Raw genomic sequence first — 113,643 nt, forward strand, 5'->3', positions numbered from 1 at the left:
TCTTGTGTTGGCGCGAGGCCTCAGCGAACAGGTCGAACTTCAGGGCGCTACGGGGAGTGATCATGGCAAAGGATGGAGCACGCGTTCTCGATCAACAAGGGACCGGATGGGTTTTGAGAGGTTCCCAGATGGCTGTTCTTCCGACGCCATGATCTGTAATGAAAAATCTGACGCATCGCCTATCCATGAGTCTCCAAATAATGCCTGGAAGGAAGTGAGGCACTGTGTCCCTCAAGCAGAGGAATGCGATGACGATTTCAGAAATGATCGATCCTAGCGCAACCATGACCATTGAGATCACGTCCCCGGCTGCTGTATCTAACGAAGGGGCTATCCCAGAGGGATCATCACGCTGCTCAATGCGGATGGGGCCAAAGTCCACGTGTGTCTGACATCAGGGAGCAGGCTCGCCAGCCGAGGCGAACGATTCCATTGCAAACGTAAGCAAAGCAGATTTCAAGATGAGGGGAGGGCGCACTTGCAAGCAGAGCGCATTGCTGAGACCGTCCGACTGCACTTGCGTCCGCGCGGCTCGCTGGAGAAGCAAACTTATCTCAGAAATGGGGTATGAGAGGACTAGCTCGCAGTGTTTGGCAAACCGTGTAGGTTCTAGTCCCTTTTCGCTGCTACGGCTGGTCGAGCGCACGCATGCCTGGATTGCAGGCTTTGGCAAATTGCGCATCCGTTTCGAGCGACAGCTGGACATCCATCTGGCCTTGCTCAAGCTAGCCTGCTCCATCATCTGCTTGCGCTTCGTCGAGAGGTTTTGTTAGCCACTCTTAAGACTCACCACACGCGTTTGGTGAGCCATTCGAGAACTCGCCTTCGTAGACGCACTAATATCTGCGCTGATGTCGAGCAACGAGCCTCCCGATGACAGTCCTAATCATGGCTGACATCGACCACCCGCGTGTACCCGGCGTCAGCTAAGCTGTGCGACCAGTGATTTGACGACTCGTAGAGTCACATTTTGATTCTGCGGGCCTCAACGTCTTTTCAGCTAGCGCTCAAGGGGCCGGCCGCTTGAAATCAACGGTTCTTTTCTCGTGTTACTCGACATGTATCGCAGATGCCCTATCTCGAGTGGTCGGCGGAAGAGTAAAGTAAGACAAAGCTGAAAAGCGAGGGCTGATAGGTATGCCCGCCCGAGTCGGGCCTAGCGCTCTACGGCTGCAGCAGAGGAAGGTGCCAAAGGTACTGACGGAAACGATGCCGTCGGTGCTGCAGCACCGGGCACTAGGCGCTCTATGACGGGAGTTGCTGAAGGTAGCGGCGCTGACGCGGACTTAAACGCAAAGCCGATACTAAGTGCGGCCAAGCTCGCGCAACCTACGGTGACCCGCACAAAGTTCACATCTAACTTGTGAATACGCGTTTCAAGATCATTATTCTTATCTTCCAAACGTTTAACTTCACTCGCTAGTGTTTTGCTGAGTTCGAAGAACGAATCGCTTCCTCCTGTCAAGTTGTTGATGGTTACCGACGGAATGGAAAGAGAGTCCGAGCCTTCCTTCCGCTTGTCTGAAACAGCATCCAGCGAGGTGTACCAAATCAGGAAGAGCTTCAATCCTTGATGGAGATGGATGGGTTGCGGGCCCGCGTTAAACACGGCAAAAACCAAGCGCCCGCGCCACCCCGGATCGACGTGAAATCCCGACACGTTGACCAAGCCCTTCATCTTAAAAGTAGCCTTTATGGAAATGAGTGCCATTGCATCAGCTGGCACTGAGACGATTTCCTCTGTCAATAGAAAGCCGAATTGACCCGGTGGAATTACGAAGGGTTGGTTGTCACCCAACAGCTGCTTGGTGTGTGTATTAGCCTCAGCGAGGTTGGGTGTGATATAGATTTCGCGGCCTATGCGCAACTGCAGCGCATTGCAATCCACTGATGCACTGTTCGGATCATTCAAGAGCTCTGCAAGTCTGCTCTCCAGCGTCTGACTGCTCCAAAAAGACATAGCCACACTCCCTCTTTAACGCAGGCAACCAGCTTTCGCTCAAACGATCAGTCGCCCGTTACCACGAACTGGGCCGTCCTTGGAGACCACGCGGGGCAATTGACAGGAACCAGTCCTTGACCGCAGCGACAAACTCAGGAGGAAAATCAGATCTATGCGAGCGTGCAGGAGGGTAGAGGGCGTCGCCGTACTGGCCGTCTTGCAGGTGCGCGGGAATAAGCACCGCCTGGTCGCCCCAGTAAACAAAGTCCCGCCCCAGCAAAACGGCATCTGCGCCGGTGTCTCGCGATAGGTTGTCGAGGTTGGGAACGCCGTTCTCGAAACTGTGATGGGAGTCCATCTGCACCCATTCACTCCCTTGGCGGTGGTAAATATTGTCGCCGTAGGCATGGCTGCGGCTGGCACGGAAATTCGGCTTGCGCGAAGCGAAGCGCGGGTCGGACCAGTACGCGTTGAAACTCATTTTCTCGTCGACGCGCATGGCAAAAATGATTCGGTTTGCCCGGTTCAATGCCGGACTGCCGCAGCCAATAACAATATCGCCAACGCGCGCGGCAGAACGAATTTGAGGCTTGCAAGTTGCGAGCGTGCACAAGTCCCCGAAGGGATTAGGCGCGAATCCAAAATCACGGACCAACTTATAGGAAAAAACTCGCATTACTGACCCCCCTCCACAATTCTCGCGAATCCCTCGCCGAAACTGCTATTGGCACTTGACCCGGGATGGACGCCTGGGCGGCTTCTCGGCACCGTCCGGACTCTCATGAAGGTCACCGGAGATGATCTCGGTCAGCAAATCGGGGTTATCGATCCGCACGACTGATTTCGCGAAGTCATCAAAAACATGAGGCACGGTGGCACCAACCGCACAGACCGCGACCAAACTCCCTGGCATCTTGGCAGCTTGGCCCGCCGCCGAGAGCAATTCGGGTGGCATGTCGGTGGCGGGGATAAGGAAGATTTTGAGGGCTGCACCTGTGAGGCAGGCGTTGATTTCGCGGGTGACTGGGCCAGTCCCGTCCTGCGCTGCAACAACATCGTCCAGCGCCGCTTCTCTTAAACAGATGTCGTAGCCCCGCGCCCGAAGCTGCCCTCCGAGTTCATCCGCCTGCACCCTCATGTCGGCAACGAACACCACGCACGCTTTTTCTTCCATAAAGCTCCTCTGAACTTAACGCTGGGAAATGGGCGCTCATCGGCAAGTTACTGTCTAGTTTCGCAGCCCGCTGGATTTTTGGTGACCGTTACGACACGTTCGCTTTGTACACCTGCAATTTCCTACCAACCTGAATAGCAAGCTGGCATGAAGGTGCGGAAGATCATAAGCCAGTTTAAAAAAGGATACAAATTTAACGATGATTAACGCTCGATACCTGCGAATGGCTCACGTCGGTCTGGGCACACACAGCCTCTTGTGAATAACCCACATGCCTTCACGCGCGCCGAAGCAGTTCTCCCAGCGTCCGAGCCTGTGATAGGTCATTGGAACTTACTGCCATTGTGTGTATTATGTGTAAATATTTGCGGACTTACACACCCTTAACACCTTGAATGTCCGTGGATCTGAACAGTTCAAACTTTCCCCGGCGCGGCGCGTTGTGAGTACCATGACGTGACACCGGCCTCATTGCTCGAGCCCTCCGCTTGGGAAGTGGGCTGGCGACATGCGCACGATCATTGCGAATGTAAAATCTTTCGCGAAGAATTGCTTGCGTGATGCGCCCGACTGACGCCGGAACATGATGCGCACTCTGAAAGGTAGTATCGGGCACCCCGTCTTGATGGTCAATAAGCCTTGCTCACTGGGTAAGCATTTCACCCGAACACCGCTCATGCCTCCTTCACGCTCCGTCCTACTCGATCCGTCGGGGAACAAGCGGTCAGCGCAGAACCTCGGTCAGGTTTTGAGTCTTCAAAGCTATTTTCAGTTTGCGAAGACCTCCGATCAGTTCCGCGACAAGCCTGCAGCCGCGCACTACCGTGAACTAAGCTTCGGCTTCTTTGGCGAGGTAGGCGGTCTGTTGTCTGCATTGAAGAAGGGTAGCCGTGATCAACTGACCGAGTCCAACCCAACGGTCGTCGCCGAAGAATTGGGCGACGCACTCTGGTACCTCGTCAATCTTTCTGCGCTATGCGATGTGTCCGTCGAGCAGTTGGGACGCGCAGCGCTGGCGTGGCTGAGGGAGTACTTCGCGGAGACAGTCAAAACGCCGCCGAAGATGACGTTTCGAGTATTCGACGGCATCACTTCGCTGCACCATGACAAGCTTGTTCGAAAGGGAGCGCAGTCGCTCAGGGCATTCGCGTGTAGCAGCGGAGAACTGTTGGCGCGCAGCTTTATAGAAATGCGAAAACTGCCTCCTGCCACGCGTGACCGGCAGCTGGGCGGATTGCTGGGGCAGATCGCGCTCGTAAGCGGCACCTACCGGCTGAGCTTCGGGACACTCGCCGCGCAGAACCTCTTCAAGATCGCCGACCGCTGGCCTGGCGCAAATCCCGTCGCGCACGTCCTGGAGCCCCGCGGAGAGGTCCACGAGCAGTTCCCAACAAAGATGACCATCACGTTCGTGGAACGCAAGATTGCTGGGCGCACTTTCGTGCTGCAGCAGATGCACACGCTCAACATCGGAGACCCGCTAACCGACAACAACCATCGTGCTGACGGCTACCGCTATCACGACGTGTTTCACCTCGCCTATGCGGCTCACCTGGGATGGTCCCCAGTGATGCGCGCATTGCTCAAGCTTAAGCGCAAATCAGATCCGAAAACCGACGAGAACGAGGATGGCGCGCGCGCCATCATCATCGAAGAAGGCATCGCCACTTGGATTTTCAATCACGCTAGACATCATCGCAACTATGCAGACGTGAAAGAAGGCCGCCTTGAGTACGCCTTGCTCAAGCAGGTGCGCAGCATGCTTTCGGACTTTGAGGTCGCCAACCTGCCACTGTGGCAGTGGGAGCGGGCCATCCTGAGCGGCTTTACGGTCTTTCGTCAGCTCCTGACCAACCGTGGCGGGGTGGTCGAGGCCGATCTGCTGCGCCATACTTTGACATACCTGTCTCCCGACCCGAGCAATCCTCCATGACTCCTGCTGTATTTGTTCGCGCGTTGTCCCAGATACGCCTACCGGACGTGTTCAACCCGTACTCCGACACATGCTCGATGCACGACCGTTCTGGTGCACCTGCTATGCGTCGACGTAACCTAACGACGCTGCTGAGCGCTGCGAGCCAATTGGGTATCGATACGATCTGGATGGGTAGGGACCTCGGGTACCGCGGCGGGCGCCGCACAGGCCTAGCGCTAACTGACGAGCGTCATCTGCCGGCGATGAGCCGCATCTATCCGGGGAGCGAGTCAACGAGATCCACCAAGGGACCGGAGGTCGCAGAGCGTACCGCTGCCGAAATATGGGCCTTGCTCGCACTACTAGACAAGCCACCTCTCCTATGGAATGTCTTTCCTTTTCATCCCCACGAAAAAGACGCTCCATTCACCAATCGCAAGTTCACCACGCGCGAGCTGCGAGAGGTTGACGAGCTCAACGCCGCACTGATCTCCTGGCTGGGCATTCGGCGGATTGTATCGATCGGGCAGGACGCGGCCAGCTATGCCGCCAAGTTCGGTGTGGAGGTGGCCAGCGTTCGACATCCAAGCTATGGCGGCGTCACAGAGTTTCGCGAAGGCATCAGCCAACTTCACGGGCTCAATGTACGCAAGCGATGCGCGGCGCTGGATCAGCCCGAGCTTTTCTAGGGCCTGTCATTAATCAGATCCGGGAGAGTGACGGGATTGTTGTCGCTCACGCCACCCACACCATGGATGCCGCCAGATGAATCGCCGCAGAAAGTTGCGAGCGGTCTTGTTGTAGCGCGTGGCAATAGCCCGGTACTGCTTCAAACGCGCAAAGAAGTTCTTGATCAGATGCAGAGCTTTGTAGAGGTCTCGGTCATGTTCGCGTGGCTGTTATTCGTCGCGCGTGAAGGAATGACAACGGCCTTACCCTTGTCCAGCAACGGTTTGATCAGGCGGGCGTGGGCATCGTAGGCCTTGTCGGCAAGGACGGTCTGCGCGGGGGTGTCCTTGGCCGTGGCTCCGGGCTGCCGTGCCTAGCCCGGCAGCAAGTCCTGAATGCGCTCCCACTGCCCGTCACTTAGGGAATATTTTTTAATCATTGCCTTCACTTGGCGCCGAGGACGCAACTTTCAAATACAGGGGGGATTGATTGATGACACGCCCTAGATTTGATCATCCGTGTCGAGCAGATGTCGGTGGCCTCATGATCCGTCTACCATCCTGAAGGATACGACCTTTCCGCTCTTTCGAGCAATGCGTTTGCCTATGGGTAAAAACAAGTCTATAATCAGGTCCATCCCAAAGCCCGGGATATGGTAAAATTGTTAGAAATCAAGCGGTTAGTGGCTAGGTTCTAGTTCCTTTTCCCGCTCCAATTTTCATGCTATGGACTTCCAGTGAAGTCCATAGCTTCTTGATGCAACAGTGGTTTCTGTCTGTGGAGCATCCAGTGAAGTCTGCTGAAATTCACCCCCATCCACGCATTTTTAGTACATAAATTAGTACTGAAAATTCGGGCGCTGGGTTGTCCGGTTTTCGGCTGTGCTGCTTCCATCGACGTCGGTACACCTCTCCTCATCCTGAAGGAGAGTTCGATGGCTTTGACAGATACTGCCGTGCGGCAGGCCAGGACCACTGGCAAGGACTACACCCTCAACGACGCGCACGGCTTGCTGCTCTTCGTGAGTGCCAAAGGCAAGAAGAAGTGGTGCTTCCGTTTCTCATGGCTGGGCCAGCAGCCTCGCATCGCTATCGGTCCGTACCCGGAGATCAGCCTCAAGGAGGCGAGAGCCCGCCGGGATGAACTCCGGGCGCAGCTCGCCAAAGGGGTCGATCCGCGTGTCCATCTTCGCCAAGCCGAACAAAAGGCGTTGGCGGCGCCGACCCATGCTTTCCAAGCCGTGTTCCAGTCGTGGCGGGATTTCAAGGCATTGAGCCTGAAAACCGGCCGCCAGAGCACACTGTCGCAGATCAATCGCATCTTCGACAAGGACGTGCTCCCTTGGCTTGGCACGGTGTCCATCTTTGACGTGACGCCGGCGCATCTGCTGGAAGTGTTGCGCAAGATCGAGCGCCGCCATGCGCTGACCACTGCGGAGAAGGTGCGCACCTGGTTCAACCAGATGTTCCGCTACGCGATGGTGGAGAAGGGCCTGCCTGCGAACCCTGCCAGCGATCTGGACATCGTGGCCGTGCCCAAGCCTCCGGTGAGCCATAACCCGTTCCTGCGCATGGAGGGACTGCCCACGTTCCTGCGGACCTTGCGCAAGTACCGTGCTTCAAGATCACACGGCAGGGCATTCAGTTGCTGTTCCTGACCGGCGTTCGAACGGGCGAGTTGCACTCGGCGGTCCCAGAGCAGTTCGATCTGGAATGAGGCCTTTGGACCATCCCTGCGGTGATCGTCAAACAATTGCAGTTGAAGATGCGCAAGGAAGGCAAGACCGTGCCTCACTAAGTGGTGCCGCTGTCGACCCAGGCCATTGCGATCGTCCGCGAACTGCTAGATGCCCAGGCGAGGCGGCCAGCGCAGCGATATCTGCTGCCCAATCGGGACGACCTCAAAAAGCCCATCAGCGAGAACACGCTCAATGGCGCGCTGCGTTGCATGGGCTACGAAGAGCAGCTGACTGGCCACGGCATCCGGGGCACGATCTCCACTGCTCTCAATGAGCTAGGCTACCGTGTGGAATGGATCGATGCGCAGCTGTCGCACGCCGATCCCAACCAGATCCGGGCCGCCTACAACCAACCATGCGGCCTACGTGGAGCAACGGCGCCTGATGATGCAGGACTGGGCCAATCGCCTGGATCGCTGGAAGGCGGGAGAGCAGGTTGAGGAAGCGGGTGCATCGCCGGTAGCACCAGAAAGCCTGGAAGTGATCGAGGCCTATCTGAAGGCGCTTGCCTCGGGGCAACTGCGGCCTAAAGACGATGCATTGCAAATGCTGGGACAACTGTTTGCGCAAACAGGTGATGTTGGGAATATGGCCGTGCGTGCGCGCTCATAAACAAACGAATGCGATGCAGTGGGCCGGTTCTCTGTCCGTTGTTTTCGCGTCGCCGCGATGGTTGCGTTGAGCCTGCTGGCGAACTCCGGAAAACGTGAATTTTCGGCTGGCCCACGTGGAAACGGAGTCACCCGGCAGTTTACCTATCACTGGGAAGGCCTATTGCTGCTTCACCAGTTCGACCCTGCGGTTTTGCGACCTGCCATCTTCGGTAGCGTTGTTGGCTACCGGATCGGCATCACCAAAACCGGCAGACGACAATCTCGCCGCATCAATTCCCTGTGCAGTAAGGGCGACGACGACAGCCTTGGCGCGGCCGTCTGAAAGCGTCTTGTTGTGCGCTGGATCGCCCGTGTTATCGGTGTAGCCATTAACGGCCAACTTCAGTGATGCATCCTGCTTGAGCAACTGCACGACCTGCTCTATCTGTGGCCGCGAGTCGGGGAGGATTTCGGTCTTGTCCGTGGCAAAGTTGACGTGCAACGCCACCTTGCCAGTCTTGTCGATCTGGGACTTCAGTTCGCTGGCCGGCAATAAGCCAGCGGTGACTTTCAGCGGCTTGGTTTCTGCGATGAGAAGTCCACCGCCGAACTGGTAGCTGCACAGATGAATCCAGATATTGCGATCAGCCCGTCGGACAACAAATACTTGCGTAGCGTTGTTCCAGATATCGCCCAAGCCACTGTTGTACTTGAGTGCTAAGTCGCGTGGCCATTCTTTGATTTTCTGTGTAGCTTCTTCCGGAATCTTGCCGTCAAAGATCTTCTTGCCTCCCAGCGAAGAAACGACCGATTCGATGTTGCGCTGGAGTTCCAAGTCCGAGAATGTCTGGCCCTCGGCGGCGCTGATGTGCGCCGACCATACCTGGCCTTCCACTGGCTCCAGGCGATCACCTGTCCAGAAGGGCACCTGATCGAAGCCGGTGACGTCCGGGGTGCTGCCAGTGACATATCCGCTGGGAAGTGCGATGTAGGGAAAGGCCCCCAGCGGTGCGCTCGACACAGGCAGGCTGGAGGGCTCGAACGCTTTACTGGCAGATGCTTTCGGAGGGGTGGAATCTTGAGTGCTGGCGGCGGCAGCCGCGGGTGGAGTTGCGTGAATATTTGGCGCCGTTTGGTCTTGCTTTTTGCATGCGCCGAGACCTAAGGAAATGGCTACAAACAACGTCGTTGCTACTGTTTTGTGCACAGAGATATTCCTTGCCAAGAGACAAAAAAATAGTGTAGCTGCCAGCCTCGCTGGTCATGTTGCGAAAAGATGCAGAAAACGACTGGTGTGACGAGTGGCGCACGGCGAAGCACGCTTTAGCGCTGGGCGACTCTGACATGGCGTATCTGATCTATGCGATCGCCGCAGCTGTGCATTAAGCCGTGCTCACCACCCGGCGAGACTCGGTGCGTAGTGCAGGCTTGGAGACGTTGTTCGTGGCCTTCGACGACCATCTCATTGCGGCTGCGGCACTCTCACGGCCACCGAGCAGGCGGTGCCAGGCGCGGTCAGCGTCAAGTCGGCCGGCAGTGTCTCGGGCGTTGCCTTCAGATAGGCGGTAAAGGTCAGGTAACGCGCGGGCGCGCGGACGCCACCTGGCGCGCTCAGCTTGCGCCAGCGGTGGGGCACACCCATGCCCACCACGGTGCCGTCGGGCGCGACGAGGCGCATCGATTGGGGCGAGGGACCTTCGCCCTCGGGCAGCAGCGCGCCGCTCAGCAATACGAAGCGCGGGTCCCCGGGCACGCGCTGCACCGAGTCCACGAAGGCCGTGCAGCGAGCGGGCGGCATCTCCAGTTGCGAGCCGAGGGCCGTTGCGGCGTCGGAGAGCGGGGGCTGGCCAAAGACCGAGAAACCGTGGGGCCTAGTCTTGGCCATGATGCGCTCGGCCAGGGCCCGGTCCCAGATCAGCATGCCGATACGCTGCTCATCATGCACGCCCATCGCCAGCGCGAGAGCTCCGGTCATGCGAAGGTGGGGACCATCGCTGCGTTTGGTTTGGCGGGCTTGCACCGACAACATCTGCACCAGTACCGCCACCAGCAGCAGCGTAACGCCGGCCCGGGCGAGGCCGCGCAGGGCCATGACGCGCGGCGCGTAGAGTATGCCAAGGGCCGCCCAGGCCATCATCGAGGGCGTGGTGTAGCGGCTCGTCAGCGAGCCATCCATGCCGATCTGCAGGCGGCCACTGGCGGTGACGAACGCGGTGCCCGCCACGAAACCGACGAAGGTGAGCAGCGACAGGTCCAGCGCGTGGGCCCGCGGGGCCTTTAGCGCAGGCACCAGCCGCGCCAGCGCCAACACAGCAAACAGCACGCCGAAGGCCTGGCTGATCCACACCGGCTCCATCCGCCGCGCCAAGTGCTGAAACGGGCTGCCCAGATATTGCAGTGTGTACTGCAACACCCCCAAGGGCCGGGTCTGAAGCATGGTCAGCAAGCCGGGGCGGTCTGCCGGCGCGACGAAGTCTGCCATGTAGACACCGATGCCCAGCGCAGCGAGCACCGCCAGTACCGTCACGCGGCGCCAGCCCATGCGCGCTACGGTGGCATAGAGCACCATCATCGGCAGGGCCATGATGCCGTTGGCCATGGTCCCGATGCTCAGCACGCCGAGTGTGCAGCCACCGATGAACCAGCGCAGGCCGTTCGGGGCCTGCGTGGCGCGGTACAGGCAGTACAGCCCGGCCAGCGGCAGCCACTGGGCCAAGAAGAACTGGCTCTGGAATGCCCAGGTGAGGTTCTCGTACTGCACCCACGACATCAACCAGACGGATAGCAGCACCACGGCCGACACCGACGTGGTGCGGGGCATCTGCCCCATGTGCGCTTTCAGGAAAGCCCAAAACGTGGCGATGCTGCCTACCACCAGTAGGTAGTTGGCCCCGATCAGGAAAGCCTGCGTACCGCCGAACCAGCGGTACTCCATCCAGAACAGCGCCTTGGCCAGCACGATGCGGTGTTCGTTGAAAAGCTTCCACCAGGCTTGCCAGCCGGCGCCGTCGCGTACATCGGCGTAAAAATCCAGCGCGCCCCACATGTCCCAGTTCGGTACGGGCGTAAAGGTGCGCCAGGCTGCTGCGGCCGTCGCCAGTGCGAAAAGCGTTGCATAGAGCGAAAAAGCCACCGCCGCCCAGAGGCGGCGGCGTTCAGGAGTCAATGGCATGGTTCAGATGTCAATCTTGTGCAAAAGAGCGCATGGCAGGTTGCGGATCACGGCTGTGATAAGCACCTGTTTCGCAGGCGGTGGCTCGTTTCGAGCCAGTTATGGTCGCGCGCAGTTGCGATCGCTGGTGGTCAGTTGCGCGATGCCATCGGCGTCGGCGGTCACCGCGGCGGTCCACATGTCGCCGGGCGCGAGCAGCACATGCACGCTCAACAAGCTGTCGCCGTTGTTGGCCCCGCGAAAGCGGACCTTCAGGACCTTACGTTTTCGACTTCAATATTGGCGGGTCCGATGCCGGAGATCACTCCGCGCGTGCTGCGCCGGACATGGACAGTGCGCAGAGCAGGACCGATATGGCGTTGAAGATGGGATGGCGTTTCATGGGTTTTTCGGAATTTCTGAAGGCTAGGACGTGCGGTCACAGCGCGATTTCGAGACATGAAAGGCAAATTCGCGACTCGTCCCCACGCCAGCTTGCACGTTCGGCGTACGAGACACCACGCATCAAAAGATGGTGGCGAGAAAGGTCCGCCCCCGTAAAGAAAGTCTCAATGGACCCTGTGCACTGCATCGCCTTCGTAACGTGTGGGAGCACAGGTTATAGGGGCCGCAAGGCTTCGTTGCATACCCAACGGTGGTAGGGGGTTTGTAACCCGATGTATTGAGCTGGTGGTTGTCGGGCTCGCTGCCTGCCCGGCGGAGCACGTCGCTTTGGTGAACGAATGACGTCCCTTGAGTTAGTCTGTTGAGCGTGCAAGCAAGGTAAAGCGCCCAGAGGAGTGGCCACTTCCCGTTAGTGATCTCACTTCGCCTCGTGACGACCTGCGTCAAAAACCCAACGTCGGAGAAGAGCTGTTTTGCTGTCTCGATTCTTGGACGGATGGCGTCTGCCGCATCGGCGTGACCGCCTCCAGATCCAGATCACGCCGGCTGTTTTAGCCGATCTGAGGAATGGCCCGATGACATCCGTCGCGCTTGTAAAAAGTCCCGCATTGCGCCGCAGCCAGCAGGGCTGAACTGCGGCAAGACGGTCGGGCGTTACACAAGCTGGCCGAGCTTCCTAACGGGTCGCAGGACCGCTCGATGTACTCGAAGACATCAGTCCTGATTGGTTCCATGCTCCGGCAGAATGATGGTGTCTTTCTCACTCCATACCTGTGGCGGAGAGCACGATGCTGAGCGAGGTGGCCATGGCCTTGACCATCGGGCCCTTCTCGACGTCTTCCCATTCGTCCAGCGAATGGGTCCGGCCGTTCCTGCCGATGCCGCCACGGCCGATGGTCAGCGCTGGAATACCCAGGTTCATCGGCATATTGGAATCCGTCGAACTCCAGTTCAAGTCCGGCGTGTATCCACCGGCCTCGATGGCTGCCTTGGCAATCTGCACGATATCGGCCTTCATGTCGGTATTGCCGGCAGGGCGGTCGCCGATGAGCTTGGCCTCCACCGTGATCTTGGCGTTTTTAGTGGACCGGGCAAAGTTCTCGCCATCGGCGGCTTCTTGCACGATCTTCAGCATGCGGTCTTCCACACGCTTGAGTTCGTCTACCGATTCCGAGCGCATGTCGATTTCCATCCAACTGCTCACCGGAATCGAGTTGACGGAGGTACCGCCACCGATCAAGCCGATGCTGTAAGTGGTCTTGGGCTTGGCCGGTACCTGGATGCGAGCGAACTCCACTGCCGCTTGAGCCTGGGCGAACATCGGATTGACAGTGCCGAAGGCACCGAAACTGTGGCCGCCGGGACCGCTGAAGGTGATGCGGTAGCGCTTGGAACCCACGCCGCCGTGGGTCACCCGGTTGACGTCGCCCGACTCCACCGAGAAGAAGGACTTGATCTTGTCCTTGTAGCTGCCCTTGGTAAACAGATATCGCACACCGCGCAGGTCTCCAGGACCTTCCTCGCCGACGGTGCCCACGAACAGGATGTCGTCGCAGGTGCTGATGCCGGCCGTCTTCATGGCGCGTACGAAGCCCAGCAGCACCGACAGGCTCATGGTGTCGTCTCCGATTCCGGGGGCATACAGCTTGGTGCCTTGGCGCTTTACCTTGACGTCGGTGCCGGCGGGGAAGACGGTATCCAGGTGGGCGGACACGACCACCACTTTGCCGTCGCTTCGGGTGCCCTTGCGCAAGCCCAGCACGTTGCCTTCTGGGTCGATCTGTACATCGCTCAGGCCGGAAGCCTTGAGCATCTTGGCGAACTCTTCTGCACGGGCTTTTTCACCGAACGGCGGCGCGGGGATTTCGGTCGGTTTGATACCGTCTTCGACAATACGCCCGTGCTCCTTGTCGAGCGCGGCAGTGGCGCTTTGGTAGATCGGGCTGGCCAGCACACGCCGTACCTCCGCTGCGGGATCCGCAGTCTGGGCATGAGCCGCGCCGACCACCAAGGTGGCATAGGACAAGGCGATGGAGAGAGCAGGGAGCAGGAATGTCGAGGAGGTCGGTTTCATCGGGTTTCGATCACAACGTTGATAATTTGAAAATTAGCCGCCGCATTGAGCGCTTTGCTTGGCACCTTAAAGAGGGCCGAGCAGCACAAACCGGCCAGCCAGACTCGTTCACCCCCTGCATGGGCAGCGTGCTTGCATGCGTCAGGGCGGCGGTGCTCTGGAACTGCGGTCTGCCTTGCTCTCACGCCGCAACGCCTTGGCGCATGATCTTCATCGCAGGAGGTGCCATGCCGTGGTCGGAATGAGCGACGCCAGGGACTGTCTGCACGCGCCAGCGCAGCGGCACACCCAGTTTGGCCGCCGCCGCACGCGCCTGTTCGTAGAAGTAATGGCCGCGCGCAAAACGGTTCAGGCCCTGGGCTCTCGCCTCGGGATCGGTCGGCAGATTCGGATGGTTCGGGTCGATGTCTTTGTCGCCCAATAGGAGAACCACCTGCCGTGCAAATGCACGCTTCAAATCTTCATCCGTCGCCGCGACGTTGGCCAAGCCCCAGGGGAAATTGGCGTCGCGGTTGGGTAGCGTGTACGAACCGGCATTGGCACTGATGATCAGTTCCGCCCGTGATTCCTTTGCCAAAAGCATATAGCGGTGCACGAACTGCGCACCGGCCGAGTGGCCGTACAGAGCAAATCGTTCACGGCGAGCTCCAAAGGCTTTACGCCCGATGGCGAAAGCATCGTCGACCACGCGAAATACCCACTGCTCGCTAGGCCGTATGTTCATCTTGTCGTCAGCGACATTTCCGAAGTTATAAAAGTTGCGCCCGGGAAACTTGGCCTGCGTGAACTCCGGCACCAGAACCAGGATGCCAGCATCCTCGGCGGGTTCCAGCCATTCGCGGAGATAGCGGTCTGCGTCGCGGCGGACGCCATGCATGACGATGGCGACAGGGTCGTTCGGCTGCCAGCGCGCGGGGCGGTGGGCATGCAGGCGAATGTCGTCGGAGGTCGCGCCAAGGCCAGGTGCTGGAAAGTGCAGGACGTGCGATCCGGCAAGCAGCGTCCCGCCGGCAGGCGGCGAGGAAACGCAGCCCATCAGCGGGAGGCCGGCGGCCAGAGCCAGCAGATGACGGCGTTGGGTCAGGTCAGTGATGGAAGCTTTCATTGCATACCTCGGGTTTTGCCACGGGTCTTGGGCGCGGGTGTTTTGCTGTGGGACGTCTGTTGACTTGGCTCAGCCGCAGCCGCCAAGGACGGCAGCGCCTCGAATAGATGCACGGCGCGGCGATGATTCAGGTCGAACCGGCGCCAGGCGCACACTTCGACTGGCACATGAAAGCACTCCGCTCCGACGATGCGCAGAACACCGGTCACCAACTCATCGGCCACGCTGCTGCGCGGCAGCCAGGCCACGCCCAATCCTTGCAGGCAAAGCGCTTTGAGCGTCTCCGCCAAAGGCGATTCAGCGCGCGGCAGTAAGCGCGTGCCGATCTGCGTGAACACACGGTCAAGCAGTGCCGCCGAAAAAGTGAAAGGCGAATACCGGAGCAGGGGCACCTCGCGTGAGCGCTGCAAATCGCACCGACCGTCTTCATCGACGAAAGCGCGCGATGCGACTGGAACCAATGCATCGTGAGCGACGATACGGCGTTCGTAATCCTTGGTGCGCGTTTCGGGCCTGAGCTGCGAATAGCCCACCAGCAACTGTGCGCCACCCCCGTCGAGCTCGTCAAAGTGTGACTCAACACCTTGAACACTGGGCACGATCTCGACCGTCAGCGAGGGCTCATTGCGCATCAACGGTGCGATCAGCTCCGGCACGGTGCGCGATGCCAGCGTGTGCAGGGCCAGCACTCGCACACGCTGGCCGTTCTCGCCCGATGCTTGGCGAAGGTCGGCGCGCATCGCTTGCATCGATGCCACTGTCTGGCGCGCCAACCCCATGAACTCCTGCCCATATGGCGTGAGCTGCACCGGGTAGACGGCTCTGTTGACAAGTGGAACTCCCACCCATTGTTCGAGTGCGCGAATGCGGCGGCTGAGCGCAGGCTGTGTGACGTGCCGATCCGCGGCCGCCGCCGAAAAGCTGCCGTTGTGCACCAAAGCAAGAAGATCCTCCAGCCACTTCATTTCCATCTTGTTGTCTCCTGGTGCGATGGGCCTTGGGGTCGACGGCGTGTTGCAATGAATCGGCTGCGTCCGCAGTGTTCAACTTGCCCCCGTCATGGCAGCTCACGCCCGGGCGCCATGTGATGATCGCGCGCGGATGCCCGTCCCATGGCATTTCCACCCAGGCCAGCGGCTGAACGATGCCACGGTCCAGCGCAGCGGGCAGAGCTTGCAAAAGGCAGCATCGGGCAGTCGTCCCAGTTTTTATCAAGTGTCAGACACTGTAGAGACCGGCGGCATACAGACTATGCCGATTTGGTATATATCTGATTAAACGTAACCTTTCGTGCCTGGATGTTGGCGCGAATCATCGGTGGTATGTGCGGCGGGTGATCCACCAACTTCAGGTCAGCGCATTGAAGGGGCCTCGTAACGCTTGAATGTGACGTCAGCGCTCAGAGGTATGTCTTGAAGCTGCCAGCTGTGATATCCATCGCCCCCAGTGACGGGTGAACCGTGCTGCAGGGCATCAAACGGAGGCCGTGAACCAGCGGGCCAGGACCGCATGCAACTGCGCGGGTGAGAGGGGCTTACGGAAAACGAGGTAGCCTTCTTCCTCTGCCTGTGCCAGCGCGGCCGATTGGTGCTCGCCGCTCACGAGCGCGCCACGCGCTGCAGGGCACCGCCGCAGCAACTCCTGCAGCAGTTCGAAGCCACTCTGGCCACCGGCAAGGCGCTGATCACACAGAACGGCCCCTGGCGCCAAGGGGCCCGCGTCCACGATCTGCAGTGCTTGCTGTGCCGTGGCTGCCAGGTCGACCTCCAGCCCCCAGGAGCGCAAAAGCGCGGCCACCGCCGTCGCCACCTGCGGATCGTCTTCGACCAGCAGGCAGCGTCCCGACAAGGAACCCATCCGCTCCTGCCATGACGCGTCGCCCGGCGACTTGCCATCCTGCGGCAGGCCATCTGGCGCCGCGTCGAGCGAGAGCCAGAAGCACGACCCCCGGCCCGGCGTCGACTGAAAGCCATAGGTGGCACCGATCAGTCGGGCCGAGCGCGCCACCACCGAGAGGCCCAGGCCATGGCCGGCCACCTCCTGCGTCCAGCGGGCGCCGCCGCGATAGAACGGGGCATAGAGGCGATGCTGGTCCTCCAGCGGCACGCCAGGGCCTGTGTCGCGAACTTCGATCCGCCATTGCGTGCCGCGCGCGCGAATCCCGACCAGCATGCCGCCGCTCGAGGTGTAGCGCAGCGCGTTCTGAACGAGGTTGAAGATCATCTGCCGCAGTAGCGTGCCGTCGGTGTGCACGGTGGGCAGTCGGCGGCGCGGCAGGCCGAACCGCAGTCGCAGCCCCCGCCGCTGCGCATCCGGACCGAACACCGTCGCCACGTCGCCGAATACGGTGGTCAGCGCCACGGGCTCGCGCCGAACTTCGTAGGTACCCGATTCCAGGCGCGACAGGTCGAGCAACGCATCGAACATGAAGGAGAGGGATCGGGCGCAATCTTGGATGCCGTCGAGCACCGGCACGAGCTGCGCATCGGTATTGCGCTGAATCGCTGTCTCCATCAGCAAGCCCAATGCGTGCAGTGGCTGGCGCAGGTCATGGCTGGCCGTGGCATAGAACCGGTTCTTTTCCTCCAGCGCGCGCTCTGCTTCCTCCTTGGCCGCTCGGTAACGTTCTGCGAGCTGCAACCGCTGGCGCTCCATTTCCACCTGCTGCACGACGAATCGGCGCGACCCCCAGGCATGTCGCAAGATCACGCCGCCAAAGAGAGCCACCAGCGCGAGCATGGCCTGCCAGCGCTCGGGGAAATACCATGTCACGGCGGCCAGGATCGGACCGTACGTGGCCACGAAAAACGGAAAGAAAACGCGGGGCTGGGGCGCGAGGAAAGTCGTGCCGGAGGCGATCACCGCACACATGACGAGGTACACCAGGAGCCGGAAATCCTGGGGTGCTCCCTGTGTGAGTGCGATGGGCACGACCCAGAGCAAACCGTCCACCACTGCCAGCACCTGGAAGATCCGTTCCCAGCGAGGCACCACCTCGGCATCGGGCCGCGCGGCGTCGCGGCGGAAGCGCCACTGCAGGACCAACAGCAGGCCCGCGAAGGCGAGGAATGCCCCCCACCACAAGAGCATCTGGCCGGATGGTGCTCCGCTGCGCGCAAGCAGCCACGTCAGTACGCCCGGGATGACGAGCGCAGGAATCTCCGAGGCCCCGCCACGCGATGCGAACGATTGAAGCAGGCGCCGCCTTACTGCCAGGTCGAGCGCTGCGTTGGATGTTTGGTTTTCGGCAGCGGGCTCGGTGTGCCACGCGTCGGGACAGCGGCTGTCGGGTGCGATCAGCATCTACGATAGGGCTGCGCGATAGCCGATACGGTGTCCATGGTGGGCATCGCACGCGCCTCGCATGGCGTGCGCGCGCGCCCAGGGCACGAGGTTCAGGGTGCCAAGGTGTTCAGTTCCGCGCTGCTGCAGGGACGTTGCAAGCCGGGCGCCGTGATATCGAAACGGACGCAAATGCCGATATCGCCCGGCCGACCGGGAGTCGTGTTGGTTATCAGATGGCCTTTGGAGTCCACTTCGAAGCGATAATTGTTGTAGGCGACGGGCTGCCCGTTGTCGCAGGAATAGGTGCCCGAGCTTTCGATGCCTCGGCCCGCGATGCGGTAGGTGCCTGTGTATAAGCAGCTGTGGGAGCCGCTAAACCCGTAATTCAACCGGAACTGGCCGTCGCGCGCGGAAAACGACAGCACGGCGGGATACCCCGTCACGCTGGTGCCGCCAATGTTCCGGATCCGATAGTTTTGATTGAAACGTGCCGTGTGGTTCTCGTACTGGAACCGCGCGATTCGGCGAGGGGTGTCGCCCGGCAGGGTCACCGTTCCCGTCGTTGCAGAATCGAAATCGATGCGCATCTGCCCGAGGTCGGCCGCTTCCTCGCCGTGACCTTGGGCGCCACCGAGTACGGGGCCGTTGCGAAACTCGCGCAGGTCGCCAGAGAAAGCCGTCTGTCCATCAGCGCGCACACCGCCGGCTTGCAGAAAGAGCGAGGAACCATCCGGCCGGTAGCCGACATAGGTCACGACCATCGCCTTGCCTTGCTGCGTGTCGATCTGCAGGCTGCGGCCCGGTCTGCCGTCCACCTCACCCTCGAAGCCCCAGATGCCGGGTTCCGGCTCGGTCTTGACGCCGTTTCGACCGAAGTCGCAAAGGGAGGGCCAGCCGATCAGGACGGCGCCTCCCAGACACCCACCGAACAGTTCGGAACGCTCACCGTTGCGCCACAGCGTTCCGGTGAAAAGGCCATCTGCCTGCATCACGAAATGCTCGGCACGGTAGGTGCCCGTCGTAGTGCCCTCCGCTTCGGTGGTGCAGGTGAACGTGCCATCGGACGAAACGCCTGCGCCCGCAGGCTGGGAGGTCCCTGCATAGCTGCAACGGGGGAAACCCAGACGAGACTGTGGATTGGTTGTCTCCATGGCGAACTGCCCGCCCTGTAATTTCAAAGACAGCTCCAACGGATCGTTCTGGGCTGCAGCGACGGCTGCATAAGATCGCACGCCGATCGGAAAGCGTGTGAGCCGCTCGGTAGGGTCCTCGTAGCGGTAACGTGAAATGCGCCGCGGGGTGTCGCCCGGCAGCGTGACCGTGCCCGAGGTGGGGGTGTCGAAGACAACCTGCACCGGGCCTGCTGTGGCCGCCTCCTCGCCTTGGCCGACACCTGCGCCGATGACCGGACCATTGCGGAATTCGCGCAAGGTGCCGTTGAAGCTCGAAGATCCTTCCGGGCGCGCACCTCCCGCTTGCAGGAAGAAAGACGATCCATCCGCGCGATAGCCGAGATAGGAGACGGCCATGGATCGGCCGTACTGCGTATCGATGTGCAGGCTGCGGCCTGGTCGGCCATTCAATTCGCCGTCGAAACTCCACATGCCAGGCTCGGGCTCGGCCGTCTGCGCCCAGGCCGGTGAAGCACAGGCAGCCATCAAACCCGTCAGGATGAAGGCCGAGGTGAATGGGCGGTTCGTTGGTGCGTTGTGCATGGGAAACCCTTTGGAAGAGCGAGACTTTGAGGAAGCAGCACTGGAACACGTCGATTCCGTATTGCCTATCCCTCCGTGGTGGGGTGAATTGCGCTAGAGGTTACAGGTTGCGCGTGGGCCTGGAACTTGGCCACGCCCGAAAAAGTAGGACATAATCTGGGTTTTCTGCCCGAGGGGTGTCCGAAAAACCTCTTGTGCATCAAGACGTTGAGTCGGAAGCGAGCATCTCGTTTCCCGCTCCGATTTGCAAGGGAGGCTTAGGCTTCCCTTTTTTATTGTGCGAATCGGTTGTTCTTTGGATTGGCCGATCCGCATTGGCAGCGTTGCGCACCTGCGTGGCCCGGGTTACGCTTGAATGCAAGGTGCGCGCCGCGCAGCCGGCGCCCCGATGGTGAAATTGGTAGACACTGCGGACTTAAAATCCGCCGCTTCCTGAAAAGGGGCGTGCCGGTTCGACCCCGGCTCGGGGCACCACTACGATTCGATCATGTCAAGTTACAACGCTCCCTTTGAAATCCATGTCCACGGCCAGGTGCAGTTGCGGGCCGATACGGGGTTCGACCAGTTGCAAGAGGCCTTGAAGCCGCTCTGGAAGTACGCCGGGGCCCGTTCCTTGGCCGATGGTGCGGCGAGCGCCTATGAGGAAGAGCCCGGCATCCAGTTCGACGCCAAGGAGCACACCCTGCAAATCTGCTGGACGGTGCGTGGCGACGAAGACTTCCGCCAGTCGCTCGACGAGATGTGCATGAGCCTCAACGAGTTGTCGGAGCAGGGCGCGGCCATCGAGGTCACGTTCTACGACACCGACTTCGACGAGGACGAAGAGGATGACGGCACCGAAGCGCGTGACGACTTCCTCATGCTGTTCGTGGGGCCGACCCCCGCGGCCATCATGCAAGTGCAGCGCGATCTGCTCGTGCAGGATGTCGTGAACATGATGGAGCGCCACTTCGATGGCGCCGAACTGGGCGGCGTGGTGGCCGAGATCGACAAGCTGTTCTCGCAGCGTTTCGATGCCCTGGTGAACTCGTTGGAGATCGGCAAGCCGCCACGCGGCAGCGGCGGTTCCGGTGGTGGCCATGGTGGCAGCGGCGGGCGCCGCCCCCGCCATCTGCACTGATAGCGCACACGTTTTCTCGAAAGACCCGGTGGCCTCTCATCCAGAGGCGGCCAGGGGGTCGGGACCGATGGCGATCGAACTGCCTTACCTTCGTGCGTACCCGGATGCCTTGCAGGATCAGGTGCGCACGCTCATCGCCGAAGGGGGCCTGGCGGCCCTGCTGCAGCGGCGCTATCCCCAGGCGCATGCCGTGCGCACCGACAAGGCGCTGTACCAATACGCCGCCGACCTGAAGGCGCAGCATCTGCGCAAGGCCGATACGGTGCAGAAAGTGGTGTTCGACAGCAAGATCCATGTGGTGCGGCACGCGCTGGGGCTGCACACCTCGTCGGCGCGCGTGCAGGGCAGGCGCCTGACGGCACGGCACGAGATCCGCATCGCCTCCATGTTCAAGCAGGCACCGGAAGAGTTTCTGCGCATGATCGTCGTGCACGAATTGGCCCACTTGCGCGAGAAGGACCACGACAAGGCCTTCTACCAGTTGTGCGAGCACATGGAGCCCCGCTACCACCAGTATGAGTTCGATACGCGGTTGTATCTGACCCACATCGAGCATGCGGGGGAACGCCTCTGGGGCGTCTGATGGCCGTTGCGTCTGCTATTGTTTTTGTAGCTAGACGCCGGGAACTTTATTGCGCCAGAGCCCGATTGGCTTCATGCGCCATTGCACCTGCACCATCCGCCGGCACGGTGGCCGTGCTGCAGCACCGCGCCGGTAGCTGCAGCCAGCGCTGGGCTGCGGCCTGCAGGGGCAGCAGCGAGCCCGTGGTGATCAGTTGCATGCGGTTGCATGCGGCGGGGATTTCGTCGCCCGGGTCCGCCAGGAGGTCGGTCGCCTGCAGCAGGCGGCGGGTTTGCCTTGCGACCGGCTCGCCGGTGTCCACCAGGCGCACCGCCGGGCCGATGAGGGCGCGCAACTCCTCTTCGGCGAACACATAGTGGGTGCAGCCCAGCACCAGGGTGTCGATGTGGCCTGCCGTGGTGCCGAACGCCCCCATGGCGGTGATGTAGCGGGTACACAGTTCGCGCACCTCGGAGGATTCGGCGGCGTCAGGCACCGCATGTTCAGTGCTGCGTTCGATGGCGTAGGCCAGCCCGTCGCAGGGCTGCACCACGAATTCGGCCTGCGATTGCAGCGACCCCAGCAGCAACGCGAACTTGCCGCTGGTGAGCGTGCCCCGCGTGCCGATGACGCCGATGCGCCCGGTCCGGCTGAGCGCCACCGCGGGCTTGATGGCCGGCTCCAGGCCGACGAGGGGCAGGTCCGGGCATTGGGTCCGGACATCGTGGATGGCGGCGGCGGTGGCCGTGTTGCAGGCGACGACCAGGGCCTTGATGCCGTGCACCGCCTGCAGGTAGCGGGTGATGGCGTGGGTGCGCGCGGCGACATAGGCGTCGCCTCGCTCGCCGTAGGGCGCGTGGCCACTGTCCGCCAGGTAGACGAAGCGCTCGTGCGGCAGTTCGGCCTGCAGCGCGCGCAGCACGCTCAGGCCGCCGATGCCGCTGTCGAACACACCGATGGGGCGTTGCTGCGAAGTGGGCGTCATGCGTGCCTTGGTGCCATGTGAACGGAAAAATCAGAAAACTCCGGCGGCCCCAGCGGCTGCTGGGCCGATCCGCGGGCCGGGGCCGCCACCAGGCCACGCCTGGAGCCGCCGCCAAGGCCGGAGATGGAGTTCAAGCGGCGACGAGGTCGATGGACTTGAACTCGCCCGTGGCGATGCGCTTTTGCCACTCCGCCGGGCCCGTGATGTGGGCGCTGGTGCCGCCAGCGTCCACGGCCACGGTCACGGGCATGTCCACCACGGTGAACTCGTAGATGGCTTCCATGCCCAGATCGGCAAAGCCGACGACCTTGGCTTCCTTGATGGCCTTGCTGACCAGGTAGGCGGCGCCGCCCACGGCCATCAGGTAGGCGCTCTGGTGCTTCTTGATGGCTTCGATGGCGACCGGGCCGCGCTCGGACTTGCCGATCATCGAGATCAGGCCCGTTTCGGCCAGCATCATCTCGGTGAACTTGTCCATGCGCGTGGCGGTGGTCGGGCCGGCGGGGCCCACGGCCTCGTCCTTGACCGGGTCCACGGGGCCCACGTAGTAGATGACGCGGTTGGTGAAATCCACGGGCAGCTTCTCGCCCTTGGCCAGCATGTCCTGGATGCGCTGGTGCGCGGCATCGCGGCCGGTGAGCATCTTGCCGTTGAGCAGCAGCGTGTCGCCCGGCTTCCAGCTCGCCACTTCTTCCTTGGTGAGGGTGTCCAGGTTGACGCGGCGGCTCTTGTTGTAGTCGGGCGCCCAGTCGATCTTGGGCCACAGGTCGAGCGAAGGCGCCTCCAGATAGGCAGGGCCGGAGCCGTCCAGCACGAAGTGCGCGTGGCGCGTGGCAGCGCAGTTGGGGATCATCGCCACGGGCTTGGAGGCCGCGTGCGTGGGGTACATCTTGACCTTGATGTCCAGCACGGTGCTCAGGCCGCCCAGGCCCTGCGCGCCGATGCCCAGGGCGTTGACCTTCTCGTACAGCTCCAGGCGCAGTTCCTCGACCTGATCGAGCTTTTCGCCGCGCGCGGCCTTGGCCTGCAGCTCGTACATGTTCAGGTCGTCCATCAGGCTTTCCTTGGCCAGCAGCACGGCTTTTTCCGCCGTGCCGCCGATGCCGATGCCCAGCATGCCGGGCGGGCACCAGCCGGCGCCCATCGTGGGCACGGTCTTGAGCACCCAGTCCACCAGGTTGTCGCTGGGGTTCATCATGACCATCTTGGACTTGTTCTCGCTGCCGCCGCCCTTGGCCGCAACGGTGATGTCCACGGTGTCGCCCGGCACAATCTGCGTGAAGATCACCGCGGGCGTGTTGTCCTTGGTGTTCTTGCGGGCGAACTGCGGGTCGGCCACGACGCTGGCGCGCAGCGTGTTGTCGGGGTGGTTGTAGCCGCGGCGCACGCCTTCGTTGATGGCGTCTTCCAGGCCGCCGGGAAAGCCTTCCCAGCGCACGTCCATGCCGATCTTCAGGAACACGTTGACGATGCCGGTGTCCTGGCAGATGGGGCGCTGGCCGGTCGCGCTCATCTTGCTGTTGGTGAGGATCTGCGCCATCGCGTCCTTGGCCGCCGGGCTTTGCTCGCGCTCGTAGGCGCGCGCCAGGTGGGCGATGAAGTCGGCGGGGTGGTAGTAGCTGATGTACTGCAGGGACGCAGCAACGGACTCCACGAGGTCGTGGTACCGGATGGTCGTGGTCATGGTGGGGTGTGTTTTTGGGGAAAGAACGAACCGCGCAATTATCGCCGCCCGCTCCGGACGGCGCTGGCGGCGGTCAGCCGCGGGGGGCGGCGTCGAACGGCAGGCTTTCGAGCGCCTCGAGCCCGCCGATCACGGAGGGCGCGAAATCCGCCGAGCCTTCCGGCTTGTCGCCCTGGGCCCAGGCCAGCAGCACGTCCGCCGGCATGGGGCGGGCGTAGAAAAAGCCCTGCAGCTCGTCGCAACGCATGGCCAGCAGGATGTCGCGCTGGCCGCTGGTTTCCACGCCCTCGGCCACCACGCGCAGGCCCAGGGCGTGGGCCAGCCGCACCACGGCATCGACCACGGCGCGGGCGTCTTCTTCGTGTTCGAGGTCGTTCACGAAGCTGCGGTCGATCTTGAGCTGCTGGGCCGGCAACTGGCGCAGGTAGTTCAGGCTCGAATAGCCGGTGCCGAAGTCGTCGATGGACAGGAACACGCCGATGCGCGCCAGGCCTTCGAAGGTGCGCTGCGTGGCCTTGGTGTCTTCCATGGCCACCGATTCGGTGATTTCGCACAGCAGTTGCGAGGAATCCAGGCCATGGAACTGCAGGGCGTGCTCGATGCGCTCGGCCAGGCCGCTTTCGCGCAGCTGGTGCACCGACAGGTTGATCGCCACGCGCATGCGCAGGCCGCTGCGCGCCCAGTCGGCCATCTGCCGGCAAGCCTCTTCGATGACCCAGGCGCCCAACTGGCCGATCAGCCCGAAGCGCTCGGCCAGGCCGATGAACACCAGCGGGCTCACCATGCCGCGCTTCGGGTGGTGCCAGCGCAGCAGCGCCTCCACGCCGTTGATGCGGCCGCGCTTGCCATCGATCTTGGGCTGGTAGTGCAGGGCGAGTTCGCCGCGCGACAGGGCGTGGCGCAGGTCGTTCTGCAGCTCCAGCTGGTCGGACGCATCCGAGCCCATGTGGGGCTCGAACATGGCGTAGCCGTTGCCGCCCGCGCGCTTGGCGGCATACATGGCGGCATCGGCATTGGCGACCAGCTTGTCGCGGTCGCCGTGGTCGGGGTGCAGCACCACGCCGATGGAGCAGCCGATCTGCACCTGCCGGCCCGCCACCTGGAAGGGCAGGGCGAGCGCTGCCAGGATGCGGTTGGCCACCACGATGCAGTCGGCCGTGTTGCCCACGTCTTCCAGCAGCAGCAGGAACTCGTCGCCCCCCACGCGGGCCACCGTGTCGCTTTCGCGCGCCTCGGCGCGCAGGCGCTGGGCGGCTTCCGACAGGATGGCGTCGCCCGCGGCATGGCCGAAGGAGTCGTTGATGGGCTTGAAGCCGTCCAGGTCCACGAACAGCACGGCCAGGCGGTCCAGCACGCGGTGGTGGTTGGTGCGCTCCAGGCGCAGCAGCGCATGGGCGAGGCGGTCTTCGAACAGCAGGCGGTTGGGCAGGCCGGTGAGCGCATCGGCGAACGCGCGCTTTTGCAGCTCGGCATTGGCCTGCTGCAGCTTGGCGTTGCTGTCCTGCAGCGAGCGGGTGAGCCGGCGCGCGACGTTCTGCAGCCGCGCATCGAGGATGGAGATGAACAGCGTGCTGAGCATCAGCAGCAGCGTGAAGATCGCCACCATGGCGGCCAGCCCCGAGCCGCCCAGCGAATTGGCGCTCAGGCACACGGTGCCCTGCGGGAACTGGGCGGCGGCCATGCCGAGGTAGTGCATGCCGCAGATGGCCAGCGCCATCACCAGCGAGGCCGCGGCCTGGAACATCCTGCGCCGGTTGCCGTGCATGCCCCGCAGTGCCTGGAACAGATAAAGCGCCGTGGCCGAGGCCAGCACCGCGACGGCCACCGACAGGGCGACGTAGAAGCCGTTCCACACGATGCCGATGGACAGGTGCATGGCGCGCATGCCGATGTAGTGCATCGCGCTGATGCCCGCGCCCATGGCGAGCGCCCCGACGGCCAGGTGCCGGCGCCGAACGCGCTCCATGCTGGCCAGGCCCAGCGCGACGGCCGATGCCGCCACGGCGGCCAGCCAGGACAGGGCGGTGATCGCGGGGGTGAAGCCCAGGGCGATGGGCAGTTCGAACGCCAGCATGCCCAGAAAATGCATGGACCAGATGCCCGTGCCCATCACCAGCGAACCCGCGGCCCACCAGGCCAGTCCGATGCGGCTTTGGGAGGTGCGTACGCGGCGGGCCAGGTTCAGCGTGACGTACGAGGCCAGCAACGCCACGGCGAACGACGCCGCCACCACCAGCGGATCGTGGTGCGACGGCAGGAAGCCGGTCAACGGTGGGGCGAGCGGGGAGGGCATGGAAGGTGCGGCGGTAGCGGTGCGCCAAAGGTGTCCAAGTGTATCCACCGCAGGCTCTCCCGGGGGGCGGGAGGGTCTCTGCACCACGCGGTCCCCACCGATGAGAATGGTTTTGTTTCGCGTTATGCTTTTGGACGATGCGCACCCCTGTGCGCCCTTCGTTTCTTCACCACCGGAACCGCCAGACATGACCTCCCGCATCGAACGCGACACCTTCGGCCCCATCGAGGTGCCGGCCCATCAGCTCTGGGGCGCGCAGACGCAGCGATCGCTGCAGAACTTCGACATCTCCGGCGAGCAGCAGCCGCGCGAGATCATCCGGGCCCTGGCGCAGGTCAAGCGCGCCTCGGCCGTGGTCAACCAGGCGCTGGGCCTGCAGGACGCGAAGAAGACCGACGCCATCGTGGCCGCGGCCGACGAGGTGATCGCCGGCCGGCACCCCGGCGAGTTCCCGCTCGTGGTCTGGCAGACGGGTTCGGGCACGCAAACCAACATGAACGTCAACGAGGTGCTGGCCAATCGCGCCAGCGAGATCCTGGGCGGCGAGCGCGGCGAGGCCCGCCTGGTGCACCCCAATGACGACGTGAACCGCAGCCAGTCGAGCAACGACGTGTTCCCCACCGCCATGCACGTGGCCGCGGTGGAGGCGCTCACGCACCGGTTGCTGCCCGCCCTGGCCAAGCTGCGCGCCACGCTGGCGCAAAAGGCCGAGGACTTCGACGGCATCGTGAAGATCGGCCGCACCCACCTGCAGGACGCCACCCCGCTCACGCTGGGTCAGGAGTTCTCGGGCTACGTGGCGCAGCTCGATCACGGCGAGCGCCACGTGCGCGCCGCGCTGCCGCACCTGTGCGAACTGGCCCTGGGCGGCACCGCCGTGGGCACCGGCCTGAACGCCCCCAAGGGCTACGCCGAGCAGGCCGCGGCCGAGCTGGCGCGCCTGACCGGGCTGCCGTTCGTCACGGCGCCCAACAAGTTCGAGGCCCTCGCCTCGGTCGACGCCCTGGTGCATGCGCACGGCGCGCTCAAGACCCTGGCCGCCAGCCTGATGAAGATCGCCAACGACGTGCGCTGGCTGGCAAGCGGCCCGCGCAGCGGCATCGGCGAGCTGAGCATTCCCGAGAACGAGCCCGGCTCGTCGATCATGCCGGGCAAGGTCAACCCCACGCAGAGCGAGGCGGTGACCATGCTGGCCGCCCAGGTGTTCGGCAACGACGTGGCCATCAACTTCGGCGGTGCCTCAGGCAATTTCGAGCTGAACGTGTTCCGCCCCATGGTGGCCCACAACTTCCTGCAGAGCGTGCGCCTGCTGGCCGACGGCATGGTCAGCTTCAACGACCACTGCGCCGTGGGCATCGAGCCCAACCGCGACCGCATCACCGAACTGGTGGACCGCTCCCTGATGCTGGTGACCGCGCTCAACACGCACATCGGCTACGACAAGGCGGCCTTCATCGCCAAGAAGGCGCACAAGGAAGGCACCAGCCTGCGAGAGGCGGCCGTGGCTTCGGGCCACGTCACCGGCGAGCAGTTCGACCAGTGGGTCGTTCCGGGGAACATGGTGGGCCGCTGAGCGGGCACTGAAAAGGCGCCAGCGCCCCGTCGCCCGCCGGCTCAGTGCGTGGTCTTGCGCGCGCGCGGGGCGCGCACCGGGCGGTCCTGGTGCCGCAGGAACGCCAGCAGCCGGCGCTCGGCGGCCTGCAGCGCGCGCGGCGTGTTCGTGCCGCCGATGCGCTCCCACAGCACCTGCATGTCCGGACCTGCGTCGGACGTGAGCCGCGACCCCAGCGCCAGCACCGAGGGGTGCACGTACGACTTCTTGCACACGGCCGGCGTGTTGCCCAGCTGCCGCGCCACTTCGATCAGGATGTGCTTGGCCGTCACCGCGGGCGCGCCGGGCTGGGGCGAGCAGGCCAGCCGCGTCAGCTCCAGCGCCTGCACGGTGCCGTGCCAGGTGCGGAAGTCCTTGGCGGTGAAGTGCTCGCCCTCCTGCGTGCCGGTGATCTCGCGCAGGTAGTCGTTCACGTCGCCGGAATCGACGGCATGCAGCGCGCCGTCTTCTCCCTCGTACTGGAACAGTTCCTGGCCCGGCAGCTGCTGGCAGCGGCGCACCACGCGGGCCACGCGCGGGTCGTCGAGCGTGGCCTCCTGTTGCACGCCGCTCTTGCCGCGAAACCGCAGCTGCAGTTGGTTGCCGCGCAGCGCCGCATGGCGGGTGCGCAAGGTGGTCAGGCCGTAGGAGCGGTTGGTGCTGGCGTATTCCTCGTTGCCCACGCGCAGGTAGGTGGTGTCCAGCAGGCGCACCAGCGTGGCGAGCACCCGCTCGCGGGACAGGGCTGGGCCCGACTTGGCCCGCAGGTCGCGCGCCACCCGGGCACGGATGCGGGGCAGGGCGCGGCCGAAGGCCTGCATGCGTTCGAACTTGGCCTCGTCGCGCTGCAGGCGCCAGTCGGCGTGGTAGCGGTACTGCCGACGGCCGCGCGCATCCAGCCCCGTGGCCTGCAGATGGCCGTTGGGCAGCGGGCAGATCCACACCTCGGTGTAGGCGGGCGGGATGGCCAGGCGCTGGATGCGGGTGATCTCGTCCGGGTCGGTCAGCCACCGGCCGTCGGGCTGGCGGTAGCGAAAGCCCTCGCCTTTGCGCTCGCGGCTCAGGCCCGGCATCTCGGGGTTGACGTAGCGCAGTCCGCGGGCCAGGCGGGTGGCGGGCGGGCGGGCCGGCGAAGCGGCGGCAGGGGCGGTTGCGGTGCGTGGCATATGGGAAGGCAGGCGGTGCGGCAAAAAGGGGGCGCGAAGCGCGCCCCCCGATCTCAGCCCAGCCGGCGCGGGCCGGCTGTAGGAGGCAGCCCGCTGCGCCGGTGGGAGTGCATCCGTGCCGCGTCGGTCCGGTGGGCACCCGCGCCGCGATCCATGGGTAAAAATGGCCTGCAGTGCAATATCCACTAAGGCATTGTGCTATGAAAAATATAGCATTCGAGGTTGGCGCAGCGGTGGGCGCAGCGGTGGGCGCAGCGGTGGATGCCGCGCCGCCGCAAGCACCGCCCGGGCCTCAGAACCGCGCCGTGGCCCCCACGAAATAGGTGCGCCCGCCGTTGTCGTAGTTGCTGCCCAGCTCCCGCGTCTGCTTGTCCGCCACGTTGAGGATGCCGGCCCGCAGGGTGAAGGTTTCGTTCAACCGGTAGCTGGTGGTCAGGTCCACGGTGGTGTAGGCCTTGGCGAAGGTGGTGGCCGCGCCGGTGACGACGAGTTCCTTGCCCACGTAGCGGGCGCTGGCGTCGGCGGTCCAGGCCGGGGCGATGCGCCACTGCAGCGACGAATACACGGTCAGGCGCGGCACGGACAGCAGCGAGGCACCCGTGGTGAGGTTTTTGGACTCGAACATCTTCGTGGCATTGGTGCGCCAGTCGAGCGACGGCGCCAGCGGCACGGTGGCGTTGGCCTCCAGCCCGCGCGTGCGGGCGCGCTGGGCGTTGGCCATGCGCGTCCACCAAAAGCCGTTGTACAGGCCCAGGGGCTGGTAGTCGATCTTGTTCTTGAAGTCGGTGTGAAAGTAGGTGGCGCCGAAGGCCCAGCCGCCCTGCTCGTAGCCCGTGCCCAGCTCGAAGTTGGTGCTGGTCTCGGGCTGCAGATCGGGGTTGCCGGCCATGTAGCAGCCGCGCGTGCCGTCGGCATTCACGCGGGTGCTGGTCCAGCCCAGGCCCGCCAGGCTGCGGCAGCCGTTGCCGCCGGACTGCGTGGCGGCATTGGGCGAGTTCTCTTTCAGGCCCGGCGCGCGGAAGCCGCGCGACACGCCGGTGCGCACCGTCCACGCCGACGCCGGGTGGTAGACGAAATAGGCGCGCGGGCTCCAGTTGTTGCCGTACTTTTCGTGGTGGTCCATTCGCAGGCCGAGCGTGAGCGCCAGGTTCTCGCGCAGGAAGATCTGGTCCTCGCCGAACAGCGCCCAGGTGGTGGCCGACAGGGACGATCCCGACACCGGCCGCCCGCTGTAGTCGATGGGGGCCAGGCCGATGGTGTCGCGGTTGTCCAGTTCTTCCTGCTTCCATTGCAGCCCGGTGGTCAGCATCTGGTCGAAGCCCAGGAGCTTCAGCGGCATGTCCACGCGGCCGTCCAGCGTGGTTTCGCGCGAGTGGTTGCCGATGGTGTCGCCCAGGTCCTCGTACTCGTGGCGCGACAGGTTGATCTTGGAGCGCACGTCGCCCCAGCGGCCGTCGTGCCCCAGGCCGAACGAGGTGTGCCGCAGCCGGCTCAGGCCCCAGGGGCTGACGACCTGCCCGCCGCTGGCGGTGCGCGCATCCGAGCCGGTGGCGCGCTGCGTGGCCTGGGCCGCCTCGAGCGATACCGACTGGTCGGGCGTGAGCTGCCAGTTCAGCAGCGCGTTCAGGCCCTGGTTGCGCGCGCCGGCCGTGGACAGGTAGGTGCCCGCATGCCCGCCCGTGCCTTCATCGGCATCGCGCTCGGTGTAGTTGCCCGACACGCGCAGGCCGATGCGGTCGGTCACCGGGCCGCTGACGGTGAAGCCCGTCTGCCGCGTGTCGCCGCGCTCCGAATCGGAGGGTTTGGAGTAGTTGACCGTGGCGGAGCCGCCCCAGCGCAGGTCGATCTTGCGGGTGATGATGTTGATCACTCCGCCCATGGCGTCCGAGCCGTACAGCGACGACATCGGGCCGCGCACCACCTCGATGCGCTCGATCATCTCGGGCGAGATCCAATCCAGGTCCTGCTGGCCCAGGTCGTCGCGGTAGTTCACGCCGGCCGAATTGCCCTGGCGCTTGCCGTCCACGAGGATGAGCGTGTATTTCTCGGGCAGGCCGCGCAAGCGGATCTTGGACTGCGCGCCCGTGCCCGACAGCCCGCCGGTCACGCCGGGAATGGTGGACAGCAGCTCGCCCAGGCTGGTGACGGGCTTGCGCTCGATGTCTTTACGGGTGATCACGCTGATGCTGGCCGGTGCCTCTTTGATGTCCACGGCCGTGCCCGAGGCCGTGACCACCACGGTGGACAGGGCGGCCTGCACGGGTTGCGCAGGTTGCGATTCGGACGGCGGGGCGGTCTGGGCGTGCGCACCGGCGCTCAGGGCCAGGGCGATCGCGAGGGACAGGGGCTGGGGGCGGAGCGAAGACGGCAAGATCATGAAAGCAGTTTCCTGTAAAAACTGCAAATGATAGTGATTCGCTTTTACTATTTGACCAATTGGTGGGTTTTAGAGGAATTTTCGGGTTTTGCCGAACGGTGGAAGGAGGTATTGAAAAAGGGGCAGGCCGCAGTGCTAGAAGGGGTTTTAAGCTATTGAAAAAATAGCAGAATCCTGTGCCATCGGCCATCGGCCATCGGCCATCGGCCATCGGCCATCGGCCATCGCTCACTGACTGGCTACTCGGTCTCCGCCTGGCGCTCCTGGCCCGACGCCAGTGTCTCGCCCGCGTCCTCATCGAACGCGAAGCCCACCCCGTACACCGACCGGATCCACTCCACGCCGTCGCCGCTGGCGGCCTTGAGCTTCTTGCGCAGGTTCTTGATGTGGCTGTCGATGGCCCGTTCGTTCACGTCCAGCGTGTCGCCGTAGGCCAGGTCGAGCAATTGCGCGCGCGAGAAGATGCGCCCGCTTTGCCGTGCCAGCGCCTGCAGCAGGCGGAACTCGCGCGGCGTGAGCGCCACGTGGGCGCCGCGCAGCGTGACCTGCCAGTGCGCCTCGTCCAGCGCCAGCACCGGCGGGCCGGCCGTGGCCGGCGCCTGGGCCATGCCACGCCGCAGCACGGTCTTGACCCGCGCCACCACCTCGCGCGGGGAGAACGGCTTGCAGATGTAGTCGTCCGCGCCCAGCTCCAGACCGATGAGGCGGTCCACCTCCTCGACGCGGGCGGTGAGCATGATGATGGGCTTGTCGGTGTGGCGGCGCGCCTGGCGCAGCACCGACAGGCCGTCGAGCCCCGGTAGCATCACGTCCAGCAGGGTGAGGTCGGGCGGCGTGGGGCCGGTGAGCCGTGCGAGGGCGCGGGGGCCGTCGGCCACGTGCTCGGCCTCGTAGCCGGCGTGGCGCAGGTAGTCGAGCACGATGTGGGCGATGTCGGTCTCGTCCTCGACCACGAGGATGCGCGCTGTCATGAAGGGTTCTCCAGCAAGGGCAGGGTGAGGGTGGTGCGCAGCCCGCCGAGCGGCGAGGGCTGCGCGGTGATGCGGCCGCCGTGCGACTGCACGATGGCGCGGCAGATCGCCAGGCCCAGGCCCGATCCGCCCAGGTCGCCCGTGGCGCGGGCGCGCGACGCCTCGGCGCGGTACAGGCGGTCGAACAGGCGCGGCAGGTCGTGCTCGGCCACGCCGGGCGCGGTGTCGTCGAACTGCAGCACGAGCGAGGGCGCGGGCCCGCTGCGCTCGGTCTGCGCCTGGATTTCCAGCCGGCCGCCGGGATCGGTGTAGCGCACGGTGTTTTCCAGCAGGTTCAGGAACACGCGGTGAAGCTGCTGCGCGTCGCCGCGCACCAGCGGCGGGGGCGACAGGCGGGCGAGCGCGGCCAGCCCGTGCGTGTCCACCGCGAGCTCGGCCTGGTCGAAGCGCGGCTGCATGGAGGCCACGGCCTCGGCCAGCAGCGACAGCGGGTGCACGGGCACGAGCGCGGAGGGCGCGCTGCCCGCGGCGGCATCCAGGCTGGCGCGCAGGTCGCCCACCAGCTGGATGAGCCGCATCACCTGCCGGTGCAGGCGCAGCGCGGTCTTGTCGTCGAACGGGCGCACGCCGTCCTGCACGGCCTCGATCTCGGCGCGCATCGCCGCCAGCGGGGTGCGCAGCTCGTGCGCCACATCGCCGATCCACTGCCGGCGCGAGGCTTCCATGCCGCCCAATTGCTCGGCCATGTCGTTGAAGGTGAGTGCCAGCCGGGCCAGCTCGTCGTCACCGTGCACGGCCACGCGGGTGTCCAGCCGGCCTGCCGCCACGCCGCGCGCGCCGTCCACCAGCGCGCCGATGGGGGCGAGCCAGCGGCGGGCCAGCGCCCAGGACAGCAGCAGCGCGAGCGCCAGGCCGGCAATGCCGGTCCACACCACAAAGCCCAGTTGCCGGGCGATGAAGGCACGGTCGGCCTCGGTCTCCATGTGCGAGGGCGGGCTCAGCACCAGCTCGCCGATGGGGGTGCCGTCACTGCCGCGCAGCGGCAGGCGGGCGGCATCGGGCGTGGGCCGCACGCCGGCCACCAGGCGGCCCTGGGTATCGAGCACGCCGAGCCGCTGCGACAGCATGGAGCCGGGCGGCGGTGGCGGACGGTCGCGGCCATCGGAGGCGGTGCGATCGGGCGAATAGCCATCGGGCGGCGGGCCTTCACCGGGTTCGCCGAAATCGGGCGGCGGCGGTGGTCGCTCCCGAAAGCCACCGCCGCGGCCCTCGTTGCCGGCGGTGGTGTTGTCGCCGCTGCGGCCGTTCGGGCTGGCCGTGCCCTGGGCGCTGCTGCGCAGCGCGGGGCTGTCGCCGGGGCGGCGCATCTCGCGCCACAGCTCGGGCTGGGTGCGCAGCGTCTGCCAGCCGCCATGCAGCAGGTGCATGCGCTGCAGCCGCGCGGCCAGCCAGTCCATGCGGGCCAGCTCGATCTCGGCCACGTACGGGCCCAGCCCGCGCTGCAGCCCCAGGCGCGAGAACCCCACGAAAAGCAGCAGCAGCACGGCCAGCAACAGGGTGAGCGCGAGGAAGGCTTTGCTTTGCAGCGTGAGGCGGGGCATGGGCGGCTGGTCGGGGGTCAGCGGGAGGGGGGCGGGCCGCCAGCGCCTGGAGGGGGGCCGCCGGCGGGCATGGCCACGAGGGTGCCGTTCATTGTGCGGCATGTGCCGGGCAGGGTCTTGCCGTCCGGCATGGTCAGCGTGACCGAGGCGCCCTCGGTCTGGCCCTTGCAGGCGGTGTAGGCCTCGGGCGGTGGGCCGGGGGGCTGACCGCCCGGCCCGCCCTGGGCCAGGGCGCCGCAGGTGAAGGCGGCGAGGGACAGGCCCAGGCAGAGGCCGGCGAGGGTGATGGTCGTATGGCGGGGAGGGTGCATGGTGGCGCGTGCCTTTGTTGCGGAGGGAAGAAGGCCCGGGGCGAGCCCCGGGTCGGCGGGAGGCACCGGGGCAGCCGCCCCGGTGGCGCTCAGGCGGCGATCGAGATCGTGATGGCGGCGGTGTAGCCGCCGCTGCCGTTGCTTTGCATGGTCACCATCTCGAGGTCGGTGCCGTCGCTGAACACGTTGTCGGTGGCGAAGGTGATCGCCGCCAGGTTGGACACGCTGGCGCTGTAGCCCGAATTGGCCGTGTAGATGGAGCGCAGGGTGTCCGTGGGAAACGCGAGCTGGGTGGTCTTGACCTTGTTGCTGGCCGTGGTGGCCACCGACAGGCTGGGATACACCTCCAGGTGCATGTGGGGCATGCGCCCGGCGTAGCAGCCCGGCACGATGGTGGTGAAGGTCACGGTGCCGCTCGCATCGGTGGCCTGCACGCCGCGCAGGTAGTTGGCGGCGATGCTTCGCTCGGTGTAGACCGAGTAGTCACCGCCCTGCGAGCAATGCCACAGGTAGATGGCATAGCCCTGCAGCGCCGCGCAGCTGGCACGCGTGTTGGTGAGCGTGATGGTGATGGTGAGCGGTACGCCGCCCACGGTGGTGGACGCGCCGATGTTGCTGCGGATGTCCTGGCGCACGATGCCGCTGAGCGCGAGCACGTTGTAGTTGGAGTTGCTGGCGTTGGAGCCGTCGGCGGGGTAGGGGCCGGCGGTTTCCTCGGGGACGACGGAGCAGGTGGTGTCCGTGCCGGTTCCCGTTCCGGTGCCAGTTCCCGTACCTGTGCCGGTACCCGTGCCCGTTCCTGTCCCGGTTCCAGTGCCCGTACCGGTGCCCGTACCGGTGCCCGTCCCGGTGCCCGAACTGTCGGCCACGGCGTCGGAGCCGCCTCCGCCGCAGCCCAGCAGGGTGGCGATGCCCAGGGAGCCGATGGTGCCGAGTGCCAGGCGCCGCCGCTTGTCCGCAGTGGACGCTGCGATGTCAGCGGCTGCGGTGGCCAATGGGGTGGATGTGTTCATGGTTCCTCTCCTTTTCCTTCGTTGGGGATGGAGGAACTTTGCAATCCAATTGAGGAGAAATTGAGGCGGTGCGCGCCTTTCTCCCCGTCAGGCGGGTCGGTGCATGGTGCTACTTTTTTAATAGCACCATGCCCTAGTGATCCATGCGCTGGAGGCCTTTTTCGCCTCCAGTGTGGCCGGCCTGCCCCGGCCGGCGCGCCGCTCACGCAGCGGCGAACGCCTGGGCGATGTCCTGCGTCACCGCGAGGAACCGGTCCACATCGGCCGTCGAATGGCAGTGCAGCGGCGAGACGCGCACCGCGCCCGTGAGCCCGAACGACTCCAGCATGCGGCGCGAATACAGGCTGGTGGCCGAGCGCTCGTACACCGTCACGCCGCGTGCGCCGTACTCTCGTACGGCACGGGTGCAGTCCAGGTGCGGAAAACCGATGCCGACGATCAGGTCGCGCCGGGTGAGGTCGGGGTGGTCCAGGAACACCTCCACGCCCGGCATGGCGCGCAGCCCGGGCACTGCGCTGTCGCCGTCGCCGTCGCCGCCGCCGCCGTTCAGCAGGCGCGACAGCAGCGCGCGTTCGTGCAGCTCGATGGCCGCGATGCCGGCTTCGAAGCGCGCCCGCCGGTCGCCAGGGGCCGCATCGCCGGCGGGCCCGCCCTCGGGCGCCTGCGCGCCGAGCCAGCACACGTAGTCCACGATCTCCGTCACCACGGCGAACTGCCAGGGCGCGGTGCTGCCCAGGTCCCAGAAATCGGCGGGCTTGGCCGACAGCTTGTGGTGCGGCAGGGCGGCCGCGCGGTCGGACAGCCAGGCGAAGCCCGAGCCCCGGCAGCCGAAGAACTTGTAGGGCGCGATGTTGATGCCGTCCACCGGCGTCTTCTGCAGGTCGATGAGGCCGTGCGGCGCGTGCTGCACCGCGTCCACCAGGATGTACAGGTCGGGCCGGATGGCGCGGGCCCGGGGCACGATGGCCTCCAGGTCCAGCTTGGCGCCGGAGATGTTGGAGGCGTGGATCACATTGAGCACGCTGGTGCCCTCGTCCACCAGGGCCACGATGGCGTCCACGTCCACGCCGCCGGTGGCGCGGTTGCTGGGCGCCACGCGCAGCTCGCGGCCCATTTCGCGGGCGTAGCGCTCCATGGCGTCGTACGACGAGGGGTGCTCCAGCACGGTGGTGACCATGTTGGTGCCCGGTACGTTCTGCGCCACGGCCCGCACCATCTCGAACATGGCGCCCGAGGCGGTGAGCGCGGCGTACACGCTGCCGCCCGTGGCGTTGAGCAGCAGCCGCACGTCGGCCACGCCGGCGGCCTGGATGTCCTGCAGCTCGCGCGCCGTGGCATGGATGCGCTCGGTGTTGTCCGGCACGGCATCGATCTGCGCGAAGCGCTCCACCGCCGCCTTCAGCCGGAACGAGCCGCCCGCGTTGTCGAAATACAGCCGCTCGTGGCCGTGGTGGTCGCGCTCCACCTGCAGGAAGCGCTCGCGCACTTCGCGCATCAGGGCGTCGGAGAAGAGGCGGCCCTGCGGGCAGGGTGTGGTGTTGCTGTGGCCTGCCATCACACGCCCTTGTTGCTGGGGTTGCGGAAGGCCTCGCGCACGGCGTCGGACATGGGGAAGTTCAGGTTCACGTTGCTCGGCGGGATGGGCTGGGTGAACCAGCGCGCGTACAGCCGCTCCATCTCGCCGGAGCGCATCAGGCCGGTCACCGTCTGGTCCACCAGGGCCTGGAACTGCGGATCGTTCTTGCGCAGCATGATCCCGTAGGGCTCCTGGCGCAGCACCACATCCTTGAGGATGCGGAAGTCGCCCGGGTTGGGCGCGGTGGCGATCAGGCCGGCCAGCTGCACGTCGTCGAGCACGTAGGCGGCGGCGCGGTCGCTTGCCAGCAGCAGGAAGGCATCGGCCGTGTCCTTGCCCGAGATTTCCTGCACCTCCAGGTTCTCGGCGCGCTTGTAGGTGCGCAGCAGCTGGATCGACGTGCTGCCCGCCACGGTGGCCACCGTCTTGCCGGCCAGGTCGGCCAGCGACTGGATGCCGGAGTTCTTCTTCACCGCCACGGTGATGTTGGTCACGAAATGGCTGGGCGCGAAATTCACGTGCTGCTGGCGCACGACCGAATTGGTGGTGGTGGCGCAGTCCAGGTCCACGGTGCCGTTTTGCAGCAGCGGAATGCGATTGAGCGAGTTGAGCAACGTGTACTGCACGCGCAGCGTGGGCAGGCCGAGCTTGGCCTTTACCGCCTCGGCGATCTTCAGGCAGATGTCGTTGGAAAAGCCGATGGGGTCGCCGCTGCCCGTGGGCTTGTACGAAAACGGAATGGAGCTGTCGCGGCTGCCGATGATGAGGGTGCCGCTCTCCTTGATCTTGCGCAGGGTGTCGATCTCCTGGGCGCTGGCCGCGGTGGACAGCAGGGCGGCGCAGACCACCAGGGGCAGGGTGCGGCGCAGGGCGAAGGCAAGGGGGCGGGGCAGGCGGTGCATGGCGGGCTTTCGGGAGAGGGCGCAGGGGACCTCGCGGTGACGAGGGGCTGAAAGGCATTCTCAAAGCGCCGACGCTTTTGAAAAAGCGATTTTTTGTGCTCGAATCGGATGAATAAAAGTGTTCTTAAATCCCCGCCATGATGACCTTCAAGCAACTCGAAGCGCTGTACTGGATCGGCCAGCTCGGCGGCTTCGCGCAGGCGGCCCAGAAGCTGCACACCTCGCAGTCGGCCGTGTCCAAACGGGTGCACGAGCTGGAGCTGCTCTTCGACACGCCGCTGTTCGACCGCAGCCAGCGCACGGCGCGGCTGACCGAAAAGGGCGAGGAGATGTTCGTGCTCGCCCGCAAGCTGCTGCGCCAGCGCGATGCGGCGGTGGAGCAGTTCGGCAAGCCCGGCGTGATCGAGCGGCGCCTGCGCATCGGCGTGACCGAACTCACCGCGATGACCTGGCTGCCCCGGCTGGTCGCCCTGGTGCAGCAGCACTACCCCAAGGTGACGCTGGAGCCCGATGTGGACGGCAGCCTGCCCCTGCGCGACAAGCTGCTGGCCGACGAGCTGGACCTCATCATCGTGCCCGATGCCTTCGCCGATGCGCGCCTGCCGGCCAAGGCCATCGGCCAGGTGGAAAGCGCGTGGATGTGCAAGCCCGGGCTGGTGCCGGCCGGCACGGTGCGGCTGCACGAACTGGCGCGCCACCGCCTGCTGGTGCAGGGCAACGCCTCGGGCACCGGGCGGCTCTACGACGCGTGGATGAAGGAGCGCGGGGTGGAACTGGCCGACGCCATCGTGGTGAGCAACCTCGTCGCGCTCACGGGCCTCACCGTGTCGGGCCTGGGGGTGGCCTACCTGCCCCGGCACTGCCTGGCGCCGCTCATCGCCGCGGGCATGCTGGCCGTGATCGACGTGGTGCCTGCGCTGCCCAGCGTGCCGTACGTGGCCATGCACAAGGGCGAGCACCGCAGCGCGCTGGCCGCCTCGATCATCATGCTGGCGCAGTCGTGCTGCGACTTCACGCGCGCCTTCCAGGCGCAGGCCGATGGCGCGGCGTGACGCCCTCGGGCAGCGCGTGCCCGGGGCCTGCGCGCCGCCTCAGGGCCTGGCCGCGGCGAGCGCCTGCTGGATCCAGCCGTCGAAGGTCTTCTGGTGGGCCTTGATCCAGCCGTCGGTGTGGCGCGCCACGTCGGCCGGCTGGTTCTGGCCGTTCTTCATCGCCAGGTTCTGGGCGTTGATGTCGCCCACGGGCAGCTGCATCACCTCGAACAGGCGCGCGGCGGCGGGGTTCTTCTCGGCGAAGGCCTTGTTGGCCACGATGCGCTGGGTGTTCAGCACGAAGCCGTAGTTCTTGCCGTCGGGCAGGGCGGTGTCCTGTCCGGCCTGCGCGCCCGGCAACGAAGACCGTGGCACCTGCAGCCACACCACGTCCTGGCCCGGGCGCAGCACGCCGCTCACCCAGTAGGGCGTCCAGGTGTAGTAGAGGATGGGCTGGCCCTGCTTGAAGCGCGCGATGGTGTCGGCGATCAGCGCCGAGTAGCTGCCCTGCACGTGCGTGACCGTGGCGCCCAGGCCGAAGGCCTTCAACTGGTGCTCGATCACGCCCTCGCAGCCCCAGCCGGGATTGCAGCCCGTGAGGTCGGCCTTGCCGTCGCCGTTGGTGTCGAAGAGCTTGGCGAGCTTGGGGTCCTTGAGCTGGTCGATGTGGGTGATGCGGTACTTCTCGGCCGTCTTGCGGTCGATCAGGTAGCCCTGCGCGGCGTTCTGCGAATAGGTGCCTTGGCGCCACAGCTTGGCATCGCCGCCGGCGTTCTTGTAGAAGTCCGCGTGCAGTGGGTCCCAGTGGTCCGCCATGAAGGTGGCGTCGCCGTTGGCGATCGCCACGTGGGCGGTGGCGTACTCGATCTCCTTGATGGGCTGCACGTCGTAGCCCAGCTTTTGCAGCGCGCGGCCGACCAGCAGGGTCTGGAAGGTTTCTTCCGCGATGGAGCTTTGCAGCGGCTGCACGCGCACGCCCTGGCCCGGCAGGGGTTGCGCAGCGGCGGTGCCGGCCAGGCCGACGGCCAGCGCGCTGGCGGCCAGCCAGGTGCGGGCGAGGGAGCGCGAGGGGCGGAGGGAAGGGGTGATGCAGGTCATGTGGTTGTCCTTGTTTCTGAAAGGGGATGGGCGGGGCTCAGCGGCCGGCGGTGGCCCATTGCGGGGCGGCACTGGAGCCGCCTTGCGCGCTAGGCGAGGGCGATGCCGCATCGGCTGCGGGGGCCGCCGGGGCGGCGTGGTCGCGCCGCGCGGCGAGGCGCCACACCAGGCCGGCCGGGCCGGTCTGCCACCAGTGGCGCACGCCGCGGCGCGGCTGGCCCATGGACTGGGTGATGCGGTCCAGCGTGATGGCCAGCAGCACGATGCCCAGGCCACCCACGGTCGCCAGGCCCATGTCCAGCCGGCCGATGCCGCGCAGCACCATCTGGCCCAGGCCGCCCACGGCGATCATCGAGGCGATCACCACCATCGACAGCGACAGCATCAGCGACTGGTTGATGCCCGCCATGATGGACGGCATGGCCAGCGGCAGCTGCACCTTGGCCAGCAACTGCAGCGGCGAGGCCCCGTAGGCCCGCGCGGCCTCGATCAGGTCGGGCCGCACCTGGCGGATGCCCAGATTGGTCAGGCGCACCAGCGGCGGCAGCGCGAACACGATGGTCACCACCACGCCCGGCACGTTGCCGATGCCGAACAGCATCACCACCGGCACCAGGTACACGAAGGCCGGCGTGGTCTGCATGGCATCGAGCACCGGCCGCATCACGCGCTGGGCCCGGTCGCTGCTGGCCAGCAGGATGCCCAACGGCAGCCCGATGACCAGGCAGAAGGCCAGCGAGGTCAGCACCAGCGACAGCGTCACCATGGCCTCGGGCCAGATGCCCAGCATGGCCACGAGCAGCAGCGAAACCACCGTGCCCACGGCCAGCGCGCGCCCCGCGAACTGCCAGGCGAGCACGCCGATCAGCGCGATCATGGCCAGCGTGGGCACGCTGGTGAGCAGGCCCTCCACCCAGGCCAGCGTGCCGTCGATGGGCGCGCGCACGGTCTGGAAGAACGGCCGGAAATGCGCCACCACCCACGACAGGCCGTGGTTGATCCACGACTCCACCGGCAGGCTGCCGTCCCACAGCTGGTGCAGGTGAAAGCCGCCGGCCGTGGGGTCGAAGCCCGTGGCGGCATCGCCGGGCGTGGCGCTGGCGGGGGCGTTAAGCCAGTCGGTGTTGCCCGCATCGCTGGGTGCGGTGGACGCGGCCCAGGGATCGGCCACCGCCTCGGGGGCGGGGGCTTGCTGCGCTGCGGCGGCGGGGCTGTCCCAGGGCGAGGCCGAAGCCGCAGGCGGTGCCTCCGCGGCCGGCGTCCAGGGGGTGGACTCGCCGGCCGTGGGGTTGGTGGTGGAATCGAGCGCTGGGGCGGTGGACTGGGTCATGCCGGGCTCCTTTCGGATGGTTCATTGGCGGGCGGATTGGCGATGGCGGGTGCGGGCGCGGGCGGCAACGGGTCCGGCGGCACGGGCGGCGTGTCGCGGTCGAGAAAGCGCAGCAGCGTGGTCTTGCTGATCGCGCCGCGAAAGCGGCCGCCGTCCTCCACCACCGGCAGCGGGCAGGGCGCCTGCGCCACCTGGCCGAACAGGTCCGCCACCGGCGCATCCACGGGAATGGGCACCACGCCGTCCAGATAGGCGTGCTGCAGGCCCAGCGGGCCCACGTGGCCCTGGAGCGCTGCGCGCAGCGAGTCGGCCGAGACCGTGCCCAGGTACATCCGCGCCGGGCTCACCACGTAGGCGAAGTCGCGGTCCTGCTCCTCCAGCTGCTGCAGCGCGGCGCGCGAGCCCCGGTCGCGCTGCTCCGACACCACGGTGAGCGGGCGCCGGGCGATGTCGCCGGCCTTGAAGACGGCCGCCGCGTCCACGCCGCGCACGAAGCTGCGCACGTAGTCGTTGGCCGGGTTGCGCAGGATCTCGTCGGGCGTGCCCACCTGCACCACGTAGCCGTCCTTCATGATCGCGATGCGGTCGCCGATGCGCATGGCCTCGTCCAGGTCGTGCGAGATGAAGACGATGGTGCGGCGCTGGATCTGCTGCAGGCGCAGCAGCTCGCTCTGCATCTCGGTGCGGATGATCGGGTCCAGCGCGGAGAACGCCTCGTCCATCAGCAGGATGGACGGGTCCGACGCCAGCGCCCGGGCCAGGCCCACGCGCTGCTGCATGCCGCCCGACAGCTCGTCCGGGTAGCTCTCGGCCCAGCCGGCCAGGCCCACCTGCTCCAGCGCCAGTGCGGCCTGGCGCTGGCGCTCGGGCCGGGCCACGCCCGCCAGTTCGAGGCCGAACGCGGTGTTGTCCAGCACCGTGAGATGGGGCATCAGCGCGAACGACTGGAACACCATGCTGATGTCCTTGCGGCGCAGCGCGCGCAGTTGCCGGTCGGACAGCGCGTTGATGTCCTGGCCGTCCACCAGGATGCGGCCCGCCGTGGGCTCGATCAGCCGGTTGAGCATGCGCACCAGGGTCGACTTGCCCGAGCCCGACAGCCCCATCACGACGAAGATCTCGCCCGCCTCGATGGTGAAGCTGGCGTCGAACACGCCGATGGAATGGCCGGTGCGCGCCAGGATGTCCTGCTTGCTCAGGCCCTGGCTGGCGAGTTCGAGCGCGGCTTGCGGCGCATCGCCGAAAACCTTGAACACATGTTCGATGGTGATTTGTTTGGCCACGGTGTGGGTCCTCCCTCGGTTGGAACGGGTTGAACACGCCCCGGCCGCCCGAAGACGGGCGGGGCTGCGAAGGCCTGGGCATTCGAGACCCTGATGCGGCAGCCGAACCCGGACGCCCAGGGCGCGCGGGAACAGCAGCGAAAGGGTGGGCACCGAGGTGACCGGGATCGGCCCGAATGGCACGCGAGGCGGTGCGCAAGGGCCTGGGGCGTGCCGGGAGAGGTCGGTCGGAGGACTCCCGGGGATCACGCGGCGCCGAGCCCGATGAACGGGCGGGTGCCTTGGGGCATCAGGGCCGAATGGTTCGGCCATGGGCCAGGGTGGCAGCGACCGGGCCTGGGGCCGGGCCGCCGTCTTCCTGACGGGATCCGCTCCGGTGAAAACGCCGCGTTGCGGGCCGGAAAGAGCGGATTACCTGCATCGCAGGTTGTAAAACACTCCAAAAGTATAGTTATTGGGTGTTTTTGTGTCAAAAGACCCGGGTTTGCCCGATGTGTTAATCGCGGGCGCAGCAGCGGAGCGCGGTGGATGCCGGTTTGCTATGTTTTTAATAGCATTCAGGCCAATGAGTACTATGGCAAGAGCCCCGAAAGACCCCTGTTTCGGGGCCTTGCCGGGGCTCGGTGGGAGAGGGCGTGGGCGCTCAGTGCTTTTCGTGCGAAACGTTCAGCAATTTGTCAGTGTAGGCAATGGCGATGGCGCTCAGCAGGAACACCACGTGGATGATCGTCTGCCACATCAGCACCTTCTCGTCGTAGTTGGCGGCGTTGATGAAGGTCTTGAGCAGGTGGATGGAACTGATACCGATGATCGACAGGCCCAGCTTGACCTTGAGCACCGAGGCGTTCACGTGGCCCAGCCATTCCGGCTGGTCGGGGTGGCTTTGCAGGTTGAGCCGGCTCACGAAGGTCTCGTAGCCGCCCACGATCACCATGATGAGCAGGTTGGAGATCATCACCACGTCGATGAGCGCCAGCACGACCAGCATGATCACCGTCTCGTTGAGCGCCGTGACCTCCACGCCCGGCTTGTAGCCGATGCTGGTGACCAGCGACTGCAGCGCGCCCTGGTGGCCGAACGCGGCCTCGATCAGGTGCCACAGCTCCACGAGAAAGTGCCACACGTACAGGCCCTGGGCGGCGATCAGTCCCAGGTAGAGCGGCAGTTGCAGCCAGCGGCTGGCGAAGATCAGCGAGGCCAGCGGGGTGAGGGACTTGCTGCCGTTGCGGGAAGCGGGGGGTTGCGGGAAGGCCATGGGAGGGTTTTCTTGAAAATCGCTAGAAATGAAACTCGCGCGATTCTAGAAGCACCGGCCGCTTGCCTTGTGACAGAAACCCGCCGCCTGCACAGGCGTAGCATCGGAGCCTTTGGCGGCCGCCGGCATCCGTCAGTGGCATGTAAGTGCGGCCCCCGAAAGTACCGCCAAATTATGTTGACTCCAGGAGACAAAACCCATGAGTGCGTCCTCGTCCACGATTGAATCCGTGCTGGTGGAAAACCGCGTTTTCCCACCCTCCGAAGCCCTGCAGAAGGCCGCGCGCATTTCCGGCATGGCCGGCTACGACGCGCTGTGCGCCGAGGCCGAGCAGGATTTCGAAGGCTTCTGGGCCCGCCTGGCGCGCGAGAACCTGCAGTGGGACAAGCCCTTCACGCGCACGCTCGACGCCTCCAAGGCGCCGTTCTACGAATGGTTCGCCGACGGCCAGTTGAACGCCAGCGCCAACTGCCTGGACCGGCACATCGGCACCCCGGTCGAAAACAAGACCGCCATCATTTTCGAAGCCGACGACGGCACCGTCACCCAGGTCACCTACAAGGAACTGCTGGCCCGCGTGGGGCAGTTCGCCAACGCGCTCAAGGCCAACGGCGTGCAGCAGGGCGACCGCGTGCTCATCTACATGCCCATGACGGTCGAGGGCGTGATCGCCATGCAGGCGTGCGCGCGCATCGGCGCCACGCACAGCGTGGTGTTCGGGGGCTTTTCGGCCAAGGCGCTGCAGGAGCGGATCATCGACGCGGGCGCGGTGGCCGTCATCACCGCCAACTACCAGATGCGCGGCGGCAAGGAACTGCCGCTCAAGGCCATCGTGGACGAAGCCCTGGCGATGGGCGGCTGCGACACCATCCGCAGCATCCTCGTGTACCAGCGCACGGCCACCGCCTGCGCCATGGTGGCGGGCCGCGACAAGACCTTCGCCGAAGCGCTGCAGGGCCAGAGCAGCGACTGCCCGCCGGTGCCCGTGGGCGCCGAGCACCCGCTGTTCATCCTGTACACCAGCGGCTCCACCGGTAAGCCCAAAGGCGTGCAGCACGCCACCGGCGGCTACCTGCTGTGGGCCAAGCTCACCATGGACTGGACGTTCGACCTGCGCCCGGACGACGTGTTCTGGTGCACGGCCGACATCGGCTGGATCACCGGCCACACCTACGTGGCCTACGGACCGCTGGCTGCGGGCGCCACGCAGATCATCTTCGAGGGCATTCCCACCTTCCCGAACGCCGGCCGCTTCTGGCAGATGATCGAGCGCCACCGCTGCACGATCTTCTACACCGCGCCCACGGCGATCCGCTCGCTCATCAAGGCGGCCGAAGGCGATGCCGCCGTGCATCCCGCACGCTCCGACCTGTCGAGCCTGCGCATCCTGGGCAGCGTGGGCGAGCCCATCAACCCCGAGGCCTGGATGTGGTACCACAAGAACGTGGGCGGCGAGCGCTGCCCCATCGTGGACACCTTCTGGCAGACCGAGACCGGCGGCCACGTCATCACCCCGCTGCCGGGCGCGACGCCGCTGGTGCCGGGCAGCTGCACCTTGCCGCTGCCGGGCATCGCGGCCGCCATCGTGGACGAGGTGGGCAACGACATCGCCAACGGCACGGGCGGCATCCTGGTCATCAAGAAGCCCTGGCCCAGCATGATCCGCACCATCTGGAACGACCCCGAGCGCTTCAAGAAAAGCTACTTCCCCGAAGAGCTCAAGGGCTACTACCTGGCGGGCGACGGCGCGGTGCGCAGCGCCGACCGCGGCTACTTCCGCATCACGGGCCGCATCGACGACGTGCTGAACGTCTCGGGCCACCGCATGGGCACGATGGAGATCGAATCGGCCCTGGTGTCCAAGACCGATCTGGTCGCCGAGGCCGCCGTCGTGGGCCGGCCCGACGACGTGACGGGCGAGGCGATCTGCGCCTTCGTCGTGCTCAAGCGCTCACGCCCCACCGGCGACGAGGCCAAGGCCATCGCCAAGGAACTGCGCGACTGGGTTGCCAAGGAGATCGGCCCCATCGCCAAGCCCAAGGACATCCGCTTCGGCGACAACCTGCCCAAGACCCGCAGCGGCAAGATCATGCGCCGCCTGCTGCGCTCCATCGCCAAGGGCGAACAGATCACGCAGGACACGAGCACATTGGAGAATCCGGCCATTCTGGATCAGTTGTCGCAGACCAACTGATCAGAAAGCGCCATCGGCGCGCAGCGGAGCTGCTGCCGGATTCGGGGAGCACTCATGCCGCGCGGCGGCGTGATGTGCTCACCAAAACCCTGCGATCCTGGATCTATTGGCTGAAACCAATGGATCCAGGGGGCCGCCGCAAGGTGGCCCGGCGCGAAGCGCTTCGCAGGGTTTGACGGCACTCATATCGCCCCAGGCGATGTGAGTGACGGCAAAATCCCTCATCTCGGTCACTAGCGCCAATCGACGGGCCTAAAAGCGCCGATGGCACGCAGACATTCTTTCAGACGTGGGTTTCTGTCCCATCAACACCACCGTACTTTCCCGTCCGGTGGTTTTTTCACGCCCGCCCCGCACTGTAGGACAGTGCCGGTTTCAATTTCCAGCCAGCGATAACCGCCCCCGCACAGGTTAAAAACGTCCCCCAACCGCGCCTGCCAGGCTGCGGATTTCGACACCTTCCGGGAGATTGACATGAATTTCAGAACCATCGCGCTGCTGCTCATCGTGGCCGCCATGGCCGTGCTGGCCGCGCTCAACTGGACCACGCTGGCCACCCCATCCGTCATCTCGCTGGGGTTGACCTCCTTCGAGGCCCCGCTGGGCCTGCTCATGCTGGGGCTGACCGTGTTGTTGGGCATTTTCTTCATCGCCTACGTGCTGTCGCTGCAAGGCTCGGTGCTGCTGGAGACCCGCCGCCACGCCAAGGAAATGACGGCCCAGCGCGACCTGGCCGACAAGGCCGAAGCCTCCCGCTTCACCGAACTGCGCGCGTTTCTCGAAAACCAGAACCTGCAGTCCCATTCCGCCCTGATCGCGCGCATCGATGCGCTGGAACTGCACCTGGCCCAGCGCGCCCAGGAATCGGACAACACCACAGCGGCCTACGTGGGCCAACTCGAACACCAGCTGCGCGGCACGCCCCCGCGCGTCGATTCCCGCATCGACCCGATCTGAGGTGGTGATGCGTCGGCGGCACAGCTTGCCTGCCGACCCTCCAAAACGAACGCCGCGCTGCACGGGAGCCCGTGCAGCGCGGCGTTTGCGTTGGCGTTGATCGGCAGCGCGATGGATGGATTTACTTCAGCGACAGCACCCAGGCGGCCAGCTTCTTGGCGTCGGCATCGTTCACCTGGGCATTCGCCGGCATGGGCACCGGGCCCCACACGCCCGATCCGCCCTTCATGATCTTGGCAGCCAGCTTGTCCACCGCATCCTTCTGGCCGGCGTATTTGGCGGCCACATCCTTGTACGACGGGCCCACCAGCTTCTTGTCCACCGCATGGCAGGCCATGCAGTTTTTCGAGGTGGCGAGGGCCTGGTCGGCCAGGGCCGGCACGGCCACCGACAGGGCCATCGCGAGGGTGATCAGGGTGCGCTTCATCGGGGGTTTCCTGTGGGTTGTGGGTTAGTATCCGGCTCAATGAAATTGTAGTGGCGGGGGTTGACCCCCGGCACGTAAAGTCCGTACCGCACAGGAGATCACCATGTACGCGCTGGGTCTGGGAGTGCTTCTTGTGCTGCTCAAATACCTTGAGATCGGGCCCGTGGCCCTGTGGTCGTGGTGGTGGGTTCTGTCCCCCTTCGCCGTGGCCTTTGTCTGGTGGGCCTGGGCCGACGCCACCGGCTATACCAAGCGCCGCGCGATGGAACGGATGGACCAGCGCAAGCAGGACCGCATCAACAAGAACAAGGAAGCCCTGGGCATCCAGCCGCGCAACCGCCGCTGAACGCACCGCCCCGATCGGCACCGATCCCTCCAACCAAAAGCCCGCGCGCCTGACCGGCCGCGGGCTTTGTCATTTGCAATGGCCGGCGCGCGGCCGGCCTGGATCAGTAGGCGTCCAGCACCGCGCCCTTGCTGGCGCTGGCGGCATTGAAGGCGAACTTGGCCTGCACGCCGCGCGTGTAGCGCGGAGCGGGGGGCGTCCAGCCTTCGCGGCGGCGGGCCAGTTCGGCCTCGGGCACATTCAGTTCCAGCCGCAGCGTGTGCGCGTCGATGGTGATGGAATCGCCTTCGTTCACGAACGCGATGGTGCCGCCCGCCGCCGCTTCCGGCGCCACGTGGCCCACGACCATGCCCCAGGTGCCGCCGGAGAAGCGCCCGTCGGTGATGAGGCCCACGCTCTCGCCCAGGCCCGCACCGATCAGCGCGCCCGTGGGTGCCAGCATCTCGGGCATGCCGGGGCCGCCCTTGGGGCCCAGGTAGCGCAGCACCATCACGTCGCCCGCCACGATCTTGCCGTCCAGGATGGCCTTCAGGGCCGACTGCTCGTCGTCGAACACGCGCGCCGGGCCGGTGATGACGGGGTTCTTCAGGCCCGTGATCTTGGCGACCGCGCCCTCGGGGCTCAGGTTGCCCTTGAGGATGGCCAGGTGGCCCTGCTCGTACATGGGCCGGTCGATGGGGCGGATCACGTCCTGGTCGGCGCGGGGCGCGTCCGGCACGTCCTTCAGCACCTCGGCGATGGTCTTGCCTTCGATGGTGAGGCAGTCGCCGTGCAGCAGGCCGGCGTTCAGCAGCACCTTCATGACCTGCGGAATGCCGCCGGCCTGGTGCAGGTCCACGGCCAGGTACTTGCCGCTGGGCTTGAGGTCGCACAGCACGGGCGTCTTCTGGCGCACGCGCTCGAAGTCGTCGATGGACCATTCCACGCCGGCCGCGTGCGCGATGGCCAGGAAGTGCAGCACCGCGTTGGTCGAGCCGCCGGTGGCCATGATGACGGCCACGGCGTTCTCGATGGACTTCTTGGTCACGATGTCGCTCGGGCGGATGTCCTTCTTGATCGCCTCGATCAGCACCTTGGCTGATTCCTTGGCCGAGTTCTGCTTCTCGTCGTGCGGGTTGGCCATGGTGCTGGAGTAGGGCAGGCTGATGCCCAGCGCCTCGAACGCGCTGGACATGGTGTTGGCCGTGTACATGCCGCCGCACGAGCCGGTGCCGGGAATGGCGCGCTTTTCGATCTCCTTGAGGTCGAAGTCGCTCAGGTTGCCGGCGGCGTTCTGGCCCACGGCCTCGAACACGCTCACGATGTTCAGGTCCTGGCCCTTGTACTTGCCCGGCAGGATGGTGCCGCCGTACACATAGATGGCCGGGACGTTGGCGCGCAGCATGCCCATCAGGCCGCCGGGCATGTTCTTGTCGCAGCCGCCCACGACGACCACGCCGTCCATCCACTGGCCCTGCACGCAGGTCTCGATGCAGTCGCTGATGACCTCGCGGCTCACCAGGCTGTACTTCATGCCTTCGGTGCCCATGGCCATGCCGTCGCTGATGGTGGGGGTGCCGAACACCTGGGCATTGCCGCCCGCCTCTTCGATGCCCTGGATGGCCGCATCGGCCAGCTTCTGCAGACCCGAGTTGCACGGCGTGATCGTGCTGTGCCCGTTGGCCACGCCCACCATGGGCTTCTTGAAGTCGCCTTCTTCGTAGCCCATCGCGTAGTACATCGAGCGGTTGGGCGCGCGCGATTTGCCTTCGGTGATGTTGGCGCTGCGGCGGTTGATCTGCAGGGGTTTGTTTTCCATGGGGCGTCCTTCGTGGGAGGAAATTTCGTGTCGCCGGGCCGGCCTCGGGTGGGCGGGCGGCTTTTGGGGCAGCGCGGAGTATGCGCTGTTTGATTGATTGGTTCCAATCCGTTTTCAAGAGGTCATTGATATGCTTGGCATATGAATGACGCATTGATCGAGCTGCGCGTGTGGCGCCAGTTCCTGGCCGTGGCGGAAGAGCTGCACTTCGGCCGCGCCGCGCAGCGCCTGCACATGACCCAGCCCCCGCTCACCCAGGCGATCGCCCAGCTGGAGCGCGCACTGGGCCTGTTGCTGTTCGACCGCACGCGCCGCCGCGTCGCACTCACGCCGGCCGGCGAGGCGCTGCTGCCCGACGTGCGCGAGGTGCTGGCGCGTGCCCAGGCCCTGCCGGCGCGCGCCCGGGCCGCGGCGCAGGGCGAGGTCGGGCACATCCGGCTGGCCTTCGTGTCCACCGTGGGCTTCGAGCAGTTGCCCGCCTGGGTGCGCGCCTTTCGCAGCGCCTGCCCGCAGGTGTCGCTGGAACTGGTCGAGGCCACGGGCGACGTGCAGCTGCAGTTGCTGGAGCGCGGGGAGATCGATGCCGGCCTGCTGCTGCATTCGCCGCAGTTCGCCCCGCCGGGCCTGGCCGGCCTGCGTGTGGCGCGCGAGCCGCTGGTGCTGGCGCTGCCGGCGGCGCACCCGCTGGCGGTGCAGGCGAAAGCCCCACCGCTGGCTGCCGTGCTGGCCGAGCCGCTGGTGATCTTTCCACGCCGCATCCTGCCTTCGGTGTACGACGCGATCTTCGCGCTCTACCACGCGGCCGGGCATTCACCGCAGGTGGCGCAGGAAGCCATCCAGATGCAGACCATCGTCAACCTGGTGGCGGCCGGCCTGGGGCTGGCCTTCGTGCCGCAGAGCGTGATGCAGTTCCAGCGCACCGGCGTGGTCTACCGCCGCGTGGCCACACCGCCCCGCCGGCCGGGGCCGGCGCTGCCCGAGTGCGAAACCCGGCTGGTGTGGAACGCCCCCGCGGCCGGGCCGGCCCTGCTGCGCTTCGTGGCCTTTGTGCAGGCGCTCCAGGGCACGGCGCCGGGCGAAGGAGCGGATCGGTCGAGTGGGGATGGTTTGCTATTAAATAGATAGCTGCCCGGGTAATGAAAACACCGGCGTGGGGCTTGAAAGGCTTGGAAAAAACAAAAGCGCGCACACCGCCCTGGCGTGCGCGCCTTGGCCGGGCGCAGGATCAGTCCGCGGAGGCCGATTGTGTTTGCAGGTAGTTCTGCAGGCCGACCTTGTCGATCAGGCCGATCTGCTTTTCCAGCCAGTAGGCGTGGTCTTCCTCGGTGTCGCGCAACTGGGCGAGCAGCAGGTCGCGGCTCACGTAGTCCCGCACGCTTTCGCACAGGGCCATGCCTTGCTGCAGCGCGGCGCGCACTTCGTATTCGGTGGCCAGGTCCTTGCGCAGCATCTCGGGCACGGTGGTGCCGGGGGTGAATTCCTTCGGACGCATGTCAGGCATGCCGCCCAGGAAGAGAATGCGCCGCAGCAGCGCGTCGGCGTGCTGGGTCTCTTCCTGCATCTCATGGTCGATCCGCGTGTAGAGCTTCACGAAGCCCTGGTCTTCGTAGAGGCGCGAATGGATGAAGTATTGATCGCGCGCGGCCAGTTCGCCGCGCAGCAGGTCCTTGAAATAATCGATGACCTGTGGGTTTCCCTGCATGTGTTTTCCTTGGAATCAGGGCAGGAGTATCGCGCGGCCGCCCGGCCCGCGGGTGAATGCCCCCCGGCCGGCGCTCTGCATGCGTACCGGGATCAGAAGCGTTCGCGTTGGCGGGGCTTTTCGGCAGGCCCGGGGCGCTGGGCCTGCACCACAATACGGTGGGTTCAGACGTGGGGAGTCATCACTGAATGAGAAGCCTGAAGCACCGCCCGCCCGCACCTTCGCACGCATGCCGAGCACCATGACACTGCCGGGCATCTTGCGGCGCACACTGCGGCACCTTGGCGCGGCCTGCTGGCTCACGGCCGGCATGGCTGCCCACGTCGGCGCGACCGGCGCATACGCCCTGGACTGGCCCCATGCGGGCGAAGCGCTCACCTATCGCTCCTGCGGCTGCGCCGACGCGTGCTGGGTGGCCGAGGTCCGGGACCGGCGCACGAAAGCCTTGAAGGCTCGGCTGCGGTGCGACTGCGAGACGCTTCACTACCAGCAGGCCTCTGCCGGGCCACGCGAATCGGTGGTGGGCGCTTGCGAACCCATCAATGGCAGCGAGCGCAAACCCGAGGCCCTGCGCGAACGGCTGGAGCTTTTGCTGAATCCCAAGCCCGCAAGGCCGGAGTAGGCCGGATCCTGTTCCATCGCTGAACGATGCGGGCGGTGCGGGCCACAGGCGCGCGCACCGCCGGATTGGCGGCGCCTCCATGGGGCTGCCGGTTCGGTATTTGCGCGAATGCTGCGCACCAAGGGCGGGGGATTTTCCGCCGCGTCTTAAGGTGTGTGGTTTGCGCATCGCAGGTCGCCCGATGAAGCCCTCGTCCATTGAATCGTCGTCACGGCGCCGCGCCTCCGTCGAACCGCGGGAAGGAGGGAGGGACGGGGCGGGCGGTGCCGGCGCCACCCGCTCGCCGGCATTGCGTCGGCCCACTCTCGGCCGCCCACCTGACATGCCTGCGCGGGCCGGTGCCCGTGGTTCGCGCCTTGCCCCCTCTGCGCCTCGGCAGGCTTTTGCCTTGGAGCCCCGTGGGCCGGCGATGGACCGGCTGAGAATGTCGGAAACGGCCGCGAGGGTCCTGGCCGAGCCCGGCGCGGACCGCATGATGTCGCCGTCACTCAGGATGTCGTCGGCGTTCAGGGTGGACATCGGGCCACCGATCCCCGAAAGCAAAACCCTGCAAAGGGCCATGCTCGAGGATTTTTTGAGGGATTGGGCGGGCCCGCAGACGGTGAAAGACCGCATTCTCAAGGCGCATCGAAAGGATGACTTTGTCTTGAATCTCGACAAGGCCGATCTGAACAGCCTGCCGCAGGGACTCTTTCTGCTGCCCCACCTGGGCCACATCAGCTTGAATCGCAATCCCTTGCTTCGGGAGTTGCCGTCCGATCTCGCCCACGCGCCAGGATTGTTGCGGATCCAGGCCAATGACTGCGATCTGCAGTGCTTGCCGGAGAACCTGGGTCAGGCCGCGAAGCTGGTGGTGCTGGAGGTCGGCAACAACCGGGGATTGACGGCCTTGCCCGAGTCGATGTCGGCGTTGACGGAGCTGCAGGTGCTGCAGGCGCAGGACTGCGATCTGGTTCGCCTGCCCAGGGGCGGGCTGGGGCCCGCCGTCAAGGACATCGACCTTGGCAACAATCCCCGTTTGACCGGGTTGCCCGATGCCATCGACCAAAGCCCCCGCATCGAGCGCCTGATGCTGAACCAATGCGCCCTGTCACGCCTTCCGTCCGCCGTGGGGCATCTGCCGAGGCTGAATGCCCTGGACGTGAGCGGCAATCCGGGCCTGCAGCACCTTCCCGAGGGCATCGACTTCAAGCACGTGCACATCGCCACCCGCGGCACCCAGATCCGGCTGATGGACAGGGTGCTGAGCCAGCCGCTCGATCCGCAGGTCCGTGCAGCGCAGGAAGGCCGGGTCCAGCAAGTTCGGGCGCGCTGGAGCGCCGTCCGGGAAAGGCTGGAGGCGGGCGGGCTTGGTGCAGCGCAGCAGGCCCAGGCGGCTCGCCTGGAGATCGACCGGGCCCGGATGGGGTTGTCCAGCACCGTGGAGTCCATGCCGTTGGCGGGCGACAACTGGAATGCGGCCGATCGCCAGGTCCGGGAATGGATCGCGCAGAACGAGCCGCTGGACACAGAGCACCTCAAGCGGCTCAATGCCCTGCTGGGGCAGGGCACCTGGCCCTTCGACGACCCCGAGGCCTTCGAAAAATTCGGAGCCCGGTTCGGCGCGTTCCGCCGGCAGTCGACCGGTTTTTCCCAGGGGCAGGCGGGGGCTGCGGTCGTCGATGAGCGAGAGGTCGGCGCGGAAATGGCGCACTTCGACGATTGGTTCGAAGCGGCCGGCAGGCGCGTCGAGCGCGGCGAGTCCAGTCCGGCGGAATGGGCCGCTGCCACGGTTCAGCGCCTGATCAGCATTCACCCGTTTCCGGATGCCAATGGCCGCACGGCACGGCTGGCGGGCGACTGGGTCTTGATGGGCCAGGGCCTCCCCCCGACCAGCAGCCCGAAGCAGTTGATCGCCGTGTTCTCCAGCGGGCGCAATCCCGTGGGCCCCGAAGATGCGCTGGCGTTGACCGTCGAAGGCATGGCCAGAACCGTCGAGGTGTATGAAAGGCACCTGGGCCTGGAGCCCCGGGCCGAGGGGCATGCCAGCGGCGCGGCGCACTGACCGGTGCATTGGCCATCGGCCGGCCGCCCTGCCGCGTCAGAAGTCGATGGCCGCCGACAGCATCAGCGTGCGTGGCGCGCCCACGGTCACGTAGTTGCTGACCACCCAGTAGTTCTTGTCGAACGCGTTTTCCAGGCTGGCGCGCAGCACCACGGGCTTGCCGGAGACCTTGGTGGCGTAGCGGGCGCCGATGTCCAGGCGCGTCCAGTTGCCCACGCGCAGGCGGTTGGCTGCGTCGGCATAGACCGGCGAGGTGTGGATGACGCGGCCGTTCAGGCTCAGGCCCTGCACCCAGGGCGTGTCCCAGTCCAGGCCCAGGTTGAAGGTGCGGTCCGGCACGCCGGCGGCGTTGTTGCCCTGGTTCAGGCCGCCCGCGGTGCGCGTGAGCTTGGCGTCGTTGAAGGCGGCGCTGGCCATCAGGCGCAGGCCGCGCTGGACTTCGCCGTAGGCCGTCAGCTCCAGGCCGCGGTTGCGTTGCTCGCCACCGAAGCTGTACACGTTGGTGACCGGGTCGGTGACCGCGCCGGGCTTCTTGATCTGGTAGATGGCGGCCTGGGTCGTGAGCTGGCCCCAGTCCACTTTCACGCCCACTTCGTGCTGCTTGGATTTTTGCGGGGCGAAGGTCTCGCCGGCATTGGCGGTGGTGACCCCGGCGGTGGCGCCGCGGGTGAGGCCCGCGGTGTAGTTGGCATAGACCGAGATGTTCCTCGCGGGCTTGAACACCACACCCGCCAGCGGCGTCACGGCGCTCTTGTCGTAGCGGCTGGTGGAGACGCCGGTGGTGGGCGTGAAGTTTTCCTGCTCCATGGTCTGGTGGCGCAGGCCCAGGGTCACCAGCAGGCGGTCGTCGAGGAAGGCCATGGTGTCGGCCAGCGCCAGGCTCGACTGGTCGGTGACCGAGCTCTTGCCGGGTGCGCCGCGCGCCACGGTCATGGCGGGCAGGGGCGAGGGGTTGTACAGGTTGGAGGCGTTGGTCGTGGCCGAGGTGGCGTAGAAGTAGCCCGTTTCCTGGTTCAGGTAGTTCGCGCCCAGGGCCAGCGTGTGGCCGACGCTGCCGGTCTTGAAGCGCGTGCGCAGGCCGACGTCGGCTGCCTTGGACTTCGTGTACTGGTCGTAGTAGGCGTTCGACACCCGGAAGTTGCCCAGCGCGTCGGGCCGGCCGCTGGGGAAGGTCTGCTCGTAGTCCATGTCCATGTAGCCCAGGCTGCCGTAGACGGTGGTGCGGTCGTTCAGGTCGTGCTCCAGTCGCGACATGACCGTCTTCACGTTGTCCTGCAGCTTCGTGCCGGGGTAGAAGTTGAGCCGCGCGTCGGGCACGGCCGGCACCGAGGTGGCCGTGCCGGCGAAGTTGATCTGGGGCCGGAATTCCTTGGTTTCGCCGCGCGTGGCGAAGGCGTCCAGCGACCAGCGCGTGCGGGCGCCGGCGTAGTCCAGGCCGACCGAGCCGAGGCCCAGGTTCTGCTTTCCGCCGTCGATGTTGCCCTCGCCGCCGCGCACCAGGCCGTTCACGCGCACGCCCCACTGGTTGTCTTCGCCGAAGCGGCGGCCCACGTCCAGGTGGGTGCCGAACTGCGCCTTGCCCATGTAGGTGGTGGTCAGCCGCGTGAGCGGCACGTCCGCCGCGCGCTTGGTCACCACGTTGATGCTGCCGCCGACGCTGCCGCTCGGGCCCACGCCATTGGTCAGCGCGCCGGGGCCCTTGAGCACTTCGACGCGCTCGATGGTCTCCAGCGGGATGCTGGTGGACGGCGCCAGGCCGAACAGCCCGTTCATGCTGATGTCGCTGTTGGACAGGGTGAAGCCCCGCACCTGGAAGTCGTCGCCGAAGCCGCCGCGCGAGGTGAGCGTGCGCACCGAGGCGTCGTTCATCACCACGTCCGCCACGGTCCGTGCCTGCTGGTTGTCGATCAGCTCCGAGGTGTAGTTGGTGGTGCTGAACGGCACGTTCATCAGGTCGGTGTTGCCCAGGATGCCCAGGTTGCCGCCGCGCGCGAACTGCCCGCCCGAATAGGTCTTTTGCAGGCCGCCGATGGCCTCGGCCTGGTCGGAGACGACCACTTCGTCGAGCGCCGTCCGGGCGGCGGTCTGCGCACCGGCGCCGGCGGCGGCGATGAGAAGCCCTGCGCCGACGCAATGGTGGACGAGGCGGGCGAGCGGGGTGGGGGCGAAGCGGGGTTCTGCGCGGCTGGCGTGTCGGTGCATGGTGTTCAGGAGCGGGCTTTGCGGCCGGCGGGCCGGGGTCCATGGCCAGGCCGTGAAGGGCCGGGAGAGGACCGCCGGGCGGCGGAAAGCGGTTAGAAGAATGAGAAGCGTTATCAATTATGAAGTCGCCACCACGGGTCGATCAGGGTCGATGGCCGGGTGGGCGGGACTGATGCTATTAATTAAATAGCATCGAAGGCAATCGAAACGCCGGCATGGGCCCGATTCGGCCCATATCCCGCCCGGCGGAATGCGATGACGAAGTCCTCCGGGCGGACCGCGGCGGCGCCTGGCCGGCCGGCGCGCCGCACCGTCGCCGCAGCGGCCGCCGCTCCGGGGCGCCGGCCGGAACCGTCATGCCGGGCGGGCACAATACCGCCCACCATGCTGATGTACCCCCAAATCGACCCCATCGCCCTGCAAGTGGGCCCGCTGGCCATCCACTGGTACGGCCTGACCTATCTGGCGGCCTTCGCGCTGTTCATGTTCCTCGGGGTGCGGCGCCTGCGCCACCAGCCCTTCGCCTCCATCACCGGGCCGGGCGCCTGGACGCGGCGCGACGTGGAGGACATCCTCTTTCTCGGCGTGGTGGGCGTGGTGGCGGGGGGGCGGCTGGGCTACTGCCTGTTCTACAAGCCGGGCTACTACCTGTCCAACCCGCTGGAGATCTTCTACATCTGGCAGGGCGGCATGAGCTTTCACGGCGGGCTGCTGGGCGTGATCGCCTCCATGGTGTGGTTCGCGCATTCGCGCAAGCGGCCCTGGCTGCAGGTGGCCGATTTCGTGGCGCCGTGCGTGCCGACGGGGCTGGCGGCCGGGCGCGTGGGCAACTTCATCAACGGCGAACTGTGGGGGCGCTTCAGCAGCCCGGACCTGCCCTGGGGCATGGTGTTCCCGCAAAGCGGCTCGCTGCTGCCGCGCCACCCGTCGCAGGTGTACCAGTTCCTGCTGGAGGGCGTGCTGCTGTTCGTGCTGCTGTGGCTCTATGCCCGCCGCGAGCGCCGCCAGGGCGAGGTGGCCGCAGCCTTCCTGGTGGGCTACGGCAGCTTCCGCTTCATCGCCGAATACTTCCGCGAGCCGGATGCGTTCCTGGGCATCCTCTCGCTGGGCATGAGCATGGGCCAATGGCTGTGCGTGCCGATGATCGTCGCCGGCATCGCCATGTGGGTGTGGGCGCGGCGCCAGCCGGTGCTGCAAAGGGCTTGAGGCCCCAGGGGCCTCCAGCACAATAAATACTAGGGCATATTGCTATTGAAAATATAGCAAACGCCCTGGGGGCGAATCGGCACCCGGGGTGCCTCAGACCGCCGCGCGCCGCGGCGCCATCGACCACAGCAGGCCCAGCGCCACGGCCAGCAGGACCAGCATGGCCGCATTGATGGCGGTCCATCCGATGCCCGACAGCAGCGCGCCCGAGCCGAACGACATGGCCACAGCCATGCCGCCGTTGCACAGCTCCATCAGCGCCTGGGCCGGGCCGCGTTCGTGCTCCGCATGGTTTTCGGACAGCAGCGTGGTGCCGGCGATCAGCATCAGGTTCCAGCCCACGCCCAGCAGCAGCGAGCTGGCCAGGAACTGCGCGAACCCCAGGCCCGACAGCGCCACCGTCGCGCTGGCCACCAGCGCCAGGGCGCCCGCGCCGGCCACGCGCCGGCTGCCCCAGCGGTCCACCAGCGGGCCGGCGAAGAACGCCGGCAGGAACATGCCCACCACGTGCCACTGGATCACCCGCGCCGCCTGGGCCGTGGAGAAGCCGCACCCATCCATGGCCAGCGGGGTGGCGTTCATGGCCAGGATCATCAGGCCGTGGCCGATGGCCGTCATGCCCACGGCGGCGCGCAGGGCGGGGCGCCGCAGCAGCGCGAGCAGCACCGCGCGCCCGGCGGCGGCCGGCTGCGGCGCCACGCCCTCGCGCAGCCGCGCCATGGCGGCGACGCCCAGCGCCGCCAGGGCCGCGATGGCCAGGTAGGAGCCCACGAACGGCGTGGCCAGGGCATCGCGCGAGCCCACCGCCACGGCCGGCGCGAGCAGCGCGGCGCACAGGCCCCCGCCCACCACGCAGGCCGCGGCCCGGCCCTTGTGGCGCGGGTCCACGGCCTCCAGCGCGGCGTAGCGGTAGTAGCCGGCTGAGGCCTGGTAGACACCGATGCAGGCCGTGCCCACGCACAGCAGCGCGAAGCTGCCCGCCGCCACGGCCAGGGCGCACACCAGGCCCCCGGCCACGCCGAAGGCAGCGCCCAGCACCAGTCCCGGCCGCCGGCCGCGCCGCTGCATGAACAGCGACAGCGGCGACACGGCCAGCAGGTTGCCCAGCACCAGCAGCGCCAGCGGCAGGGTGGCGAGCGCGCCCCAGGGCGACAGCCGCAGCCCGACGAGGGACGTGAGGGTGATGCCGATGATGGAGCACGACCAATAGAGTGCCTGGCCGGCGAACAGCAGACGGATGGCGGGGTTGCGAAGCAGCATGGCAGGGCCTGTGAGGGAGATGAAAAACGGAAAAGGGAAGGGCGGTCGAGCCGTGGCGCGGTGCGATGGGCCGGCCGCAGCGACCCGGGGCTTTCTCTGCCGGCCGACGCGTCAGCCCGGCCGGGCCACGCCGGCCGTCCCAGCGCCGAAGCGCTCGGCATAGGCCTGCGGGCTCACGGCCCGGTGCTTGTGGAAGGCGCGCCGCAGCGTCTCGGGGTGCTGGAACCCGCACAGCCGCGCCACGGTGGACACCGAGGCCTGCGCCTGCGCCAGCAAGGCCGACGCCGCCTCCACCCGCACCCGCTCCACGTAGCGCGCGGGCGTGGTGCCCAGCTCGCGCTGGAACACGCGGGTCAGGGTGCGCGGCGGCATGCAGGCGCGGGCGGCCAGGGCGTCCAGCGACAGGTCGCCGCCCAGGTGGCCGGGAATCCATTCCAGCAGCGGCGTGAGGCGGGGCGCGTGCGCCGCATCGGGCGCCAGCAGGGGGCTGAACTGCGCCTGTCCGCCCGGGCGGCGCAGGTACATCACCAGGCGCCGGGCCACGGCCAGCGCCATGGCGCGGCCCAGGTCGTGCTCCACCAGCGCCAGGGCCAGGTCGATGCCCGCCGTCACCCCGGCCGAGGTGAAGACGTGGCCGTCGCCGTCGATGCCGCCCGGGTCGTAGGTGTGCAGCCGGTCACCCGCCACCCGCACCTGCGGATGGCCCTGGCGCAGGCCGTCCACGCTGTCCCAGTGGGTGGTGGCGGGCCGCCCGTCCAGCAGGCCGGCGCGGGCCAGCAGCAGCGCACCCGAGCACACCGATCCCACGCGCCGGGCGGTGCGCTCGGCCTGCCGCAGCCAGTCGTGCAGGGCGGTGTCGTCCAGCTGGGCGTCCACGCCCATGCCGCCGGGCACGAGCAGGGTGTCCAGGCCAGGGAGCGCCACGTCGCGCCGCGCCGCGTCGGCCACCACGGCGAAGCCGGCGGAGCACGCCACCGGGCCGGCGGCCTCGGCCACCAGTTGCAGGGCGTAGGCCGGCGCGCGGCCCTGGCGCTCCATCTCGACATTGGCGGAGGCGAAGACCTGCAGCGGGCCAACCACGTCCAGGCTCATGAAGCCGGGGTACAGCAGGCAGGCGATGCGGCGGGGGTGGGGTGGGGTCATGCGCTGCAGTGTCGCGCGGCGCGGCGGTGGCCGCAATGACAACCATCGCACAGATCCGGCCACTTTCTGCGGAGCCAGTCGGCCGCGCAGGCGCCACCGCATGGGGGTTTTCGTGGCCCAGGGAATCCCTGATGGGAAAGTGGCGGCCCCATCTCCATAATTATGTGAAATTACGCACATTGCCGCGCGATGCCGGCAGGTTGCGTTTCGATGCCACCGCTTGCGAGGTCGATCGAGCCACTCACCGCCGCCCACCGCCGCTCTTTTTCATGTCCTCCCTTCCCGCCACCGCGCGCGCACTCCCCCTGTCCTTGCATTCCGAGGCGGCCGAGCGCATCCGCGAGCTGATCTTTGCCGGGCAACTTCCCCCGGGCGGGTTCGTGGACGAGATCGCGCTGTGCGACCGGCTGGCCATCTCGCGCACGCCGCTGCGCGAGGCGCTCAAGGTGCTGGTGGCCGAGGGCCTGCTGCGCCACGAGCCGCGCCGGGGCTGCTTCGTGGCCGAGGTGACTGAACGCGACCTGGACGAGATCTTCCCCGTGATCGCCCTGCTGGAGGGCCGCGCGGCGCACGAGGCCACCCTGCGCGCCAGCGAGGCCGACCTGGCCGCGCTGGAGGTGCTGCACGAGCGCCTGCGCGAGCACGCCGCTGCCGGCCGCATCGGCGAGTACTACGCGGCCAACCACGCCATCCACGAGGCGCTCATCACGCTGGCCGACAACCGCTGGCTGGCCCAGGTGATCGGCGACCTGCGCAAGATATTGCGGCTGGCCCGCCTGCAGCAATTGCGCGCCCCGGGGCGGCTGCAGCAGAGCTTGGCCGAGCACCTGGAGCTGTTCGATGCCATCAAGCTGCGCGCCCCCGAGGTGGCCGAGGAGGCCATGCGCACCCACCTCGTGCGCCAGCGCGCCGCGCTGCGCGACATCGCCCGGAACCCCCCATCGAGGATCACGCCATGAATGCCACTGCGGAATGGATCACGCGCAGCGTCTCCCGCCTGCGCCCCGCTGACAAGACCACCGGATCGGCCGACGGCGCGGGCAGCGGCCCGGCCAAGGCGCCGGTGCCGCGCTCCACGCACGAACGCCTGCAGGCCACGCTGCGCCGCGGCCAGGAGGCACTGTCGCCGCGCGCGCTGCGGCGCCTGCTGGCCGACCTGCAGGAGGTGGGCGCGCCGCAGGTGAGCGAGGTCGAGGGCGGCCGCCGCGCCGAGGCCGTCGCCGCCTGGTACCACGCGGCCGAGCCCGAGGAGCGCCGCGACATGTGGCTGCTGCTGTGCGAGCAGTTCGCGCCCGACGCCACGCGCTTCAAGTCGGCGCGCCAGCGCTACGAGGCGGCGGCCGGCACGGCCGAGGAGGCCCATGCCGAGATCCACCTGCGCCGCGCGCTGGTGTCGCCGCGCACGCGGCTGCTGCAGCGCTTTGCGGTGTTTCCGAACGGCATGCGATTTCTGCTGGACCTGCGGGCCGAGCTGCTGCCGCAGCTCAAGGGCGACAAGCGGCTGCTCGCGCTCGATGCCGAGCTGGAACAGCTGTTTTCCACCTGGTTCGACGTGGCGTTCCTGGAACTGAAGCGCCTGTCGTGGGATTCGCCCGCCTCGCTGATCGAAAAGCTCATCAAGTACGAGGCGGTGCACGACATCCGCAGCTGGGCGGACCTGAAGAACCGGCTGGACAGCGACCGGCGCTGCTACGGCTTCTTCCACCCGCGCCTGCCCAACGAGCCGCTGATCTTCGTGGAGGTGGCACTGGTGGCCGACCTGTCCAGCAGCATCACGCCGCTGCTGGACGAGGGCGCGGCGCCGTCCGACCTGTCGAAGGCGACCACGGCGATCTTCTACTCGATCAGCAACACGCAGACGGGGCTGCGCGGGGTGAGCTTCGGCGACTCGCTCATCAAGCACGTGGTGGAGACGCTGAACGCGGAGTTTCCGCGCCTGCGCACCTTCGCCACGCTGTCGCCGATCCCGGGGTTCCGTTCGTGGCTGTCCAAGCACTGCGCCGCCGCGCTCGATGCGCTCGATGACAAGCGCCGCGCCGAGCTGGGCAAGGCCGTGGGGTTCGAGCCGCCGCAGGCCGCCCACGTGCTGGCCGCGGCCGACAAGGCGCTGGAGCTGCCCCCGAAATCACCCGTGCGCCAGCTGCTGCTGCAGTGCGCCGCGCGCTACCTGGGGCGCGAGCTGCAAGAGGGCAAGCCGGTGGACCCGGTGGCGCGCTTTCACCTGGGCAACGGCGCGCGCGTGGAGCGCCTGAACTGGGCGGGCGACCCGTCGTCCAAGGGCCTCAAGCAATCGTTCGGCCTGATGGTCAACTATCTCTACGATCTCAAGCGGATCGACAAACACCGCGGCCTGCTGGCGCAGGGCCGCGTGCCGATGTCGGGAGACATCGAGAGCCTGTGCCGGGACTGAGGCGGTGTGAGCGGGGCAGAAAGAAAAAAGGCCGATGCGCGCCATGAAAGAAAGCGCCCGAGCCTTTCGCCCCGCGGGTCAGATGGCACCGGCGCCATGAGCGCGCCTTCCTTGCATGCATGACAGAGACCCACAACGACAGGAGACAGACACCATGAACCATTCCCCTTTGCAGCGCCGCGGCGTGCTGCGTGGCGCGGCCGCGGCCGGCCTGGCGCTGGCCACCGGCCGGGTGTTGGCGGCCGACCCCTGGCCGGCCAAGCCGGTCAACCTCGTCGTGCCGTTCCCGGCCGGCGGCGGCACGGACGCCTTCGCGCGGCCGTTCGCGGCGCAGTTCGCCAAGTCCACCGGCAAGATGCTGATCATCGACAACCGCGGCGGCGCGGGCGGCACCGTCGGGGCCAGCTTCGCGGCCAAGGCGCAGCCCGACGGCTACACGCTGTTCATGGGCGGCACGCACCACGTGATCGCGCCCTCGATGTACCCCAAGCTCGACTACGACATCGAGAAGGACTTCATCCCGCTCGCGCTGCTGGCCAACGTGCCCCAGGTGCTGGTGGTCAACCCGCGCACGGTGCAGGCCACCACCATGCCGCAGTTCCTGGACTTTCTGCGGCGCAACCCGGCCAAGCTCAACTACGCCTCGGCCGGCGCGGGCACCTCGCACCACCTGGCGGGCGAGCTGTTCAAGCTGCAGACCAACACCTTCATCACGCACATTCCCTACCGCGGCGCCGGCCCGGCGCTGCAGGACCTGATCGGCGGCAACGTGGACATGATGTTCGACGGGCTGGGCTCGTCCGCCGCGCACATCAAGGGCGGGCGGATCAAGGCGCTGATGGTGGCCGGCGCCCGGCGCAACCCGGCCTTCCCCGACGTGCCCTGCGCGGCCGAGGTGGGCTTGCCCGACTACACCGTGACCACCTGGTACGGCCTGTGGGCGCCCAAGGGCACGCCGGCCGACCTGCAGGCGCGCATCGTCGAGGAGACGCAGCGCCTGGGCACGGCCGAGGACCTGAAGGCCGTGTGGGCCAAGAACGGCGCCGACTACGGCGGCCTGTCGCAGACGCAGTTCGCCGCCATGGTCCACTCGGAGGTTCGCCGCTGGGCGAAGGTGGTCAAGGATTCGGGCGCCAAGCTCGACTGACCGGGGGCCCCGGGCGGGGCGGCGAGGCGGCCGATGCGGCCAGTGCAAACGGCGGACATGGTGGAGAGGGCGGACATGGCGGACATGGCGGGTGAAATCGCGGTGGAGCGGGTCGACGGGGCGGATGGCGCCCCCGGGGTGGTGCGCGTGGTGCTGCGCCACCCGGGGCGGCTCAACGCCATGTCCCGCGCCATGTGGCGGCAGCTGCGCGCCGTGTTCGAGCAGTTGCAGGCCGATGCCGGCGCGCGCTGCGTGCTCATCGAAGGCGAGGGCGATGCCTTCTGTGCGGGCGGCGACATCTCCGAATACCCGGCGTTCCGCTTCGACCGCGAGGCGCTGCGCGATTTCCACGAAACCGACGTGTGGGGCGGCCTGGCGGCCATGCTGGCGTGCGACGTGCCCATCGTGGCCGGCATCCGCGGCGCCTGCATGGGCGCGGGCGTGGAGATCGCCAGCTGCTGCGACGTGCGCATCGCCGGCGCGGGGGCCCGCTTCGGCGCGCCGATCGCGCGGCTGGGCTTTCCGATGGCCCCGCGCGAGGCGCAATTGGTGGCCGGCGCGGTGGGCGATCTGATCGCCCGGCAGATGCTGCTGGAGGCCGCCACCTTCGGCGCCGAGGCCATGGCGGCGCGGGGCTTCCTGAACCGCGTGGTGGCCGACGAGGCACTGGCCGCCGAAGCCCTGGCCAGCGCCCGGCGCATCGCCGCGCTCGCCCCCGCTGCGGCGCGCATGAACAAGCAGACGCTTCGTGCCTTGAAAGGGCCTGCAGCGCATATTCCACTAGGGCATGGTGCTATAGATAATGTAGCAATCGGCCCGGCGGCCATCGCACCGGGGCAGGGGCCGGGCCCCTTCGCCGACCCCGATCCCTATGCCTACGCGGACAGCCCCGAGCACCGCGAAGGCATCATGGCGTTCCTGGCCAAACGTCCTCCCGTCTTCTGACACCCGACCGTTTTCCTCTTTTTTGTATGAGCCAACACAACCTGTACACCGCCCTGCGCGCGGCCTTTCCGGACGACCTGGATGCCGTCGCCGTCGAAACCACGGCGGCCGACGGCACGCCCCTGCACTACACCTGGAGCGACCTGGATCGCGCCAGCGCGCGCATCGCCAACCTGCTGGCGTCGCTGGACCTGCCGGACGGCAGCCGCATCGCGGTGCAGGTCGAGAAGTCGGTCGAGGCCCTGCTGCTGTACCTGGCTACGCTGCGCGCCGGGCATGCCTTCCTGCCGCTGAACACGGCCTACCAGAGCGGCGAGATCGAATACTTCGTCGGCAACGCGGAGCCCGCGGTGGTGGTGTGCTCGCCCGCCAACTTCGGCTGGGTGTCCAAGATCGCCTTCACGGCCGGCACGCAGCACGTGTTCACGCTGGGCGACGACCGCACCGGCACCCTGCTGGAGCGTGCCGCGCACCACGGCGACACGCACCTGCCCGTGCCGCGGGCGGCCGACGACCTGGCCGCCATCCTGTACACCAGCGGCACCACCGGCCGCAGCAAGGGGGCGATGCTCACGCACGGCAACCTGCTGTCCAACGCGCAGGTGCTCAAGGAATACTGGGGTTTTCGGCCGGACGACGTGCTCATCCATGCGCTGCCCATCTTCCATGTGCACGGCCTGTTCGTGGCGATCCACGCGGCGCTGCTCAACGGCAGCAAGATGATCTGGCTGGCGCGGTTCGACCCGCGCGCGGTGGTCGCCGCCATGCCGCGGGCCACCGTCTTCATGGGCGTGCCCACGCTGTACGTGCGCCTGCTGGCAGAGCCGGGCCTCACGCGCGAGGCGGTGCGGAACATGCGCCTGTTCATCGCGGGCTCGGCGCCGCTGCTGATCGAGACTTTCCGCGAATGGCAGCAGCGCACCGGCCACACCATCCTGGAGCGCTACGGCATGAGCGAGACCATCATGCTCACCTCCAACCCCTACACGGCCGACCCGCGCCACGGCGGCCAGGACGAGCGCCGCGGCGGCACCGTGGGCTTTGCGCTGCCGGGCGTGGGCCTGCGCGTGGTGGACGATGCGGGCGCGCCGCTGCCAGTGGGCGAGATCGGCAATATCCAGGTGCGCGGGCCCAACGTGTTCAAGGGCTACTGGCGCATGCCCGAGAAGACGCAGGAAGAGTTCAGCACCGATGCCGACGGGCTCCGCTGGTTCAAGACCGGCGACGTGGGCCGCGTGGACGAGCGCGGCTACGTGAGCATCGTGGGCCGCAGCAAGGACCTCATCATCAGCGGGGGCTACAACGTCTATCCGGCCGAGATCGAGGGCTACATCAACGAGATGCCCGGCGTGGCCGAGAGCGCGCTCATCGGCGTGCCGCACCCGGACTTCGGCGAGGTCGGCGTGGCCGTCATCACGCCCAAGCCCGGCGCGCAGCTCGATGGCGACGCCATCGTGGGGCGGCTCAAATCGCAGCTGGCCAACTTCAAGATCCCCAAGCGCTGCTTCATCGCCCCCGAGCTGCCCCGCAACGCCATGGGCAAGGTGCAAAAGAACCTCCTGCGCGAGCAGCACAAGGGGCTGTTCGCCTGACCCGGCGCGGCCCCGGCGGGCACGGGCCGCGGAACGCGGGGGAAAAGCCGCTTCACCGATGGGGTGGCAGGTGCTAACCTGACCCTTGCCCTTGCCCTCTGGAGTCCTGCTGCATGCCTGCCGCCTTGCCCCGGTCCCCAGCGACCCCGGCCCCCCCGAACCTGCCGGACAAGGACCGGTCGGTCGCGTCGGCGGTCCTGTTCGTCGTGCTGGTCGCGCTGCTGCTGGTGGCCTCCAACGTGTGGCTGGCCTGGCGGGCGCGCGATGCCGAGTGGCAGCAGGCCGCCGATGCGGCGCGCAACCTGACGCATGCCGTCGCCCAGCAGACCGATGCCATGTTCGCCGAGGTCGGCCGCGTGGTCGGCAGCGTGGTGTACGAACTGGAGCGCTCGGAGATGGCCCCCGACGCCCTGGAACGCCTGCAGCCCCTGCTGGTCACCCACGTGGCGCAGTCGGAGCACCTGCACGGCATGTTCGTCTTCGGGCCCGATGGCCGCTGGCTCGTCAATTCGCAGCCGGTGCAGAACCCCCAGGCCAACAACGCGGACCGCGCCTATTTCATCCACCACCGCGACAGCCCGAGCACGCGCGTCGCCATCGGCAAGCCCATCGTCAGCCGGTCTTCGGGCGTGTGGATCATTCCGGTGTCGCGGCGCATCGACGACGCCGAAGGGCAGTTCGCAGGGGTGGCGCTCGCCACCATCCGGGTGGACTATGTGCTTGGCCTGCTCAATGGTCTGCAGATCGGGGACAAGGGCGCCATCGCGCTCCTGCTGGGCGACGGCACCGTCCTGGCCCGGCGGCCCTTCTTCGCCGAGGACCTGGGCCGCAGCCTGAGCGGCACGCCGCTGTTCCAGATGCTGACGCAAAGCCGCGCCGGCGTCGCCACCGCACCATCGCCCATCGATGGGGTGCGCCGGCTGGTGGGCTTCGAGCACACCCGCAACAATGGCCTGCTGGTCACCGTGGCCCTCGCGGAAGACGAGGTGCTGGCCCAGTGGCGCCGCTCGGCCTCGGTGCAGGCCCTGGGCATCCTGCTGCTGGTGGTCGTGATCGGGCTGGCGGGGGGCGGCGTGATCCAGGCGATCCGGCACCGCCGCGACGTCGAGCGCGACCTGACGGCGGCGCGCGATGCGCTGATGCTGGCCAACGACAAGCTGGAGCACCTGGCCGAGCACGACGGCCTGACGGGGCTGTACAACCGCCGTGCCTACGACCAGCACATCGCCAACGCCATGGCCCGCTGCCGGCGCAGCCGTATGCCGGTGTCGATCGTCCTGTTCGATGTGGATTTCTTCAAGAAGTACAACGACTTCTTCGGCCATCTCAGCGGCGACGAATGCCTGCGCCAGGTCGCCAAGGCGCTGGATGCGTCGGTGCGCCGGCCGGAGGACATGGTGGCGCGCTACGGCGGCGAGGAGTTCGTGATCGTGCTGCCCGAGACCGACGCGTCCGGCGCGTCCCTCGTGGCCTCGGCGGCCCGCGCGGCGGTGCGCGCGCTGCAGATCGCACACCCGCAAAGCCCCTTCGAGTGCGTGACGGTCAGCGGCGGCCTGGCCTGCTGCGACTGGACGGACGGCGCGCCGGACAACGCCCAGGACCTGCTGGCCAGCGCCGACGCCGCGCTGTATGCCGCCAAGCAGGCGGGGCGCAACACGGTGCTGTCCCTCGCAGGGCCCGGCGCCCGGGCGGCCTGACCGGCGCGGAGCGGTGCGGGCGCCATATCCACGGTTCGCCAGGGCCGGTCCGCCAGCTGCGAAGTCGAAGTCGGCGCAGGTTCAACCCATGTGCTTGACCATCAGCTGAGCGGTTTCCTCGATGCTGAGGTTCAGATCGAAATCGGCTTTGCCCCAATCGGGCGCCGGCACGCCGAGCTCTTTCAAAATGCGGTCCGCACACAACCGGCTGACCCGGCCATTGCCATCCATGTAGGGATGGATGGCAATGAAGTTCTGTTTGAAGTGGGCAGCGATCAGGGCTGCCTCCATGCGATCGTTCCCCTTGGCCTGGCGGAGCCTCTTCTTGACCTCCCCGCACAACCTTTGCAGGTCTTGCGGGATGCTTTCTGCCGGGCGAAACACGGTTTTCCCCGTGAGCGTTCCAGCCGGTCCTGACGAGCCCGGCAAAGGCAGTCCCCAGAAAGATGCGCCGTAGCTCTCCAGCTTGCCGATCTCTTCGGGCTGATAGGTTCTCACGCCCAGGCCACCAGGCGCTGCAGCCCACGACTCCCGTATCTGAGCGGGTTCGATCTTGTCCTTTCCACGTGCCCAGGCCAACGCATAGCCGGCCGAAAGCTTGCCCTTCAGCGAGCTGTATTGGTCGTCGGGTGCGTAAGCCGCCGAGTGCACGACATGCAGCAGCTCTGGTGAGAACTCGCTTTTCAACTGCCCCAGCGGAACGCTTTCCAGCACTTCTCGGGCCATCTGTTCGGAGGCATGTGCCTTGTTTCCATGATGGCTCTGTGTCTGAAGCGGTGTTCTCGGACGCATGCCGGATGCGCTGGAGGCGCGGGCTTTCGGTGCGCCGGCAAGCCCTTGTGGTGCTGCACCGGTTCGGGGGCGCCCGGTGGTACTCTGCGCCTTGTCGAACGAGGCGGTCGGGGGCACGGATGAGGCATGCGCCGTTCTCGATCCATCGATTTTGGGAGGCATGGGAATCGCATCGACTGGGGTGATTCGCATGCTGCCTTGGTCATTTGGATGCGTGCATCCCTTGAGCGAAGGGCTGGGCCGGATTGCGAATGGCGCAAAGGGCCTGGGGCTGCACTCAACCCGCCGCCGCTGACCCGCTGGCGCAAAAGATGCAGCCGGCCGCGGGCGCGGTGCCTTCGCCCGGATCGGTGCCCGCCGCGTGGCTGCAGCAGTGCTCCAGCCAGCCGCTCACCAGCCGGTACACCGACAGGTTGGTGCGGGCCGTGGGCGCGCACAGGTAGTAGCCCAGCGGGCTCTGAAAGCGCTGGCCCAGCGGCTCGACCAGCGTGCCGGCCTGCAGCTCGTCCTCCACCAGGCAGGTGGGCACGATGCCCACGCCGAAGCCCGACACGGCGGCCCGGATGATGAGCGAGTACAGGTTGAAGCCCGGCCCGAAGCGGCTGCCACCGGTGTCGCAGCCGTTCGCCGCCATCCAGTCGTGCCAGGCCAGCGGCACTTCGATGTGCTGCAGCAGCGTGGCGTGCTGCAGGTCGGCCTGAGTGCGCAGCGGCAGCGTGTCGCGCAACTGGGGGCTGCAGACGATGCTGGTCTCCTGCCCGATCAGGTAGCGGGCGTTGGCGCTGGGCCAGTTGCCGTAGCCGTACTGGATGGCGGCATCGAACTCGTGCGGCACTGCGAAGTCGTGCGCGTGCTGGTAGCGCACGAAGTTCAGCGACACCTGCGGCAGCGTGCGCTTGAAGTGCCCCAGGCGCGGAAACAGCCACTGCGCCGCGAACGTGGGCGGCACCGAGAGGTTCAGCGCCCCGCCGTCGCCGCCATAGGACATGAGCTGCGCTGTCGCCGACTCCAGCGCGGCGATGGCCGGGCGCGTGGCGTTGAGGTAGGTGGCGCCCGCATCGGTCAGCTCCAGCCCCGACGAGCGGCGGATGAAGAGCTTCTGGCCCAGGTAGTCCTCCAGCGAGGCGATGTGGCGGCTGATGGCGCTTTGCGTCACGCACAGCTCCTTGGCCGCCATGGTGAAGGCCTGGTGCTTTGCCGCAGAGTGGAAAGCGTTCAGTTCGGAGAGGGTGGGGCAGAGGCGGCGCATGCAGTGGTATGAGCTGTAGTCATGGGCAGGTGAGATTTTAGGCGTTGCGACAAGACGCCATTGGCCCGATAAATGCAACCTGTGACGGCGTTGTGACGGTTTTTCCCGAATGAAGGTGCCAGCGTGCACCGCCTTCGGGACGGTACGGGGCCTTGGCCCCCATCGCCGGCAGCCCATGAGTAATTTCGAAGCCCCTATTTTGGATTTTTTGATTCCATGACCGCTTTGTTGATTGAAAACAGCCAGGTGCTGGACGTGCATGCCCTGGCGCTGCGCACGGGTCTATCGGTGCTGGTGCAGGACGGGCGCATCGCCGCGGTGGGCGAAGGCCTGCAGGCGCCCGAAGGTGCCACGGTGGTCGATGCGCGCGGCATGACGCTCATGCCCGGCATGATCGACTGCCACGTGCACGTGGTGGCCTCGTCGTTCAACCTGGGCGCGGTGGCCCGAATGCCCAACGTGTTCACCATGCTGCGCTCGCTGCCCATCATGAAGGGCATGCTCGAGCGCGGCTTCACCTCGGTGCGCGATGCGGGCGGCGGCGACTGGTCGCTGGCCGAAGCGGTGCGCACGGGGCTGGTGCAGGGCCCGCGCATCTTCCCCTCGGGCAAGGCGTTGTCGCAGACCGGCGGGCATGCGGACTTCCGCCAGCGCAACGACGACCTGGACGTGTGCTCGTGCGCCTACAAGCTGGGCAACATCGGCCGCGTGGTCGATGGCGTGGACGCCTGCCGCCTGGCGGTGCGCGAAGAGATCCTCAAGGGCGCCACGCAGATCAAGGTCATGGCCTCGGGCGGCGTGGCCTCGCCCAACGACCCGATCAACAACCTGGGCTATTCCGAGGCCGAACTGCGCGCCATCGTGGAAGAAGCCTCCAACGCCAACACCTACGTGATGGCCCATGCCTACACGCCCCGCGCCATCGCCCGCGCGGTGCGCTGCGGCGTGCGCACCATCGAGCACGGTAACCTGGTGGATGCCCCCACGGCCGAGCTGATGGCCGAGCTGGGCGCCTTCATGGTGCCCACGCTCATCACCTACGAGGGCCTGGCCAACGAGGGCGAGCGCTATGGCCTGCCGGCGGTGTCCATCGCCAAGATCGACTCGGTGCGCGGCCAGGGCAGGCAGGCCATCGAGATCCTCGCCAAGGCCGGCGTGAAGATGGGCCTGGGCAGCGACCTGCTGGCCGAGACGCACTACCTGCAGGCCGATGAGCTGCGCCTGCGCGCCGACGTGCTGGGCAACGGCCCGGTGCTGCAGCAGGCCACGCTGGTCGGCGCCGAGATCCTGGGGCAGCAGGGCCAGCTGGGCGAGGTGACGCCCGGCGCCATCGCCGACCTGCTGCTGGTGGACGGCAACCCGCTCACCGACATCGCCTGCCTGCTGAACCAGGGCGAGCGCATCCGCGCCATCGTCAAGGACGGCGCCTTCGTGAAAAACAACCTCTGACACCAACCCCCCTGACCTGACCGGAGAACACCATGCAACGTAGAAATTTCGTCAAGCTCGGCGGCGCCGCAGCCGCCCTGCAGTGCCTTCCCTCCATCGGCTTCAGCCAGCAGGGCGAGGTCTTCCGCATCGGCTCGCTCACGCCCATCACCGGCGCCGGCAGCCCCTACGGCCCGGGCATGCAGCAGGCCATCCGCCTGGCGGTGGACGAGGTCAACGCCGCGGGTGGCGCAGGCGGGCGCAAGCTGGAGCTCTTCACCGAAGACGACCAGACCAAGCCCGACGCGGCCGTGCTGGCCGCCAAGAAGCTGATCGAAGTGAACAAGGTGCAGGCCGTGCTGGGCACCTGGGCTTCGGGCGTGACGCTGGCGGTGATGCCGCTGACCGATGCGGCCGGCATCATCCAGATGAACGTGTCGGGCGCGCCCGCCATCTCCACGCTCGACACCAAGGACCTGGTGTGGCGCTTTCAGGCCACCAACGACCGCTTCGGCGCGGCGTTCGCCGAGATCTGCGCCAAGCGCGGCTTCAAACGCCCGGCCACCATGGCGTTCAACAACGCCTCGGGCCTGGGCAACGTGGAAGGCTTCACCAAGGTCTGGGAAAAGCGCGGCGGAAAGGTGGCGGCGCACGTCACCTACGAGCCCAGCCGCCCCAGCTACCGCAGCGAGCTGCAGAAGATCCTCGCGGCCAAGCCCGATGTGATCGTGATGGGCTCGTACCTGCCCGACACCACCATCATCCTGCGCGAATGGTTCCAGTCCGGTGCCGACAACAAGTGGGTCATCCCCGGCTGGGCGGCCAATCCCGACCTGGTGAAGGCCCTGGGCGCCGAAGTGTGCGAGGGCATCATCTCGGTGGAGACGGTCTCCAACGAAAAGAGCACCTCGTACGCGCAGTTCGATGCGGCCTTCACCAAGGCCACGGGCAAGGCGGCCTCCACCAACATCTACGCCGCCATGGCCTACGACATGGTGATCTCGCTGGCCCTGGCCATGGAAGCGGCCGGCCCCAAGGCCACGGTGGAGCAGGTCAACGCCAAGCTGCGCGAGGTGTCCAACGCCCCCGGCACGGCCGTGTACTCGTTCGCCGAAGGCAAGGCGCAGCTGGGCAAGAAGGCCAAGGTGAACTACGAGGGCGCGTCCAGCAAGCTGGACTTCGATAAGTTCGGCGACGCCACGCCCGACTTCGGCGTGTTCATCATCGAAAAGGGCCAGCTGGTGCGCCGCGACGTGGTGTCCATCACGGTGTGAGCGGGCGCAGCCCGGGCGGCCCCCGAGCGGGGGCGCCCGGGCTTTTCTTGACAAGGCAGGGTAAGAACGAGATGACGCAATGACCTGGATAGCTTTCGCAAACCTGTTGATCAATGGATTGATCGAAGGGCTGGTGGTGGCGCTGCCCGCACTGGCCATGACCCTGGTGATGGGCGTCAACCGCTTTCCCAACGCGGCCACGGGCGACTTCCTGACCACCGGCGCCTATGCCGCCGTGGCGGTGCAGATGCTGGGCGGCTGGCCGCTGTGGGCCGCGGCGCTGGCGAGCATGGCCGCGACCGCCGTGGTGTCCGCGGGCTCGTACACGCTGATCTTTCGCAAGCTGGCCGGGCGGCCCATGGTGTCGTCCATGCTGGCGGCCATCGGCCTGGGCTTTCTGCTGCGCAGCCTGATCTCGTTCTTCGCCGGGCACGACCAGCGCACGTTCGACCTGCCGCTGGTGCGGGCCTGGAACTTCGGCGGCGTGCGTCTGCTGCCGACCGACGTGGCCATCGCGGGCATCGCCGTGCTGTGCCTGCTGGTGGTGTTCGTGCTCATCTACAAAACGAGCTTCGGGCGCCAGCTGCGCGCCGTGGCCGACAGCGCCGACTTGGCGCGCGCCAGCGGCATCCGCGCGGGCGGGCTCATGCTCAGCCTGTGGGTGCTGGTGGGCGCGCTCTCGGCCATTGGTGGCGTGCTGCTGGGCATGAAGGCCATCGTCAGCCCCGAGATGGGCTGGGAGAGCTTGATTCCCGCCTTCGCCGCCATGGTGCTGGGCGGCATCGGCAGCCCGGTGGGCGCGGTGCTGGGTGCGCTGCTGCTGTGCGTGGCGCAGGAGCTGGCCGTGCCGCTGCTGGGGCCTTCCTACAAGCTGGTGCTGTCGTTCGTGGTGCTGGCGCTGGTGCTGCTGCTGCGCCCGGCCGGCATCATGGGCCGTGTGCAGCTCGTGCGCTGATGCCGAAGGAGCCGAATCCATGATTGCCTACCTTTGCGCCATCGGCGTCATCGCCCTCATCTACTGCCTGCTCGCGCTGGGCCTGAACCTGCAGTTCGGCCTCACGCGGCTGGTGAACTTCGGCGTGGTGGCGTTCTTCGCCGTCGGCGCCTATACCTCGGGCCTGCTGTCGCTGCAGGGCGTGCCGCTGGCGCTGTGCTTCGTGGCCGCGGGCGTGCTTTCGGGCCTGCTGGCGCTGCCCATCGGCCTGCTGTCGCTGCGCCTGCGCGACGACTACCTGGCCATCGTCACGCTCGGCTTCTCGGAGGCCGTGCGCATCTCCATCCAGCAGGAAAGCTGGCTCACCAAGGGCGTGCAGGGCCTGCCGGGCCTGCCCAAGCTGTTCGCGGCCTGGGGGCCGGTGTCGGACCTGGCCACGTTCGCCACCTTGCTCGCACTGGTCGCGCTGGTGTCCTGGGGCACGGTGCGGCTCACGCGCAGCCCCTTCGGGCGGCTGCTGAAAGCCATCGGCGACGATGAGGCCGCGCTGTCGGCCCTGGGCAAGGACCCGGCCTGGTTCAAGGTGCAGGTGTTCATGCTGGGCGCGGCGCTGGCCGGCGTGGCGGGTGCGTTCTACGCGCACTTCATCACCTTCATCACGCCCGAGCAGTTCATTCCGCTCATCACCTTCTACGTGTGGATGGGCCTGGTGATGGGCGGCGCCGGTTCGGTGCGCGGCGCGGTCTTCGGCTCGCTGCTGCTCATGGTGTTCCTGGAGGGCTCGCGCTTCGCCAAGGACTGGGTGCCGGGCGTGTCCGAAGTGGGCATGGCCAGCCTGCGGCTCGCGGCCGTGGGGCTGGCGCTGATCCTGGTCACCCTGTATCGCCCGAGCGGCCTGTTCGGAGGGAAGTCGCAATGATGGCAACGACAGCAGCACCGATGCTGAAAGTGGAGGCCGTGACGCGGCAGTTCGGCGGCTTCAAGGCGGTGGACGGCGTGTCGCTGCAGCTGGCCGAGCAGGAGATCCTGGGCATTGCCGGCACCAACGGCGCGGGAAAGAGCACCCTGTTCGCCGCCATCGCCGGCCAGCAGCCGGCCGATGCCGGGCGCATCACCTTCACCGGCCAGGACATCACCCGCGTGCCGCCGTACCGCCGCGCGCGCATGGGCCTGGTGCGCACCTTCCAGATCCCGCGCGAGTTCAAGAGCCTCACCGTGCACGAGAACCTGCTGGCCGCCGCGGCCAACCCGCAGGGCGAGCGCCTGGTGAACGCGTTCTTCCAGACGCGCAGCCTGCGCGAGCACGAAGCGCAGTTGGCGGCCAAGGCCGACGGCATCCTGCAGTTCCTGAACCTGGCGCGTGTGCGCGATGTGAAGGCCGGCGGCCTGTCGGGCGGGCAGAAGAAGCTGGTGGAGCTGGGCCGCGTGCTCATGCTGGACCCGCGCTGCATCCTGCTGGACGAGCCCTTCGCGGGCGTGAACCCGGTGCTGATCGAGGAAATCTGCGACCGCGTGCGCGAGCTGCACGGCCAGGGCATCGCCTTCATCGTGATCGAGCACCACTTGCAGGCGCTCAAGGCGCTGTCCCACCGCATGATCGTGATGGACCGCGGGCGCATCCTCGCCGAGGGCGATCCGCACACCGTGCTGGACGACCCGCGCGTGCAAGAGGCCTACATGGGAGGGGTGGTATGACCAGCGCTTTGCACAACGGCAGCGGCAACCTGCTGCAGATCGGGCAGCTGCGCGGCGGCTATTCGGACGTGGACATCATCCACGGCATCGACCTGGCCGTCGCGCCGGGCGAGATCGTCACCATCGCCGGCACCAACGGCGCGGGCAAGTCCACGCTGGTGAAGGCGCTGCTGGGCCTGCTGCCGCGCGTGACGGGCAGCATCCACCTGGGCGGGCGCGACATCACGCGGCTGTCGGCCGAAGACCGGTTCGACGCCGGCCTGGCCTACGTGCCCCAGGTGGCCAACGTGTTCCCCTCGCTCACCGTGCGCGAGAACCTGCTGGTGGTGCGCGGCGTGCCGCACGTCAAGCGCCGCATGGATGCGGTGCTGGCCGACTTTCCCGCCCTGGTCGAGCGACTGCCGCAGCCGGCCAGCAACCTCTCGGGCGGCGAGCGCCAGCAGCTGGCCTTCGCCCGCGCGCTGATGCCCTCGCCGCGCATCATGGTGCTGGACGAGCCCACGGCGGCGCTGGCGCCCTCGCTGGTCGGCAAGGTGTTCGACATGGTGCGCACGCTGCCCGCCGCCGGCGTGGCGGTGCTGATGGTGGAGCAGCGCGCGCGCCAGGCGCTGCAGATCAGCCAACAGGGCTACATCCTCGACCAGGGGCGCTGCGTGCTGCAGGGCCCGGCTGACGGGCTGCTGGCCGACGAGCGCATGGCGCAGCTGTACCTGGGCAACCACTGACGGCGAGGAGGGGCGTGCGCGCTGCGGTTGATTGCTCCTTTTTTGATAGCGGTATGCCCTAGTATCGATTGCGCTGGAGGGCGATTCGACTCGAAATCGGTGGGCCACACGGCCTGACCGCCGGCGCAGGCGGCCGCTTCCGATCAGCGCAGCACCAGCACAGGGATGTGCGAGTGTGTCAGCACGTGCTGCGTCTCGCTGCCCAGCAGCAGCCGCTGCAGGCCTTTGCGCCCGTGCGAGGCCATCACGATCAGGTCGCATTGGTGCTTTCGGGCCGCGGCGATCACCGCCTCGGCGACGAGGTCGGACTTGCTCACCACCGCCTTCACCGCCACGGCCTGGGCGGTGCCCAGCGCCTTGATGCCGTCCACCAGTGCCTTGGCGGATGCGGTCCACTGCGCCTCGATGCGCTTGGCATCGCCCGTGTCCACGATGGAGCCGCCCTCGAAGTAGCTGCGCGGATAGCGCGGCACCACCTTGAGCACGACCACGGCGGCGCCGCTCAATGCCGCCAGGGCCAGCCCATGGTCCACGGCCTTGCCGGAGAGTTCAGAGCCATCGGTGGCGATCAGGATGCGTTGGTACATGGAAGACTCCCGAAGTGGACGGAGGACGCCAGCTTACGAAGCCTGGGCATGGGCAGGCTTGATCCAGGTCAATGTGCGGACGGGGCAGGGGGCATAGCCTCGGGTCCATGCTTTCCCATCGCTTCGAGCCGCCCCCCGACCGTCCCGACCTGACTGCGGGAACGCCGGCCCCGGACGCTCCGTGTGCCGAGCGTGCCTTCCTGCTAGACGACCCGCAGGAGTGGGCGTCGTTCGGCCGCGCCCGTCTGCCTGCGGGTGCTGGCGCCGACGCCGATGCCACCGCGCAGACCTGGGAATCGCACGTGGTGCTGGAAGGCATGCACTGCGCCGCCTGCGCCCTCACCATCGAAGACGCCCTGCGCGCCGTGCCGGGCGTGGCGCAGGCCGATGTGAGCGCGGCCACCCGGCGCGCGCGCGTCGTGTGGAATGCCGCCCAGGTGCGGCCCTCGCAATGGATCGCGGCGGTGCGGCGCGCGGGCTACCGGGCCCTGCCGGCCATGGACGCCTTCGCGCGGGCGCAACGCCAAAGCGAGCACCGCCGCGCGCTGTGGCGCTGGCTGGTGGCCGGCTTTTGCATGATGCAGGTGATGATGTACGCGTGGCCCGCCTACGTGGCGCAGCCGGGCGACCTCACGGCCGAGATGGAGCAGCTGCTGCGCTGGGCCTCGTGGGTCATCACGCTGCCGGTGGTCATCTTCGCCTGCGGGCCGTTCTTTGCGAACGCGCTGCGCGACGTGCGCCTGCGCCGGGTGAGCATGGACCTGCCCGTGGCGCTGGGCATGGCCATCACCTTCGGGGTGAGCACGGCGGGCACCTTCGATCCCAGCGGAATCTTCGGGCGCGAGGTGTTCTACGACTCGCTGACCATGTTCGTGTTCTTTTTGCTCACCGGCCGCTGGCTGGAGCTGCGGCTGCGCGACCGCACGGCCGGCGCGCTGGAGGCGGTGATGAACCGCCTGCCCGACAGCGTGGAGCGCCTGCAGGCCGATGGCGCCTTCGTGCGCGTGGCCGTGCGGCGCCTGGCCGTGGGCGACACGGTGCGCGTGCTGCCGGGCGAGGCCTTCCCGGCCGATGGGCGCATCACGCGGGGCGACACGCTCGCGGACGAGGCCCTGCTCACGGGCGAGTCCACGCCCGTGGCGCGGCCCGAGGGCAGCGCCGTGACCGCCGGCAGCTACAACCTGCAGTCGGCCGTGCAAGTGAAGGTGGAGCGGGTGGGGGCCGACACGCGCTTCGCCCAGATCGTGGCGCTGATGGAAAGCGCCTCGCTGCAAAAGCCGCGCCTGGCGCAACTGGCGGACCGCATCGCGCGGCCGTTCCTCATCGCCGTGCTGGCAGCGGCTGCGCTGGCTGCGGCGTGGTGGTGGTCCACCGACCCGGGCCATGCGCTCATGGTGGCGGTGGCGGTGCTCATCGTCACCTGCCCGTGCGCGCTGTCGCTCGCCACGCCCGTGGCCATGCTGACCGCGGCGGGCACGCTGGCGCGCCAGGGCGTGCTGGTGCGCCATCTGCAGGCGCTGGAGGCCCTGGCGGGGGTGGACACGGTGGTGTTCGACAAGACCGGCACCCTCACGCGCGACGGCATGGCCGTGCGCGGCGTGCACCCGGCGCCGGGTCTGGACCGGGCCGACGCCCTGGCACTGGCCGCGGCCGTGGCCCGCCATTCGGTGCACCCGGTGTCGCGGGCGCTGGTGGCTGCGGCATCGCGCGAGGGGCTGCCCGCCGCCTCGCGCTGGCACGTGCTGGAGGTGCAAGAACTGGCCGGGCAGGGCCTGGTGGCGCGTTTGCGGGAGGCGGATGAGGGCGCGGATGGCGCCGCCGATGCGCGCGGCCGGCTGGCCCTGGACGAGCGCACCGTGCGCCTGGGCTCCGTGCGCCATGCGGGCGCCGGCGGTCCGGGCGTTGGTGAGGCCGAGGGCAGCGCCACCGGGCAGCAGGTGGTGCTGTCCGAGCAGCGCAGCGACGGCACGCGTGTGGAACTGGCCCGGTTCGACTGGAGCGAAGACCTGCGGCCCGAAGCGCCACGCGCCGTGCGCTGGCTGCAAGAGGCCGGCGTGGCCGTGCAGTTGCTCTCCGGCGACCGGCCCGGCGCGGTACGGCGCATCGCCACGCAGGTGGGCATCGAGCGGGCACAGGGCGACTGCACGCCGCAGGACAAGCTCGCGCTGCTGCAGGCCGAACAGGCGCGCGGCCACCGCGTGGCCATGGTGGGCGACGGGCTCAACGACGGGCCGGTGCTGGCGGGCGCCCATGTGTCGTTCGCCTTCGGCCGCGCCGTGCCGCTGGCGCAGTCCCGCGCGGATTTCGTGGTGATGGGCGGCGACCTGGAGCAGGTGGTGCAGACGCTGCTGCTGGCGCGCCGCACCCTGCGCGTGGTGCGGCAGAACCTGTGGTGGGCCGCGCTCTACAACGCGCTGTGCGTGCCGCTGGCCGTCGTGGGCTGGATGCCGGCGTGGCTCGCCGGGCTGGGCATGGCGTTCAGTTCGCTGCTGGTGGTGGCCAACGCGGTGCGCCTCGCCAAGGGTACAGGCACCGATGTGGTACAGCACATGCCGAGCGGTGGCTCCCCGGCGCGGGCTGTGGGGCAGGCTTTTTCACCAGCCGCAGCATCATTGCCCAAGGGGGGCTGATGGACATTCTCTATCTGCTGATTCCGCTGTCGGTGGGACTCGTACTGCTGGTGCTGATGGGGCTTGCGTGGGCGGTGCACCGCGGGCAGTTCGAAGATGTCGAGCAAGAGGGCGAGCGCATACTGCGCGGAGACTGAATGCCGCGTGGGCGCCCGGCCTGTGTATCGCCGCGCCCGCATGCTTTTGCCTCAGCCGCGCGGAAACAGCGCGTCATTGTGCGCGCCCTCCGAGTTGTCGGATACGCGCATCTCCAGTCCCAACAGCGATGCGCCGGGCTGGTTGACGGCGTTGAACACGCTGTTGATCGCAAGTCGGCGGGGCTGCCAAGTGGAGTCGTCGGACAGGAAGACCTCGCGTTCGGCGTGCAGCGCCTCGGCCTCGCCAGTTTTTCCGAGTTTGGTAGCCAGTGCGATTTTTGCGCCGTAGCCGTCCACCACCGCCGCCGCCGTGGTTTGCAGGCAGTCCACCACCAGGTACTGCTTGAACTGGGTGTCATGTAATGCGGCCTCCTGAAAAAATTGTTCGAAGTCGGCCTCCGAGGACTCTTGGCGCAGTCCGAGATTGGAGGGGTCCTGTTTGAAGTCGGCAGAAAACTTGGTGTACGTGTTGCCGTGGTTGATCCAGCGTGCGCGGTCCGCCTTGGCCGCCTGCTCGTAGCGAGGCAGATCGAGAAACTCCGACACCCGGCGGCTGCGCAAAGGGTCCGTCACCCCGTCCATGGTGACCAGCCGCTTGGTGACCTCCGTGCCGCCCACCCAGTCGGCCGCGCGCGAAAACCCGGCCGTGTCGCCAGCGTTCAGCGTCTTGCCTTGCCCCAGGTCTTTCAGGCGCAGGCTGAGGCTGGCTGCGGCGCCGACCTGCGTGAGCGTGCGCGCGCCCAGCTTGACCTCCTGGTAGCGGTAGTGGCCGGAAACCTCCTCGGCCTTGGTGGTGCGCAGCTCGCCCTGGCTGCGCAGTTGCAGCAACGACAGCCGCGCTTGCGCCACCTGGGCGTAATCCGCTGACGAGCCGGCCGAGGGCGCAGGCCCGGACGCGCCCGCGGCGGACGGCCCTGGCGCTGAGGCCGGTACGCCGCCGCCGCCACGCGCCGCGTTGGCCGCGCCTGGACCCCCTTGCCCGGCCGGCAGCGGGCGCGATACGGCGACTTGCGGCCCGAGATTGCCCGCGACCTCGCCTCGCCGTGACTCGCGGTCGTATTGCCCCAGCAGGTTGAGCGATGCGGCATCGACATTGGAGAGGATGGCGTCCGCCGGTCCGTTGTGTCCCCGCTCCTGCCACATCACCAGATTGCGCAGCAGATCTTCGAACTCCTGCTGGTTGCGCCCCTCGGTTGCCTTGTCGCGCGGCACGCGGGCGAGCAGTCCTTCCTGCCATTGGTATTCGTAGCTGCCGCTGGCAGTCACGTCGACCATGCGCGCGCCGCCGGAGGCGATCCCTTCGCCAGCTTTGAGCGACACTCCTGCGCCGCCCCCGACCTTGGCCCCCACAGTGGACTGGGTACCTACGGTGAGGTAGTAGGCCTGGGTGGTCATGCCGATCTCCAGGACCAGGTCGTGCTGGTACTTGCCGGCCAATCCGAGGCGCAACACCAGCGATGCGGGCGCCGCCATGCCGTCGGGCTGAAACCCCAGTTGCACCTTGGAAGTGTCCAGCCCGTAGCTGTTGCCGCCCGTGAACTTGAACTTGTCGCGTAGCGACATCAGCCGCGCGATCGACACCAGGCCCTCCTGCAGCTCCTGCTTGTCGCCGATCTTGCCGCGGTTCCACAGGGCCGATCCCACCGCGACGTCGAGCGCCTTTCTGAACGTGAGCACGGCCGGTGCGGCGCCTGGCGCATTAGCGGCATGCCGGGCCAACTGGTGCGCGGCTTCGGCCGGCTTCAGGTCGCCGTTTTCGTACTGCGCCCACAGTTGCTGCAGCGCCGGGTCTAAGGCCAGCGCCTGCGCGTCCAACCCGAAATGTTGCGGCACCTGCACCTGGGCGGCGATGGCGCGCGTGAGCTGCTCGGGCGTGCCAGGCGGCACCGCGCTGCTCAGGGACATGGCCAGGGCTTTGAGGGCCCGCTCTGGCAGAGTGGCCTCTTCGCCCCCTCTCAGGCCCACGACCGCGTCCTTCATCGCATCGACCGCCAAGCCGGTGTCGGTGATGAGGCCAGCCTGCGCCAGCGTCTTGGTGGCCGAGGCGATGGCCGAGGGGTTCAGCGCCGTGGCGCCGCCGATGGGCAGCGTGCGCGCGATCATGCCCGACAGGCTGTTCTCGCGCGAAGTGGACGACAGCATGTCGGTGGTCAGGCTCTTGAGGAAATCGTCGGCCTTATGCAGCGCCGTGCCGGCACCGCTTTCCAGGAAGTCGTTGCGCACGGTGTTGAAGGCGCGCCGCAGCGCGGGCTCCACACCTTCGAGCTGAAAGCCCGGCGACTGCACAACCTGTGCGGCGGCGGCGCGCGCCTGACGCAGCAGCGGCTGGGCCGTGGTGGCGGCGCCGGCCAAGGCCGCATCGGCAGCAAAGAGCACGCGCAGCGCGTTGTCGCAGCGCGCCTTGGTGGCTTTGTCCAGCGGGGCACTCTCGCGGCCGGGCAGCGAGGCGGCCATTGACAGCATTTCTATGCCCCTCGGCAGCAGCGCCATCTCGCGGGCCAGCGCCACCGCGGCGGCGTCCTCCGGCGATGCAGTTTCGGGGGCAGCAGCAGCAGCAGCCAGGCGCGCCGCATCCATCGTCCCGAGGGTTTCCAGCGCAAGCGACGCTTGTCGGCCTTGCGCTGGGTTCAAAGCTACCTCCGGCGCCGTAGTGTCGTCGCTCTGGCTATGCCCGAACGCGATCACGGCGGCATCGAAGACGCTCTCCAGCACCATGTCGGCGGGCAATTGGTCGTCCTTGGCGGGGCGGGCGTTCAGGCGGTCGATCAGGGTGCGGAGGGTCTGGCCGAACGAAGGGTCCGCCGCACCCGCCTGCTCAATCACCGCCGCCATGGACAGGGCCTCAGCGGTAGCCACTGCGGCGAGGGCGTCTTTGTGCTGGAGCAGCACCCGGGCCTGCTCTGCGGCCACGCTGCCGAGCTTGGCGAACACCTGCGCCAACGCGGGCTTCACGTCGTCCGGCAGCGCTGGCATGGCGGCCTGGTGGTCCTGCAGCGCCTGCGCATGCGTTACGCGTCGCTCCGCCGGGGCCTGCGCCGGAAGTTGATGCAGCGCATCGGACAGCAGCTTGAATTCGGCCACATAGCCGCCCAGCCGCTCGCCCTGATCGCCAGCGGCGGCCTGCAGGCAAAGCACTGCCTTGTCCAGCGCGATGCGAATGCCTTGAGCCGCGTATTGCGCACCGGCCGCGGCGATGGTTGTCTGCTGGCGCTGTACCCGCGCCAGCAGCACTGGCGAAGTCGCTCGCGCACCAGATTGCACATCGGCAGCAGCCATGTTCGCGAGCAATGGTGTGGGCCGGCTCTTCAAACCCACCGCCTGCGCGGCAGCGGTCGCCGCGGTGGTGAATGCCGAGCCGATCTGTGCAACTACACCGGGCGCCGTACCGTCTGGCGGAGCGAACGCCGATGCGGCGGCCGCTGCCCTGCTGGACAGCAGCCAGCCGTCGAAGTGCGCCGTGTCCAGCAGCTGCGCCGCCGCCTGCAGTTGGGCTTCACGCTCTGCGGGCACCGCGAATTCGAAGCGCCCCGCCTGCAGCGGCGCAAACTTGAGGTGCTTGGGCATCTGTCCCGGCGGGCCGCCAGCCGATAGCTGGTTCATCAACTGATAGCCCGGCACGGCGGCGGTGACGGTAATGGGGTTGTAGCGCTCGCTGCCGTACAGGCGCTGTATAGATGTGCGCTTTTGCGGTGCCACGGCCGTAGAGATGCCAACGGGCGCGTCGTTCGCGCCTCGCCCGCCGGACTCGATGTCCCGGGGGGGAGTGCGGCGCCGACGCAGGTCGGAGAAGTAGCTGGACGCTCCCTGCTGCGATGAAGACAGCGATGAGGATGATGGTGTGCCCCGTGAACCTGGCCGAGCGCCCGAGGCCGCCCCCAGCGCGTGTGAGTCTGCGCGCGCGGCAGGCGGCTGGGGCACCGCAGACCTGCTGTCGATGGATGTTTTTGAAACCATCATTACTCCCTGATTTGTTGTGCGGACGCGTCATATCCTGAACTTCCCCAAGTCCGGGTGCAGCGTGGAGGCGAGGTGACTGCTCTTTCTCCGAAACAGCCACGCGCCTTGGTTGCCTTCGCAGCAATATCCGGGGCAGACTCATCGCAACGGTTGACATGCGTCAATGCCCCCAACGTGTATCCGGAAGAAACTTTCCGTGCAATCAAAGAGGTGCACGATGGAATCTCCAAAAACCGCTGCCGCGCATTACGACGACACCGTCGTGCTGCAGTTTTCGATCATGGCCGTGGTGTGGGGGGTGGTGGGCATGCTGGTCGGCGTCTTCATCGCCGCCCAGCTGGCCTGGCCGGAACTCAACTTCGGCATTCCCTGGCTCAGCTACGGCCGTCTGCGGCCGCTGCACACCAACGCGGTGATCTTCGCCTTCGGCGGCTGCGCGCTGTTCGCCACCAGCTACTACGTGGCGCAGCGCACCTGCCAGGTGCGCCTGTTCGCGGGGCCGCTGGCTTCGTTCACGTTCTGGGGCTGGCAGCTCGTCATCGTGGCGGCGGCCATCAGCCTGCCGCTGGGCTACACCACCGGCAAGGAATACGCCGAGCTGGAATGGCCCATCGACATCCTGATCACGCTGGTGTGGGTGTCTTACGCCATCGTGTTCTTCGGCACCATCGGCCGCCGCAAGGTGCGCCACATCTACGTGGCCAACTGGTTCTTCGGCGCGTTCATCCTGGCGGTGGCGCTGCTGCACCTGGTCAACAGCGCCGAAGTGCCTGCCGGCTGGATGAAGAGCTACTCGGCCTATGCCGGCGTGCAGGACGCGATGGTGCAGTGGTGGTACGGCCACAACGCCGTGGGCTTCTTCCTCACCGCGGGCTTCCTCGGGATGATGTATTACTTCATCCCCAAGCAGGCCGGCCGCCCGGTGTACAGCTACCGCCTGTCGATCGTGCACTTCTGGGCGCTGATCTTCACCTACATGTGGGCGGGCCCCCACCATCTGCACTACACCGCGCTGCCGGACTGGACGCAATCGGTGGGCATGGTGTTCTCGCTGATCCTGCTGGCCCCCAGCTGGGGCGGGATGATCAACGGCGTGATGACGCTGTCGGGCGCCTGGCACAAGCTGCGCGACGACCCCATCCTGCGCTTCCTGATCGTGTCGCTGTCGTTCTACGGCATGGCCACGTTCGAGGGCCCGATGATGTCCATCAAGACCGTCAACGCGCTCAGCCACTACACCGACTGGACCGTGGGCCACGTGCATGCCGGCGCCCTGGGCTGGGTGGGCCTGATCACCATGGGCTCGCTCTACTACCTGATCCCGCGCCTGTTCGGCCGGGAAAAGATGCACTCGGTGCCCGCCATCGAGCTGCACTTCTGGATGTCCACCATCGGCATCGTGCTGTACATCGCCGCGATGTGGATCGCCGGCGTCATGCAGGGGCTGATGTGGCGCGCGGTCAATGCCGACGGCACGCTCACCTATACCTTCGTCGAAAGCGTGAAGGCCACCTATCCGTTCTACGTGGTCCGCTTCGCCGGCGGCCTGCTGTACCTGGGCGGCATGCTGGTGATGGCCTGGAACGTGTGGGCCACCGCCATCTCGGGCCGCTCGGTCAAGGTGTCGATCCCCGCCGTGAACACGGCCCATGCCTGAGCCCCGAGGAGCCCATTCCATGTCCGAACACAACCCCAAATCGGCCGGCTTCTCGCACGAGAAGATCGAGACCAACAACTTCCTGATGATCGTGCTGATCGTGCTGGTGGTCGCCATCGGCGGCCTGGCCGAGATCGTGCCGCTGTTCTTCCAGAAGTCCACCACCGAACCCGTGACGGGTGTGCAGCCCTACACCGCGGTGCAGCTGCTGGGCCGCGACATCTACCTGCGCGAGGGTTGCTACAACTGCCACTCGCAGATGATCCGCCCCTTCCGCGCCGAGACGCTGCGCTACGGCCACTACTCGGTGGCCGGCGAGTTCGTGTACGACCACCCCTTCCAGTGGGGCAGCAAGCGCACCGGCCCCGACCTGCACCGCGTGGGCGGCAAGTACAGCGACGAGTGGCACCGCATCCACCTGAACAACCCGCGCGACGTGGTGCCCGAATCCAACATGCCCGCCTACAGCTGGCTGGAGAAGACGCCCGTCGATCCCGCCGTGGCCGCGCCGCGCATGAAGGCGCTGCGCACGGTGGGCGTGCCCTACACCGACGAGCAGATCGCCGCCGCGTCCGAGGAGGTCAAGGGCAAGACCGAGATGGACGTGCTCGTGGCCTACCTGCAGGTCATGGGCCGCGCCCTCAAGTAACGAACCCCAAGGAGCTGGTCATGGACATCACCACTGTGCGCATCGCCGCCACGCTGGCATCGCTGGCGTGCTTCCTCGGCATCCTGGTCTGGGCGTTCTCGCGCCGCAACCGGGCCCGGTTCGAGGAGGCCGCGCGCCTGCCCTTCGAGCAAGACTGATCCGCAAAAAACAATGAGAACGACATGAGTGACTTCACCCACAATTTCTGGTCGGTGTACGTGGCGGGGCTGACCGTGGTCGGCATCCTGGGCTGCCTGCTGCTGCTCTGGATCACGGCCCGCAAGAAGGTCGCGCCCAGCACCGACAACACCACGGGCCACGTCTGGGACGAGGACCTGCGGGAGATGGACAACCCCATGCCGCGCTGGTGGATGTGGCTGTTCGTGCTCACCATCGTCTTCGGCTTCGGCTACCTGGCCGTCTATCCGGGCCTGGGCCGATTCGCCGGCCAGTTCGGCTGGACGCAGGCCGGCGAGTACGAGGCCGAGATGGCCAAGGCCCGCACCGAGCTCGCGCCGCTGTACGCTCGCTTCGCCGCGATGAAGACCGAGGAGATGGCCGCCAACCCCGAGGCCATGGCCATCGGCGAGCGCCTGTTCATGAACAACTGCGCGCAGTGCCACGGCTCGGACGCACGCGGCAGCAAGGGCTTTCCCAACCTGGCCGACAACGACTGGCTGCACGGCGGCGCACCGGAGAACATCCGCGAGACGCTGGAGAAGGGCCGCATGGGCACCATGCCGCCCATGGCCGCGGCCGTGGGTTCGCCGGAGGAGATCCGCAACCTCGCGCACTATGTGCTGAGCCTGTCGGGCAGCCCGCACGATTCGCTGCGCGCCTCGCTGGGCAAGTCCAAGTTCACCGCCTGCGCGGCCTGCCACGGCATGGACGGCAAGGGCAACACGGCCCTGGGCGCGCCCAACCTGACCGACGACGTCTGGCTGCACGGCTGGGGCGAGGCGGCCATCACCGCCATGGTCAACCACGGCAAGGTCAACGTGATGCCGGCCCAGGCCGACAAGCTGACCGAGGCGCAGATCGGCGTGCTCACCGCCTACGTATGGGGTCTGTCCCACCGCGCGAACGCGGTGCGCTGACGGCGCCGATGCCACCGGGGAACGCGATCCGGGCCTTTCCCTCGGCGCGCCCTGGCCGGCGGCGCAGCCGCTGACGCGTTCCCTTGCCGGCCCACCCTTTCGAGAACTGCCATGAAGCCACCCAGCGGGCCTGCCCGCAAGGTCATTCCCATCACCCCGGTCGCGCCTGGCGCTGCCGATGCGGCCGCCGAGATGGTGTCGCTGTACGAGGCGCAAAAGAAGATCTACCCGCGCTCCATCCGCGGCCTGTTCACCCGCTGGCGCTGGGCCATGGTGGCCCTCACGCAGCTCGTGTTCTATGCGCTGCCCTGGCTGCAGTGGGGCGAGCGGCAGATGGTGCTGTTCGACCTGGGGGCTCGGCGCTTTTACCTGTTCGGGCTGGTGCTGTACCCGCAGGATTTCATCTACCTCACGGGCCTGCTCATCGTCAGCGCGATGTCGCTGTTCCTGTTCACCGCGGTGGCGGGGCGCCTGTGGTGCGGCTTCGCCTGCCCGCAGACGGTGTACACCGAGATCTTCATGTGGATCGAGCACCGGGTGGAGGGCGACCGCAGCGCGCGCCTGCGCCTGGATGCCGGGGGCTGGACCTTCGAGAAGGTGCGCAAGAAGGCGCTCAAGCAGTTCTTCTGGATCGCGGTGGCGCTGTGGACGGGCTTCACCTTCGTGGGCTACTTCGTGCCCATCCGCCAACTGTCGGGCGAGTTGCTGGCAATGCAGGGCGGCTGGCAGATCTTCTGGGTGCTGTTCTACGGCTTCGCCACGTACGGCAATGCCGGCTTCATGCGCGAGCAGGTGTGCAAGTACATGTGCCCCTATGCCCGGTTCCAGAGCGCCATGTTCGACCGCGACACGCTGATCGTCACCTACGACGACGCACGCGGCGAGCCGCGCGGTCCCCGAACCAAGACGGTGGATTACAAGGCGCGGGGCCTGGGCGACTGCATCGACTGCACGCTGTGCGTGCAGGTGTGTCCGGTGGGCATCGACATCCGCAACGGCCTGCAATACGAGTGCATCGGCTGTGGGCTGTGCGTGGACGCCTGCAATACCGTGATGGACAAGATGCACTACCCGCGGGGGCTGATCCGCTTTTCCACGCAGAACGGCGTGGCGGCCCGCTGGGGCCGGGCGCAGATGCTGCGCCGCGTGCTGCGCCCCCGCGTGCTGATCTACACCGCGGTGCTGGTGGCGCTGTGCGTGGGGCTGCTGTCCAGCCTGGTGCTGCGCACGCCGCTCAAGGTGGACGTGGTGCGCGACCGCGCCGCGCTCTCGCGCATCGTGGCCGGCGGGCAGTTGGAGAACATCTACCGCCTGCAGATCATGAATGCCACCGAGTCCGGCCAGCGCTACCGCATCGGTGCGAGCGGGCTGCAGGGGCTGCGCGTGGCGTCCGACGCCGAGGTGGAGATCGGCGCGGCCGAGTCCCGCTGGGTGGCCGTGCGCCTTCAGATTCCCTACGGCTCCGCGCCGCCCGGATCGCATGCCGTGCAGTTCGACGTGCAGGCGCTGGGCTCGGGCGGCCATGTCGCCGAGAAGTCGGTCTTCCTGGTGCCGCGATGAGCGCCGCCGGCCCCACCGTCACCGTTTCAGGCGCCAGGCCGCTGGTCCGACCGCCTTTCTTTTCCTGTCAGGAGTGAACACCATGCCATCCCCTACCGCCGCCGCACCGGCTCCCCTTCCTTCGGCCGCTCCCTGGTGGAAGTTCGGCTTCGTCTGGATGGTCATTGCCGGGCCGGCCATCGTGGTCGTGGCGGGCTTCACCACGCTGTGGGTGGCGGTCGTGCGCCCCGACCCGGTGGTGGCCGAGGACTACTACCGCCAGGGCATCGAGATCAACAAGACGCTGCAGGGCGCGCCGAACAGCCTGGCCCCGGCCATGAAGGCGCGCAACCATGCGGCCACCCCCGCGCAGGACCAGCCGCGCTGAAAGCGGCCTGATCGCACCACCCCCCGAAACGAGGAGACAAGCGCAATGTGGACCCAACGCCTCATGTGGATTGCATGGCCCGCCTTCCTGATGGCGGGCGTGCTGGAAATGCTGGTCTTTGCCCTGGTGGACCCGCAGGACATGCACTGGTTCGGCCAGCCGCTGGCGCTCTCGCGCGAGGGCGTCTACACCATTGCCTTCTTCGCTTTCTGGCTGGTGACGATGGCGTCGAGCGCGCTCACCACGCTGCTGGCCCTGTCGCCGTTCGAGCTGAACCGCTGCCCCGTGCCGGTGACCGACCGGCCCGCCGACTGCGCGCGCCACCACCCGGGCGCATGAAATGCCAGCGCCGGTACCGGGGCCCGGCCGCTCAGTGGCAGTTCTGCGAATTCACGATGCGCTTGAGCGCCGCGGTCTCCAGGATGCGCACGTGGCGCTGCTTGACCTCGACGATGCCGTCCTCGACGAACTTCGAGAAGGTGCGGCTCACCGTCTCCAGCTTGAGCCCGAGGTAGCTGCCGATTTCCTCGCGCGTCATGCGCAGCACGAGTTCGGACTGCGAGAAGCCCCGGGCATGCAGGCGCTGCACCAGGTTGAGCAGGAAGGCCGCCAGGCGCTCTTCCGCCCGCATGCTGCCCAGGAGCAGCATCACGCCGTGCTCGCGCACGATCTCGCGGCTCATGATCTTGTGCACGTGGTGCTGCAGCGCCGTGACCTCGCGCGACAGCTCCTCGATGCGGTCGAAGGGCATGACGCAGACCTCGGCATCTTCCAGCGCGACGGCGTCGCAGGTGTGGTGGTCGCTGACGATGCCGTCCAGGCCGATGATCTCGCCGGCCATCTGGAAGCCCGTGACCTGGTCGCGGCCGTCTTCGGTCGCCACGCAGGTCTTGAAGAAGCCGGTGCGGATGGCGAACAGCGAGCTGAAGGGCTCGCCGTTGCGAAACAGGGTGGCCCCCCGCTTGACCTTGCGGCGCACGGCCACGATGTCGTCGATCCGCTGCAGTTGCTGATCGTTCAGGCCCAGCGGCATGCACAGCTCGCGAAGGTTGCAGTTCGAGCATGCCACTTTGATGGTTTGCGGATTCATGGGCAAAGGCCTTTTCGGTGAGGGGAGGACGGGCGGCCGGCAGGGTGGAAAGCCCCGGGCGAACGCAAGGCGCCTGTCATGGATCAATTGTGGCAGCGTGCGCCTGCAGAACCCTTGACCCAGGTCAAGGGTTTCCCGGGAAGGCTGCGGCACATTGGGCAGGCACAAGGAAATCCCATGATCGCTGTCACCCCTGAACTCCTGCGCCGCTTCGACGTGCCCGGCCCCCGCTACACCTCCTACCCGACCGCCGACCGGTTCGTGGAGGCCTTCGGACAGGACGAATACGTTCTCGCGCTGCAGCAGCGCCGCCTGGGGTCGGCCGCCAAGGCATTGCCCTTGTCGCTGTATGTGCACATTCCCTTTTGCGAGTCGCTGTGCTACTACTGCGCCTGCAACAAGATCATTACCCGCCACCCCGAGCGGGCCGAGGTCTACCTGCGCTACCTCAGCCGCGAGATCGACCTGCACACGGCCCAGTGCGGCGTGGGGCAGGTGGTGAGCCAACTGCACTTGGGCGGAGGGAGCCCGACGTTCCTGTCGGACGACGGCCTGCGGTCGCTGATGGCCATGCTCCAGCGCAGCTTCACGCTTGCGCCCGGCGGAGAGTATTCGATCGAGATCGATCCGCGCACGGTGGACGCGGGCCGGCTGGCGCTGCTGGCGGAGCTGGGCTTCAACCGCCTGAGCTTCGGCGTGCAGGACTTCGACCCCGAAGTACAGAAGGCCGTGCACCGCATCCAGCCGGCGAGCCAGGTCTTCGACCTGGTGGCCAGCGCGCGGGCGCTGGGCTTCGAGTCCATCAACGTGGACCTGATCTACGGCCTGCCGCGGCAGACACCCGAGTCCTTCGAGCGCACGCTCGAGCAGGTGGGCCGGTTGCGGCCCGACCGCATCGCGCTGTATGCCTATGCCCACCTGCCCGAGCGCTTCAAGCCGCAGCGCCGCATCGTGCCGGCCGACCTGCCGCTGGCGGCGTCGAAGGTGGCCATGCTGTCGCAATCGCTGCGGTCGTTCCAGGAGGCCGGCTACGTCTATGTGGGCATGGACCACTTCGCGCTGCCGGGCGACGCGCTGGCCGTGGCCAAGCGCCAGGGCCGGCTGCACCGCAACTTTCAGGGCTACAGCACCCAGCCCGATTGCGACCTGCTCGGCCTGGGCGTGTCGGCCATCGGCCGCGTGGGCGCCACCTACAGCCAGAACGCCAAGACGCTGGACGAGTACTACGACTTCATCAACCAGGGGCGCCTGCCGGTCGTGCGCGGCCTGGCGCTCACGCGCGACGACCTCGTTCGCCGCTCCGTCATCATGGCGCTGATGTGCCAGGGCGAGGTGCTGTTCGAGCCGGTGGAGCAAGCGTGGCTCATCGATTTCCGGCAGTACTTCGCCACCGAACTGCAGGCGCTGGAAGACCTGCAGGCACAGGGCCTGGTCGTGCTCGGCCAGGAAGGCATCGAGGTCACGGCCATGGGCTGGTTCTTCGTGCGCGGCGTGGCCATGCTGTTCGACCGCTACCTGCAGGCCGACCGCAACCGAGCGCGCTTTTCCCGCATCATCTGAACCGGAAGGACGCCGCCATGCCTGACACCCTGGTCTGGACCGCATTGACCATGGGGCTGGCGGGCGGTCCGCATTGCCTGGCGATGTGCGCGGCGCCCTGCGGCGCGCTGGTGCGCGCGGGTGGCCTGGGCCAGACCACCGCGCCAAGCGGGGGGGCGCAGCCGGTGCGGTGGGCGGGCCGTGGCGCGGCTTTGCCGGCGGGGCGCGTGTGGGCACGGCCCTTGGCCTTCCATCTGGGTCGGCTGGCCGGGTACGCCCTGGCGGGCGCGATGGCGGCCTGGGCCATGGACCGCCTGGCCTGGCTGACCCAGCAGGCGGCTGCGCTGCGGCCGGCCTGGACGCTGCTGCACGTCGCCGTGCTCGCCTGGGCCGTGCTGCTGGTGTTCCAGGCGCGTCAGCCGGCCTGGGTGGACCACGCGGGGCGCGTGCTGTGGCAGCGCGTCGCCCCCTGGGTACGCTCGCCCGGCGGCCTGTTTTCCACGGGCTTGGCCTGGGCCTGCATGCCCTGCGGCCTGCTGTATTCCGCGCTGCTGCTCGCGGCCTTGACCGGAAACCCCTGGCGCGGGGCGCTGGCCATGGTCTGCTTCGGCGTGGGTGGCACGGCCTGGCTGGTGGCCGGCCAGTGGCTCTGGCAGCGGCTGCGGGGCGGTGGTGCTGCCGGGGATGCCCGAGGAGGGTGGGGCGTGCGGCTGTCCGGCCTGTTGCTGTTCGGAATTGCCGCCTGGGGGCTGTGGATGGACGTTTTCCACCGCCAGGCCGAGCCCTGGTGTCTCTAGCCAAGCCCTTCGAACAGGGGGTTAACAACGGCTATCGTGATCGGGGTTCGTGAAGTTTTTGACATTTGATTCGGGGGTGTATTAACTGGTGATAATGGTTACCAATACCCCGGCGTCCCCGTGGCGCCTTCCGGCGCCCCCCGAAAGTGACTAATCCCCTTCTCATCGATGTCGGCCGGCTGCGTGTAGGCATGTACATTCAGCTCGATCTGGGCTGGATGAACCACCCTTTTCCGGTCAGCAGTTTCCGCATCGCCTCGCCGGAGCAGATCAGTACCCTCGCCGCCCTGGGCCTGTCCCAGGTGCGGTGGATTCCTTCCAAAAGCGATCCGTCGGTGCAGGGCCTGTTGCCGCCCGGCCATCCTTCCGCCCCCGATCCCGTGACCGAAGCCGCCCGGGCGCCCGTGGAGACAGGGCCTTCGATCGCCCAGGCCTCCATGGCGGAGTTCCGCGAGCGCATCAAGGCGCAGAGCCGCTCCCTGGCCGCCTGCGACGAGCGCTTCGCGCGCGCTACGCGGGTGTACGAGCGCCTGGCCACCAGCGCCGAGCAGGACCCTTCGGAGGCGCGTGCCTCCACCAACGCGCTGGTGTCCAGCTGCGTGGATGAACTGCTCGACCAGGGCGACTCCGCCATCCGCCTGCTCTCCGAGCGGGTGGGCACGCGCGCGGCGCTGCATTCGGTCAACGTGATGGTGCTGTCGCTGCTGCTGGGCAAGGCCCTGGGCCTGTTAGGCGACGACTTGCAGCCCCTGGGCGCCGCCGCGTTGCTGCATGACCTGGGCAAGATCACGCTGCCGCCCCATGTGGCCCAGCCGCATTCCGCACTGGGCCCGGCCGACCAGGCCCTGTACGAGGCGCATGTCGGCGAATCCGTCGTGCTGGCAGAGCGCATGGGCCTGAGCACCGCCGTCATCGAAGCCATCGCGCATCACCATGAAATGGCCGATGGCACGGGCTTTCCGCTCCAGCTCAAAGGGGCCGACATCTCCCGCGGAGGGCAGGTGCTGGCCCTGGTCAATTACTACGACCGGCTGTGCAACCCGCTGCGGGGCGCCAACGCGCTGACCCCGCACGAGGCGCTGTCGGTGATCTTCGCGCAGCACAAGCACCGTTTCGATGCCGTGGTCCTGCGGGCCTTCATCCGCATGATGGGCGTGTACCCGCCGGGCTCGATCGTGCAGCTCGTGGACGACCGCTACGCCATCGTCACGGCCGTGAACTCCGCCCGCCCGCTGCGGCCCAAGGTGATCGTGCACGAGTCCGGCGTCTCCAAGGACGATGCCCTGGTGATCGACCTGGAAGACCAGCCGGCGCTGGGCATCCGCCGCAGCCTGCGGCCCGCGCAACTGCCGCGCGATGCGCTCGACTACCTGTCGCCCCGCAAGAGGATCTGCTACTACTTCGAACGGGCCGTCGACGCCGCGCCGACCGGGGCCCGGACGTGATCCGCGGTCCGCAAGGCAGCGTGTGGCGCGCCGTGTTCGACGGTTTGCTGGAGGCCGTGTGGCTGGTGGAGCCCGAGGGGCTCACGGTGCGCTTCGCCAATCAGAGCGCGGCCGCGCTGCTCGGGCGCTCCCCCGAAACCATGGAAGGTGCGGACGCCGTCGAACTGCTGGCCTGCACGCCGGAAGACCTGTACTTCTGGGCGCAGGACCGCGATGCGCTGATGCGCGGCATCCAGTCGCATTCCGGCCTGCTCGGGGGCGATGGCCAGTTCATTCCGGTGGACCGGCGCGTGTCGCGCGTGGATTCGCCCGCGGGCGAGGCACTGCTGCTGGTGACCATGATCGATCGCCGCGAGCAGGCCTCGACCGAGCGCGAGCTGGAAATCCTGCTGTCCGAATTGCGCGCCACGCTCGACTCCGCGGCCGATGGGATTCTGGTGTGCGACATGGGCGGGCGCATGCGGGCCTTCAACCAGCGGCTGGCGCAGCTGTGGGACATGCCCGAGAACCTGCTCGTGCAGCGCAACGACGCCGCCGTGGTGGCCCACATGCAGCAGCAGGTGGCCAATGCCGATGCCTACCGGGCGCGGTTGTCGTCCATCGCGCTGGAGCCGGGCCGCGAGACCACCGACATCCTGCACCTGCTCAACGGCACCATCATCGAGCGCCGTTCGGTGCCGCAGCTGAGCCAGGGCCGGCCCGTGGGTCGGGTGTTCTCGTTCCGCGACGTGACGCTCAACGCCGAGGCGCAGGCCAGCCTGCGGCTGGCCGCGCGGGTGTTCGACTCCAGCCTGGACGCCATCTTCATCGCCGACGATCGGCACCAGATCGTGCGCATGAACCCGAGCTGCGAGCGGCTGATCGGCGCGCCCGCGGTCGCCTTGCAGGGCGTGCCCGCGGTCTCGCTCTTCGGAGCCGAGGGCGCGCAGCCCGGCTGGATGGAACACGTCCTGGCGGCGTGGGAGCGCGACGGCTTCTGGGAGGGCGAGCTGCGCCTGCCCGAGGGCGGCGCGAACGGGGCCGCGCGACGGGCCTGCGCGGTGCACCTGTCGTGGGTGGTGCTGCGCAGTGAGACGGGCAATGCGCTTCAGAGCATCGGCTTCATGCGCGACCTCACGCAACAGCACGCGGCCCGCACGCGCATCGAGGAACTGGCCTACAGCGACGTGCTCACCGGCCTGCCCAATCGGCTGCGCCTGTCGCGCCGCGTGGGCGAAGCCATCGACGCGATCCAGCAGGGACCGCGCCCGGACGCCGGCACCTTCGCCATCCTGTTCGTGGACCTGGACCGTTTCAAGATCATCAACGACTCCCTGGGCCACCTGTTCGGCGACCGCGTGCTGCAGATCGTGGCCAAGCGCCTGCAGGGCTGCCTGCGCCAGAGCGACATGCTGTGCCGCCTGGGCGGCGACGAGTTCGTGGTGTACCTGCACGGGGGCGATGCCGCGATCGCCGAAGGCGTGGCGCGCCGCATGCTCGAGGACATGCTGCGGCCCTTCATGCTCGACGGCATGGGGTTTTCCATCCAGTGCAGCATCGGGGTGGCGCTGTACCCGCAGGACGGCGAGACGCTGGACGACCTCATCAAGCAGGCCGACACCGCGATGTACCGCGTGAAGGAGCGTGGCCGCGGAAGCTACGGCTTCTACCAGCCGCAGATGAATGCCGACCTGCTGTCGCGCATGAAGCTCGAACACGCCATGCGACAGGCCCTGGGGCAGCAGCGCATGGTGGTCCACTACCAGCCGCAGGTCGCCATGGCGACCGGCAGCGTGGTGGGCGCCGAGGCGCTGCTGCGCTGGACCGATCCGGAACTGGGGCCCATTTCGCCGGGCGTTTTCATTCCGCTGGCCGAAGAGTCCGGCTACATCATCACGCTGGGTTCATGGGTCATGGAGCAGGCCGTGCAGGAGGCCGCGCGCTGGATGCGCTCGGGCTCGCCGCTCGTGATGGCCGTCAACGTGTCGGCGCTGGAATTTCGCCAGCCCGATTTCGTCGATCGGCTCACGCAGCTTTTGCTCAAGCACGGGCTGCCGGCCTCGCTGCTCGAACTGGAGCTGACCGAAACCATCCTGCTGCAGGACGCGCAGGAGATGGAGCAGCGCCTGCAGGCGCTCGCCGAGCTGGGCATCGGCCTGGCCATCGACGATTTCGGCACGGGCTATTCCAGCCTGGCCTATCTGAAGAAGCTGGCGATCCACAAGCTCAAGATCGACCAGTCGTTCGTGCGGGGCCTGCCGGACGACGACGGCGACCGCGCCATCATCAATGCCATCGTGCACATGGGGCGCGCGCTGCACATCGAAGTGGTGGCGGAGGGCGTGGAAACCCAGCAGCAGCGCATGGCGCTGGAGCAGATGGACTGCCGTTATTTCCAGGGGTATCTGTGCGCGCCGGCGATGCCGGCCGAAGCCTTCAGAAACCTGCTGGCGAGCCGCCAGAGCTATTCGTGGGGACTGTCGACGCCGGCGTGAAGACCGCCGGGCCGCGGGGGGAAACAGGTGTCTGCGAATGCCACCGGACCGGCATCCTGAACCGGGGGTTCAGGTGGGCGAGGGCAGCCAGGCGTTGGGTTCATCTGACGCGAGATGATCACGCTCACCGGGCAATGTACCAAGCCCGTGCTCAATGAGCATTGGTTCAAGGAAATATAAAGCCCGGCAGCACCGCAGACGTCTCCATTGTAGGCGCTGCATCCACGGCGCGCGAGCGGCCGTTGCGTAACGTTTCTTAAAGAAGGCGGCCGTCGTCGCCGAGCGCATCGTCCAGGCGGCGCAGCAGCAACTGCATCTGGCCGGACGGGTCGCCCGCCAGCGAGGCGTGAGAGGCGTGCGATGGCGCCAAGCCATCGGCGGATTGCGGACCGGCGGCCGGGGCCAGTGGCGCGGGCTCCGTCGGGGCTGCGGCCTGGGCCTGCGCAGCGGAGGCCAGGTCGGCCTCTTCGCGGTCGGCGATCTCGAAGGCCAGGTTGAGCGCCGCCAGCACGGCGATGCGCTCGCGGGCCCGCACCTTGCCGGCATCGCGGATGCGCGTCATCGCGGTGTCCACGCGTTCCACGGCCTGCAGCAGGCGCGATTCGTGGCCCTCGGGGCAGCCCAGCAGATAGCTCTGCTGCATGATCTGGACTTCGATCTGCTTCATTCGGCGTCCTTCGAGGGGGGCGTCGCGGGCAGGCTCTCCAGCAGCGCGTCCACACGGGCGCGGGCGGTGTTGAGCCGGGATTTGAGCGAGTCTCGCTCCTGGGTGAGATGGACCACCTGGGCGGTCAGCAAGGCATTGGCGCGTTGCAGTTCCGCATGGCGCAACAGCAGCCGCTCCACGCGTTCGGCGATCTGGTCGATGGGGGAGGATGGATCCATACAGCCGCGATTGTAGGGTTGGCGCCACCACCCGCCCATCCGGCGGCGTTTACAGGCTGCAACACCCGTAAAATCCACGGGTTGGTGCTCGCAGCATGGTTCGCATGCTGCAGTTCAACGGGAAGCAGGAAGGTTGCGTTCGCCAGAGCGCGCCGTGCCTGCGCTGCCCCCGCAACGGTCAGCGGACGAGTCGGCCCTTTTCTTCGACTCACTCTCCAGCCATGAGCCACTGGACGCCTTGAACAAGCGCCTGGGAAGGCGCTGGAGGGCGCTCCGCCAGCCCGGATACCGGCCAACAACGTGGCCGCGCTTGGGACTGCCATGGTCCTGAAGGCGCGGCTGTTTCGCCCAATGCCGGCGGGGAAGCCGGCGCGGGGATGTTTGCCAGTCTGTCTGTTTCCATGAAAAAGCCCTTGTTCCCCGCGCGCGCCGCTGCCATTGCCGCCGCCGTGCCTTCCCCTTCTTCGCCCCTGCGGCCTGCCGCCCTGGCCGTGTCCCTGGCCCTCGCGTTCGCCGCCGCACCCGCCGCCCACGCGCAGGATGCCCCCGTGCTGTTGGCGCAGAACCAGCGCGTGCCCTCCCTGGGCGAAACCGTGGTGGCTGCCACGCGCACGCCCCAGCCGCTGGCCGACCTGGTGGCCGATGTGTCCGTGCTGGACCGCGAGGCCATCGAGAACAGCGGCGCGACCGGCCTGGCCGACGTGCTGGCCCGCCTGCCCGGCGTCGAGATGGTCCGCAACGGCGGCCCGGGCAGCGCCACCAGCCTGTACCTGCGTGGTGCCGAGACGCGCTTCACGGCCGTGTACATCGACGGCGTGCGCATGGATTCGCAGTCCACCGGCGGCGCGCCGTGGGAGGCCATTCCGCTGGCCGTCATCGATCGCATCGAGGTGCTGCGCGGCCCGGCCGGCGCGGTGTACGGCTCGGACGCCATCGGCGGCGTTGTGCAGATCTTCACGCGCCGGGGCGAGGCCGGCACCGCCCCCTACGTGGGCGTCGGCGTGGGCAGCCAGGGCACCTACAAGGCCGAGGCCGGCGTGAGCGGCGCCACCGGCGCGGTGGACTACGCCGTGGGCCTGGCGCGCGAGACGAGCCAGGGCTTCAACGCCCGCACCGTCGCCACGCAGAACCCCGACAAGGACGGCTATCGCCGCACGTCCGGCAACGCCCGGGTGGGCCTGCAGATCGATGCAGTCCACCGCCTGGAAGGCACGCTGGTGGCCAGCGAGATGAACTCCGGCTACGACACCCTGCCGCTGGGCAACGACGACCGCAACCTGCACCGCATGCACGCCCTCGGCCTGAACTGGGCCGCGAAGTGGAGCCCGCAGTACACCACCCGCATGTCGGTCACCGACTCGCGCGACCGCTACGAGACACGGCCTTCCGTGTACCTCTCCGACACGCGCCTGCGCGGCTACCTGTTCCAGAACGAATGGCGCCAGGGCTCGCACCTGGTGACGGCGGCCCTGGAGCGCCGCGAGGACCACCTGGAGAACGCGCCCATCGACCGCAAGCGTTCGCAGGATGCGCTCGCGCTGGGCTACGGTTTCAATGCCGGCGGCCACACGCTGCAGTTCAACGTGCGCCACGACTCCGACAGCGAGTTCGGCGGCCAGAACACCGGCAGCGCCGCATACGGCTATGCCATCACGCCGCAGTGGCGCGCCACCGCGTCCGTGGGTACCTCGTTCCGCGCGCCCACGCTGTACCAGCGCTTCAGCGAATACGGCCTGGCATCGCTCAAGCCGGAAGAGGGCCGCAATGCCGAGGTGGGCCTGCGCTGGGCCGAGGGCGCCGGCACCTTCTCGGCCGTGGCCTACCGCAACCGCGTGAAGAACCTCATCGTGTTCGGTGGGGCGGGCGGCTGCCCGTCCAATTTCGGCTGCTATGCCAGCACGGCGCGCGCCAAGTACGACGGCGTGACGCTGTCAGGCTCGTACAAGGTGGCCGGCGTACAGTTGCGTGGATCGGTGGATTTCCAGAACCCGCGCGACGAAGACACGGGCCGGCTGCTGGCGCGCCGCTCCAAGCGCCACGGCACGCTGGGAGCCGACACCCAGATCGCCGGCTGGACGCTGGGCACCGAAGTGCAGGCCTCGGGCCGGCGCTTCGACACTGCGGCCAACACCACGGTGCTGGGCGGCTACACGCTCGTCAACCTGTATGCCAGCACGCGCATCGCACGCGACGTGACGCTGCTGGCGCGTGTGGACAACCTGGCCGACAAGGATTACCAGCTGGCCCGCACCTACGCCACTGCGGGGCGCACGTTCTATGCGGGCCTCAAATGGGCGCCGCAATGACCGCGGCGCGGCCAGCGATGAAGAACCCATGAGGGCGAGGGGAGAAGCAGCGCGAGAAGAAGAAGCGGCTGGCATGGCGGGCAGCGTGGGCTGTCCCGCCATCGCCATCGCCGCACCCGCGTCCGGCCAGGGCAAGACCACCGTGACGGCGGCGCTCGCGCGGCTGCACGCGCGCCAGGGGCGCCGGGTGCGGGTCTTCAAGTGCGGCCCCGATTTCCTCGACCCCTGCTGGCACCAATTGGCCAGCGGCGCTCCGGTGCACCAGATCGACCTGTGGATGACCGGCGAGGCCGACATCGCGCAGCGCCTGCATGCCGCCGCGCGCGAGGCCGACCTGATCCTCATCGAAGGCGTGATGGGCCTGTTCGACGGCGCCCCCAGCCTGGCCGATCTGGCGCAGCGTTTCGGGCTGCCGGTGCTGGCGGTGGTCGATGCGTCGGCCATGGGCGCCACGCTGGGGGCCGTGGTGCACGGCCTGCGGCACTACCGCGCGGGCCTGCCATGGGCCGGCGTGCTGGCCAACCGCGTCGCCACCGAACGCCATGCCGACCTGCTGCGCGCAGGTCTCAACGATCCCGCGGACTGGCTGGGCGCGCTGCCGCGCGTGCAGCGGGATGCCCAGGACGGTGCGACCAAGCCTTCCGCCTCCGTGCGGGCGCGGGCTGGCCTGCTGCCCGAGCGGCACCTGGGCCTGGTGGCCGCGCACGAGCTGGCCGATGGCCTGGCGCGGCTGGACGCCGCGGCCGATGCGCTGGCGGCCACGCCGCTGGGCCGCCTGCAACCGCACGAACTGCAGCGCTGGGCCGTGCGCTTTGCCGCGCCCGAGCGGCCCGAGCCCGTGCCGCCGCTGCTGGAGGGCCGCACGGTCGCGGTGGCGGACGATGCGGCGTTCTGCTTCATCTACCGCGCCAACCTGGACACGCTGGCGGCGCTGGGCGCGCGGGTGGTGCGGTTTTCGCCGCTGGCCGATGCCGCGCTGCCGCCGTGCGATGCGCTCTGGCTGCCCGGCGGCTACCCCGAGCTGCATGCCGACCGCATCGCTGGCCACACCGGCATGCAGGCCAGCCTGCGGGCGCACGTGCAGGCCGGCCGCGCGGTGTGGGCAGAATGCGGCGGCATGATGGCGCTGTTCGAATCGATCACCCTGGCCGACGGCCAGCACCGGCCCCTGTGGGGGCTGCTGCCGGGCCGCGTGGCCATGCAAAAGCGGCTGGCGGCCCTGGGGCCGCAGCAGCTGGACGTGGATGGTCACGTGCTGCGCGGCCACACCTTCCACTACTCCACCTGCGACAGCCCGGCCCCGGTGCGGGGGCGCACCGAGCGGCCCGCGCACGCGGGGCCGCCCGGCCCGGGCGAGGCGCTGTACCGCCACGGCAGCATCCACGCGAGCTACTTCCACGCCTGGTTTCCGTCGAGCCCGCGCGCGGTGGCGGCCCTGCTGGGCGCCGGCCCGGATGCGCCACGGGGGGCGGCATGAGCGGCCCCGGCCCCATCGCCGCCAGCGAGCTGATCCTGGGCGGCCAAAAGAGCGGCAAGTCGCGCCGCGCCGAGCTGCTGGCGCGCCAGTGGCTGGCCGATTCGCCCACGCACCGCGCGCTGCTGATCGCCACCGGGCAGCCCTGGGACGACGAGATGCGCGAACGCATCGCGCGCCACCAGCGCGACCGCGCCGAGCGCGTGCCCGGCCTGCGCACGCTGGAAGAGCCGCTCGACCTGGCCCGCGCCATCGCCCGCCACGGCAGCGCCGACACGCTGATCGTGGTGGACTGCCTCACGCTCTGGCTCACCAACTGGCTCATGCCGGCCCCGGCCCCAGCGCCGGTCTCGGAGGGTTTGGAGCCAAATCAGCCTCCAGCGCATGATTGGCTAGGGCAGTGCGCTATGTTTTTAGGAGCAATCAGCCAGTCCCCCGGCCCGGTGGTGCTGGTGGGCAACGAGATCGGCCTGGGCGTGATTCCCATGGGCCGCGAGGTGCGCGCCTTCGTCGATGCACTGGGGAGCCTGAATCAGCGCGTGGCCGAGGCCTGCCAGCGCGTCACCCTGGTCGCGGCGGGCCTGCCGCTCACGTTGAAGGACACGCCATGACGCACCGCTTCTTGCAACGCCTGCGCTGCCATGCCGCTCGCCGGTGGCCCGTGGGCCTGGTGTTGGCGGCTTTCGTCTGGATGGCCGGTGTCACGGCCGCGCAGGCTTTCGAGGTGACCGACGCGCGCGGGCGCACCGTCGCATTCGCCCAGCCGCCGCAGCGCATCGTGAGCCTGCTGCCCTCGCTGACGGAGAGCGTGTGCGAGCTGCAGCAATGCCAGCGCCTGGTGGGCGTGGACCGCTACTCCAACTGGCCCGAAGCCGTGCAGCGCCTGCCGCAACTGGGCGGCGGCATCGATCCGAACATCGAGGCCATCGTGGCCCTGCAGCCCGACGTGGTGCTGCTGGCCACCAGCTCGCGCGCCAGCGACCGGCTGGAGGCATTGGGCCTGAAGGTGGTGGCGCTGGAGCCCAAGACCCATGCCGACGTGCGCCGCGTGCTCGCCACGCTGGGCCAGCTGCTCGGCGTGCCGCAGGAGCAGGGGGCCGACCGGCTGTGGCGCGTGATCGACGCCGGCGTGCAGGCCGCCACGCAGTCGCTGCCGGCCCGCGCGCGCGGGGCCCGCGTGTATTTCGAGGTGAGCCGGGGGCCGTATGCGGCGGGCACGGCCTCGTTCATCGGCGAGACGCTGGCGCGCCTGGGCGCGCGCAACGTGGTGCCGCCCGAGTTGGGCCCGTTCCCGCGGCTGAACCCCGAGTTCGTCGTGCGAGCGCGGCCCGACGTGATGATGGTGGGCAACCGCAGCATGCAGTCCATGGCGATGTACCCGGGCTGGAACAGCCTGAAAGCCGTGCGCGAGCAGCGCGTGTGCCTGTTCGGCCCCGGCGAGGCCGACGTGGTGGTGCGCCCCGGCCCGCGCATGGCCGAGGCCGCGCGCATCATGGCGCGCTGCCTGGCGGACAAGGCGCCATGAGCGTGCCCCGGGACGGCGCACCCGCCATGCCATCGTCATCGCCCATGCCATCGCAGCCCGTGCCGGCGGCCTCGCATGCCGCGCAGCCCGGCCCCGGCCCGCGCCGCGCCGCGTGGCTGGGCGCCTGCCTGCTGGTCGCCAGCGCGCTGCTGCTGGTCGTCGGCGCCTGCGTGGGGAGCACGGGATTCGACAGCCTGCTGCGCATGGGCCAGGACCCGGTGGCCTGGCAGATCGTGTGGGAGATCCGCCTGCCGCGCACGCTGGGCGCGTGGCTGGCCGGCGCGCTGCTGGGGCTGGCGGGCGCTGTGGCGCAGGGCCTGTTCCGCAACCCGCTGGCCGATCCGTACCTGCTGGGCTCGGCCTCGGGCGCGGCGCTGGGCGGCGCGCTGGCGATGGTGGTGTTCGGCGTCTCGCCCATGGCGGCGCAGTGGCTGGCGCGGCTGGGCGTCACCGGCATGGCGTTTCTCGGCGCGGCCGGCGCCGTGGCCCTGACCCTGGTGCTGGCGCGCGGGGTGCAGCACACGCTGCGCCTGCTGCTGGCCGGGGTGATCGTGGGCGTGGTGCTGGGCGCGCTGCGCGACCTGGTGGAACTGGCCTCGCCGGACATCCTGCAGGCCATGCAGGCCTTCACGCTGGGCAGCACCAGCTTCGTCGGCTGGGTGGCCTGCGCGCTCATGGCCGGGGCGTGGGCGCTGTGCGGCATCGCCGCGTGGACCCTGGCGCGCGCGCTCGACGGCCTGACGTTGGGCGAGGCCACGGCCGCCAGCCTGGGCCTGCCGCTGGCGCCCATGCGCGCGGGGCTGGTGGCGGCCATGGCGCTGGCCACCGGCACGGCCGTGGCGCAGACCGGCCTGATCGCCTTCGTGGGGCTGGCCGCGCCGCACCTGGTGCGCTCCATCGTCAAGGTCACGCACCAACGGCACATCGTGCTGTCCAGCCTGATGGGCGCGGCGCTGCTGCTGGCGGCCGACATCCTGGCGCGCTGGATCCTGGCGCCGCAGGAGCTGCCCGTGGGCGTGCTCACCGCGGCGCTGGGCGGCACCTACCTGCTGTGGCTGATGCACCGGCGCTCCATGCAGGGCCATTCGCTATGAAAAGCATAGCAATCGAGGCAATCAACATCGCGGCACACATCGGAAATGCCCCGGTATTGAACGGCGTGGACCTGGCCGTGCCCGCCGGCCGCTGGACCAGCGTGGTCGGCCCCAACGGCGCCGGCAAGTCCACCTTGCTCAAGGTGCTGGCGGGCCTGCTGCGCGGCGCGGCGGTGTCGGGCCGGGTCGAACTGCTGGGCCGGCCCCTGGCCGCCATGCCGGCCCGCGAGCGCGCCTGCCGGCTGGCCTGGCTGGGGCAGAACGAGGCCTCGGCGGACGATCTCACAGCCTACGACGTCGCCATGCTCGGGCGCCTGCCGCACCAGCGCTGGATGGCCCCGGCCAGCGCCGCCGACCATGCGGCGGTGGAGCAGGCCCTGCGCACCACGCAGGCCTGGGACTGGCGCCACCGGCCGCTCGGGCAACTGTCGGGCGGGGAGCGCCAGCGGGTCCTGCTGGCGCGCGCGCTGGCCGTGCAGGCCGAGGTGCTGCTGATGGACGAACCCCTGGCCAACCTCGATCCGCCGCACCAGGCCGACTGGCTGCACGCCATGCGCGCGCTGGCGGCGGGCGGCGGCACGGTGGTGAGCGTGCTGCACGAGGTGTCGCTCGCGCTGCAGGCCGACGACATGGCCATCATGGACCGCGGCCGCATCGTGCACCATGGCGCCTGCGCCGATCCGGCCACCCACGCCGCGCTGCAGGCCGTGTTCGACCAGCGCATCCAGGTGCAGCAGGTGGCGGGCCTGTGGGTGTCGCTGCCGCGCATCGACTAGGGCCGGCCGGCGTCCCGACCACCGCTTTCGCCCCTTTTTTTCGAACGACTTCCGAGACATTGCGCATGCAGATCGAAACCCCTCCCGCCGAACGGCGCTCCGAAAAACCCGACGGCGAGCGCCGCGGCATCGTGCTGGTCAACACCGGCAACGGCAAGGGCAAGAGCACCGCCGCGTTCGGCCTCGCCCTGCGCGCCCACGGGCGCGGCAAGCCGGTCAAGATCTTCCAGTTCATGAAGGTGCCCACCGCGCGCTTCGGCGAGCACCGCATGTTCGAGCAGCTGGGCATCCCCATCGAGGGCCTGGGCGACGGCTTCACCTGGAAGAGCCGCGACATCGACCAGTCGGCCGAACTGGCCCGCGCCGGATGGGAGCGCGCGCGCGCCGCCGTGCTGGGCGGCGAATTCTTCCTGGTGGTGCTGGACGAGATCACCTACCCGCTCATCTACGGCTGGCTGCCGCTCGACGAGGTGCTGCAGGTGCTGCGCGACCGCCCGCGCCATGTGCACGTGGTGCTCACCGGCCGCCGCTGCCCGCCCGAGGTGATCGAGTTGGCCGACACGGTGACCGAGATGGGCATGGTCAAGCACGCGTTCCAGGCCGGCGTGCCGGCGCAGCGCGGCATCGAGGATTGAGCCCCGCCGACCGCCCCCGCGCCACCATGCCATCCCCTACGTCGCCCATCGACATGGCGCAGGGCGCCGCCTTCTCCGCAGAGGAGCGCGCCGCCGTGTACCGCACCATCCGCGAGCGCCGCGACATGCGCCACTTCGCGGGCGGGCAGGTCGCGCCCGAGGTGCTGGCGCGGCTGCTGGAGGCCGCGCACCACGGCCCCAGCGTGGGCTTCATGCAGCCCTGGCGCTTCATCCGTGTGGCCGATGGGGCGCTGCGCGGGCGCCTGCACGCCTGCGTGGAGGCCGAGCGCCTGCGCACGGCCGAGGCGCTGGGCGTGCGCGGCGCGGAGTTCCTGCGCCTGAAGGTCGAGGGCCTGCGCGATGCGGCCGAGTGCATCGCCGTGGCGCTAGCCGATGGGCGCGAGGCGCACGTGTTCGGCCGCCGCACGCTGCCGCAGATGGACCTGGCCTCGGTCGCCTGCGCACTGCAGAACCTGTGGCTGGCCGCGCGCGCCGAGGGGCTGGGCATGGGCTGGGTGTCCATGTTCGACCCCGCTGCCGTGGGCGCACTGCTGGGCCTGCCGCCTGGCGCCGAGGCGGTGGCGCTGCTGTCCATCGGCCCGGTGCACGGCTTCTACGAAGAACCCATGCTGCAGCAGGAGCGATGGGCGCGCCGCGCGCCGCTTCACACCGTGGTGTTCGACAACGCCTGGGGCCAGCCGGCGCCCTGGCTGGCGGAAGGCGCTGCCGAGGACCCGATGCCGGCCGCCGGCGAAAAGGGCCCCCGTTGATGGACGCCGCCTGGGCCCTGGCCCTCGCGCCCGCCGCGGCAGTGCCGTTTGCGCTGGCCATCGACCGGTGCTTCGGCGAGCCGCCCGTGGCCGTGCACCCCGTGGTCTGGATGGGCCGCGCGCTGCAGGCCGGCGGCGACCGGGTGGCGCCCCGCGCGCCCACTGCGCGCGACTGGCGGTCTTTCGGGCTGGCAGCGCTGCTGTGGTGTGCGCTGGCCGCCGTGGTTTTGATCGTGTCGGCGGTGCTGCAATGGGCGGTGCTGCGCCACGCGCCGCCATGGCTGGCCGCGGTGCTGATGGCGCTGCTGCTCAAGCCGCTGCTGGCCTGGCGCATGCTGCGCGACGAGGTGCTGGCGGTGGAAGCCGCCCTGGCCGAATCGCTGGAGGCCGGGCGCGCACGCCTGGCGCGCCTGGTGAGCCGCGACGTGCAGGTGCTCGACGCGGTGCAGGTGCGCGAGAGCGCCATCGAGTCGCTGGCCGAGAACCTCAACGACTCCGTGGTCGCGCCGCTGTTCTGGTTCGCGCTGCTGGGCCTGCCCGGCGCCGCGCTCTACCGCTTCGCCAACACGGCCGATGCCATGTGGGGCTACCCCGGCATGCGCGGCGGGCGTTACTGGCAGTGGGCCGGCAAATGGGCGGCGCGCGCGGACGACGCGCTGTCGTGGCTGCCGGCGCGGCTCACGGCGCTGCTGCTGCGAGCCATCGCCGGCGGCCCGCACTGGCGCGTGCTGGCGACCGAAGCGCGCCGCACGCCGTCGCCCAACAGCGGCTGGCCCATGGCCGCCATGGCGCTGGCCCTGGGCGTGCGCCTGGCCAAGCCCGGCGTGTACACGCTCCACCACGAAGGGCGGGGCGCTGACGCCCGCGACACGCCCCGGGCGGCAGGCTGGGCATCGAAAGTGGTCGTTGCCGGCGGATTGATTGCCCTGGTTGCTCACTTTTCAATAGCATTGTGGGTGCTGCAATGGATGTGACGGCGCACGCCCCCCTGCATGGCGGCCCGGACGCCCTGGGCGTGCCGCTGCACGACTTTTCCACCAACAGCAACGCCTGCGGCCCGTGCCCCGGGGCGGTCCAGGCGCTGCGCGAAGCCGATGCCCGGCATTACCCCGACCCGGCCTACACCGCGTTGCGCGAGCGCCTGGGCGCCTTCCACGACGTGGCGCCGGCGCGCATCGTGATCGCGGGCAGCGCGAGCGAATTCATCCATCGCATCACCGCCTTCGCCGCCCGGCGGGGCGAGCGGGCCGTGGCGGTGCCGGCGCATGGCTATGGGGACTACACGCGCGCGGCGCAGGCCTTGGGGCTGGATGTGCGGCGCGCCGCGCCCGGTGCAGGCCAGGCAGGCACCGGACTGTTCTGGGCGTGCGATCCCTCCAGCCCGCTCGGCACGCCCGACCTCGAGCTGGCCGCCTGGGGCCGGCCCGGAGCGCAAGACGGCGCACTGCGCGTGCTCGACTGTGCCTACGCCCCCCTGCGCCTGGAGGGTGCCGCCCCCCCCATGCCCGCCAACGCTTGGCAGTTGTGGACGCCCAACAAGGCCCTGGGCCTGACCGGCGTGCGCGCGGCCTACGCCATTGCGCCGCAGGCGCAGCCGCCGCAAGACCTTGCCGCGCTGCAGTCGCTGGCGCCATCGTGGCCCATCGGCGCCCACGGCGTGGCGCTGCTCACGGCATGGACCCTTGCCTCCACCCAGCGCTGGCTGCGCGACAGCCTGGACACGCTGCGCGCGTGGAAGGCGCAGCAGCAGGCGCTGTGCGAATCGCTGGGCTGGGCCGTCTTGCCCGGGAGCCTGGCCAACTACTTCGTGGCACGGCCTGGGGTGCAGGACTTGCCTGCTGCATTGGCAGCCTTGCGCGAGGAAGGTATCAAGCTGCGGGACTGCGCGTCCTTCGGCTTGCCGGGGCAGGTGCGCCTGGGCGTGCTGCCGCCGGATTCCCAGCAGGCGCTGCGCCAGGCCTGGATCGGCTGACTGCCGCTACCATCCCCGCCTCACCCGCGACCGCTCGAAGGAAGCCGCTCCGCCATGCGCACCATCACCGTCAGCCGCTACGTCACGCCCCTGCGTGAGGGCGGCTCCATGCCCGCCGTCGTCGAGGGCGACGACCTGGGCCTGTACGTGCTCAAGTTCCGCGGTGCGGGGCAGGGCGTGCGGGCCCTGCTCGCCGAGATGATCGCCGGGGGCATCGCCCGCGCGCTCGGCTTGCCCGTTCCCGAAATCGTTCTGGCGCAACTCGACGTGGCCCTGGCGCAGACCGAGCCGGACCCCGAGATCCAGGACCTGATCCGTGCCAGCGGCGGCCTGAACGTGGGGCTGGACTACCTCTCGGGCGCCGCGAACTTCGACCCGGCGGTGGATGCGGTCTCGGACGACTTCGCCTCGCGGCTGGTGTGGTTCGACACGCTGGTGGGCAACGTGGACCGCACGGCGCGCAACACCAACCTGCTGGTGTGGCACCGCAACCCGTGGCTGATCGACCATGGCGCGGCGCTCACTTTCCACCATGCCTGGAACGGCACGGTGGCCCTGCCCGCCAAGCCCTTCGCCCCCATTGCCGACCACGTGCTGCTGCCCCGCGCCACCGCGCTGGCGCAGGTGGATGCGGAACTGGCCGCGCGCCTCACGCCCGCGGTGCTGCAGGGCGTGCTGTCCGAGGTGCCCGATGAATTTCTGCAACTGGCCGGTGCCGACCACGCCGACGGCCCGTTGACCGCGCCCGGCACCCACCGGCAGGCCTACGCGGATTACTTCGCCGCACGGCTGGCCGGGCGCGGCGCCTGGCTGAAAGGAGCGATCGATGCACGCGGCTGATGTGTACGACTACGCCATCGTGCGCGTGGTGCCGCGCGTGGAGCGCGAAGAATTCATCAATGCCGGCGCCATCCTGTCGTGCCAGCGCACGGGCTTCCTTCAGGCCGCCATGGCACTGGACGAGGCGCGGCTGCTGGCCCTGGACCCTGCGGCCGACCTGGACACGGTGCGCCGGCACCTGGCGGCCATCGTCGCCATCTGCGCGGGCGACACGGGCTGCGGGCCCATCGCGCAGATGCCTTACCGATCGCGCTTTCACTGGCTGACCGCGCGGCGCAGCGGGATCATCCAGACCTCGCCGGTGCACACCGGGCGCTGCACCGATGCGGGCGCGGCGCTGGAGCACATCATGGACCGCATGGTCCGGCCGTTGCGTGCGATGGGTTGATGGGGTGAAGGCGCCGCACCCCGCCTCAGCCGGCGCTGTCCGGTAATGTGAAGTCGAACCGGTAGGCGTGCGCCCCGTCGGCGGCGACGTCGATGGTCATGCGACCTTCCAGGCCGGTGAGCGCGTCGGTGCCCGAATCAGGCACCACTGCGATGCGCTGCTCTGGCACGCCGCGCGCCATGGTCGAGCTGTGCTGCAGCACGAAGCTGCCCGGGCGTCCTGCCAGGCTGCCATGCACGGTTTCCATCGCGACGTAGCCGGCCGATCCTGCGGTGGCGCTGCGAAAGGCCAGCATCTCGCCCGTGCTCGTGGCGTCCAGGCTGCCGTGGAAGCGCTTGTCGAGGGACATGCGGAGAAGGCCGCTGGTGCTCGCCGTGTCGCTCAGTGGGTGGGGCGCGGTTTTGACGTCGAAGGGGCCGGTGATGGAATCGGAAATCATGGGTTGTCTCGCGGGTGGAAGCGGCCTGCCCGCTGCAGGAACGCGCAGGGAGGGCAGGGCCTGTCGGTGGAAACGAAGCCGCTATTGAACCGCAAGAACGTGCAACGCGGTTCGGGCCATGCTGGCCGCGAGCCGGGCATGCGGGTCGGGGGACAATACGGCTCCTTCGCCAATCGAACTGCGCCGTGCATTCCGCCCCTTTCGCCTTCGTTGCTCCTCGCCCCACCGCTCCGCTTTTTCCGTGTCCGCTGTTCTGCCGCCGCTGTGGCCGCAGCGCACGGGCCGGGCGCTGACATGGCGGCGCGCTGCGTCATGGTGCTGGGCACCACTAGTGGCGCCGGCAAGAGCTGGCTGTCCACGGCCCTGTGCCGCTGGTACAGCAACCAGGGCCTGAAGGTGGCGCCGTTCAAGGCGCAGAACATGAGCAACAACGCGCGCGTGGTCGCCGGGCCGGGCGGCGGCCACGGCGAGATCGGCAGCGCGCAGTATTTCCAGGCCCTGGCGGCGCGTGCCGAGCCCGATGTGCGCATGAACCCGCTGCTGCTCAAGCCGGAGGCCGACACCCGCAGCCAGGTGGTGCTGATGGGGCAGGTGAGCGAGGAGCTGTCCGCATTGCCCTGGCGCGGCCGCAGTGCGCGCGTGTGGCCGCAGATCGCCGCCGCGCTCGATGCGCTGCGCGCCGAGAACGACGTGGTGGTGATCGAAGGCGCGGGCTCGCCGGCCGAGATCAACCTGCAAGCGAGCGACGTGGTCAACCTGCGCGTGGCGCGGCATGCGGGCGCGAGCTGCCTGCTCGTCACCGACATCGACCGGGGCGGCGCGTTCGCCCACCTCTACGGCACCTGGGCCCTGGTGCCGGAGGATGAGCGCGCGCTGATCCAGGGCTTCGTGCTCAACAAGTTCCGGGGCGATGCGGCGTTGCTGGCGCCTGCGCCCGAGATGCTGCAGCAGATGACCGGCGTGCCCACCGTGGCCACCATCCCCATGCAGTGGCACCACGGCCTGCCCGAGGAAGACGGGGTGTTCGACGATGCCGCGCGCGCCAGCGGCGTGGTGCACACGACCATCGCCGTGGTGGCCTACCCGCGCATCAGCAACCTCGACGAATTCCAGCCCCTGAAGGCCGTGCCGGGCGTGCGGCTGCTGTGGGCCCGCAGCCCGGCCGACGTGGCGGGGGCCGACTGGATCGTGCTGCCCGGGTCCAAGGCCACGGCGGCCGACCTGGCCTGGCTGCGCGCGCAGGGGCTGGACGCCGCCGTGGCCGCGCATGCGGCGCGGGGTGGGCGGGTGCTGGGCATCTGCGGCGGCCTGCAGATGCTGGGTGAGGCCCTCATCGACACGCACGGCGTGGACGGCAACGCGGCGGGCCTGGGCCTGCTGCCGCTGGTGACGGCCTTCGAGCCCGTCAAGACCGTGCGCTATACCCGCACCGCGTTCGGCGCCGCGCAGGGCGCCTGGCAGGCGTTGGCCGGCACGGCGGTGCAGGGCTACGAGATCCACCACGGCCAGACCGCGCAGCATCCGGCGATGGCCGCGGCGGGCGACGTGGCGCATGCCGTGATCCCGGGCCTGGCATGGCAGAACGCGCGCGGCAACGTGCTGGGGTTGTACCTGCACGGCCTGTTCGAGGACGCCGGCATCCTGCGCGCGCTCTTCGGGGCCGACGCACCCACGCTCGACGCCGTGTTCGACAGGCTGGCGAGCGGGGTGGATGAATGGTTCGACGAGGAATGGAAACGCCGCGTCTTGCAGTAGGGACGGATGGAAAAAAGCCCGCACGGGGCGGGCTGGGACTTTTTATGGCTGGGTGTCGACGTTCAGCGCAAGTAATGGCCGTAGTCGTACTGGCCTGCCGAAAAAACGGTCGTGACTTCGAACTCCGCCGGGTTGTAACTTTGCGAACTCGGGCCCGCCTGGCTGTAGCTGGGCTGCTCTTCGTCCGAATCGTCGGCAACCATCCGTGCCGCCACTTCGGCGCGATGCTGCTCGACGAGCCTGATGGGACTTGTCAGCTTCCGCCGTACATCGTCAGGTCCGATGAAACCGCGATTCTGAACCAGATAGTCCGTTATTTTCCGGTTGAGTTTTTCGCAGGATCTGACGACGCTTTTCATGCCTTCGTGGCCCGGGTATTGCACGGCATGTTCCAGCAGATTTGCAATCGTCTCCTGCTGCTGGCGCAACTGCTGTGCCGTGGATCGGATCGCGGCATGTCCGGACTGCAACGGCGAGCGGGGCGCCATGGCCCCACCCGCGCCGGCAGACCGCCGGCTGGGGCCGGCGTAGGGAGAGCCCTGTGGCATCGGAGAACGGTTACCCGGTGTTTGAGCGGGTGTATTGGTCGCCCACGTATGCACGGGGCTAGAGTTGCGTGAGGTGGAGTTGATGCATCCCATTGGATCACTTGAAAAGAGTTGGACAGACCCGAATGTTGATATTCTTTCCATTGGTCGGAATTTCCACTGCGTAGGATATGGCGATTTTGCGAAGCAATTCGGGTAACTGATCGCATCTTCACCAGGGTAGCCCGGTGCAGGTCGTTCGCCCCGATGCAACCGTGCTGCGATGACCGCTTCGCGCGCCTTGATTGAATCTGTCCGAGCCGTCGCTATCCACTTGCCCCTGATTTATGAGCAACACCGCTGATCTTCCATCCGTTGAAACCCTGTCCGACGAGGCGTTCGCTGCCTGCCTGCAGCACCTGCTGGACCACAAGGCCAAGCCGCTGGGTGCTCTGGGCCGGCTGGAGTCGCTGGCGCTGCGCATCGGCCGCATCCTGGGCACCGAGGCGCCCGAGCTGCGCCAGCCGCAGATGCTGGTGTGCGCGGCCGACCACGGCCTGGCGGCACGCGGCGTGTCGGCCTTTCCGAGCGATGTGACCTGGCAGATGGTGGAGAACTTCCTGTCCGGCGGCGCTGCGGTGAGCGTGCTGGCGCGCCAGCACGGACTGGACCTGACCGTGGCCGACTGCGGCGTGGCGCGCCCCATCGCCCCGCGCGACAGCGCACCGGGGCAGCCGCGCCTGCTCAGCCACTGCCGCGTGGCGGCCGGCACGGCCGATGCGTCGGTGGGCCCGGCGATGACCGCGGGCCAGTGCGCCCAGGCGGTTGCCAACGGGTGCGAGATCGTGCGCGGCTTGCCTGGCAACGCGCTGTTGCTGGGCGAGATGGGCATCGGCAACACATCGGTCGCCTCGCTGCTGCTGTCGCGCCTGTGCGGCCTGCCGATCGGCGACTGCACGGGCGCGGGCACCGGCCTGGATGCCGAGGGCGTGGCGCGCAAGCGCGCGGTGCTGCAGCAGGCGCTGGAGGCCAATGCCGATGCCACCGGGCCCTTGCAGGCACTGGCCGCCCTGGGCGGGCTGGAGGTGGCCACCCTGGTGGGCGCGGTGCTGCAGGCCGCCAGCGAGCGCCGGGTGATCGTGGTGGACGGCTTCATCACCAGCGCGGCCGTGCTGGTGGCCAGCCGCCTGGCGCCCGCCGTGCTGGAGCGCTGCGTGTTCGCCCACCGATCGGGCGAGCGGGGCCACACGCTGCTGCTGGGCGAACTGCAGGCCGAGCCGCTGCTGGACATGGGCCTGCGGCTGGGCGAGGGCTCGGGCGCTGCGCTGGCCTGGCCCCTGCTGCAATCGGCCTGCGCCGTGCTGCGCGAGATGGCGAGCTTCGAATCGGCGGGGGTCGCCGGCAAGGTGTGACCCGGGCGGCGCGCGTGCCGGAAAGCGTGCCCGGGCCTACCGGGCCGCGGGCCGGGCCAGCGCGACGAAGTTCTGCACGAAGGGCGAACGGTCGCCCTCGCGGTGGGCGACGGCCAGGCTCACCAGGGCCGACTGGCTGCTGAGCGACCGGTAGGCCACCCCCTTGAAGGCCAGGTGCCGCATGGAGGCAGGCACCAGCGCCACGCCCAGCTCGGCGGCGACCAGCGCGAGGATCGACACGATCTGCGGCGCCGTGGGGCCCAGTTGCGGCTCGAAGCCCGCCGCGCGGCAGGCCGCCACCGAGGCATCGAACAGGCTGGGGCCGAGCGGCCGGGGCGTGAGGATGAAGGGCTCGCCGCGCAACTTCTGCAGGTCGATGCGCGGGCCCCTGCGCGAGGCGGCGTGGCTGGCCGGCAGTGCCACGATCAGCGGCTCGTCCGGATAGCGGTGAAAGTGCAGGCCCTTGGCGTCCAGGCCGTCCGGGCGCAGGATGGCGATGTCCAGCCGCCCGTCGCGCAGCCGCTCCACCAGGGTGAGGGAGTTGCCCTCGTCGATCCTGAGTTCCACCTGCGCGAATCCGCGGCGGTACGAGCGGATGGCCTGCACGACCACGGGATTGAGCGCGGACGAGCCGGTGAAGCCCAGGTGCAGCACGCCCGCCTCGCCGCGCGCCGCCCGCTGCGCTGCGCGCACGGCGTCGAAGGTGCGCGCCGGCAGGCCGCCCACGCCTTCCAGGAAAGCGCGGCCCGCGTCGGTGAGCTGCGCGCCGTGCGGCACGCGGTGGAACAGCGGCACGCCCACCTCGGCTTCCAGGTCCTTGATCTGCAGGCTCAGCGGCGGCTGCGCGATGCCCAGGCGCGCCGCGGCCCGGGTGAAGTTGCCTTCCTCGGCCACGGCGATGAAGTAGCGGATGTGGCGCAGTTCCATCGGATATCTGAAATAAGTATGGTGATGAGATGAATCATATATTGGACATATATGAGGGAAGCGCCTAGATTCCAGCGCTGGCTGCCTTTCGGCGCAGCGCCTTTCCCTTGCCGCCTTGCTCTGCTGTCCATCGTTCGACCCATGCCTTCGTTGACCGCTTCCCCAGACCTCGCCCCGCCTTCCGCCATGCCCCTGGCCGAACCGCCCGCAGCCCGATCCACGCCGCCG

The 113,643-nt window shown here is 67.8% G+C and carries 94 protein-coding genes, 1 tRNA gene, 3 pseudogenes and 1 riboswitch (1 of these 99 only partly in view); of the genes and pseudogenes, 56 read left to right on the plus strand and 42 right to left on the minus strand.

What is annotated here, in order from left to right; all coding sequences use genetic code 11:
- Positions 1 to 632: 632 nt before the first annotated feature.
- A pseudogene (locus AVAK2825_RS12765) lies at positions 633 to 773 on the plus strand (IS5/IS1182 family transposase); the annotation flags it as partial.
- 383 nt (positions 774 to 1,156) lie between these two features.
- Here AVAK2825_RS12765 and AVAK2825_RS12770 read toward each other — a convergent pair.
- Genes AVAK2825_RS12770 through AVAK2825_RS12780 form a run of 3 tightly spaced genes read right to left on the minus strand, consistent with a single transcriptional unit; the run spans position 1,157 to position 3,116 of the window.
- Positions 1,157 to 1,960 carry a dCTP deaminase domain-containing protein gene (locus AVAK2825_RS12770; RefSeq protein ID WP_284399052.1) on the minus strand — a complete coding sequence of 268 codons (804 nt, stop codon included), beginning with the start codon at positions 1,958 to 1,960 and terminating at the stop codon, positions 1,157 to 1,159.
- A gap of 58 nt (positions 1,961 to 2,018) precedes the next feature.
- A complete protein-coding gene (locus AVAK2825_RS12775) occupies positions 2,019 to 2,618 on the minus strand; it encodes an Nmad2 family putative nucleotide modification protein (protein ID WP_284399054.1) in 600 nt (199 codons plus the stop codon).
- 45 nt (positions 2,619 to 2,663) lie between these two features.
- A complete protein-coding gene (locus AVAK2825_RS12780; protein ID WP_284399057.1) occupies positions 2,664 to 3,116 on the minus strand; it encodes a hypothetical protein in 453 nt (150 codons plus the stop codon).
- 583 nt (positions 3,117 to 3,699) lie between these two features.
- Between AVAK2825_RS12780 and AVAK2825_RS12785 the strand changes: the two genes are divergently transcribed.
- A complete protein-coding gene (locus tag AVAK2825_RS12785) occupies positions 3,700 to 5,049 on the plus strand; it encodes a MazG C-terminal domain-containing protein (RefSeq protein WP_284399059.1) in 1,350 nt (449 codons plus the stop codon).
- A complete protein-coding gene (locus tag AVAK2825_RS12790) occupies positions 5,046 to 5,720 on the plus strand; it encodes a uracil-DNA glycosylase (RefSeq protein WP_284399063.1) in 675 nt (224 codons plus the stop codon). The genes AVAK2825_RS12785 and AVAK2825_RS12790 overlap by 4 nt, the downstream gene beginning before the upstream one ends.
- 9 nt (positions 5,721 to 5,729) lie before the next feature.
- Here the strand turns inward: AVAK2825_RS12790 and AVAK2825_RS24865 are convergent.
- Positions 5,730 to 5,915 (minus strand): annotated as a pseudogene (locus tag AVAK2825_RS24865) (hypothetical protein); the annotation flags it as partial.
- A gap of 719 nt (positions 5,916 to 6,634) precedes the next feature.
- On the opposite strand from AVAK2825_RS24865, the pseudogene AVAK2825_RS12795 reads away from it, so the two are divergent.
- Positions 6,635 to 7,891 (plus strand): annotated as a pseudogene (locus AVAK2825_RS12795) (tyrosine-type recombinase/integrase); the annotation flags it as partial.
- Positions 7,892 to 8,209: 318 nt separating this feature from the next.
- On the opposite strand, the gene AVAK2825_RS12800 reads toward AVAK2825_RS12795, so the two are convergent.
- The 7 genes from AVAK2825_RS12800 to AVAK2825_RS12835 all read right to left on the minus strand — a co-directional run bounded on the left by AVAK2825_RS12800 (position 8,210) and on the right by AVAK2825_RS12835 (position 19,766).
- A complete protein-coding gene (locus tag AVAK2825_RS12800; RefSeq protein WP_284399065.1) occupies positions 8,210 to 9,238 on the minus strand; it encodes an OmpA family protein in 1,029 nt (342 codons plus the stop codon).
- A 255-nt stretch (positions 9,239 to 9,493) separates the two neighbouring features.
- Positions 9,494 to 11,203, minus strand: coding sequence for a hypothetical protein (locus AVAK2825_RS12805; protein WP_284399067.1), 1,710 nt, complete (start codon positions 11,201 to 11,203; stop codon positions 9,494 to 9,496).
- Between the two features lie 1,144 nt (positions 11,204 to 12,347).
- Positions 12,348 to 13,661, minus strand: coding sequence for a M20/M25/M40 family metallo-hydrolase (locus tag AVAK2825_RS12815; protein ID WP_284399071.1), 1,314 nt, complete (start codon positions 13,659 to 13,661; stop codon positions 12,348 to 12,350).
- 181 nt (positions 13,662 to 13,842) lie between these two features.
- On the minus strand, positions 13,843 to 14,766 hold the full coding sequence (locus tag AVAK2825_RS12820; RefSeq protein ID WP_284399074.1) for an alpha/beta fold hydrolase: 924 nt from the start codon (positions 14,764 to 14,766) through the stop codon (positions 13,843 to 13,845).
- A complete protein-coding gene (locus AVAK2825_RS12825; RefSeq protein WP_284399077.1) occupies positions 14,763 to 15,737 on the minus strand; it encodes a LysR family transcriptional regulator in 975 nt (324 codons plus the stop codon). Before AVAK2825_RS12825 ends, AVAK2825_RS12820 begins: the two co-directional genes overlap by 4 nt.
- A gap of 502 nt (positions 15,738 to 16,239) precedes the next feature.
- Entirely contained in the window at positions 16,240 to 18,069 is a 1,830-nt protein-coding gene (locus tag AVAK2825_RS12830; protein WP_284399080.1) for an ATP-binding response regulator, read from the minus strand.
- 92 nt (positions 18,070 to 18,161) lie between these two features.
- On the minus strand, positions 18,162 to 19,766 hold the full coding sequence (locus AVAK2825_RS12835) for a hypothetical protein (protein ID WP_284399083.1): 1,605 nt from the start codon (positions 19,764 to 19,766) through the stop codon (positions 18,162 to 18,164).
- 382 nt (positions 19,767 to 20,148) lie between these two features.
- Here AVAK2825_RS12835 and AVAK2825_RS12840 point away from each other — a divergent pair.
- From AVAK2825_RS12840 to AVAK2825_RS12850, 3 genes are all read left to right on the plus strand, one after another.
- Positions 20,149 to 20,240, plus strand: a tRNA-Leu gene (locus tag AVAK2825_RS12840).
- 13 nt (positions 20,241 to 20,253) lie between these two features.
- Positions 20,254 to 20,886 carry a DUF6806 family protein gene (locus tag AVAK2825_RS12845; protein ID WP_272564201.1) on the plus strand — a complete coding sequence of 211 codons (633 nt, stop codon included), beginning with the start codon at positions 20,254 to 20,256 and terminating at the stop codon, positions 20,884 to 20,886.
- A gap of 67 nt (positions 20,887 to 20,953) precedes the next feature.
- Positions 20,954 to 21,469 carry a M48 family metallopeptidase gene (locus tag AVAK2825_RS12850; protein ID WP_284399090.1) on the plus strand — a complete coding sequence of 172 codons (516 nt, stop codon included), beginning with the start codon at positions 20,954 to 20,956 and terminating at the stop codon, positions 21,467 to 21,469.
- Between the two features lie 46 nt (positions 21,470 to 21,515).
- On the opposite strand, the gene murI is transcribed toward AVAK2825_RS12850, so the two are convergent.
- From murI to AVAK2825_RS12865, 3 genes are all read right to left on the minus strand, one after another.
- Positions 21,516 to 22,433, minus strand: a complete 918-nt coding sequence (gene murI, locus AVAK2825_RS12855) for a glutamate racemase (RefSeq protein WP_284399092.1) — start codon at positions 22,431 to 22,433, stop codon at positions 21,516 to 21,518.
- A gap of 130 nt (positions 22,434 to 22,563) precedes the next feature.
- A complete protein-coding gene (locus AVAK2825_RS12860; protein ID WP_284399095.1) occupies positions 22,564 to 24,117 on the minus strand; it encodes a fumarate hydratase in 1,554 nt (517 codons plus the stop codon).
- A gap of 73 nt (positions 24,118 to 24,190) precedes the next feature.
- Positions 24,191 to 26,410, minus strand: coding sequence for a putative bifunctional diguanylate cyclase/phosphodiesterase (locus AVAK2825_RS12865; RefSeq protein ID WP_284399097.1), 2,220 nt, complete (start codon positions 26,408 to 26,410; stop codon positions 24,191 to 24,193).
- A 187-nt stretch (positions 26,411 to 26,597) separates the two neighbouring features.
- Between AVAK2825_RS12865 and fumC the strand changes: the two genes are divergently transcribed.
- Entirely contained in the window at positions 26,598 to 27,983 is a 1,386-nt protein-coding gene (fumC, locus tag AVAK2825_RS12870; protein WP_272564196.1) for a class II fumarate hydratase, read from the plus strand.
- A 41-nt stretch (positions 27,984 to 28,024) separates the two neighbouring features.
- Here fumC and AVAK2825_RS12875 read toward each other — a convergent pair whose 3' ends face one another.
- The 8 genes from AVAK2825_RS12875 to AVAK2825_RS12910 all read right to left on the minus strand — a co-directional run bounded on the left by AVAK2825_RS12875 (position 28,025) and on the right by AVAK2825_RS12910 (position 37,918).
- The gene (locus AVAK2825_RS12875; protein ID WP_284399102.1) at positions 28,025 to 29,167 is read right to left on the minus strand and encodes a DNA topoisomerase IB; all 1,143 of its coding nucleotides are present in this window, start codon (positions 29,165 to 29,167) and stop codon (positions 28,025 to 28,027) included.
- Positions 29,168 to 29,459: 292 nt separating this feature from the next.
- On the minus strand, positions 29,460 to 31,544 hold the full coding sequence (locus AVAK2825_RS12880; protein WP_284399105.1) for a TonB-dependent receptor domain-containing protein: 2,085 nt from the start codon (positions 31,542 to 31,544) through the stop codon (positions 29,460 to 29,462).
- 239 nt (positions 31,545 to 31,783) lie between these two features.
- Complete coding sequence (locus tag AVAK2825_RS12885; RefSeq protein WP_284399108.1) at positions 31,784 to 32,515, minus strand: response regulator; 732 nt, start codon at positions 32,513 to 32,515, stop codon at positions 31,784 to 31,786.
- Entirely contained in the window at positions 32,512 to 34,116 is a 1,605-nt protein-coding gene (locus tag AVAK2825_RS12890; RefSeq protein ID WP_284399111.1) for an ATP-binding protein, read from the minus strand. The genes AVAK2825_RS12885 and AVAK2825_RS12890 overlap by 4 nt, the downstream gene beginning before the upstream one ends.
- A gap of 17 nt (positions 34,117 to 34,133) precedes the next feature.
- Positions 34,134 to 34,427: a hypothetical protein gene (locus AVAK2825_RS12895; protein ID WP_284399115.1), complete on the minus strand. Its 294-nt coding sequence runs from the start codon at positions 34,425 to 34,427 to the stop codon at positions 34,134 to 34,136.
- An 89-nt stretch (positions 34,428 to 34,516) separates the two neighbouring features.
- On the minus strand, positions 34,517 to 35,440 hold the full coding sequence (locus AVAK2825_RS12900; RefSeq protein ID WP_284399117.1) for a dioxygenase family protein: 924 nt from the start codon (positions 35,438 to 35,440) through the stop codon (positions 34,517 to 34,519).
- A 202-nt stretch (positions 35,441 to 35,642) separates the two neighbouring features.
- Complete coding sequence (locus AVAK2825_RS12905) at positions 35,643 to 36,995, minus strand: aminotransferase class V-fold PLP-dependent enzyme (RefSeq protein WP_284399120.1); 1,353 nt, start codon at positions 36,993 to 36,995, stop codon at positions 35,643 to 35,645.
- Positions 36,995 to 37,918 (minus strand): amino acid ABC transporter substrate-binding protein, encoded by a 924-nt coding sequence (locus AVAK2825_RS12910; RefSeq protein WP_284399123.1) that lies wholly within the window; start codon positions 37,916 to 37,918, stop codon positions 36,995 to 36,997. The genes AVAK2825_RS12905 and AVAK2825_RS12910 overlap by 1 nt, the downstream gene beginning before the upstream one ends.
- A 140-nt stretch (positions 37,919 to 38,058) precedes the next feature.
- Here AVAK2825_RS12910 and AVAK2825_RS12915 point away from each other — a divergent pair, with 140 nt between their 5' ends.
- Positions 38,059 to 38,970, plus strand: coding sequence for a LysR family transcriptional regulator (locus tag AVAK2825_RS12915; protein WP_272553302.1), 912 nt, complete (start codon positions 38,059 to 38,061; stop codon positions 38,968 to 38,970).
- A 39-nt stretch (positions 38,971 to 39,009) separates the two neighbouring features.
- Here AVAK2825_RS12915 and proX read toward each other — a convergent pair whose 3' ends face one another.
- The 4 genes from proX to AVAK2825_RS12935 all read right to left on the minus strand — a co-directional run bounded on the left by proX (position 39,010) and on the right by AVAK2825_RS12935 (position 43,915).
- Positions 39,010 to 40,047, minus strand: coding sequence for a glycine betaine/L-proline ABC transporter substrate-binding protein ProX (proX, locus tag AVAK2825_RS12920; protein WP_272564187.1), 1,038 nt, complete (start codon positions 40,045 to 40,047; stop codon positions 39,010 to 39,012).
- A gap of 37 nt (positions 40,048 to 40,084) precedes the next feature.
- Positions 40,085 to 41,377: a glycine betaine/L-proline ABC transporter permease ProW gene (gene proW / locus AVAK2825_RS12925; protein WP_284399128.1), complete on the minus strand. Its 1,293-nt coding sequence runs from the start codon at positions 41,375 to 41,377 to the stop codon at positions 40,085 to 40,087.
- Positions 41,374 to 42,660, minus strand: a complete 1,287-nt coding sequence (gene proV / locus AVAK2825_RS12930) for a glycine betaine/L-proline ABC transporter ATP-binding protein ProV (protein ID WP_284399131.1) — start codon at positions 42,658 to 42,660, stop codon at positions 41,374 to 41,376. Before proV ends, proW begins: the two co-directional genes overlap by 4 nt.
- A 643-nt stretch (positions 42,661 to 43,303) precedes the next feature.
- On the minus strand, positions 43,304 to 43,915 hold the full coding sequence (locus tag AVAK2825_RS12935) for a TIGR00645 family protein (protein WP_284399134.1): 612 nt from the start codon (positions 43,913 to 43,915) through the stop codon (positions 43,304 to 43,306).
- Positions 43,916 to 44,114: 199 nt separating this feature from the next.
- Between AVAK2825_RS12935 and acs the strand changes: the two genes are divergently transcribed.
- Entirely contained in the window at positions 44,115 to 46,109 is a 1,995-nt protein-coding gene (gene acs / locus AVAK2825_RS12940) for an acetate--CoA ligase (RefSeq protein WP_284399138.1), read from the plus strand.
- 474 nt (positions 46,110 to 46,583) lie between these two features.
- Positions 46,584 to 47,066: a LapA family protein gene (locus AVAK2825_RS12945; protein ID WP_284399141.1), complete on the plus strand. Its 483-nt coding sequence runs from the start codon at positions 46,584 to 46,586 to the stop codon at positions 47,064 to 47,066.
- Between the two features lie 121 nt (positions 47,067 to 47,187).
- Here the strand turns inward: AVAK2825_RS12945 and AVAK2825_RS12950 are convergent, their stop codons facing one another.
- Positions 47,188 to 47,493 carry a c-type cytochrome gene (locus AVAK2825_RS12950; RefSeq protein WP_272564181.1) on the minus strand — a complete coding sequence of 102 codons (306 nt, stop codon included), beginning with the start codon at positions 47,491 to 47,493 and terminating at the stop codon, positions 47,188 to 47,190.
- 103 nt (positions 47,494 to 47,596) lie between these two features.
- On the opposite strand from AVAK2825_RS12950, the gene AVAK2825_RS12955 reads away from it, so the two are divergent.
- Entirely contained in the window at positions 47,597 to 47,839 is a 243-nt protein-coding gene (locus AVAK2825_RS12955) for a TIGR04438 family Trp-rich protein (protein WP_284399149.1), read from the plus strand.
- Positions 47,840 to 47,942: 103 nt separating this feature from the next.
- Here the strand turns inward: AVAK2825_RS12955 and ilvD are convergent, their stop codons facing one another.
- Positions 47,943 to 49,637, minus strand: coding sequence for a dihydroxy-acid dehydratase (gene ilvD, locus AVAK2825_RS12960; RefSeq protein WP_272564179.1), 1,695 nt, complete (start codon positions 49,635 to 49,637; stop codon positions 47,943 to 47,945).
- 141 nt (positions 49,638 to 49,778) lie between these two features.
- On the opposite strand from ilvD, the gene AVAK2825_RS12965 reads away from it, so the two are divergent.
- Positions 49,779 to 50,762: a LysR family transcriptional regulator gene (locus AVAK2825_RS12965; protein WP_284399151.1), complete on the plus strand. Its 984-nt coding sequence runs from the start codon at positions 49,779 to 49,781 to the stop codon at positions 50,760 to 50,762.
- A 100-nt stretch (positions 50,763 to 50,862) separates the two neighbouring features.
- On the opposite strand, the gene bfr is transcribed toward AVAK2825_RS12965, so the two are convergent.
- Entirely contained in the window at positions 50,863 to 51,339 is a 477-nt protein-coding gene (gene bfr / locus AVAK2825_RS12970) for a bacterioferritin (protein ID WP_272548335.1), read from the minus strand.
- A gap of 241 nt (positions 51,340 to 51,580) precedes the next feature.
- On the opposite strand from bfr, the gene AVAK2825_RS12975 reads away from it, so the two are divergent.
- Together AVAK2825_RS12975 and AVAK2825_RS12980 are read left to right on the plus strand one after the other, a co-directional pair.
- Positions 51,581 to 51,961, plus strand: coding sequence for a hypothetical protein (locus tag AVAK2825_RS12975; RefSeq protein WP_284399155.1), 381 nt, complete (start codon positions 51,581 to 51,583; stop codon positions 51,959 to 51,961).
- A gap of 322 nt (positions 51,962 to 52,283) precedes the next feature.
- Positions 52,284 to 54,005, plus strand: coding sequence for a Fic family protein (locus AVAK2825_RS12980; protein WP_284399158.1), 1,722 nt, complete (start codon positions 52,284 to 52,286; stop codon positions 54,003 to 54,005).
- Positions 54,006 to 54,041: 36 nt separating this feature from the next.
- On the opposite strand, the gene AVAK2825_RS12985 is transcribed toward AVAK2825_RS12980, so the two are convergent.
- Positions 54,042 to 56,207 carry a TonB-dependent receptor gene (locus AVAK2825_RS12985; protein ID WP_284399160.1) on the minus strand — a complete coding sequence of 722 codons (2,166 nt, stop codon included), beginning with the start codon at positions 56,205 to 56,207 and terminating at the stop codon, positions 54,042 to 54,044.
- 384 nt (positions 56,208 to 56,591) lie between these two features.
- Here AVAK2825_RS12985 and lgt point away from each other — a divergent pair, with 384 nt between their 5' ends.
- Positions 56,592 to 57,413, plus strand: coding sequence for a prolipoprotein diacylglyceryl transferase (gene lgt, locus AVAK2825_RS12990; protein WP_284399163.1), 822 nt, complete (start codon positions 56,592 to 56,594; stop codon positions 57,411 to 57,413).
- A 93-nt stretch (positions 57,414 to 57,506) separates the two neighbouring features.
- Here the strand turns inward: lgt and AVAK2825_RS12995 are convergent, their stop codons facing one another.
- Positions 57,507 to 58,673 (minus strand): MFS transporter, encoded by a 1,167-nt coding sequence (locus AVAK2825_RS12995; RefSeq protein WP_284399165.1) that lies wholly within the window; start codon positions 58,671 to 58,673, stop codon positions 57,507 to 57,509.
- A 111-nt stretch (positions 58,674 to 58,784) separates the two neighbouring features.
- Positions 58,785 to 59,816, minus strand: coding sequence for a GlxA family transcriptional regulator (locus AVAK2825_RS13000; RefSeq protein WP_284399168.1), 1,032 nt, complete (start codon positions 59,814 to 59,816; stop codon positions 58,785 to 58,787).
- A gap of 269 nt (positions 59,817 to 60,085) precedes the next feature.
- Here AVAK2825_RS13000 and AVAK2825_RS13005 point away from each other — a divergent pair, with 269 nt between their 5' ends.
- From AVAK2825_RS13005 to AVAK2825_RS13030, 6 genes are all read left to right on the plus strand, one after another.
- Positions 60,086 to 60,775, plus strand: coding sequence for a GntR family transcriptional regulator (locus tag AVAK2825_RS13005; protein ID WP_284399171.1), 690 nt, complete (start codon positions 60,086 to 60,088; stop codon positions 60,773 to 60,775).
- Positions 60,772 to 62,226, plus strand: coding sequence for a malonyl-CoA decarboxylase (locus AVAK2825_RS13010; protein ID WP_284399174.1), 1,455 nt, complete (start codon positions 60,772 to 60,774; stop codon positions 62,224 to 62,226). The genes AVAK2825_RS13005 and AVAK2825_RS13010 overlap by 4 nt, the downstream gene beginning before the upstream one ends.
- Positions 62,227 to 62,380: 154 nt before the next feature.
- Positions 62,381 to 63,373, plus strand: a complete 993-nt coding sequence (locus AVAK2825_RS13015) for a Bug family tripartite tricarboxylate transporter substrate binding protein (RefSeq protein WP_272564166.1) — start codon at positions 62,381 to 62,383, stop codon at positions 63,371 to 63,373.
- An 84-nt stretch (positions 63,374 to 63,457) separates the two neighbouring features.
- On the plus strand, positions 63,458 to 64,318 hold the full coding sequence (locus tag AVAK2825_RS13020; protein ID WP_284399552.1) for an enoyl-CoA hydratase/isomerase family protein: 861 nt from the start codon (positions 63,458 to 63,460) through the stop codon (positions 64,316 to 64,318).
- 26 nt (positions 64,319 to 64,344) lie between these two features.
- On the plus strand, positions 64,345 to 65,910 hold the full coding sequence (locus tag AVAK2825_RS13025) for a malonate--CoA ligase (protein ID WP_284399177.1): 1,566 nt from the start codon (positions 64,345 to 64,347) through the stop codon (positions 65,908 to 65,910).
- A 113-nt stretch (positions 65,911 to 66,023) separates the two neighbouring features.
- Entirely contained in the window at positions 66,024 to 67,607 is a 1,584-nt protein-coding gene (locus tag AVAK2825_RS13030) for a sensor domain-containing diguanylate cyclase (protein ID WP_284399182.1), read from the plus strand.
- An 81-nt stretch (positions 67,608 to 67,688) separates the two neighbouring features.
- Here the strand turns inward: AVAK2825_RS13030 and AVAK2825_RS13035 are convergent, their stop codons facing one another.
- Positions 67,689 to 68,591 (minus strand): Fic family protein, encoded by a 903-nt coding sequence (locus AVAK2825_RS13035; protein WP_284399184.1) that lies wholly within the window; start codon positions 68,589 to 68,591, stop codon positions 67,689 to 67,691.
- Between the two features lie 85 nt (positions 68,592 to 68,676).
- Entirely contained in the window at positions 68,677 to 69,648 is a 972-nt protein-coding gene (locus AVAK2825_RS13040; protein ID WP_284399186.1) for a LysR substrate-binding domain-containing protein, read from the minus strand.
- A gap of 216 nt (positions 69,649 to 69,864) precedes the next feature.
- Between AVAK2825_RS13040 and AVAK2825_RS13045 the strand changes: the two genes are divergently transcribed.
- From AVAK2825_RS13045 to AVAK2825_RS13070, 6 genes are all read left to right on the plus strand, one after another.
- The gene (locus AVAK2825_RS13045; RefSeq protein ID WP_284399189.1) at positions 69,865 to 71,097 is read left to right on the plus strand and encodes a metal-dependent hydrolase family protein; all 1,233 of its coding nucleotides are present in this window, start codon (positions 69,865 to 69,867) and stop codon (positions 71,095 to 71,097) included.
- Positions 71,098 to 71,129: 32 nt separating this feature from the next.
- Positions 71,130 to 72,350 (plus strand): ABC transporter substrate-binding protein, encoded by a 1,221-nt coding sequence (locus AVAK2825_RS13050; protein ID WP_272548320.1) that lies wholly within the window; start codon positions 71,130 to 71,132, stop codon positions 72,348 to 72,350.
- Between the two features lie 79 nt (positions 72,351 to 72,429).
- Positions 72,430 to 73,305, plus strand: coding sequence for a branched-chain amino acid ABC transporter permease (locus AVAK2825_RS13055; protein ID WP_272564160.1), 876 nt, complete (start codon positions 72,430 to 72,432; stop codon positions 73,303 to 73,305).
- 19 nt (positions 73,306 to 73,324) lie between these two features.
- On the plus strand, positions 73,325 to 74,203 hold the full coding sequence (locus AVAK2825_RS13060; RefSeq protein WP_284399203.1) for a branched-chain amino acid ABC transporter permease: 879 nt from the start codon (positions 73,325 to 73,327) through the stop codon (positions 74,201 to 74,203).
- Positions 74,200 to 74,979, plus strand: a complete 780-nt coding sequence (locus AVAK2825_RS13065; RefSeq protein ID WP_284428875.1) for an ABC transporter ATP-binding protein — start codon at positions 74,200 to 74,202, stop codon at positions 74,977 to 74,979. Before AVAK2825_RS13060 ends, AVAK2825_RS13065 begins: the two co-directional genes overlap by 4 nt.
- Positions 74,976 to 75,704 (plus strand): ABC transporter ATP-binding protein, encoded by a 729-nt coding sequence (locus tag AVAK2825_RS13070; RefSeq protein ID WP_284399208.1) that lies wholly within the window; start codon positions 74,976 to 74,978, stop codon positions 75,702 to 75,704. The genes AVAK2825_RS13065 and AVAK2825_RS13070 overlap by 4 nt, the downstream gene beginning before the upstream one ends.
- A gap of 143 nt (positions 75,705 to 75,847) precedes the next feature.
- Here the strand turns inward: AVAK2825_RS13070 and AVAK2825_RS13075 are convergent, their stop codons facing one another.
- Positions 75,848 to 76,291 (minus strand): universal stress protein, encoded by a 444-nt coding sequence (locus AVAK2825_RS13075; RefSeq protein WP_284399209.1) that lies wholly within the window; start codon positions 76,289 to 76,291, stop codon positions 75,848 to 75,850.
- A 107-nt stretch (positions 76,292 to 76,398) separates the two neighbouring features.
- On the opposite strand from AVAK2825_RS13075, the gene AVAK2825_RS13080 reads away from it, so the two are divergent.
- Both AVAK2825_RS13080 and ccoS read left to right on the plus strand, forming a co-directional pair.
- Positions 76,399 to 78,921: a heavy metal translocating P-type ATPase gene (locus AVAK2825_RS13080; RefSeq protein ID WP_284399211.1), complete on the plus strand. Its 2,523-nt coding sequence runs from the start codon at positions 76,399 to 76,401 to the stop codon at positions 78,919 to 78,921.
- A complete protein-coding gene (gene ccoS / locus AVAK2825_RS13085; protein ID WP_284399214.1) occupies positions 78,921 to 79,058 on the plus strand; it encodes a cbb3-type cytochrome oxidase assembly protein CcoS in 138 nt (45 codons plus the stop codon). Before AVAK2825_RS13080 ends, ccoS begins: the two co-directional genes overlap by 1 nt.
- Positions 79,059 to 79,109: 51 nt before the next feature.
- On the opposite strand, the gene AVAK2825_RS13090 is transcribed toward ccoS, so the two are convergent.
- Positions 79,110 to 82,754 carry a hypothetical protein gene (locus AVAK2825_RS13090; protein ID WP_284399217.1) on the minus strand — a complete coding sequence of 1,215 codons (3,645 nt, stop codon included), beginning with the start codon at positions 82,752 to 82,754 and terminating at the stop codon, positions 79,110 to 79,112.
- A gap of 478 nt (positions 82,755 to 83,232) precedes the next feature.
- Between AVAK2825_RS13090 and ccoN the strand changes: the two genes are divergently transcribed.
- From ccoN to AVAK2825_RS13125, 7 genes are all read left to right on the plus strand, one after another.
- On the plus strand, positions 83,233 to 84,672 hold the full coding sequence (gene ccoN, locus AVAK2825_RS13095; protein ID WP_284399219.1) for a cytochrome-c oxidase, cbb3-type subunit I: 1,440 nt from the start codon (positions 83,233 to 83,235) through the stop codon (positions 84,670 to 84,672).
- 19 nt (positions 84,673 to 84,691) lie between these two features.
- Entirely contained in the window at positions 84,692 to 85,321 is a 630-nt protein-coding gene (gene ccoO / locus AVAK2825_RS13100; RefSeq protein ID WP_272548311.1) for a cytochrome-c oxidase, cbb3-type subunit II, read from the plus strand.
- A 20-nt stretch (positions 85,322 to 85,341) separates the two neighbouring features.
- Entirely contained in the window at positions 85,342 to 85,479 is a 138-nt protein-coding gene (locus tag AVAK2825_RS13105; RefSeq protein ID WP_284399227.1) for a cbb3-type cytochrome oxidase subunit 3, read from the plus strand.
- 24 nt (positions 85,480 to 85,503) lie between these two features.
- On the plus strand, positions 85,504 to 86,418 hold the full coding sequence (gene ccoP, locus AVAK2825_RS13110; RefSeq protein ID WP_284399230.1) for a cytochrome-c oxidase, cbb3-type subunit III: 915 nt from the start codon (positions 85,504 to 85,506) through the stop codon (positions 86,416 to 86,418).
- Between the two features lie 111 nt (positions 86,419 to 86,529).
- Entirely contained in the window at positions 86,530 to 87,978 is a 1,449-nt protein-coding gene (ccoG, locus tag AVAK2825_RS13115; protein ID WP_284399233.1) for a cytochrome c oxidase accessory protein CcoG, read from the plus strand.
- 82 nt (positions 87,979 to 88,060) lie between these two features.
- Positions 88,061 to 88,345, plus strand: a complete 285-nt coding sequence (locus tag AVAK2825_RS13120) for a FixH family protein (protein ID WP_284399236.1) — start codon at positions 88,061 to 88,063, stop codon at positions 88,343 to 88,345.
- Between the two features lie 45 nt (positions 88,346 to 88,390).
- Positions 88,391 to 88,684 carry a hypothetical protein gene (locus tag AVAK2825_RS13125; RefSeq protein ID WP_284399239.1) on the plus strand — a complete coding sequence of 98 codons (294 nt, stop codon included), beginning with the start codon at positions 88,391 to 88,393 and terminating at the stop codon, positions 88,682 to 88,684.
- Positions 88,685 to 88,715: 31 nt separating this feature from the next.
- Here the strand turns inward: AVAK2825_RS13125 and fnr are convergent, their stop codons facing one another.
- Positions 88,716 to 89,435 (minus strand): fumarate/nitrate reduction transcriptional regulator Fnr, encoded by a 720-nt coding sequence (gene fnr / locus AVAK2825_RS13130; protein WP_272564148.1) that lies wholly within the window; start codon positions 89,433 to 89,435, stop codon positions 88,716 to 88,718.
- A 177-nt stretch (positions 89,436 to 89,612) separates the two neighbouring features.
- On the opposite strand from fnr, the gene hemN reads away from it, so the two are divergent.
- From hemN to AVAK2825_RS13150, 4 genes are all read left to right on the plus strand, one after another.
- On the plus strand, positions 89,613 to 90,995 hold the full coding sequence (gene hemN / locus AVAK2825_RS13135; protein ID WP_284399243.1) for an oxygen-independent coproporphyrinogen III oxidase: 1,383 nt from the start codon (positions 89,613 to 89,615) through the stop codon (positions 90,993 to 90,995).
- A gap of 17 nt (positions 90,996 to 91,012) precedes the next feature.
- Positions 91,013 to 91,771, plus strand: a complete 759-nt coding sequence (locus tag AVAK2825_RS13140) for a sulfite exporter TauE/SafE family protein (protein WP_284399246.1) — start codon at positions 91,013 to 91,015, stop codon at positions 91,769 to 91,771.
- Positions 91,772 to 91,917: 146 nt separating this feature from the next.
- Complete coding sequence (locus AVAK2825_RS13145) at positions 91,918 to 93,216, plus strand: cyclic di-GMP phosphodiesterase (RefSeq protein WP_284399248.1); 1,299 nt, start codon at positions 91,918 to 91,920, stop codon at positions 93,214 to 93,216.
- Positions 93,213 to 95,690: a sensor domain-containing protein gene (locus tag AVAK2825_RS13150; RefSeq protein ID WP_284399251.1), complete on the plus strand. Its 2,478-nt coding sequence runs from the start codon at positions 93,213 to 93,215 to the stop codon at positions 95,688 to 95,690. The genes AVAK2825_RS13145 and AVAK2825_RS13150 overlap by 4 nt, the downstream gene beginning before the upstream one ends.
- Positions 95,691 to 95,946: 256 nt before the next feature.
- Here AVAK2825_RS13150 and AVAK2825_RS13155 read toward each other — a convergent pair whose 3' ends face one another.
- Positions 95,947 to 96,357, minus strand: a complete 411-nt coding sequence (locus AVAK2825_RS13155; RefSeq protein ID WP_284399253.1) for a cell division protein ZapA — start codon at positions 96,355 to 96,357, stop codon at positions 95,947 to 95,949.
- A complete protein-coding gene (locus AVAK2825_RS13160; RefSeq protein ID WP_272548299.1) occupies positions 96,354 to 96,575 on the minus strand; it encodes a DUF904 domain-containing protein in 222 nt (73 codons plus the stop codon). Before AVAK2825_RS13160 ends, AVAK2825_RS13155 begins: the two co-directional genes overlap by 4 nt.
- A 66-nt stretch (positions 96,576 to 96,641) precedes the next feature.
- Positions 96,642 to 96,886: riboswitch (cobalamin riboswitch) on the plus strand.
- Positions 96,887 to 96,976: 90 nt separating this feature from the next.
- Here AVAK2825_RS13160 and AVAK2825_RS13165 point away from each other — a divergent pair.
- From AVAK2825_RS13165 to AVAK2825_RS13220, 12 genes are all read left to right on the plus strand, one after another.
- The gene (locus AVAK2825_RS13165) at positions 96,977 to 98,881 is read left to right on the plus strand and encodes a TonB-dependent receptor domain-containing protein (RefSeq protein WP_284399257.1); all 1,905 of its coding nucleotides are present in this window, start codon (positions 96,977 to 96,979) and stop codon (positions 98,879 to 98,881) included.
- A gap of 73 nt (positions 98,882 to 98,954) precedes the next feature.
- Positions 98,955 to 100,358 (plus strand): cobyrinic acid a,c-diamide synthase CobB, encoded by a 1,404-nt coding sequence (locus tag AVAK2825_RS13170; RefSeq protein ID WP_284399259.1) that lies wholly within the window; start codon positions 98,955 to 98,957, stop codon positions 100,356 to 100,358.
- Positions 100,355 to 100,966, plus strand: a complete 612-nt coding sequence (locus AVAK2825_RS13175) for a bifunctional adenosylcobinamide kinase/adenosylcobinamide-phosphate guanylyltransferase (RefSeq protein WP_284399261.1) — start codon at positions 100,355 to 100,357, stop codon at positions 100,964 to 100,966. The genes AVAK2825_RS13170 and AVAK2825_RS13175 overlap by 4 nt, the downstream gene beginning before the upstream one ends.
- An 80-nt stretch (positions 100,967 to 101,046) precedes the next feature.
- Complete coding sequence (locus tag AVAK2825_RS13180) at positions 101,047 to 101,880, plus strand: ABC transporter substrate-binding protein (protein ID WP_502870536.1); 834 nt, start codon at positions 101,047 to 101,049, stop codon at positions 101,878 to 101,880.
- A 44-nt stretch (positions 101,881 to 101,924) separates the two neighbouring features.
- A complete protein-coding gene (locus tag AVAK2825_RS13185) occupies positions 101,925 to 102,974 on the plus strand; it encodes a FecCD family ABC transporter permease (RefSeq protein ID WP_284399554.1) in 1,050 nt (349 codons plus the stop codon).
- Complete coding sequence (locus AVAK2825_RS13190; protein ID WP_284399267.1) at positions 102,971 to 103,750, plus strand: ABC transporter ATP-binding protein; 780 nt, start codon at positions 102,971 to 102,973, stop codon at positions 103,748 to 103,750. The genes AVAK2825_RS13185 and AVAK2825_RS13190 overlap by 4 nt, the downstream gene beginning before the upstream one ends.
- A 65-nt stretch (positions 103,751 to 103,815) precedes the next feature.
- The gene (gene cobO / locus AVAK2825_RS13195; protein WP_272564138.1) at positions 103,816 to 104,385 is read left to right on the plus strand and encodes a cob(I)yrinic acid a,c-diamide adenosyltransferase; all 570 of its coding nucleotides are present in this window, start codon (positions 103,816 to 103,818) and stop codon (positions 104,383 to 104,385) included.
- Positions 104,386 to 104,411: 26 nt separating this feature from the next.
- Positions 104,412 to 105,155 carry a 5,6-dimethylbenzimidazole synthase gene (bluB, locus tag AVAK2825_RS13200; RefSeq protein ID WP_284399272.1) on the plus strand — a complete coding sequence of 248 codons (744 nt, stop codon included), beginning with the start codon at positions 104,412 to 104,414 and terminating at the stop codon, positions 105,153 to 105,155.
- Positions 105,155 to 106,129, plus strand: coding sequence for an adenosylcobinamide-phosphate synthase CbiB (gene cbiB / locus AVAK2825_RS13205; protein WP_284399275.1), 975 nt, complete (start codon positions 105,155 to 105,157; stop codon positions 106,127 to 106,129). Before bluB ends, cbiB begins: the two co-directional genes overlap by 1 nt.
- The gene (locus AVAK2825_RS13210) at positions 106,120 to 107,127 is read left to right on the plus strand and encodes an aminotransferase class I/II-fold pyridoxal phosphate-dependent enzyme (RefSeq protein ID WP_284399278.1); all 1,008 of its coding nucleotides are present in this window, start codon (positions 106,120 to 106,122) and stop codon (positions 107,125 to 107,127) included. Before cbiB ends, AVAK2825_RS13210 begins: the two co-directional genes overlap by 10 nt.
- A 54-nt stretch (positions 107,128 to 107,181) precedes the next feature.
- Complete coding sequence (locus AVAK2825_RS13215; protein WP_284399280.1) at positions 107,182 to 107,967, plus strand: HipA family kinase; 786 nt, start codon at positions 107,182 to 107,184, stop codon at positions 107,965 to 107,967.
- Complete coding sequence (locus AVAK2825_RS13220; RefSeq protein ID WP_284399283.1) at positions 107,954 to 108,355, plus strand: DUF3037 domain-containing protein; 402 nt, start codon at positions 107,954 to 107,956, stop codon at positions 108,353 to 108,355. The genes AVAK2825_RS13215 and AVAK2825_RS13220 overlap by 14 nt, the downstream gene beginning before the upstream one ends.
- Positions 108,356 to 108,380: 25 nt before the next feature.
- Here AVAK2825_RS13220 and AVAK2825_RS13225 read toward each other — a convergent pair whose 3' ends face one another.
- On the minus strand, positions 108,381 to 108,794 hold the full coding sequence (locus tag AVAK2825_RS13225; protein ID WP_284399285.1) for a DUF3224 domain-containing protein: 414 nt from the start codon (positions 108,792 to 108,794) through the stop codon (positions 108,381 to 108,383).
- Positions 108,795 to 109,088: 294 nt separating this feature from the next.
- On the opposite strand from AVAK2825_RS13225, the gene AVAK2825_RS13230 reads away from it, so the two are divergent.
- Positions 109,089 to 110,549: a cobyric acid synthase gene (locus AVAK2825_RS13230; protein WP_284399558.1), complete on the plus strand. Its 1,461-nt coding sequence runs from the start codon at positions 109,089 to 109,091 to the stop codon at positions 110,547 to 110,549.
- A gap of 62 nt (positions 110,550 to 110,611) precedes the next feature.
- On the opposite strand, the gene AVAK2825_RS13235 is transcribed toward AVAK2825_RS13230, so the two are convergent.
- A complete protein-coding gene (locus tag AVAK2825_RS13235; protein WP_284399288.1) occupies positions 110,612 to 111,037 on the minus strand; it encodes a hypothetical protein in 426 nt (141 codons plus the stop codon).
- Positions 111,038 to 111,423: 386 nt separating this feature from the next.
- Here AVAK2825_RS13235 and cobT point away from each other — a divergent pair, with 386 nt between their 5' ends.
- Entirely contained in the window at positions 111,424 to 112,488 is a 1,065-nt protein-coding gene (gene cobT / locus AVAK2825_RS13240) for a nicotinate-nucleotide--dimethylbenzimidazole phosphoribosyltransferase (protein WP_284399290.1), read from the plus strand.
- 36 nt (positions 112,489 to 112,524) lie between these two features.
- Here cobT and AVAK2825_RS13245 read toward each other — a convergent pair whose 3' ends face one another.
- Positions 112,525 to 113,415: a LysR family transcriptional regulator gene (locus tag AVAK2825_RS13245; protein WP_284399293.1), complete on the minus strand. Its 891-nt coding sequence runs from the start codon at positions 113,413 to 113,415 to the stop codon at positions 112,525 to 112,527.
- Between the two features lie 186 nt (positions 113,416 to 113,601).
- On the opposite strand from AVAK2825_RS13245, the gene AVAK2825_RS13250 reads away from it, so the two are divergent.
- Positions 113,602 to 113,643, plus strand: partial view of an MFS transporter gene (locus AVAK2825_RS13250; protein WP_502870537.1) — the beginning only. Its footprint extends 1,206 nt past the window's final position; the window shows 42 of its 1,248 coding nt (coding positions 1-42); its start codon is at positions 113,602 to 113,604; its stop codon lies beyond the right edge, outside the window.

Source organism: Acidovorax sp. SUPP2825, assembly GCF_030158995.1.
In the GTDB taxonomy this organism is placed as follows: Bacteria; Pseudomonadota; Gammaproteobacteria; order Burkholderiales; family Burkholderiaceae_C; genus Paracidovorax.

Coding starts and splice junctions, on each gene's coding strand:
- cbiB (WP_284399275.1), top strand. CDS start 105,155: ATGGACGCCGCCTGGGCCCTGGCCCTCGCGCCCGCCGCGGCAGTGCCG.
- cobO (WP_272564138.1), top strand. CDS start 103,816: ATGCAGATCGAAACCCCTCCCGCCGAACGGCGCTCCGAAAAACCCGAC.
- AVAK2825_RS13015 (WP_272564166.1), top strand. CDS start 62,381: ATGAACCATTCCCCTTTGCAGCGCCGCGGCGTGCTGCGTGGCGCGGCC.
- AVAK2825_RS13025 (WP_284399177.1), top strand. CDS start 64,345: ATGAGCCAACACAACCTGTACACCGCCCTGCGCGCGGCCTTTCCGGAC.
- AVAK2825_RS13120 (WP_284399236.1), top strand. CDS start 88,061: ATGCCATCCCCTACCGCCGCCGCACCGGCTCCCCTTCCTTCGGCCGCT.
- AVAK2825_RS13155 (WP_284399253.1), bottom strand. CDS start 96,357: ATGAAGCAGATCGAAGTCCAGATCATGCAGCAGAGCTATCTGCTGGGC.
- AVAK2825_RS12835 (WP_284399083.1), bottom strand. CDS start 19,766: ATGCACAACGCACCAACGAACCGCCCATTCACCTCGGCCTTCATCCTG.
- AVAK2825_RS12820 (WP_284399074.1), bottom strand. CDS start 14,766: ATGAAAGCTTCCATCACTGACCTGACCCAACGCCGTCATCTGCTGGCT.
- AVAK2825_RS12945 (WP_284399141.1), top strand. CDS start 46,584: ATGAATTTCAGAACCATCGCGCTGCTGCTCATCGTGGCCGCCATGGCC.
- ccoS (WP_284399214.1), top strand. CDS start 78,921: ATGGACATTCTCTATCTGCTGATTCCGCTGTCGGTGGGACTCGTACTG.
- AVAK2825_RS13245 (WP_284399293.1), bottom strand. CDS start 113,415: ATGGAACTGCGCCACATCCGCTACTTCATCGCCGTGGCCGAGGAAGGC.
- AVAK2825_RS13105 (WP_284399227.1), top strand. CDS start 85,342: ATGGACATCACCACTGTGCGCATCGCCGCCACGCTGGCATCGCTGGCG.
- AVAK2825_RS12805 (WP_284399067.1), bottom strand. CDS start 11,203: ATGCCATTGACTCCTGAACGCCGCCGCCTCTGGGCGGCGGTGGCTTTT.
- AVAK2825_RS12825 (WP_284399077.1), bottom strand. CDS start 15,737: ATGGAAATGAAGTGGCTGGAGGATCTTCTTGCTTTGGTGCACAACGGC.
- fnr (WP_272564148.1), bottom strand. CDS start 89,435: ATGAATCCGCAAACCATCAAAGTGGCATGCTCGAACTGCAACCTTCGC.
- acs (WP_284399138.1), top strand. CDS start 44,115: ATGAGTGCGTCCTCGTCCACGATTGAATCCGTGCTGGTGGAAAACCGC.
- murI (WP_284399092.1), bottom strand. CDS start 22,433: ATGACGCCCACTTCGCAGCAACGCCCCATCGGTGTGTTCGACAGCGGC.
- ccoO (WP_272548311.1), top strand. CDS start 84,692: ATGTCCGAACACAACCCCAAATCGGCCGGCTTCTCGCACGAGAAGATC.
- AVAK2825_RS12780 (WP_284399057.1), bottom strand. CDS start 3,116: ATGGAAGAAAAAGCGTGCGTGGTGTTCGTTGCCGACATGAGGGTGCAG.
- AVAK2825_RS13180 (WP_502870536.1), top strand. CDS start 101,047: ATGGCCGGTGTCACGGCCGCGCAGGCTTTCGAGGTGACCGACGCGCGC.
- lgt (WP_284399163.1), top strand. CDS start 56,592: ATGCTGATGTACCCCCAAATCGACCCCATCGCCCTGCAAGTGGGCCCG.
- AVAK2825_RS13235 (WP_284399288.1), bottom strand. CDS start 111,037: ATGGCGCCCCGCTCGCCGTTGCAGTCCGGACATGCCGCGATCCGATCC.
- bfr (WP_272548335.1), bottom strand. CDS start 51,339: ATGCAGGGAAACCCACAGGTCATCGATTATTTCAAGGACCTGCTGCGC.
- AVAK2825_RS12955 (WP_284399149.1), top strand. CDS start 47,597: ATGTACGCGCTGGGTCTGGGAGTGCTTCTTGTGCTGCTCAAATACCTT.
- AVAK2825_RS13175 (WP_284399261.1), top strand. CDS start 100,355: ATGAGCGGCCCCGGCCCCATCGCCGCCAGCGAGCTGATCCTGGGCGGC.
- ilvD (WP_272564179.1), bottom strand. CDS start 49,637: ATGGAAAACAAACCCCTGCAGATCAACCGCCGCAGCGCCAACATCACC.
- AVAK2825_RS13030 (WP_284399182.1), top strand. CDS start 66,024: ATGCCTGCCGCCTTGCCCCGGTCCCCAGCGACCCCGGCCCCCCCGAAC.
- AVAK2825_RS13075 (WP_284399209.1), bottom strand. CDS start 76,291: ATGTACCAACGCATCCTGATCGCCACCGATGGCTCTGAACTCTCCGGC.
- ccoN (WP_284399219.1), top strand. CDS start 83,233: ATGGAATCTCCAAAAACCGCTGCCGCGCATTACGACGACACCGTCGTG.
- AVAK2825_RS13210 (WP_284399278.1), top strand. CDS start 106,120: ATGGATGTGACGGCGCACGCCCCCCTGCATGGCGGCCCGGACGCCCTG.
- fumC (WP_272564196.1), top strand. CDS start 26,598: ATGACCTCCCGCATCGAACGCGACACCTTCGGCCCCATCGAGGTGCCG.
- AVAK2825_RS13045 (WP_284399189.1), top strand. CDS start 69,865: ATGACCGCTTTGTTGATTGAAAACAGCCAGGTGCTGGACGTGCATGCC.
- AVAK2825_RS13005 (WP_284399171.1), top strand. CDS start 60,086: ATGTCCTCCCTTCCCGCCACCGCGCGCGCACTCCCCCTGTCCTTGCAT.
- AVAK2825_RS12815 (WP_284399071.1), bottom strand. CDS start 13,661: ATGAAACCGACCTCCTCGACATTCCTGCTCCCTGCTCTCTCCATCGCC.
- AVAK2825_RS12980 (WP_284399158.1), top strand. CDS start 52,284: ATGCCTGCGCGGGCCGGTGCCCGTGGTTCGCGCCTTGCCCCCTCTGCG.
- AVAK2825_RS13060 (WP_284399203.1), top strand. CDS start 73,325: ATGATTGCCTACCTTTGCGCCATCGGCGTCATCGCCCTCATCTACTGC.
- proW (WP_284399128.1), bottom strand. CDS start 41,377: ATGACCCAGTCCACCGCCCCAGCGCTCGATTCCACCACCAACCCCACG.
- AVAK2825_RS12875 (WP_284399102.1), bottom strand. CDS start 29,167: ATGCCACGCACCGCAACCGCCCCTGCCGCCGCTTCGCCGGCCCGCCCG.
- AVAK2825_RS12865 (WP_284399097.1), bottom strand. CDS start 26,410: ATGCCCTCCCCGCTCGCCCCACCGTTGACCGGCTTCCTGCCGTCGCAC.
- AVAK2825_RS13055 (WP_272564160.1), top strand. CDS start 72,430: ATGACCTGGATAGCTTTCGCAAACCTGTTGATCAATGGATTGATCGAA.
- AVAK2825_RS13125 (WP_284399239.1), top strand. CDS start 88,391: ATGTGGACCCAACGCCTCATGTGGATTGCATGGCCCGCCTTCCTGATG.
- AVAK2825_RS13185 (WP_284399554.1), top strand. CDS start 101,925: ATGCCATCGCAGCCCGTGCCGGCGGCCTCGCATGCCGCGCAGCCCGGC.
- AVAK2825_RS12915 (WP_272553302.1), top strand. CDS start 38,059: ATGACCTTCAAGCAACTCGAAGCGCTGTACTGGATCGGCCAGCTCGGC.
- proX (WP_272564187.1), bottom strand. CDS start 40,047: ATGACCTGCATCACCCCTTCCCTCCGCCCCTCGCGCTCCCTCGCCCGC.
- AVAK2825_RS12965 (WP_284399151.1), top strand. CDS start 49,779: ATGAATGACGCATTGATCGAGCTGCGCGTGTGGCGCCAGTTCCTGGCC.
- AVAK2825_RS12785 (WP_284399059.1), top strand. CDS start 3,700: ATGATGCGCACTCTGAAAGGTAGTATCGGGCACCCCGTCTTGATGGTC.
- AVAK2825_RS12950 (WP_272564181.1), bottom strand. CDS start 47,493: ATGAAGCGCACCCTGATCACCCTCGCGATGGCCCTGTCGGTGGCCGTG.
- AVAK2825_RS12830 (WP_284399080.1), bottom strand. CDS start 18,069: ATGCTGATCGCACCCGACAGCCGCTGTCCCGACGCGTGGCACACCGAG.
- ccoG (WP_284399233.1), top strand. CDS start 86,530: ATGAAGCCACCCAGCGGGCCTGCCCGCAAGGTCATTCCCATCACCCCG.
- AVAK2825_RS12995 (WP_284399165.1), bottom strand. CDS start 58,673: ATGCTGCTTCGCAACCCCGCCATCCGTCTGCTGTTCGCCGGCCAGGCA.
- AVAK2825_RS13170 (WP_284399259.1), top strand. CDS start 98,955: ATGGCGGGCAGCGTGGGCTGTCCCGCCATCGCCATCGCCGCACCCGCG.
- AVAK2825_RS13190 (WP_284399267.1), top strand. CDS start 102,971: ATGAAAAGCATAGCAATCGAGGCAATCAACATCGCGGCACACATCGGA.
- AVAK2825_RS12935 (WP_284399134.1), bottom strand. CDS start 43,915: ATGGCCTTCCCGCAACCCCCCGCTTCCCGCAACGGCAGCAAGTCCCTC.
- AVAK2825_RS12985 (WP_284399160.1), bottom strand. CDS start 56,207: ATGCACCGACACGCCAGCCGCGCAGAACCCCGCTTCGCCCCCACCCCG.
- ccoP (WP_284399230.1), top strand. CDS start 85,504: ATGAGTGACTTCACCCACAATTTCTGGTCGGTGTACGTGGCGGGGCTG.
- AVAK2825_RS12895 (WP_284399115.1), bottom strand. CDS start 34,427: ATGCACCCTCCCCGCCATACGACCATCACCCTCGCCGGCCTCTGCCTG.
- AVAK2825_RS13020 (WP_284399552.1), top strand. CDS start 63,458: ATGGCGGGTGAAATCGCGGTGGAGCGGGTCGACGGGGCGGATGGCGCC.
- bluB (WP_284399272.1), top strand. CDS start 104,412: ATGCCATCCCCTACGTCGCCCATCGACATGGCGCAGGGCGCCGCCTTC.
- AVAK2825_RS12900 (WP_284399117.1), bottom strand. CDS start 35,440: ATGAACACATCCACCCCATTGGCCACCGCAGCCGCTGACATCGCAGCG.
- AVAK2825_RS13010 (WP_284399174.1), top strand. CDS start 60,772: ATGAATGCCACTGCGGAATGGATCACGCGCAGCGTCTCCCGCCTGCGC.
- AVAK2825_RS12845 (WP_272564201.1), top strand. CDS start 20,254: ATGTCAAGTTACAACGCTCCCTTTGAAATCCATGTCCACGGCCAGGTG.
- AVAK2825_RS13065 (WP_284428875.1), top strand. CDS start 74,200: ATGATGGCAACGACAGCAGCACCGATGCTGAAAGTGGAGGCCGTGACG.
- cobT (WP_284399290.1), top strand. CDS start 111,424: ATGAGCAACACCGCTGATCTTCCATCCGTTGAAACCCTGTCCGACGAG.
- AVAK2825_RS13035 (WP_284399184.1), bottom strand. CDS start 68,591: ATGCGAATCACCCCAGTCGATGCGATTCCCATGCCTCCCAAAATCGAT.
- hemN (WP_284399243.1), top strand. CDS start 89,613: ATGATCGCTGTCACCCCTGAACTCCTGCGCCGCTTCGACGTGCCCGGC.
- AVAK2825_RS13220 (WP_284399283.1), top strand. CDS start 107,954: ATGCACGCGGCTGATGTGTACGACTACGCCATCGTGCGCGTGGTGCCG.
- AVAK2825_RS12910 (WP_284399123.1), bottom strand. CDS start 37,918: ATGCACCGCCTGCCCCGCCCCCTTGCCTTCGCCCTGCGCCGCACCCTG.
- AVAK2825_RS12775 (WP_284399054.1), bottom strand. CDS start 2,618: ATGCGAGTTTTTTCCTATAAGTTGGTCCGTGATTTTGGATTCGCGCCT.
- AVAK2825_RS12850 (WP_284399090.1), top strand. CDS start 20,954: ATGGCGATCGAACTGCCTTACCTTCGTGCGTACCCGGATGCCTTGCAG.
- AVAK2825_RS12905 (WP_284399120.1), bottom strand. CDS start 36,995: ATGGCAGGCCACAGCAACACCACACCCTGCCCGCAGGGCCGCCTCTTC.
- AVAK2825_RS13215 (WP_284399280.1), top strand. CDS start 107,182: ATGCGCACCATCACCGTCAGCCGCTACGTCACGCCCCTGCGTGAGGGC.
- AVAK2825_RS13000 (WP_284399168.1), bottom strand. CDS start 59,816: ATGACCCCACCCCACCCCCGCCGCATCGCCTGCCTGCTGTACCCCGGC.
- AVAK2825_RS12880 (WP_284399105.1), bottom strand. CDS start 31,544: ATGATCTTGCCGTCTTCGCTCCGCCCCCAGCCCCTGTCCCTCGCGATC.
- AVAK2825_RS12770 (WP_284399052.1), bottom strand. CDS start 1,960: ATGTCTTTTTGGAGCAGTCAGACGCTGGAGAGCAGACTTGCAGAGCTC.
- AVAK2825_RS12790 (WP_284399063.1), top strand. CDS start 5,046: ATGACTCCTGCTGTATTTGTTCGCGCGTTGTCCCAGATACGCCTACCG.
- AVAK2825_RS13070 (WP_284399208.1), top strand. CDS start 74,976: ATGACCAGCGCTTTGCACAACGGCAGCGGCAACCTGCTGCAGATCGGG.
- AVAK2825_RS13050 (WP_272548320.1), top strand. CDS start 71,130: ATGCAACGTAGAAATTTCGTCAAGCTCGGCGGCGCCGCAGCCGCCCTG.
- AVAK2825_RS13165 (WP_284399257.1), top strand. CDS start 96,977: ATGAAAAAGCCCTTGTTCCCCGCGCGCGCCGCTGCCATTGCCGCCGCC.
- AVAK2825_RS12975 (WP_284399155.1), top strand. CDS start 51,581: ATGACACTGCCGGGCATCTTGCGGCGCACACTGCGGCACCTTGGCGCG.
- AVAK2825_RS13160 (WP_272548299.1), bottom strand. CDS start 96,575: ATGGATCCATCCTCCCCCATCGACCAGATCGCCGAACGCGTGGAGCGG.
- AVAK2825_RS13080 (WP_284399211.1), top strand. CDS start 76,399: ATGCTTTCCCATCGCTTCGAGCCGCCCCCCGACCGTCCCGACCTGACT.
- AVAK2825_RS12860 (WP_284399095.1), bottom strand. CDS start 24,117: ATGACCACGACCATCCGGTACCACGACCTCGTGGAGTCCGTTGCTGCG.
- AVAK2825_RS13040 (WP_284399186.1), bottom strand. CDS start 69,648: ATGCGCCGCCTCTGCCCCACCCTCTCCGAACTGAACGCTTTCCACTCT.
- AVAK2825_RS12885 (WP_284399108.1), bottom strand. CDS start 32,515: ATGACAGCGCGCATCCTCGTGGTCGAGGACGAGACCGACATCGCCCAC.
- AVAK2825_RS12890 (WP_284399111.1), bottom strand. CDS start 34,116: ATGCCCCGCCTCACGCTGCAAAGCAAAGCCTTCCTCGCGCTCACCCTG.
- AVAK2825_RS13140 (WP_284399246.1), top strand. CDS start 91,013: ATGCCTGACACCCTGGTCTGGACCGCATTGACCATGGGGCTGGCGGGC.
- AVAK2825_RS13225 (WP_284399285.1), bottom strand. CDS start 108,794: ATGATTTCCGATTCCATCACCGGCCCCTTCGACGTCAAAACCGCGCCC.
- AVAK2825_RS13230 (WP_284399558.1), top strand. CDS start 109,089: ATGGCGGCGCGCTGCGTCATGGTGCTGGGCACCACTAGTGGCGCCGGC.